This is a genomic window from Streptomyces sp. NPDC051183 (assembly GCF_040682455.1).
Taxonomy (GTDB): domain Bacteria; phylum Actinomycetota; class Actinomycetes; order Streptomycetales; family Streptomycetaceae; genus Streptomyces.
In genome coordinates this window covers 1-112,161 of the sequence record NZ_JBFBBA010000030.1, presented here as the reverse complement: position 1 = coordinate 112,161, position 112,161 = coordinate 1, and the positions used below count along the sequence as shown (strand labels likewise).

Sequence of the window (112,161 nt, the reverse complement as noted above, 5' to 3'; positions counted from 1 at the left end):
CGCTGTCGGTGACGTCGATGCCGTATCGGTCGGTGAGGAGGACGGAGAGCTCGACGACGGCGAGGGAGTCGAAGCCGGCGTGGTCGAGGCTGGCGTCGTCGGCCAGCCCGTCAGCGGGCAGACCCAGGTCGTCGGTCAGGATGCGGGCGAGGTCACCGGTCATGCCGGGGCTCCTTCCAGGCGGCGGGTGCGGGAGAGGTCGGGCCAGGTGAGGGTGAGGGCGCCCCAGGTCAGTCCGGCGCCGAACGCGGTGAGCAGGGTGCGGTGTCCGGGCTTCAGGTACCCGTCGGACGAGGCCCGGTCCAGCAGCAGGGGGATGGAGGCGGCCCCGGTGTTGCCGACCTCGGCCACGTTGCCGAGCCGGCGGTCCGCGGGGACGCCGAGCTGGCGGGCGACGAAGGAGGTGATGCGGTGGTTGGCCTGGTGCGGGACCAACCGGTCGACGTCGCCGAGGTCCCATCCGGCGGCGGTGGCGGCCTGCCGGGAGGCGGTGGTCATGCGGTCGACGGCGTGGCGGAAGACGTCGGCTCCGTCCATGTGGAGGGCGCCGGGGTGGTCGGCGCGGATCAGGTCCGCGCCGGTGCCGTCGCTGCCCAGCACGACCGAGCCGAGCGCCCCCGGTTCGTCTGCGGTGCCGCGGCGCAGCAGCAGGGCGCCGGCGCCGTCGCCGAACAGGGGGACGGTGGTGCGGTCGTCGGGGTGGGGGAGGCTGGCCAGGCGGTCCGCCCCGATGACGAGGACCGTGCGCGCGGTGTCGGCGGCGATGAGTCCGGCGCCGGTGGCCATCGCGTAGAGGAAGCCGGTGCAGCCGGCGGCGAGGTCGAAGGCGGGGATGCCGGTGAGTCCGAGGCGGGTGGCGACGGTGGGCGCGGTGGCCGGGCAGCAGCGGTTCGGCGTGGTCGTGGCGAGGACCAGGGCGTCCACGTGGTCCGGTTCGTTGCTGGTCAGGGCTTGGGTGGCGGCCCGCACGGCGAGGTCGGCGGTGGACTGCTCCGCTCCGGCGACGTGCCTGCGGGTGATGCCGGTCCGCGAGCGGATCCACTCGTCGGTGGTGTCAAGGCGCGCGGTCAGGTCCTCGTTGGAGACGATGGACGGAGGGAGCGCGGAGCCGACGGCGGCCACAACGGCGGCCCGGGTCATCGTGTGCCCGCCTTGATCTGCCGGGCGACGTCGCCGATCAGGTCTTCCTGCCCTGCGACGATCTGCCGCTCGCCGAGGGCGAGGAACAGGTCGATGGCGTCGACGCCTTCGGTGCGGGCGGCTTCCAGGACGGGGCGCTTGAACCCGGAGAACACTCCGGCCAGCCCGCCGGCCACCGCGATGGAGTCGATGGACGGCGGGGCCTTCATCAGGTGGTCGGCGGCGACGTCGGCGGCGGACAGGATCTCGCGCAGGCCGATCCCGGTGTCGATGCCGCGCCGGTCGAGGACGGCCACGAGGGCTTCGAGCTGGGTGTTGCCCGCTCCGGCACCGAACCCGCGGGCGGTCGCGTCGATGACGGACGCCCCCGCGTCGACGGCGGCCAGCGAGTTCGCCACGGCCAGGCCCAGGTTGTTGTGGCCGTGGAAGATGACCGGGACGTCCACGGCTGCGGCGATGGTGTGGATCCGCGCGGCGACGTCGCCGGGCAGGTAGTGGCCGGCGGAGTCCATGATGCCGACGGCCTGCGCGCCGTACTTCACCATGAGGGCGCACTGCTCGGCGAGGCGCTCGGGGCTGGCCATGTGGCTCATGAGCAGGACGCCTTGGGCTTCGGCGCCGATGGCGCGGGCGGTTCCGAGGTGGCGTTCGGTGACGTCGGCCTCGGTGCAGTGCGCGGCGATGCGTACGACGTCGGCGCCGAGGTGGACGGCGGCCGTCAGGTCGTCGGAGGTGCCCCAGCCGGGGGCCATGAAGACGCCCATCTTCGAGGAGGTGAGGGCTTCGCGGACGGTGGCGAGCATCGTGGCGTCGTCGAGGAGGGCGCGGCCGATCTGGAGGCTGGAGGCGCCCAGGCCGTTGCCGTGGCCGACTTCCACGACCGGCACCCGGGCCGCGTTCGCGGCGGTGGCGTAGGCGCGGAGCTGGTCGGCGTCGAGCTGGTGGCCGACCGCGTGGTGCCCGTCGCGCAGCGTCGGGTCGTGGATCACAACGGGGGGACGGGGATCGTTCGGCGTGCTGCTCACAAGCATGGATCCCTTCATCGGGAGGAGACGGCGGACTGCTCGGCGAGCAACACGGCAGCGGCGTTGATGATGTCGACGCTTCCGCCGTGCCGGGGCAGGTGGCGGCCGGAAGGGGTCACTTCCACCACGACCTGGATCCGGCCGGGGTCCACCGCGAGGGAGGTCACCCTGAATCCGGGCACGTACACACGGACCGCGTCGGCGGCGGCCCCGATGCTCGTACGCACCGGCGCCGGGCGGAAGTTGTCGGCGAGGACGGTCATGACCACCCGGAACGGCGGGGCGGGCCGGGCGGGGCTGATGTTCACCATCACCTTCGCCTCCCGGGTGCTGGTGAAGGCCCGGATCGCGGCCGAGGTGGTGGCGATGTACTGGTCGAGGTTGAGTCGGGTGGCCGGACCGGCGCTCGCGCTCGCCCCCGTGGAGACCACCTCGATGTAGGCCGGGGCGCAGCGCTGGGCAATGGCGTGGAGGATCGGGATGGAGGCTTGGCCGCCGCAGCTGACGAGGTTGAGGTGCCGGTGAGCCGCCGAGCGGTATTCCGTGATCCCCGGCACGGTGACCGTGCCCAGACTCGTGGGGGTCAGGTCGATCAAGGTGGTGCCGGTCGGCCGCAGCGCCGCCCAGTGCTCGGGGTGGCTGTCGGCGTTGGTGGCGTCGAAGACGACGTCGAACGCTCCCGCCTCCACCACGTCGCGGACACCGCCCGCGGCCGTGGGATGGCCCATCTGTGCCGCCCGGCGCAGGCCCAGACTGTCCCGGTTGCGCCCTGCGACCAGGGCCAGCTCCAGCTTCGACGACCGGGCGATCTTGCCTGCGAGGTCGACGCCGATCAGACCCGCGCCGAGTACGGCGACGCGCCTTCGTTCTTCAGCAGCCATCGGCCGCTCCTTCGTTCAGGGGAGAAGGGTGGATATGCAGAGAAGCGGTGCCGGACTCGTTACCGGACGCGCAGCTCGACCGGTGGCAGGTGCGGCGACTGGGCGCGGACCGTGCTTCCTGCCTCCAGCGGGAGGCTCGCGTGCACGGCGCCGGCCAGGACTAGCTGACCGGCCCGCAGACCTTCGCCGAAGCGGTGCAGCCGTTCGGCGAGCCAGACCAGGACGAGCAGCGGGTCGCCCAGGACCGCCCGTCCCTCACCCGTGGCGACGGCGGTGCCGTTGACGCTGACGACGAGCGGCTCGGCCGCCAGGTCCAGGTCCTCGTCCAGGGGCACCATGGGGCCGGTGACCACCCGCCCGCAGGAGGCGTTGTCGGCGATGCTGTCCGCGATGGTGATCTGCCAGTCGGTGAACCGGGTGTCGATCACCTCCAGGGCGAGGAACACCTCCTTCACCGCTGCCCGCGCTTCTTCCAGGGCGACGTCAGGCCCGTGCAGGTCGCTGCCGAGCCGGAAGGCCAGTTCGGCCTCCACCCGCGGCTGCATCAGCACGGAGCGGTGCACGGTGCTGCCGGTGGTCAGCACCATGTCGTCCAGGAGGACACCGGAGTCCGGCTCGTCGACGCCCGCCTGTTCCTGGATGGCCTTGGAGGTGGCGCCGGCTTTGTACCCGACGACCCGGGCGCCGGCCGCCACGTGCTGGGCCACGGTGGCCGCCTGGATGCGGTAGGCGGTCTCCAGCGGCAGGCCGGGACGGCTCCGGGTCAGCGGCTCGACCGGCACGTTCTCGTCCTCCGCAGCCAGCAGCGCCGCCGCAGCGGCGGTGACCCAGCGTTCATCAGACTCATCCATGAAGATCCCTCCCAGGGCATGGGGCATCCGTAGGGCTCGCAGACGTGGGCACGGGAGCAGATCCGGGGCGGCGTCTATACGGGACGCCGGCCGCCGGGCTCGGGCCTGATGAAGAGTCAACCGCCGGGCGCCGCGCAGCGGTACGGTGACGGGCAGGCCAAGCGGTATATCGCGTATATCCCAGGCAGGTGCCATGACCATGCGCACGCCGAACGACCAGCTCAGAGCCCTCATCGCGGAATCCGGCCTCACCTACGAGGCGCTGGCCAAGGCCGTTTGCGCCGTCGCGGCCGAGTGCGGCGCACGCTTACGCACGAACAAGTCGAACATCGAGCACTGGATCGGCGGCTCCGCACCCCGCGGGGACACCCCCCGCTTCCTCGCGGTGGCCCTCTCTCGGCGCCTGGGGCGCCTGCTGACCCCCGCCGACCTCGGACTGCCCTCCACAGCCGAGGCCGAAAGTGACACCATCGGACTGTCCCTCGGAATCGACCCGCTGGACGCCCTGCTGCCCATGTGGAGGTACGAGTTGGACCGCCGCCGCTTCCTGACGGCCTCCGCCTACTCCGTGGCAGCCGCCGCCCTGCCTCTGGCCCACGTCCAGGACATCGCCGCCCGCACCGCCGCCGCCCGCACCGGCCACACCGTCGGCATGGCCGAAGTCGCCGCCGTTCGCGACATGATCAACGCGTTCTCCGAAATGGACGAACGCCACGGCGGACAGCACGGCCGCAGCGCCCTCGTCACCTACCTCCGCGACGACGTCGCCCCGCTGTGCCGGGCCCGGTTCCGCACCGACGAGGTCCGCCAGCACATGCTCTCCGCCGCCAGCCGCGGCGTGCACCTGCTCGGCTGGAAGTCCTACGACGCTGGCCAGCAAGGACTCGCCCAGCGCTACTACCTCCAGTCCTACGCCCTGGCCACCGAATCGGGCCTTCGCGGGCACGACGGGTTCGTGATGCGCACCATGGCCATGCAGGGCCTCAAACTCCACCGCCCCGAGCACTGCCTGGGGCTGGCCGAGACCGGCCTGAACCGGGCCAAGGGCCACGTCGACGCCCAGACCGAAGCCCTCTTCCGCGTCGTCCACGCCCACACCCTCGCCAAGAGCGGCAAACACCGCGCCGCCCTGGCCGCCGCCGAACACGCCCGCACCCTGCTGACCGGCGCAACCGGGGACGAGGTGCCGTTCTGGGCGCTGGCCTGGGGGCCGCCGGCCGCGTCCGTGTACTCCCGCACCGCCAAGGTCCACGAGACCATCGGCGACCACCGCGCCGCCGCCGAGCAGTACGGGCTGGCCGCCACGGCCCGCCCGTCCTCCACCTACGCGCGGATCGTCGCCCTGGACCTGGTCGCGGGCGCCGAGATGCACCTCAAGCGCGGCAGTATCGAGCAGGCGTGCGCCACCTGGCACCGGGCCATCGACCACATGGGCGGCGTCCGCTCCGTACGGACCCGCAAAGCAGTCTCGCGGATGCGCGGCGACCTGGCCCGCTTCCGCGCCCGGGGCCTGCGCTGCGTGGCCGACCTCGACGAGCGCGGCCGTGAATTCCTCGCGGGCGCCTGAACCCCTCCCACAGGATCAGAAGCTGGCGGCGTATCGCCGGACGATCGGGGCGAGGTAGTCCGCCCGTGGCCCGGCCAGAGCGATCAGGTCCTCCGGGGAGCGCACCAGCGTGATGGCATCGAGCTCGGGCTCATGCCCGCGGGCCCGCTCGGCGGCCACGGCCTCGTCGAAGGCCTCGCGAACCACGGCTTCGGGCAGCGGCGGTGCCAGGTAGGTCAGGCCGACGCTGCCGTTTTCCCCACGGGTAACAACCCACAGCCTGAGCGCCTCGGCGGGTACGTCGATGCCCACTTCCTCGATCAGCTCACGCCCGGCCTGGCCAACCAAAGCCGGCTCGTCCAGCACTTCGTCGGCCCCAGGCGGCTCTACGGAACCGCCCGGAAGCTGCCAGCGACCGGGCGCGGCCGTCGAAGTCGACATCCTGGCCACCAGCACACGACCGTCCTCGACCGGCTGGACGACGTTCACGAAAAGCGACGGCAGTGCTGTAGCGCCGGGTACCCGGCGAAGGGCGTAGTGGCGGTACGTCACCGCCGCCCAGGACAGACACAGGACGCTCGGGGCAGCCTGTTTCAGCTCCGCACAGGCCACCACCGGTCCGTCGAAGAGGTCTGGGTTGGCCTCGACGGCCAGGTCCCACACGCGGTCTCTGGCAGCTTGCGCCGACGCTGACAGCGGCGGCTCCGATACCTCTTTCAGGCGGATCCGATCAACGTCGAACAGCTCCAAGCCGAAGGAGGGCAGCGTCTCGGTCACCAGCCCATCGTAGGACGAGCGCAGCCGGACGGTGACCTGGTCCGGGGCGCTGGCCGTTGGCAGCGCCCCGGACCAGGGGGCATCGCGCTGCCAGCGGAGTTCACAGGGTGGGGCGGGTGCGGGATGCCGCCGGCGTGGGGGTGTCCTTCGCCGTCTCCGGCTTCGGGGGCGTCTTGGTATCCGGGGCGGGCTGGCTGTCGGGAGCGGGGGCCGGGGCGGTTGCCGTGGGGAGGGTGAGTTTCTGCCCGGGGACGATCAGGTCCGGGTTGTCGAACGTCCCGCCGCCGGGCAGCGGCTTGCCCCGGTTGGCCTCGAAGATCTTCGGCCAGTCCTCAGGGTCGCCGTGCTCATCAGCGATGCCCCACAGGTTTTCACCGGACTTGAGAAGCCGTATCTCAACCGATCATGGAACGTGTGGGTCGAACGCGTTTTCCGGGCGGGTGATCTTCGGTTGGCCGGCGCATGAAGGCGGGGCCCCTTGGTAGCTCGGAGGTGCGAACCTCACCGAGCGGCCCAAGGAGACCCCGTTGTCCTATGTGTACGCGGTCACGCCTGTCGACTTCAACTCAGCCGCTATGTCGTGCGATTGTCTCGCGCACGTGTACGGCAACGCGGCCGACCAGCCAGATCGGGTGCCGCGCTACCCGTCGGACATGTCGGACGCGGAATGGGCGGCGGTGCGGCCGCTGCTGCCCACTCCGGCCTGGCTGGAGAAGAAGGGCGGACGCCCGGAGAGCTACTGCCACCGTCAGATGTTGGACGCGATCCGATACCTGGTGGCGGGTGGTATCTCATGGCGGGCGATGCCGATGGACTTTCCGCACTGGGCCCGGGTCTACGCCTTCTTCCGCCGCTGGCGCCGGGAGGAGCTGGTTACGGAGTTCCACGACCGGCTGCGCGGGCAGGTGCGGACCCGGGAGGGCCGGGAGGCGGAGCCGAGCGCGGGGATCATCGACGCGCAGTCGGTGAAGGGCGCCGCGACGGTGCCGGCCGCCTCACGCGGTTACGACGGCGGTAAGGCCATCAACGGGCGCAAGCGCCACGTGATCACGGACTGTCTCGGTTTGCTCCTGGTCGTCGCGGTGACCGCTGCGAACGTAGGGGACCGCGAGGCGGCCACCGGGTTGCTGGCCCGGCTGCGGATGCTGCACCGGGAGATCACCGTGGTCTGGGCCGACGGCGGCTACACCGGCGGCCTGATCGAACGGTGCCGTGACAGGCTCGCGCTCACCTTCGAGATCGTGAAACGCACCGACGACACGGCGGGGTTCGTGGTGTTGCCGAGGCGTTGGGTGGTGGAGAGGACGCTGAGCTGGCTGATGCATTCCAGGCGTCTGGCCAGGGACTACGAGACCCTGACGGCCACCAGCGAGGCAATGATCCGCTGGTCGATGATCACGCGGATGAGCCGGCGGCTGGCGCGGCCACGAGCCGCCGCCCGGCACTGAACATCCCCGAGGGCTCCTGGAGCAACCACCCGCGCTCGCCCAGGCGTTTCGCCTTCGAACGCACTCCTTCGACCTTTGCCGGCACCGACGTGTCCAGGCCAAGGGCCGCTGCGATGTCCTTGGCCCGCATCGCCTCGCCACCCGGCCGGTCCTGCAGCACGTTGACGATCCGCTGATTATCGAGCGAGAGCACCGACACCGGCAGTTCCTCCCGCCAGTGCGGCACGATCACACCCGGAACCGGCGCGGACACCGACCCGGGCAGCACGGCGGGCGCCGTCTCCTGCCCGCCCTCGGTTTGCGTCACGGCCGTGCTCTCGGCGGCGGACGCGGCCAGTGCCTCGACGAGCTCCTCGCGAGCGATCACCCGGCGGTCCAGCTCGACCTCGCCGGCCTCCAGCGCCGCCGTCGCACGCGCCGCCTCCTCGCGCAGCACCTCCACCCGCTCACGAGCACAAGCCTCCCGCGCTTCCAGCAACCCCAGCATCGACGTCATCGCGCACCCCTCGACGATCAGGCGGAAACAAGACGCGGGATCACTTCCTCCCCCGAGCGAAACCATGCCTGACCAGGGAGAACTCAACGATCATGTTCGGTTGAGATACGGCTTCTGAGCACACGGCAGCGCTGGCCTGGCTCGGCACCACGGCAGCTGAGCGGCAGGTGGTCGAGTCCGCCCTGTGTGCGTTGTGGGCGGAGCCCCGGCTCCGCGAGGACCTGCGCGATGTTGTACATCCGGTGCTCGCTGCCGGTTTCACCCATGGCGACGGCACCGCGATGGAGGGGAAGGAAACCGAGCGGCTGCTGTGGAGGTTCTGGCACACCGGCCGCGAGCTCGGTTACCTCGATCCGGAACGGTCCATCGACGCTCCGATCTCCCTTTCCGCCACAGGCCGCTCGGCCGCCCTCGCCGCCCTCCGCCTTCTGGCCGAGGGCCCAAGCGGCCACATCTGAGCGCGGCTCAGCGGGCTGTCAGCCCGGCGTCGGTGAGGCGCCGCATCAGCGAGGGCTTGCCGCGGTGCTGCTCGCGCAGGTCGTGCAGGCGCCGCGCGAACTCCTCGGGGGTGCTGGTCCGGTCGTGGACCTCGCGGAGATCTTTCAGGAGGGTGACGGCGGCGTTGTAGGGGCCTGGCTGCTTCTGCCCGATCAGGATGGCGATGTCCTGCCAGGATCGCTCGGCGTTCTCGGCCAGGTGGTCCAGGTGGCTCTCCCGGGCCCGCTGTTGGGCCCGGCGGGCCTGGGTGCGGGCCTGTTCCTGCTGCTGGGTGCGCTCGTTGCGCACCTCGTGGGCGGCGTCGAGGAGCTCCGCGGCTGAGCGGCGCCGGGTGGCGGTGGAGGGTTCGGCTGTGCCGTGGGACGCGGCGCGGTGGCGGGCCAGCAGCGCGGGGCCCGGCTGTGGGGCGCTGCCCAGGGCGGCGTCCAGCAGCAGGGTGTCCTTCTCGTGCCCGGGCAGGGCGCGGATCCAGGCGGCGAGTGCGTCCTTGTCGACTGCCTGGGAAGGGGCGGCGCGGCTGGCGCGGGCAGCCGCGGTGAGCAGGTGCGGATTGATGTGCAGGAAGTCCGCCAAGGCCTGCTGTGAACCAGTGAGTTGGGCAAGGCCAGCGGGTACGGGCGGCTCGATGTCGGAGGTGTACTCGTCCTCGTCGACGTCCTCCTCCAGCTCCCATCGGGTGAGCGCAGAGAGCCAGGCCAGATAGAGAGGGCGCAGGTCGCCTGCGGCGAGTTCGGTGCGCAGGGTGGTGAAGGAGGCGAGGGTGTACGAGGTCTCGAAGTCCCACTCGCCGCCGTCCTCGGCCGAGTAGGAGAAGTCGAGTAGCAGCTGCCCTTTCCTGGTCCAGCAGGTCAAGGCTTCTTCCGCGCAGTACGGTTCGGCGCTGCGGGCGGGCAGCAGTGTGGTGGGCAGGCGCAGCATCAGGCGCCGCGAACCCCAGTTGGCGAAGTACAAGTGGGCGTCGTACAACTGCTCCACCAGTTTTCGCTCATCGCCGCGGAAGTTGCCGTAGTGGTACTCGTTGACGAAGTGCGTCGCGCTGATCCGGGCCCGGCTCGACAGGGCCCGGACCTGCGCGAGCTCGTCCTTGGTCAACGGTCGGTCGATGGCTTGGAACTCGTAGTACTGGTACTCGCTCACGGCCGTGCATGCTACCGCCAGGCGCCGCGACTCGAAGGGGTTCGGCGGTGGTACGCGACGTTCGGGTGAGTCCGTGCACAGTCGTGGTCCGGCGGCGCCGTCGGGTTCGTAGAATTCGGGCCGAGGACGGCAGGTCCGTAGGGGGCGGAGGGCAGGGGCGTGGTGGTGACACCGAGGGAACGGCTGGCTGCGCTGCTCGGCGGGGTGGAGACGGGAGGGACCTTCAGCGCCCGGCTGGAAGCGCCTGCGGTCGGCCTGGGCCTTGAGGTGGCCGGGGTCGGGCCGGTGCGCCTTCCGCTGCGGGCGACCCAAGTGAATCGGCTGATCTCGGTGGCACGGCCGGCTCTGTTCGGAAAGGGCGAGGAGACGCTGAGCGACACCAGCGTGCGGGACACCTGGCAGATCGGCCCGGATCAGATCAGTCTTGCCGGTCCTGCTTGGCCGTCGCTGCTGAGCGGCGCGCTGGAGCACTTCCGAGACGCTCTCGGGCTCCCGTCGGCGACCCGGCTAAGGGCCGAACCGCACGCGATGCTGGTGTACGGGAAGGGACAGTTCTTCCTTCCGCACCAGGATTCGGAGAAGGATGACGCCATGGTGGGCACGCTGGTGCTGTCCCTGCCTTCGGCGCACACGGGGGGAGAGCTGGTCGTCGAGCACGCTGGGCAGGAGTGTGCCTACCGTGGCTCGAAGACGGATCTGACCCTGTCGCCTTCTACGCCGACTGCCGGCACCAGGTCACGCCGGTGCGAACCGGGTACCGCGTGACGCTCACCTTCAACCTGATGGCCGTGCCGGGGACTTCGACAGAGGTATCCGGACCGCTGGCGGAGCTTGCACACAGTCTGGAGCGGCACTTCGGGTCGCCCGTCACGCCGCGCTACGGCAGTCACGAGTCGGATCCGCCGAACCGGCTCGTGTACCTGCTCGATCACGAGTACACCCAGCGGGGTCTGGGCTGGGAGCGGCTCAAGGGGGCCGACGCGGGGCGTGCCGCGCTGCTGCGTGCCGCCGCCGAGCAGGCCGGGTGCGAGTCGGTGCTCGCCCTGGCCGAGGTGAAGGAGACCTGGGACGCCTATCCCGAAGGGGACGATCCCTGGGACGACTACGGGTACGACGAGGACGACGAGGACGAGGGCGGCGACGCGGGCGCGGACGGGGACTACGTTCTCCAGGAGCTCGTCGACGACGAGATCACCCTGGGCTGGTGGACCGGTCCGGACGGTACCGGCGGCGAGCAGATCTCCTTGCGGGTTGACGACTACGAGGTGTGCGCGAGTACCGCGAGCGCGGACCTGACGCCCTACGACTCCCAGTACGAGGGCTACATGGGCAACTACGGCAACACGCTGGACCGGTGGTACCGGCGGGCCGCGGTCGTCATGTGGCCGCGTGAGCGGGCCTTCGCGGCACGCGGCGAGGCCGGATCGGAGTGGGCCCTGGAGGAACTGCGCGTCGGCATCGCGCGGGGTGACCTGGACCGGGCGCGTGACCGGGCCCTGTCCCTCGCCCCGTTCTGGAAGCACACCCGCCCGCAACGCGAGCTGTTGGACTGCGCGCTGCAGGTGGCTGTCGGCCTGGAGGCGGCCGAGACCGCGGCGATGCTGCTGGAGCCGTTCCAAGCAAGCGCGCTCGGCCCGGAGCACGCCGGCGCACTGGCCGCGGCAGCCGAGCGGTACGGAACCGCGTGGACGTGCCGGGTCGTCGAGGTCTGGTTCACGTCGGCCCACCGCCTCGACTCGCAGCAGTACCAGTGGACGGAGCGGTTGCCGGAGCTGTGTGCGGCGCTGCGTGCCCGTCGCGCGCCGGTGGCGGCGCGGCTGCTGGCCGCCGGGGTCTGGGCCGCGGTGGACCGAGACCTGCGGCTGTGGACCACGACCGGGCCGGCCGACATCCGCCGTGCGCAACTGCGGCAGCTGGCCCTGCCGCTGCTACGCATCCTGGTGGCGGCCGACGCAGAGCAGCGGGACGGGATCGCGGCAGCGCTGCGCGAGTACAGGGACACGGCGCTCGAGTGCCTGATGCCGATGCTGCGCAGCGCCGCGGAGGCGTTGCCGGAAGCCGAGTGGGGCGCAGCGGGGCTCGACGCGATCGGGCAGGACTGCGCGGACCGGCTCCGCGTGGTGTGCGAGCGGGCGCCGCGCGCCGCTGACGACTGGTCCGTGGTCTGGACCGGGTGCGGCTGCGAGCTGTGCGGTGCCCTCGGTGCGTTCCTCGGCTCCCGGTCGCGGCGGGTCCTGGAATGGCCGCTGGCGAAGGAGGGACGGCGGCATGTGCACTCCAGGATCGACTCGGCCGAGCTGCCGGTGCTTCACCAGACCAGGCGGCAGGGACGCCCGTACACGCTGGTGCTGACGAAGACCGAGGAACTGTTCACCCGTGAGCGGACGGTCCGTCGCCAGGCCGCGGCGGACCTGGCATGGCTGATGCGGCCGCGGAACGGATGACTGCGGATTCCCGGGCGGCGGCCTCGTCGCGCTACGGAACGGCATGCCGGCGACGAGGCTCCGTGGCTGTCCGGAGCAGGAAGAGCGGGCCGAGGGGTGTTTGCGGTCGGAACGAGGAAGACGGCGAGGTTCAGTTCGAGGCGGCGCTCCCCGTCGGCCCCGCCCAGGACCTGCGGGGATCCGCGCGGAGCCAGGCTCTACAGGGCGACGAGCGCGCTGGCGCAGGCCGGCTACCACACCCCCCGGCGACCACTCGATGAGGGACACCAGACGACTCATCGGGGTCGGGGAGGGTCGGTATTCTCATCGGTCGGCGCTGCCGGGCGGGACGACCCATTCGGTGGGCTGGCCGGTGAGGGAGGCGATCATGTCGAAGTCTCCGTCGTAGTGGAGGACCGTTCGCCGGTTCAGTTCCGCTGTGGCGGCGATGAGAAGGTCGGGGAGCGACAGGGCGCGGTGGAAGCCTGCGTTGAGGGCATGGCGCTGGATCTCCAGTGCGCGAGTGAAGGTGTCGTCGTCGCCGTGCAGGTAGTCGAAGGCGTGGAGCCAGGTGCTGATGCGTGTCGCCTCCGCGCTGTCCCGGGCTGAGTGGATCATCTCGTACTCGGTGGGTTGGCAGACGGCGAGGAGGTAGCGCTCGTGGAGGGGCTTGAGTACCTCTCTGACGCCGGGTTTCGTCCAGCGGGCGAGGGCGGACTTGTCGATCAGGTAGCGGTCCTGCATCAGGCGGCCCGGCCGCCGTCGCGCTTGAGGGATCCGTCGGCGTTGCGGGGGCCGGTGTTCTCGACGATCTCGCTGAAGTCGAGTTCGCCGGCGTCCATGGCGTCGAAGAACTCCTGCCGCAGGTGCCTCTTGACGGCGTCTTCCATGGCGAGGCGGACGGCTTTGGCCTTCGTTTTGGTGCCGAAGATGCGCATGGCCTCGGTGACCATGTCTTCGTCGAGGTCGATGACAGTTCTGGCCATGTCGATGATCCCTTCGCAGATGCTCTCGCCAATGAAACGATACCATTTGTTTGCTGTAGTAGATATCGTTTTGGTCGCAGGTCTCGTCGTGAATGGAGGTGGCGGCGTTCGTGCCGAAGTGCCGCGCGGTCGCTTCTTGCGGGAAGTGGATAGTCGTCCTCATGCCAGGTTCGGCCCCTGCCAGGCGTATCGTCGGAAGCGACGGGGTGGCGAGGGGAAGCCTGCCAGGCGGCTCCGCCCCCTTCTCGGTGGAGGTCGACCTCCACCAGATTCGACCCTACGGCTGAGCTGATGGTGTACCTGGCGGGCGGCTGCCCCGGGCGGACTGGCTTGCGTGAGCGCTGCGTGAGCGGACGGGGTGGATTGGGTGGCAGGTGGGTTGAGGGTCGCAGGGCTCTGACCTGGGGAAACTGGGTCCTGTGGCACGGCCCGGCACCAACCGGGATGATTTTGTGGGGCCTCGTAATGCGTAGGTCTCGGGTTCGAATCCCGAAGGCGGCTCAGAGAAAGCCCAGGTCACATAACTTGTGACCTGGGCTTTTTGCCTTTCCGCTACACCCGCGGGCATGTGGCGACCGGAGCCTGGAACCCCGTGCGTGAGCATGCGTGAGCGCCAGATCGGGGGAACTGGGCCCGAGCTACCGGCCAGCGCGAAGGGCGGCGGCCGACTCCAGGAGACCGTCTCGCTCCAGGCGATCAAGTACATCGCCCGCGACCCCGGGCGGATTTCGCCATGAGTCTGCGATCTGTTGGACGGCGGCAAAGACCCTCTGGCGATCGAGGTCGATCTGGGCCAAGACGAAGTCATCCGCGGAGACGGCTTCGACGTTCCATGTACTCAGCGTCTCGTCGGGGAAGTCCTTGAGGTTGTTGGTGACGATGAGTTGAGCCCGGGACTTGACGGCGGCAGCGAGCACGTGACGGTCGTCGGCGTCCGGCAGGTCCAGCGCCGACTCCAAGGGCTCGTAGTCCTTGACGAGGCAGTCCCGAACAGCGCGCATCATCAACTCGCGTGTACGGGTCAACCTCGCAGGCTCGAGGTCTGGCCTGTTGGCCTGAAGATTCGTGAAGACCTCATCGAGGATCCGTTCGGTCCATTTGGCCTGCACGAGCCCGGCTTGGGCTATGCGGATCAGAAGATCGCGCAGCGTGCTCGGGTACAGGATGCAGGCGTCGTAGACGACGATGAACGCCACGGGGTCAGATCAGCCCCATCTCCTGGTTCAGGGCCGTTAGTTCGTCTGCTGCCGCCCGTCGTTTCTGGTCGTCCTGGCGTTGGTACTCAAGCAGGGACTGCGCCTTGATCCGGCGGTGGGTGCCGACCTTCCGGTAGTCGATTTCGCCGGCGTCCAGCAGTCCGATCAGGAACGGCCGGGACACGTTCAGCATGTCAGCGGCTTGTTGTGTGGTCAGCTCGGCGTGTTCGGGGACGATGGAGACGGCGCGGCCTGCGGCCATGTGGCTCAGTACCGTCGCCAGCAGTTCCACGGCCTCTCGGGGCAGCTCAAGATCGGCATTTGCGTCCTCGATCCGGAAGCGGATCCGTTCGGCGCGAGGGGAGCGCGCGAGGGACCTCTTCACAGGCATCAGGGCCCGGGCCGCAAAGTCGGCATTCGCCCCGGACGGAGGCGTGGGCCGAGCGGTCGACGTGCTCATTGTGTGACCGTCCCTTCGTGTGGCGTCTGAGTCGCGATGAGGCAACCCTTAACCGCATTATCTGCAGCATTCGCAATAACCGCAACAAGATTCGTTCTGGTGGCGTGGTGCCGTGGTGGCGGGGCGAGCGAGGCCGGGCGGGTGCGCGGGGGCTGACCGGGCGGCCCGCTACGGCCTGAGTAGCGCGTACCCGGTCGGGCTTCAGCCCAGATCGGCGTGCTTCTTCGTGATGCGGGCCAGCCATGCCCAGCGGACCAGCCCCCCGACTGCGAGCGAGACGAGGATCGCGCCCCAGTCGATCACGTGGGGGAGGCCGGGGAAGAAGGCGAAGAAGGCGAAGGAGGCGGCGGCGCCGGTGAGAAAGGCGGTGATGCCGGCGCGACGGCGCTTGGCTTCCCACGCGGGTTCCTTGGGGGTGGGCTGGTTGGTCATGTGCGGCTCACTTCGTGATGTGGTGGCACTGGCCGGCCCGGCGAACGCCGTTGACGTTGATGTACGCGCAGGCTTTTCCGTAGCGGGGGAGTTTCTGAGGTGCGTTGTCCCGCATCGGGTTGATCTTGCACTCGGTGTGGGTCTTGCCGCGTGAGGTGCGGTAGATCTTGTTGTCGGTGTCCGCGTAGGTGAAGTCGATGCGCCAGTTGCAGAAACCGGCGTTCAGGGCTCCGACGAAGCCGCAGTCCACGCCGGCGTTCTGGTAGGTGATGTTCTTGCCGTCGCCGCGGATGATGTGGGTGAGCATGCAGCCCGTAGGGACCTTCATCGTGATGCCTCCGACTTGGTAGTCGAAGGTGGCCACGGGCGTCGAGCCGATGGCGCCGGCGTGCGCCTCGGCCGGGGGTAAGACGGCCAGCGCAGCCGTCGCGGCGAGAGCGGCGATGATGTGTGCTGTGGAGCGCTTGCCCATCGGTGTCCCCTTCTGGCGGAGTGTGTCTGCAGATCGGAACTCCTGTCGTCGGTGCCGGGTGCCGGGTGCCGTCCCCGGTGGGCAGTCCACCGCGAAGAGTGATCAGCGGATTGGCAGGCTGACCACCCGTAATCGCCGCCCCGCCCGGATGCCGGGGGCTCGTAGGATGCGCCAGCATGGATTCCGATCGACTTGTTCGGCGCCTCGCGGCCGTGGTGGGGGGTGCGCACGTGCTGACCGATCGCGCGCTGTGTGCCTCGTACGAGACCGACTTCACCGGCCGTTACGCGGGCCGCGCCCGGCTGGTGGTCCGGCCCGGCGACACGGCCCAGGTCGCGGCCGTGGTGCGGCTCTGCGGCGAGGCCGGGGTGGCGGTCGTTCCGCAGGGCGGCAATACCGGGCTGGTCGGCGGTTCCGTCCCCGGCCCCGGCGGTACGGAGGTCGTGCTGTCGGTGCGCCGGCTGGGCGGCATCGGCCCGGTCGACGCGGGAGCGCGGCGGGTGACGGTCGGCGCGGGGGTGGCGCTGGCCGAGCTGCAACGCCATGTCAGGCCGTACGGGTGGGAGTTCGGGGTCGATCTGGCCTCCCGGGACTCGGCCACCCTGGGCGGCATGATCGCGACCAACGCGGGCGGCGAGCGGGTCGTGAAGTACGGCACCACCCGTGCCAACGTGGCCGGCGTGGAGGCCGTCATGGCCGACGGGGGAGTACTGGACCGGCTGGCGGGGCTGCCCAAGGACAACACCGGGTACGACCTGACCGGCCTGCTGGTCGGCAGCGAGGGCACCCTGGCCGTGCTCACCCGGGCCCGGTTGTGCCTGGTCCCGCGGCTGCCCCGGCGGACCACGGCGCTGCTGGCGCTGGACTCGCTCGAAGCGGCCCTCGCGGTCCTGGCGGAGCTGCGCCTGCTGGAGTCGCTGGAGCTGGCCGAGTTCTTCACGGAGGACGGCCTGGCCCTCGTGATGGAGAAGAGCGGGCTCCCCGCGCCCTTCCGCGAGGCCCATCCGGTCTACCTCCTGGTGGAGTGCGCGGGCCGCCGGGACCCGGCCGAGGAGCTCGCGGAGGTTCTGGCGGGGGCCGCCGTACGGGACGTGGCCGTCGGGGTGGATGCCTCCGACGGCCGCCGCCTGGCCGCCTACCGGGAGCGGCACACCGAGGCGGTCAACGCCGCCGGGATCCCGCTGAAGCTCGACGTGACCGTTCCGCTCGCCGAACTGCCCGGCTTCGTCGCCGAGTTGCCCGGGCTGCTGGCGGGCCGGGCCCGTCCGTACCTCTTCGGGCACCTGGCCGAGGGGAACCTCCACGTGAACCTGCTGGAGGTGGCGCCCGCCGACGAGGAGGCGGTCACCGGGGCTGTGCTCGCCCGGGTCGCGGCCGTGGGCGGCAGCATCAGCGCCGAGCACGGGGTCGGCCGGGCCAAGGCCCGCCACCTCCACCTCACCCGCTCCGCCGTCGACATCGCCGCCATGCGCTCGATCAAGGACGCCCTGGACCCGGCGGGCCTGTTCAGCCCGGGGACCCTGCTTCCTCCGCTCGCCCGCCCCGGGACCCGGCGTTAGGTTGGACGGGTGACTGGAAGGTTGCGCGGCAGGGCAGTGGGGGCCGCGGCCATCGGGCTCGTGGTGGTCCCCCTGGGCATCGGCGCGGGGTACGCGTGGGACGGGTCGGCGCCGCCGTCGGCGATGACCACCGCCACAGCCCCCTCCCCCTCCCCCTCCGCGGACGAGTTCCCGCAGCTCACCCCCGCCGTGGCCCGGCAGCTCGACGAGGCCGTCCGGAAGGTGATGGCCGAGGCCCAGGTGCCCGGCGTCCTGGTGTCCCTGTCGGCCCCGGGCAAGGGCGAGTACGTACGGGCCTTCGGCGTGGCGGACAAGGCGACCGGCAGGCCCATGGCCACCGACCTGAACATGCGCATCGGCAGCGAGACCAAGACCTTCACGGTGACGGCCCTGCTGGAGCTGGTGGACAAGGGCGAGGTCGGGCTGGACGACCCGATAGGCAAGTACGTCGACGGCGTCCCGGGCGGCGACCGGATCACCCTGCGCGAGCTGGCGGGGATGCGCAGCGGGCTGTTCAACTACTCGGGCGACGAGGGGTTCTTCAAGGCCCTGACGGCCGATCCCCGGCGGCAGTTCACACCGGAGGAACTGCTCGCGTACGCCTTCCGGCACCCGGTGCAGTTCGAGCCCGGCGCGAAGTTCGAGTACTGCAACACCAACCTGATCCTGCTCGGGCTCGTGGTGGAGAAGGTGAGCGGCCGCAAGCTCGCCGAATACGTCAACGACAACGTCGTGGAGCCGGCCGGCCTGCGGCACACGCTGTTCCCCACCGGCGCGGAGTTCCCGTCCCCGCACGCCCAGGGCTACACGCAGCAGACGGCCTCCGGGAAGACGGAGGACGCGGCCGACTGGAACCCCTCGTACGGCTGGGCCGCCGGCGCGATGATCTCCGACCTGGGTGACATGCGGAAGTGGGCCGAGGTGCTGGCGACCGGCAGGCTGCTCACGCCCGCCACCCAGGCGCAGCGGCTGAAGGTCAGCCCGGCGGGCGACCTGCCCGACACCGGCTACGGCCTGGGCATCTTCAACGTCGAGGGCTGGATCGGGCACAACGGCTCGCTGCCCGGGTACCAGTCGCTGACCGTGTACCTGCCGCAGGCCCGGGCCACGATGGTGGTGCTGCTGAACACGGACATCTCGTACCGGGGATCGGAGCCCAGCTCGCTGTTCGGCAGGGCCATCACCGAGACGGTCACCCCGCGGCACCTCTTCGAACTGCCCGCCGCGCCGGTGACCGGGCAGCACTGACCTCCCTTGACCTCCCGCGCACAATGGTGGCGGCGCGCGGGGTGGACGAGGGAGAACGGCATGGGTCAAGGGACAACGCAGTACGAGGTGAAGGAAGGCTCGGGGGTCGCCCTGCGCGTCGCGGGGGAGGCCGATCTCGACGTCGCGGCCGAGCTGTTCCGCGGGTACCTGGACTTCTACGGCGTCGACATCGCGGCGGACCCGGAGCGTCCGCGCGCCTTCCTCGCGGAGCGGGTCAGGGACGGTGGGTCGCTGGTCCTGCTCGCGGAGGTGCCGGGCGGCGCCGGCACGGTCGGTTTCGCGCAGGTCTACCGGACCTTCTCCTCGCTCTCCATGCGGACCGGGTGGGTCCTGAACGATCTCTACGTCGCTCCGTCCGGCCGCCGCAGCGGCGCGGCCCGGGCGCTGCTGCGCGAGGTGCTGCGCCTGGCGGCGGAGGCCGGGGCGGCCGGTGTGCAGTTGGAGACGGCGTACGACAACCATGTGGCGCAGGGGCTGTACGAGGCGGAGGGCTTCGTCCGCGAGGAGTTCCACCTCTACTTCCACGACCTCGGCCGAAGCTGAAGCTGAAACGGTCGCGGGAAGCGTGAAACATTCCGGTGCCGCCGCGGCGTCATTGGAGTGAGACGGACGCGAGGGGGAGTAAATGCGGCAGGGTCGCAGAGATGGGTTCCGTGAGTTCGCCGCGGGCAGATCGGGTCACCTGTACCGGTCGGCGTGCCTGCTGGCGAGCGGGGACACCCACCTCGCGGAGGATCTGGTCCAGGAGACCCTGGGCCGGATGTACCTGTTGTGGGGGCGGATCTCCCGCATCGACAACCCGGCCGCCTACGCGCAGACGGTCCTGGTACGGGTCTTCCTGTCGCACCAGCGGCGCCGTTCGACGGGGGAGCGCCCGGTCGGGGAGTTTCCCGAGTCGGGGGTCCCGGCCGCGGGCGGCGCCGACCCGGTGCTGCGGCTGACGCTGCTGGAGGCGCTGGGCAGGCTGGCGCCGAAGGACCGGGCGGTGCTGGTGCTGCGGTACTGGGAGGACCGCAGCGTCGAGGAGACCGCCGACGCGATGAACGTCAGCTCGGCGGCGGTGCGCACCAGGACCTCGCGCGCCCTGGCCCGGCTGCGGGACCAACTGGGCGGCTCGTTGGCCGAGTTCGCCCGTCTCTGAGGCCGCGGCCGCCGCTTTGGCCCCTGTCCCTGCTCCGTTGCCCCTTCACGACACCCCTGGATGGAAGGTCTGATTCCGCATGCCCTTTGAAGATGAGCTCGGCGAAGCCCTCCGACGCACCGGGGAAGGGTTCACGGCCGACCGGACGGCCCTCGTGGACGCCGGTGAGCGCCGCGGGCGGCGCCTCGTGGCCCGCCGCCGGGCCGCCGTGATCGGCGGATCGGTCGTCGCCCTCGCGGTGATCGGAACCACCGGCGCCTACACGGGCGGCCTGTTCGGCGGCTCCGGATCCGGCTCGGGCGGCGGTGGCGGCCCGGTGAACGTCGCGGCGCCGCCGACCCTGCCGGGGGAGTCGCCGTGGGAGGCCCGCGAACGGGCGCTGAAGGAGCGCGTCGGCACGGGCGCCGTCTCCGCCGAGCAGCTGGTCAACGTACTCAAGCAGCTCCTGCCGCCCGGGCAGTTGACCGAGACCGACGCGCGGGGCACCGGCGACGAGCGGGGCCCGATGGTCTCCGGAGTCTTCGACGACGGGAAGGGCAAGGGGAGCATCGGCGTCTCCCTCTCCCGGGTGGACCCCAAGGGCGCGATGGCCGCCGAGATGGTGAAGTGCCCCGACAGGGGCCAGCTGGAGTACGACAGCTGCACCTCCGACACGCTCCCGGACGGCTCCAGGCTCCTGCTGTTCCAGGGCTACGAGTACCCCGACCGCCGGGTGGACACCAAGAACTGGCGGGCCACGCTGACGACCCCGCAGGGGTTCCTCGTCGACGTGCAGGAGTACAACTCGGCGGCCCAGAAGGGCAAGCCGATCAGCCGGCCCACGCCGCCGCTGACCATGGCGCAGCTCAAGGCGCTCACCGTCTCGCCGCTGTGGCACCTGGCGCTCAACGACCTGCCGGCCGCCCGGACGGAGGCGGCCCGGCCGCCCGCGGCCACGAAGGTGTCGGCGCCGGACATGCTGGTCGAGCTGTCGGGGAAGTACGGCATGACGGTCGTCGAAAGGGGCGGCGAGGGCGAGTACGGGTACATCGTGCTCGACGACGGCAAGGGCAAGTCGCTCGTACAGGTCAACGTGCAGGCGAACATGGGCGACGAGGTGTTCCGGGCGATGTTCACCGGCCCGGGCAGCAGCACCCTTCCCGACGGCACCCTCGTGAAGGAGGAGGACAAGCCCGGCGAGAAGGGCGGCAAGAACGTGGTCTGGTGGAGCGTGGACACGCTGCGGCCGGACGGCAGGCGGGTGGTGGTCTCCGGCTTCAACACCAACAAGCAGAACAAGCCGGCGACCCGCGAGAAGCCCGCCCTGACCATGCAGCAGCTCAAGGAGATCGCGCTCGACCCGAAGTGGTTCGGCTGAGCGGACGGGGTCACTTCGCGTCGGCGTAGCACTCCACGATCGCCGTCGTGAACGGGAAGCGGACCGGGGTGTCGCCGAAGGTGATCCGGCCGGCGAGGTCGCCGGCGGCGCGGATGGCCTCGGCGACGGCCTCGGCCTCCTCCTGCGGGCAGTGCACGATCACCTCGTCGTGCTGGAAGAACACCAGCTCGGCCCGCATCCCGGCGGTGGCCCGGCGCAGGGCCGCGAGGAGCAGCAGGGCCCAGTCGGCCGCGCTGCCCTGGACCACGAAGTTACGGGTGAACCGGCCGCGGGCCCGGGTGTTGGTCGAGGCGTAGCTCGGGGTGTAGCCCTCGTCCCGTTCCTGGGGGATCCCCGCCTCGCCCTCCTCGGGGGCTTCGGCGGGCGGCGGGCAGGTCCGGCCCAGCCAGGTGCGTACGAGGCGGCCCTCCTCGCCGGCCCGGGCCGCGTCGTCCACGTACGCGACGGCGAGCGGGAAGCGGCGGCGCAGCGCGGCCAGGTTCTTCAGGCCGTCGCCGGAGGTCTGTCCGTACACGGCGCCGAGCACGGCGAGCTTCGCCATCTCCCGGTCGCCGGAGAAGCCCTGGCGGGAGATGGCGGTGTAGAGGTCCTCCGGGCGCCCGGCCACCTCCATGAAGGCGGGGTCGCGGGAGATCGCGGCGAGGACCCGGGGCTCCATCTGGTCGGCGTCCGCGACGACGAGCCGCCAGCCGGGGTCGGCGACCACGGCCCGGCGGATCACCTTGGGGATCTGCAGGGCCCCGCCGCCGTTGGTGACCCAGCGGCCGGTGAGGGTGCCGCCGGGGATGAACTCGGGGCGGAACCGGCCGTCGTGGACCCAGTCGGCGAGCCAGGCCCAGCCGTGGGCGGTGTAGATCCGGTAGAGCTTCTTGAACTCCAGGAGGGGCTCGACGGCCGGGTGGTCGAGGTCCTGGATCTCCCAGCGGCGGGTGGACTTCAGCTTCATCCCGGCCTCGGCGAAGGCCTTGACGACGTCGGCGGGGAGTTCGGGGCGCACGCGCCGGCCGAAGGCCCCGGAGATCCGGTCGGCCAGCTCCGCGAGCCGGCGCGGCTGCCCGCCGCCCGCATACCGCTCCCCGAGGAGGTCGGTGAGCAGGGCGCGGTGCACGTCGGCACGCCAGGGCAGGCCGGCACGGTTCATCTCGGCCGCGACGAGGAACGCGGCGGACTCGGCGGCGGTGAGCAGCCGCATCCGGTCGGGGTGCGCGGTGGCGGCGTGCCGCTTCGCCTGGTCGGCGTGGACGGCGAGCAGCGCTTCGAGCGGTACGGGGGCGGGCTGCGGGTCGAACAGCGAGTCCTGGGTCCCGGGCACGGCCGCGCGCTGCGGCGGATCGGGGGGTACGGGCGCCCCGGTGAGCCGCGCCCAGGCGGCCGCGGCCGAGCGGGGTTCGCCGGAGCGGCCCTCGTGGCCGAGGAGCAGCAGCTCGGCGTCCTCCACGTCGTAGCACCGCTCGACGCGGACGCCGGCGGCGAGCAGGCGGGGGTACACGGCGGCGGTGGACCGCCAGACCCAGCGCGTCCCGGCGGGGGCGGCCCGGACGGCTTCGGCGGGGTCGCGCACGCTGACCCGCCCGCTGACCGGCTCGCTGCCGGGCGCGCTGCCCCGCCCGTCGACCCGCCCGCTGCCCCGCTCGCCCCCGGCGGCCGGGTCCAGGGGCGCGGCGTGCCACCGCCCGTCGCCGTCCTCGGCAAGGGCCCACCGGGGGGTGCGGTCGCTCATGGTTGCGAGTGTCCCACCGGGGTACGACAACGGCCGCTAGTGCCGCGTCGGGCAACGTTCGCCCGTCGCGGGAAACGTTGCCCGACGCGGCACCAGGGACCCGGCGGCCGCCGCGGGGCCGGGGAATTTCGCGGGCGCCGCACGGCGAGGCAAGCTGAGGGGCGTGACAGACCTTGCCGAAATCGTCGACCGCGCGTGCGAAGCAGCCCTCTACAGCCAGGACGACTCCGCGCTCGATGCCGGGGCCTCGCTGCTCGCCGCCGACACCGGCCGGTGGGCGGGCGTGGGCGCGGCGCTCCTCGGCCGCGGGCAGGGTTACGTACGGCAGGCCTGGGAGCGGGGGTGGCGGCCGGCCGACGTGCTGCGGCTCGTACGGCGGGACCTCGGGCAGATCCACCTGGACATCGCGGGCGACCTGATCGCCGGCGAGGCGCGGGCGTACGCGCGGCTGCCCGAGCGGTGGACCGACGCCGAGGTGTGGTGGGAGGACGACGCGCGGTACGGGGAGCAGCTCGCCGCCCGCCGGCGCGTCGACCGGTTCACCCTGGCGAGCGCCGTGCTGGAGGTGTTCCGGCTGCTGATCCGGCTGCCCTCCATCGAACCCGTCGGCCCGGTCCCGGGGGGCCCGGCCGACGCCCTGGAGCAGCACGCGCACATCGAGCCCCGCATGCTCGGGCGGATCCGGGCGCTGCTGGCCAAGGCCGAGGCGACGACGTTCCCGGAGGAGGCGGAGGCGCTCAGCGCCAAGGCGCAGGAGCTGATGGCCCGGCACACCGTCGACGAGGCGCTGCTGGCAGCGAGCGGCAAGGGGCCGGCCCAGGTCCCCGCCGCGTGCCGGATCGGGGTCGAGCCGCCGTACGAGGAGGCCAAGGCGGTGCTGCTCGACGCGGTGGCCGGCGCGAACCGCTGCCGGGCGGTGTGGAACAGCGGCTTCGAGTTCTCCACGGTGGTCGGCTTCGAGAGCGACCTGGAGGCGGTGGAGCTGCTGTACACCTCGCTGCTCGTGCAGGGGACGGCCGCGATGACGCGGGCCGAGGCCGGGCAGCGGGCGGGCGGGCGCAAGCGCACGAAGACGTTCCGGCAGTCGTTCCTGCTGGCCTACGCGAGCCGGCTGGGCCAGCGGCTCGCCGAGACCGCCGAGCACACGGCGGCCGAGACCCCGGACAACCTGCCTGCGCTGGTGGCCCGGGACGTGGCCGTCACCTCGCGGGCGGAGGAGATGTTCCCGCGGACCACCACGACCCGGCTGCGCGGCGCGACCGACCTCGCGGGCTGGGAGGACGGCACGGCGGCCGCCGACCGCGCGCACGTCGGCGGGAACCGGCGCCCGCTGCCCGGGCGCTAGGCGGTCTACCTCGAACCGCGGTCGTCCTCACCGCGCATGGCGCGGGACTCGGCCTTCAGGATGCGCGCCGACTTGCCGAGGGAGCGGGCCATGTCCGGCAGCTTCTTCGAGCCGAAGACGACGAGGCAGACGACGAGGAGGACGACCAGGTGCCAGGGCTCAAGCGCGTTGCGGATCACGTGCGTACTCGCCTTCTCGGGGTGACAGGGGTGATCACCGTCCGATGATCGTCCTTATCGAACCGCTTGTCACCAGACCTGTACAAATCTGAAGAAGTCCTGAAAGCGGATATTCTCGGCGCCATGAGCTGGCTGCGTGCCCTGAAGGACACCGCTCGTACGGGCATGACGGTCGAGCGGACCCGCCTGGAGCCCCTCACCGCGCTGCGGGCCGCCGCCGGGCTCGCCATCGTGATCGGCGCCGGACTGGCGTTCCTGGGGCCCGGATCGGCCGCCAGTTCCGCCTTCGGGGCCTTCATGGCCGCCATCGCCACCTTCCAGAAGAGCTGGCGGCCGCGTCCCGTCCTGGCCCTGGCCGCCGGGCTGACGCTGGCCGTCTCCACCTTCATCGGCTACCTCGTCGGGTCCTCCGACACCTCGCTGTTCCTCGTCCTGCTCGCCGTCTGGTCCTTCGCGGCGAGCCTGATGTGGGCGGCCGGCCCCACCGCCGGGATGATCGCCTCCGGCAACGTCGCGATCATGCTCGTCACCGTCACCCTGCCGACCTCCGTGCCGCAGGCCGCCGGGCACGCCGCGATGATCGCCGCCGGCGGGGTGGTCCAGGCGCTGATGATCATCCTGTTCCCCGTGCGCCGCTGGGGCGCCCAGCGCGACGCCCTGGCCGACGCCCTCGACGACGAGGCCGACTACGCCCGGCGGCTGCGCGACGACCCCGTCGCGCACTTCGACCCGGAGCCCCTGATGCGGGCGCGCGCCGCCGCGACCGTCACCCGCCGCCAGGCGAGGCGGCGCCCCGCCGAACTGCACGGGGCGCGCGGGCTCGCCGAGCGGATCCGGCCGGTGCTGGCCTCGCTCGCCGACCCGGCGGTCGGCGCCCCCGCCGAGGGGCCGGCGCGCGACCGGGTACGGGAACTGCTCGCGGCGGCCGCGTCGGTGCTGGACGCCGCCGCGCGGGCGATCCGGCACGGGGAGCCCGTACGCCTGCCCGCCCCGGCCCTCGCGGTGCTCAAGTCCCCCGACACGCCGGACCTGCTGGAGGGTGCGCCGCTGCGGGCCGCGCGCAGGCTCGCCGCGCTGCTGGACGACGTACTGGAGACGGCCGAGCCCGGTTCCGGGCGGACGGCCGACCCCGGGGAGTCGATGCTGCGGCCCACCCTGCCTGCGCTGGTGCCGATGGTTCTGAAGGCCGTACGGGCCGAACTGCGTCCCGGCTCGCCCATCCTGCGGCACGCCCTGCGCGTCACCGCCGTGGCCTGCGCGGGCTACGTCATCGGCCACGCGCTGCCGTTCGGGCACGCCTACTGGGCCCCGATGGCATCTGTCATGGTGATGCGGCCCGACTTCACCCAGACCTACTCGCGGGCCGTCGCCCGCTTCGGCGGCACCCTGGTCGGGGTGGCCGTGGCCACCGCCGTCGTGCAGCTCGTGCATCCGGGGATGTACCTGTCCGGCTTCCTCGCGGTGCTGAGCGCGGGGCTGATGTACGTGCTGATGCGCACCGGGTACGCCGTCTCGCAGGTCTTCGTCTCCGCGTACGTCGTCTTCCTGCTCGGCATGGGCGGGGTCCGCTGGGACCAGACCGTGCCCGACCGGGTGAGCCTGACCCTGCTCGGCGGCCTGCTGGCGATGCTCGCGTACGCCCTCTACCCGGCCTGGGAGACCCCGCGGCTGCGCACCCGGCTGGCCGACTGGGTCGAGGCGCTCGGCGGGTACGGGGCCGCCGTGCTCGGGCAGTACGCCGACCCGGCCGGGGCCCGGCCCGGCGAGGTGCGCGCGGCGCTGCTCGCGGCCCGGGACGCCCGGATCGCCTGGCAGGAGGCGGTCGACCGCGCCGCGGGGGAGCCGGTGCGCCACCGCGGCATCTCCCGCGCGGCCGCCGACGAGGCGGGGCACGCCCTGGCGGCGCTGGGCCAGGGCGTGATGCTGCTGGAGGCGCACCTCCCGGACCGGGCCCAGGCTCCGGTGCCGGGCGCGGCGGAACTCGCGCTGGCCCTGCGTACGGCTACGCGGGAGGGCGCCAGGGCGGTGCGCGAGCGCCGGGTCCCGCAGTGGGACGGCGTCCGGGAGCTGCTCGCCGGGGACGACGGGGATGACGGGGGCGGCGAGGACGGCGACGGCGCCCGGGCCACGGCCGGGGCCGGGGTCCTGCGCGGGGCCGCGCGGCAGGTCCTGGAGTCGCTGGACGAGGTCTCGGAGGCACTGCGTCCGGCGGCCCGCCAATAGCAGTGCGAGGAGCTGTGATCAAGGGGGCACAGCGCGTGCACGTGCATCTGCCCATGCAGGAGCCTATGAACACAGCTATGATCCGGTGCAGTTGACATCTGCACTATCGGGGGCTTCCTGTGGACCACGCGTACAACGGGATGGCAGCTGCAGAACTCGACGGCGTGACCTGGCAGAAGAGCAGACACAGCAACTCGCAGGGTTCCTGCGTCGAGTTCGCGAAGCTGCCCGGCGGTGATGTCGCCATGCGCAACTCACGCTTTCCGGACGGTCCGGCGCTCGTGTACACGCCGGCCGAGATAGAGGCTCTGCTGCTGGGCGTCAAAGACGGCGAGTTCGACCACCTGATCGGCTGACCGGAAAGGCGCAAAGATCAAGCCTTGCACGTGCACTGGCCGGGACTGATCGAAATGATCAACCCCGGCCAGTTGTCGTATTGAGTGGTATTTGCGCAGACCCGGCGCGCAGTCCTAGTCCTGGAGCATGAACAGGGCCCAGACCACCTTGCCGGTCAGGCGCCCCGCGAGCGGGTGCCAGCCCCAGCTGTCGCTGTAGGAGTCCACGAGGAACAGCCCGCGCCCCGACTCCAGGTCGAAGTTCTCCTCGGTCCGCTCCGGGGCGAACGCCCCGCCCGGCCGGTCCTCGCTGGGATCCCGCACCGCGCACACCAGACGGGTGCTCCACCGCATCAGGTGCAGCCGTACGGGCGGATCCGACTCGGCGCCGCAGCCGCGCGCATCGTCCGGCAGGGCATGGCGCAGCGCGTTGGTGACGAGTTCGGAGACCACGAGGGCCACGTCGTCGAAGCGGTCGTCGAGACCCCACTGGGTGAGCGTCGACCTGGTGAACGAACGGGCGCCCCGCACCGCCTCGTACCGGGCGGGCAGAGCGCAGGAGGCGGACCCGGAGACAGCCGTGGGGTCGACCGGGGGCAGCCCCTGCCGTAACGGCTCGAGCATGGTCGATCCATTCGTCCCCATGCGAGGCACTCCCGGGATTCGCGGGCAGAGCGGCAACTCTGCCCAGAAAGAACTGCGGGGTGGGTCCCGCGCCGGCGCGAAGAGCACGCAGGTGCGCGGCACCATGGTTCCGAATGCGGAAGCCGGATGCAAGGGCAGATGCACGTGCACGCGCCGGACCTGTCCACTCCCGTGACGGTTCTTGCTCATTTCTTCCTACGCATACTTACGGACTTCTTTTCCGGGACGCCGGATTCCGTTACAGAACGAGTACGGACCGATGCGTTTTGGTGGCAGACTGCGGCCCCTGGGGTACGGGGGCCCCGCGACGCACACGCGCACACCACGCGCACACCATTGCGATGGGGAGGGCAGGACTAGTGACCGCAGAAGCCAGCGGTTCTGTGGTGCGCCGCATCCTCCTGGGCTCACAGCTCAGGCGACTCCGAGAATCCCGCGGCATCACCCGTGAGGCGGCCGGCTACTCGATCCGCGCATCCGAATCGAAGATCAGCCGCTTGGAGTTGGGAAGGGTGAGCTTCAAGGCCAGAGACGTCGAGGACCTCCTCACGCTCTACGGAGTCACGGACAGCGCCGAGCGGGAGTCCCTCCTGGGACTGGTCCGCGAGGCCAACGCGACCGGCTGGTGGCACAGTTACGGCGACGTGCTGCCCGGGTGGTTCCAGACGTACATCGGCCTGGAGGGTGCGGCCTCGCTCATCCGCATCTACGAAGTGCAGTTCGTGCACGGCCTGTTGCAGACGGAGGCCTACGCCCAGGCCGTCGTCAGTCGCGGCATGCCGGGTGCCACCCGCGCCGAGATCGACCGGCGCGTGGCCCTGCGCCTGGAGCGCCAGAAGGTACTGGTCTCCGAGAACGCCCCCGTCTTCCACGCCGTGCTCGACGAAGCCGCGCTGCGCCGCCCGTACGGCGACCGCGACGTGATGCGCGGCCAGTTGGAGCACCTCATCGAGGTCTCCCAGCGGCCGAACGTGCAGCTTCAGGTGATGCCGTTCTCCTTCGGCGGCCACGCCGGGGAGAGCGGGGCCTTCACCCTGCTGCGCTTCCCCGAGTCCGATCTGCAGGACATCGTCTATCTGGAACAGCTCACCAGTGCCCTCTACCTCGACAAAGACGAGGAAGTGGGGCAGTACGGAAGGGCGATGGAGCGGTTGCAGGCCGACTGCCCCGACCCCGACCAAACCCGGGATCTCCTCCGTGGCCTGCTTCAACTGTCTTGATACGCACGTAGTATGACGTCTGATCAGTGCATGATGACCGATCGGTCTCCGGTGCAGCGCAAGGGTGCGCGCTCGCAGTAAGGGATGGCATGTCCATATTCGAGGACCTGGCTCACCAGTACATCGACGGCGAATGGCTGGCCGGCACCGGTTCGTGGGACATCATCGACGTCAACCCGTACAACGGGGAGAAGCTCGCGGCCATCACCGTGGCCACCGTCGAGCAGGTGGACCAGGCCTACCGCGGTGCCGAGCGCGCCCAGAAGGAATGGGCGGCCACCAGCCCCTACACCAGACGCGCGGTCCTGGAGCGCGCCCTGCGGATCACCGAGGAGCGCGAGAAGGAGATCGTCGAGGCGATGATCGACGAGCTCGGCGGGACCCGTCCCAAGGCCGAGTACGAGGTCCACCTCGCCATGGAGTTCCTCCGCGAGGCCATGCAGCTCGCCGTCCGCCCCGAGGGCCGCATCCTGCCCTCGCTCGTGGCGGGCAAGGAGAACCGGGTCCAGCGCCTCCCGGTCGGCGTCATCGCCGTGATCAGCCCCTTCAACTTCCCGTTCCTGGTCACCCTGAAGTCGGTCGCCCCGGCCCTCGCCCTGGGCAACGCGGTCGTCATCAAGCCCAACCAGAACGCCCCCGTCGTCGGCGGCGGGCTCATCGCCAAGATCTTCGAGGACGCCGGGCTCCCGGCCGGACTGCTCAACGTCCTGGTCACCGACATCGCCGAGATAGGCGACGCGCTCCTGACCCACCCCGTGCCCAGGGTCATCTCCTTCGCCGGCTCCGACCGGGTCGGCCGGCACGTCGGAGCGGTCGCCGCCCGCCACTTCAAGCGGACCGTGCTGGAGCTCAGCGGCAACAGCGCGCTGGTCGTCCTCGACGACGCCGACCTCGACTACGCGGTGGAGGCGGCGGTCTTCAGCCGCTTCGTCTACCAGGGCCAGGTCTGCATGGCGGCCAACCGCATCCTGGTCGACGCGGCCGTGGCCGAGGAGTTCACCGAGAAGTTCACCGCCCGCGTGCGCGGCCTGAGAACCGGTGACCCGCACGAGGCCGACACCCACATCGGCCCCCTGATCAACTCCTTCCAGGCCGACGCCCTGACCGCCCTGGTCGACCGCGCCGTCGAATCCGGGGCGCAGGCGCTCGTACGGGGATCTACGCGCGGCAACCTGGTCGAGCCGACGGTGCTGGCCGGGCTCCCCGAGGACTCCCCGCTGCTGGGCCAGGAGATCTTCGGCCCGGTGGCGCTGCTGGTGGTCTTCGACGGCGAGGACGAGGCCGTACGGCTGACCAACGCGACCCCGTACGGCCTCAGCGGAGCCGTGCACACGCGGGACGTGGAGCGCGGGGTGCGCTTCGCGCAGCGGATCGAGACGGGGATGATCCACGTCAACGACTCCACGATCGGGGACGAGCCGCTGGCCGCCTTCGGCGGGGAGAAGGCCTCCGGCCTGGGCCGGCTCAACGGCGAGGCCACGGTGGAGGCCTTCACCACGCAGAAATGGATCTCCGTTCAGCACGGTAGGACCCGTTTCCCCTTCTAGACACCCCTAGACTCGGGCGGGTCAGGCAGGACGCGTCCCGGGGGAGCCGAGTTGAGCAACATACCGGAGACCGGTCGGACGCCCCGGGTCCAGAACCGGCTCGTCATGATCCAGATCGTGGTGTTCTCGCTGCTGCTGACCCTCGGCGGACGGCTCTGGTACCTGCAGATACGCAATGGCCAGGAGTACACGGACGAGGCGAAGAACAACCACACCCAGCAGGTCGTCCAGCCCGCCGTGCGCGGCGCCATCCTCGACTCCCGCGGGGTACCGCTCGCGGACAACGAGACCCGCATGGTGGTCTCCGCGAGCCGCACCGAGCTGTCGAAGATGAAGGACCGCGGCAAGGGCGTTCTGACCCACCTCGCCGAGGTGTTGGGCCTCGATCCCGAGGACGTGGTCAACGGCGTCCGGCTGTGCGACGCCAAAACCCCCAAGCCCTGCTGGAACGGCTCCCCGTACCAGCCGATCCCCGTCACCGACGAGGCGACGACCGAGCAGGTCCTGGAGATACGGGAGCACGCCGAGCAGTTCCCCGGCATCACCGCCGAGCCCACGGCCCTGCGCCGCTACGCCGGCCCCGACGGTGCGAACACCTCCCAGGTGCTCGGCTACCTCTCGCCGGTGACCGACGAGGAGATCGCCAAGGCGAAGCACTCCGACTCCCCGTACCTGCGCTCCGACCAGGTGGGCCGCTCGGGCCTGGAGCGTACGTACGACAAGGAGCTGCGCGGCAAGGCGGGCATCACGCGCTACGAGGTGGACAACCTCGGGCGCGTCATCGGCGAGGGCGCGAGCGACAAGGCGCTGCCCGGGGCGAACATCGTGACCTCGATCGACTCGCGCGTGCAGGCGGTCGCCGAGCGCGAGCTGTACAACGCGATGCTCGAAGCCCGGAAGGGGTACGACAAGAACACCCGGCGCAACTACGAGGCGGACTCGGGCGCGGTCGTGGTGATGGAGGCGAAGACCGGCCGGGTCGTGGCGATGGCGTCGAACCCGACGTACGACCCGAACGCGTGGGTCGGCGGCATCTCGGCCAAGGACTACGCGGGGCTCACCGACAAGGAGTCCAACTACCCGCTGCTGAACCGGGCGATCCAGGGCCAGGCGGCCCCCGGCTCGGTCTTCAAGGTGGTCTCGTCGACCGCGGCGGTCAATGCCGGGTACCCCTTCAACGCCCGCTACGGCTGCCCGAGCTCGTACTCGGTGGGGAACCAGACCTTCACGAACTTCGAGTCCCAGGGCTACGGCGACATCACGATCGGCCGGGCGCTGGAGGTCTCCTGCGACACCGTCTACTACGGCATCGCGGACAAGGAGTGGAAGAAGGACGGCGGGATCAACCCGAAGAAGAACCCGAGCGACTGGTTCTTCAAGACGGCCCACGAGTTCGGCCTGGGCAGGCCCACGGGCATCGACCTGCCGAACGAGGTGCCCGGCCGGGTCCCCGACCGGCAGTGGAAGAAGGACTTCTTCGAGGCGAACAAGGCCGCGTGGTGCCGGGACGGCAAGAAGGACGGCTCCTTCGCCGAGAAGATCGCCTACGAGAACTGCCGCCAGGGCAACCAGCTGCGCGAGGGCGACGCGATCAACTACTCGATCGGCCAGGGCGACACCCTCGTCACGCCGATCCAGATGGCGTCGGTCTACGCGGCCATCGCCAACGGCGGCACCCTGCACCAGCCCAGCATCGGCAAGGCCGTGGTCAGCGCCGACGGCACCTCGGTGAAGGAGATCGCGCCGAAGGAGCAGGGCAGGCTGCCGATGGACGCGAAGCTCCGCGACGACATCGACGGCGCGCTGGCCGACGTGGCCACCACCGGCAGCGCCGCCTGGCGCTTCGGCGGCTGGCCGCAGAAGCAGATCCCCATGCACGCCAAGACCGGCACCGCAGAGGTCCAGGGCAAGCAGACGACCTCGTGGTTCGCCTCGTACACCGAGGACTACTCGATCGTGATGACGATCTCGCAGGGCGGCACCGGCTCCGGGGCCTCGGGCCCGGCGGTCCGCAAGATCTACGAGGCGATGTACGGGCTGGACCCGACGGGCAAGCAGGACCTCTCCAAGGCCCTGCTCCCGAAGCCGGCCACCGAGCTGCCCGCCGTTCGCCCGGACGGAGAAAACACCCCGCGTTGAGGACAGAAGCTGACCGCAAGGCTTCGTAACGTGGTTCCTGTCAGCGGGAGAGACACCCCAACACAGAAGGTGGTCACGTCATGGCTCAGATTTCCACGGAGATCCTCGGCGACGAGCGCGGCACGCTCCTGTCCTTCGTCGAGGCCCAGCGCACCGCGATCCGCGAAGCGGTGGAGGGGCTGAGCGAGGAGCAGGCGGCGAGCCGCCCCAGCGCCAGCGAGCTCTCGCTGTCCGGGCTGCTCAAGCACGTGGCCGAGGTGGAGCTGGGCTGGCTGCGGATGGCGCAGCAGCAGCCGAACGAGCGGCAGCGTCCCATGGAGCAGTGGGGCGAGGGCTTCCGGCTGACCGAGGAGGAGAGCATCCCGGCGGTCCTGGCCTTCTGGGACGGGGTCAGGGAGGAGACGGAGGCCTTCGTCGCCGCCCTCCCGAGCCTGGACGACACCTTCCCGCTCCCGCCGGCGCCCTGGTTCCCCGAGAACGGCAAGGTCTCGATGCGCTGGATGCTCCTGCACCTCGTGGAGGAGTTCGCCCGGCACGCGGGCCACGCGGACATCGTCCGCGAATCCATCGACGGAACGAAGGCCATGGGCTAGGGCCGGGCCGGGCCGGGCCGGGGCGAGGGCAGGGGCCGGGGCTGTGTTGGCTAGCCTGGCCGCATGTCAGCGATTCGGCTTCTTGTCCTCGGCGCGGTCCGCCAGCACGGGCGGGCCCACGGGTACCAGGTGCGGGCCGACCTGGAGTACTGGGGCGCCCACGAGTGGTCGAACACCAAGCCGGGGTCGATCTACCACGCGCTCAAGCAGATGGCGAAGCAGGGCGTGCTGCTGGCCCACGAGGTCGCACCGTCCGCGGCGGGGGGTCCGCCGCGGACGGAGTACGAGCTGACGGACGCGGGCCGCGCGGAGTACTTCAAGCTGCTCCGCGAGGCCCTGTGCACGTACGGCCAGAAGACGGACGTGCTCTCGGCGGCGATCGGCTTCATGGTCGACCTGCCGCGCGGTGAGGTGCTGGAGCTGCTGCGCGAGCGGCTGGCGAAGCTGGCCGGCTGGCGGTCGTCGGTGACCGAGCACTACACCCCCGAGGGCGGCCCGGAGCAGCTGGGCCACATCGGGGAGATCATGCACATGTGGGTCCACTCGGCGGACGCCGAGGCGCAGTGGACCCGGGGGCTGATCGAGCGGATCGAAGGCGGGGCGTACTCCTTCGCGGGTGAGGGCGGCGATCCGTTCGAGGGGGTCCTGGCGGAGAGCCAGGAGACCCCCTACGTGTAATCAAGTTTGACTAGCCGGGTTTCCCGGCGTATCTTCACCCATCCAACTACTCAAGTTTGATTACTGAGGAGTGATCTTGGCGATCTCCGTCGAAGTCGAGGGAGTCCACAAGCGGTACGGCGGGAAGCAGGCCCTGGCCGGGCTCGACCTGGAAGTGCGCACGGGGACCGTCCACGCGGTCCTCGGCCCCAACGGTGCGGGCAAGACCACGGCCGTACGCATCATGAGCACCCTGCTGCGGCACGACGAGGGTGTGGTCCGGGTGGCGGGCCACGACGTACGGACGGACGCGGCGGCCGTCCGCGCCCGGATCGGGCTGCTCGGCCAGCACGCGGCGCTCGACGAGCAGCTGGACGGGCGGCAGAACCTGGAGATGTTCGGCCGACTCCACCACCTGGGCGCGCGGCGGGCCGGACTGCGGGCGGACGCGCTGCTGGAGCGCTTCGGCCTCGCGGACACCGGCCGGCGGCCCGTGGGCCGCTACAGCGGCGGCATGCGGCGCCGGCTCGACCTGGCGGCGTCGTTCATCGGCAACGGGGACGGCGGCGACCCGGAGGTGCTGTTCCTGGACGAGCCGACCACCGGCCTCGACCCGCGCGGCCGTGCGGAGGTGTGGAGCGCGGTCCGCTCGATGGTGGGCGGGGGCACGACCGTACTGCTGACCACGCAGTACCTGGAGGAGGCCGACCAGCTGGCGGACCGCATCACGCTGATCGACGGCGGACGGGTGGCGGCCGAGGGCACGGCGGACGAGCTGAAGGCGAGCGTCGGGGCGGACCGGATCGTGCTCGTCCTGCGGGACGCGGCCCAACTGGCGCGGGCGGCGGCCCTGCTGGCGGACGCGACCGGGGACCCGTACGGGAACCTGGACGGGGACCTGTACGGGAACCCGTCCGCCGACCCGGACACCCTGACGCTGAGCCTGCCGGTGCGGGACCGGATGGCGGGCCTGACCCGGACGCTGCGCGTCCTGGAGGAGGCGGGCATCGAGGCGGCGGACCTCTCGGTGCGGCGGCCCACGCTGGACGAGGCCTTCCTGCACCTGACCGACGGCATCGGACGCACCGGAACGGAGGTGGCGGCATGAGCGCGGCCTGGGTGGTCTCGGACTCCTGGACGATGACCCGGCGCGAGCTCGCGCACTGGGCGCGGCAGCCCGTACAGGTGGTCGTCGGCCTGGTCTTCCCGGTGATGCTGCTGCTGATGTTCGGCTTCCTGATCGGCGGCGGCCGCGGGATCGACGGCGAGTACGTCGAATTCCTGGTGCCGGGGATGTTCGCGCTGACCATGGCCTTCGGCCTGGAGTCGACCATGACGGCGGTCACCCGCGACCTGGAGCGCGGGGTGATCGACCGCTTCCGCGCGATGCCGATGTCCTCCTCGGCGGTGCTGGTGGGCCGCAGCGCGGCGGACATGCTCCAGTCGGCGGTGGGCCTGCTGGTCCTCGGCGGGGTCGGCCTGCTGCTGGGCTGGCGCTGGCACGGATCGGCGGCGGCCGCCCTGCTCGGCTGCGCCCTGCTGCTCCTGTTCCGGCTCGCGATGCTGTGGATCGGCATCTACCTCGGCATGGTCGCGGGGCGGCCCGAGCTGGTGCAGGCGGTGCAGATTCTGGTCTGGCCGGTGGGTTTCCTGTCCAACGCGTTCGCCACGCCGGAGTCGATGCCGGGCTGGCTGGGCGCGGTGGTCGAATGGAACCCGATGTCGGCGACGGCCACGGCGGTGCGCGACCTGTTCGGCAACCCGGCGGCGGCGCCCCCGTCGTGGGCCTCGGACCACGCGGCGCTGCTGGCCGTGGTCTGGCCGGTGGTGCTGCTGGCGGTCTTCTTCCCGCTGGCGGTGGGGCGCTTCCGCGGCCTGAGCCGGTAGGCCGCGCAAGCGGGCTTGCACCTCACGCCGCGTGAGGGAGCACAGTCAAGGGCGTACCCAACCAGAGGAGCGGACGGAAATGGGCTACTCAGTGGGCCAGGTCGCCGGATTCGCCGGAGTCACGGTGCGCACCCTGCACCACTACGACGAGATCGGGCTGCTCTCCCCGAGCGGCCGCAGCCACGCGGGACACCGGCGGTACGACGACGCCGACCTCGACCGGCTGCAGCGGATCCTGTTCTACCGGGAGCTCGGCTTCCCGCTCGAAGAGGTCTCGGTCCTGCTGGACGACCCGGACTCGGACCCGAGGGAGCACCTGCGCCGGCAGCACGCCCTCCTGTCCGACCGGATCGCCCGGCTCCAGCAGATGGCCAGGGCCGTTGAGCACGCCATGGAGGCGAAGAAGATGGGCATCAACCTCACGCCCGAGGAGAAGTTCGAGGTCTTCGGGGACTTCGACCCCGACCAGTACGCGGCGGAGGCCGAGCAGCGCTGGGGCGGCACCGACGCCTACAAGGAGTCCGCCCGCCGCGCGGCCTCTTACACGAAGGAGGACTGGCAGCGGATCCAGGACGAGGCGGACGACCTCAACCGGCGGCTCGTCGCGCTCATGGACTCCGGCGCGGCGGCCGACGGTGAGCAGGCCATGGACCTGGCCGAGGAACACCGCGGCTGGATCGGCACGAACCACTACGACTGCTCGTACGAGATGCACACCTGCCTGGGTGAGATGTATGTCGCAGACGAGCGCTTCACGGCGTTCTACGACGGCATCCGCCCTGGTCTGGCGGTTTTCCTGCGTGACGCGATCATGGCGAACGCGGTGCGCGGCGTCTAGGCGGCGAGTTTCCCGCACGGCCCCCTCCGGTGACTGGAACCAGGCGGGGGCCGTGTGCGTTCATAATTGGAACCACCTGTCGCGTTCCCGCACACCGCCGACACCCCCCGATCCAGGAGAGCCCGGAACTCGTGTACACGCTTGCGCTCGGCCCTGAGTGGCTGTCCCCGGACTACCTGATCTCGCATTTCGGCCTGATCGGCATCCTGGTCATCGTCTTCGCGGAATCGGGCCTCTTCGCCTTCCTGCCCGGTGACTCCCTGCTGTTCACGGCCGGCCTGCTGGTCGCGAACGGCGAGTACATCAAGCAGCCGCTGTGGCTCGTCTGCACGCTGATCGTGGCCGCGGCGATCATCGGTGACCAGGTCGGCTACCTGATCGGCAAGTACTTCGGCCCGAAGCTCTTCAACAAGCCGAACTCGAAGCTCTTCAAGCGGGAGAACCTCGACGCCGCGCACGACTTCATGGAGAAGCACGGCCCCAAGGCCATCGTGCTCGCCCGCTTCGTGCCGATCATCCGCACCTTCGCGCCGATGGTCGCGGGCGCCGGCGCGATGAAGTACCGCACCTTCCTGACGTACAACATCATCGGCGGCATCGCGTGGGGTGCGGGTGTCACCTGCCTCGGCTACAAGCTCGGCCAGTTCGACGTCATCAAGAACAACATCGAGCCGATCTTCATCGGCATCGTCCTGGTCTCCGTCATCCCGGTGGTCTTCGAGGTGCTGAAGGCCCGCAAGGAGCGCAAGAACAAGCCCGCGGCGGAGCCCGTGCCGGCGTCGGCCGAGGGCGGCGAGGACGACCCGCAGACCCCGGGCCCGCGCGGCGGCCGCCACGCCAAGCGCTGACCTGTACGGAGCCCCGCAAGGCCTCCCACGCCCCGCAGACCCGCGAGAGTCTGCGGGGCGTACGCGTGTCCGCGCGCGCCCGCCAGGGCGCTGCTAGAACCCGCGGGTGCGCTTCGCGGCCCGGCGCTTGGCGGCGCTCGCCGCCCCGGGGATCCGCATGAACAGCCGGGAGGTCTCCGACCCGAGGTTGACCCCGATCGCGATGGCCAGCGCGATGGCGGCCGCGTTCGTCAGGGAGCCGAGGCCCTCGTTGAGCCGGTCCTCGGCGATCAGCAGCAGCCCGTAGTACGTCGCCGAGCCCGGCAGCAGCGGGCCGATGGCCGCGGTCACGTACGGCAGGGCCGAGGCGAAGCGGTAGCGCGAGAAGAGCTGGCCGAAGAGGCCCACCAGCCCGGCCGCGATGGCGGTGGACGGCACCGGCGGGATGCCTCCGGCGTAGTGCAGGGCCCCGAAGGTCACCCAGGCGACCCCGCCGTTCAGGGTCACGATCCACACGGTGGAGCGCTCCTGTTGCAGCAGGATCGCGAAGGTGAACACCAGCACCATCGAGGCCGCGATCTGGATCAGCGGCCGCTGGGTGATCTGGAGGACCTCCTCCGGCTTGGGGGCGGCGCCGAACTGGAGCCCGATGTAGAGCACGACCAGGACGCCCATGATGATGCCGATGAAGAGGTACATGACCTCCAGCAGCCGGGCGGACGCGGTGATGTAGTAGCCGGTCAGACCGTCCTGCACGGCCGCGACGAGGGCCCGCCCCGGCAGCAGCGCGAACAGTCCGCCGGTGATCACCGCGGAGGCCTTGATGTCCTCGATCTCCAGGAGCTTGAGCGCGACCCCGAAGGCGGCGGGCGGCATCGCGGCCACGACGAACTGGTAGAACTCCGGCAGTCCGCGCCCGGCGAACAGCCAGGCCAGCCGGTCGCCGAGGATCGCCCCGATCGCGGCCGCGAAGAACACGATCACGCCACCGCCGACGAGGGTGGAGGCCGCGCCGGCGAGCACCCCTGCGGCCAGCGTGAGCACCCAGCCGGGGTACGGGTGCCGGTTGCGGCGGATCTCGGCGAGGCGCCGGTAGGCCTCCTCCAGCGAGATCTCGATCTCGGGGGCGCTGATGTCGTCCACCAGCCGGAACACGGCCGCGAGCCGGTTGTAGTCGGTACCGCGGCGGCGCACGGTCCGGTTCGCCGAGACGGGGTCGTCCACCAGCGAGGGCTGGTGCGTGATGGACAGCATCGTGAAGGTGACCGTGGGCTCGCAGCGGTCGAGCCCGTAGCTGCGGGCCACCGCGAACATCGCGGCCTCCACGTCCTCGGCGCCCTCCCCGCCCGCGAGCAGCAGCTCGCCGATGCGCAGGGTGAGGTCGAGTACGCGGCCCACCGCGGGCCCGGCCTCGGTCTGCTTCTGCACGGCCTCGGGGACCGGCCGTACGTCGACCGGCATGCGCAGCATGGTGCGCATGCGGTCCTGCCACGGGGAGGCGACGGGGAAGCCCGGGGCGGGGGTGTAGGCGGGCGGGGAGTGCGCGGCGCTGTAGGTCGCCGGGGTTGCGAAGGCGGAACCCTCCTCCGGCTCCGGGGGCAGCGCCGCCAGGCCGTCGGGGACGGCGAACTCCGAGGTCGGCTGGTCCTCCTCGGCCGCCTCCGGCTCCATGCCCGGCGGAGGGGTGAAGGCGCTGCGCGCCTCGTCGGACGTGGGCTTCTTGTCCTCTGCCCCGTCGGCCTCCGCCACGCGTCCTCCACTCTGCGATCACCGGCGGTATCAGTATGCGGAACCGTTTCCTCCTGGGCTCCCCGGGCCCCGGGGGCTACACCGGGCAATTCGGCCCGTCCGGCGTTCGAGGACCGGGTCCGGGCAGAGCCCGGGGCCCCGCCGGGCGCCACTCCCCACCCCCGGGAACGCGACAGCGGGCGGCACCCCTATGGGTACCGCCCGCTGTCGTGCCGGAAGAGGGCCGGGGGACACCCCCCGACCGCGCTTCACCGGCGGAGCCTAGTGGTGGCCGCCCTGGGCCTCGAGGCGCTTGTACGAGGCCTCGATCTCGGCCTCGGCCTCGGTGCGGCCGACCCAGTTCGCGCCCTCGACGGACTTGCCGGGCTCCAGGTCCTTGTAGACCTCGAAGAAGTGCTGGATCTCCAGGCGGTCGAACTCCGACACGTGGTGGATGTCGCGCAGGTGCTCGACACGCGGGTCGGAGGCCGGGACGCACAGCAGCTTGTCGTCGCCGCCGGCCTCGTCCGTCATGCGGAACATGCCGATGGCGCGGCACTTGATCAGGCAGCCCGGGAAGGTCGGCTCGTCAAGGATGACCAGCGCGTCCAGCGGGTCGCCGTCCTCGCCGAGGGTGTTCTCGACGAAGCCGTAGTCGGCCGGGTAGCTGGTCGAGGTGAAGAGGCGACGGTCCAGGCGGATCCGGCCGGTCTCGTGGTCCACCTCGTACTTGTTCCGCGAACCCTTGGGGATCTCGATGGTGACGTCGAACTCCACGTCCTGCTCCTCCATGATCAGCTGCATGCAGCTTGATTGCTTCGAGACTGCGTTGTGATGAACTGCGTGCGCGTCCGGCCCAGCCCTGCCGGGTGGGGTGCCATGCTCGCGGCAAGACGCAGTGGTTAAGTGTCCCTCACGCATATGTGTGATCGCGAAAGGGGCTGGTCCGAGGTGCCATTGATCAAGACGTGGCAGCTCATCGCGGGGTCGGCCGTCGCCGGCCTCGCCCTGTCGGCGGCGGCGGTGACCGCCGCCGGTCCTTGGGACTCCGGCCAGCGTAAGGCCGAGCGGGACAGGGCCGCCTCCTGGGGCCCTACGGGTGGCGCAGATCACGGTGGCGGCGGAGCCGCGGACGGCGCCGGAGGGCTCCCGCAGGCCGCACCGAGCGCCCCCGGCGTGCTGGCCGGCGTGGGGCCCGGCATCGGGCCCGGCGGCGCCGCGAAGGCCGGTGCCACCGAGCAGTCCGGGCTCGCCGCCGCGCTGCGGCCGCTGCTCGCGGACCCCGCGCTGGGCAGCGTACGCACCGCCTCGGTGATCGACACCGCCACCGGGCAGGTCCTCTACGAGTCCGGGGCGCGGGACGCGATGACCCCCGCCTCCACCATCAAGATCGCCACCGCCGCGGCCGCGCTCGCCGCCCTCGGGCCCGAGCACCGGATCAGGACCACCGTGACCCCCGGCCCGGGCCCCGGCCAGATCGTCCTGGTCGGCGGCGGCGACCCCTCGCTCACCGCGAAGAAGAAGGCCCCCGCCGGCTCCGGCGGCAGCCTCGTCGCGCTGGCCGCCGACACCGCGCAGGCCCTCAAGGCCGCCGGCAGCGACACCGTGGGCCTCGGCTACGACGACTCCCTGTACACCGGCGCCGCCCGCCACCCGATCGGCCGCAACGACAACCTCGCCCCCGTCACCGCCCTCACGGCCGACGAGGGCCGCCCCGACGACTCCGCGTCCGGGCCCGTCGAGCGCACCGACGACCCCTCCAAGGACACCGCCCGCGCCTTCGCCGCCCTGCTCAGGGAACGCGGCATCAAGGTCACAGGCGAACCCGCCAGGGCCAAGGCCCCCACCGGGGCGGTCCCGCTCGCCACCACCCTCTCGACCCCCCTGGCCGGGCTCGTCGAGCGGATGCTGACCAACAGCGACAACGACATCGCAGAGGCCCTGGCCCGCCAGACCGCCCTCGCCGCAGGCCGGCCCGCCAGCTTCGAGGGCGCCGAGCAGGCCGTCACCGAGAAGCTGGCCTCCCTCGGCGTCGACGTCGCCGGCTCCCGCTTCGCCGACGGCAGCGGCCTCAACCGCGCCGACAGGGTCAGCACCGGGCTGCTGACCGGGCTGCTCGCCAAGGCCGCCGACCCGAAGCGGCCCGAGCTGCGTCCCGTACTCACCGGGCTGCCCGTCGCCGGCTTCACCGGCACGCTGCGCACCCGCAACTCCGGCACCTCCCCGGCCGCCGGCGTGCTGCGGGCCAAGACGGGCACCCTGACCGGGGTCAACTCCCTCGCCGGAACCGTCGTGGACCCCTCCGGCCGACTGCTCGCCTTCGCGTTCCTGACGGCGAACAGCCCGGCCGCCGAGGGGGCGGAGAAGGCCCTCGACAAGCTGGCCGCCGCCGTGGCCACCACGCCTTAGACCTGCGCCGGGGGATCCGCCCGACGCCTCGTCCACGTACGGTTGACGCATGACGAGCATCGGTGGTGCGGAGATGGTCGACTGGAACCTCGCGGTGGCGACCGCGACCCGGCTCGTGCGCCCCGGCCCGGAGGTCAGCCGGGACGAGGCCCGGGCCGTCGTCGCGGAGCTGCGCAGGCACGCCAGGACCTCGGAACGGCACGTACGCGAGTTCACCCGGATGCTGCCCGAGAACAGCGGCGTCCCCGACACCCCCGTGCTCGTCGTGGACCGGGCCGGCTGGGTCAAGGCCAACGTGGCCGGCTTCCGGGAGCTCCTTGCGCCGCTGCTCGGCAAGATGCAGGAGCGACGAGCCGGCACCCCCGGAGCCGCCGTGCTCGGCGCGGTCGGCGGCAAGGTCACCGGCGTCGAGCTGGGCATGCTGCTCAGCTTCCTGGCCTCCCGCGTGCTGGGCCAGTACGAGACCTTCGCGCCGGTCACCCGCGACCTGCCCGGCTCCCCGGCGGGCGGCGGCCGACTGCTGCTGGTCGCGCCGAACATCGTGCACGTGGAGCGCGAGCTCGGGGTGGACCCGCACGACTTCCGGCTCTGGGTCTGCCTGCACGAGGAGACGCACCGTACCCAGTTCACGGCCGTCCCGTGGCTCCGCGAGCACCTGGAGGGCGAAATCCAGACGTTCCTCGGCGCCACCGAGGTCGACCCGATGACCGTGCTGGAGCGGCTGCGCGAGGCCGCCCAGTCCTTCGCCGGCGCCCGCCCCGACGCCGAGCGGGGCGACGAGGGCCGCTCCCTGGTCGAGCTCGTGCAGACCCCCGAGCAGCGCGAGGTCCTCGCCCGGCTCACGGCCGTCATGTCCCTGCTGGAGGGCCACGCCGACTTCGTCATGGACGGCGTCGGCCCCGAGGCGGTGCCCTCGGTCGCCGAGATCCGCGAGAAGTTCCAGCAGCGCCGGGCCAGCGGCGCGGGCCGCCTCGACGCCGCCCTGCGCAAGCTGCTCGGCCTCGACGCGAAGCTGCGCCAGTACCGCGACGGCGAGCGCTTCGTACGAGCCGTCGTCGGCCAGGTCGGCATGGACGGCTTCAACCGCGTCTGGACCTCCCCGAACACGCTGCCCACCAAGGCCGAGATCGCCCGGCCCGCGGACTGGGTGGCCCGGGTGCACCGCAAAGGGAGCGAAGAGAGCCAAGGGAAGTGAAGTGGAGTGACACAAGGGGCGTAAACATGTCCCTCTGGGGGAAGCAGCATCACCCGTCCGAGGGACCGTGGGCCGTGGAAGGGCGTGCGATGCTCGGGGAACGGCTCGGCTCTGTCACCATCGACGCACTCTGAGTGACATCCCCGCCCCGCGGGGACGCCGGGCAGAACCCCCAGCGCACCACCCGCACCACCCTCCCCGAAAGCCTCCCCGCCTGGCAGGCCAGGCATCCGAACTCCACCGAAGGGCACCGGACATGGGTCCCCATCCTGCGGTCGCAGCGATACGCCTGGCGGTCCGCCGCGTACTCCACGACGTACTGACCGACCTCACCGACCTTCCCGCTCACGCGTCCGCCTCCGCAGCCGTCTCCGGCCGCGGCTCCGCGGGCCGTGGCACCGACGGTCGCACCGCCGGCGGCACCCTGCCACTCGTGCTCGTCGCCTGCTCCGGCGGCGCCGACTCCATGGCGCTCGCCTCCGCCCTCGCCTTCGAGGCCCCCAAGCTCGGCATCCGGGCCGGCGGCATCACCGTCGACCACGGGCTCCAGGCCGGCTCCGACCTGCGCGCCGCCGAGGTCGTCACCCGCATGACCGCGCTCCGCCTCGACCCGGTGGAGTCCGTCGCCGTGCGCGTCGGCCGCGACGGCGGACCCGAGGCCGCCGCCCGCGACGCCCGCTACGCCGCGCTGGACGAGGCCGCCGACCGGCTGGGCGCCGCCGCCGTGCTGCTCGGCCACACCCGCGACGACCAAGCCGAAACCGTCCTGCTGGGCCTCGCCCGCGGCTCCGGCATCCGCTCCCTCTCCGGCATGGCCGAGAAGTCCGGCGGCCCCGGCCGGACGAACCGCTACCGCCGCCCCTTCCTCCAGGTGGACCGCCAGACCGCCCGCAAGGCCTGCATGGTCCAGTCCCTGGCCGTCTGGGACGACCCGCACAACATCGACCCCGCCTACACGCGCTCCCGGCTGCGCCACGAGGGACTGCCCGCCCTCGAAAAGGCGCTCGGCAAGGGAGTCGTCGAAGCGCTCGCCCGCACCGCCCAGCTCTCCCGCGACGACGCCGACGCCCTGGACTCCTGGGCCGCCGAGGCCGAGACCGGCGTACGGGACGAGGACGGCCGCCTGGAGTGCGCCAAGCTCTACGCCCTGCCCCCGGCCGTCCGGCGCCGCGTACTGCGCCGGGCCGTGGTCGCGGCCGGCTCCCCCGCAGGCTCCCTCTTCGCCCGCCACATCGAGGAAGTCGACCGGCTCATCACCGGATGGCGCGGCCAGGGCGCCATCAACCTGCCCGGCCGGGTCGAGGCCCAGCGGCAGGGTGGCAGACTTGTCATCCGGCAGGGCTGATTGGTGCTGAAACACGGCTGAGTCCTCCGGGGGCACCCCCGGAGCCCCGGCCGACAACGAAAGTGATGCGGGTGGACGAGAAGGACATGGGCAGCGACCTCCAGTCGGTGCTCATCACCAAGGAAGAGATCGACGCGAAGCTGGCCGAGCTGGCCGCGAAGATCGACGCGGAGTACGCGGGCAAGGACCTGCTCATCGTCGGTGTCCTCAAGGGCGCCGTGATGGTGATGGCGGACCTGGCGCGCGCCTTGTCCACCCCGCTCACCATGGACTGGATGGCGGTGTCCTCCTACGGCGCCGGGACCCAGTCCTCGGGCGTCGTCCGGATCCTCAAGGACCTGGACACCGACATCAAGGGCAAGCACGTCCTGATCGTCGAGGACATCATCGACTCGGGCCTGACCCTGTCCTGGCTGCTGTCGAACCTGGGCTCCCGCGAGCCGGCCTCCCTCGAGGTCGTCACGCTGCTGCGCAAGCCCGACGCCGCGAAGGTCGCGATCGACGTGAAGTGGGTCGGCTTCGACATCCCGAACGAGTTCGTCGTGGGCTACGGCCTCGACTACGCGGAGAAGTACCGCAACCTGCCGTTCGTCGGCACGCTCGCCCCGCACGTCTACGGCGGCTGAGGCAGGAACCGACGGGGGCGGCCGCACGGGCTGCCCCGCAGGGGAACCCTGGAACGATTCCCGCCGTTGGAGCAGGGGAAGGCGGGTCTGTCAGCCGTCCCACGAGGCCGCGGGTGACAATTCAGGGGTACATTCCGAAGAACACTCTTTACTCACAGCAGCATTTACCTACGGGCAGGAGGGACGGGGTGCCTGGCGCCCCGTATGGATGGACGTGAAGCGATACTTCCGTGGGCCGGTCATGTGGATCGTGCTGGCCGTCCTCGCCGTGGTCGTGTTGATGAATGTCGTCGGCTCCGGCGGCGGCTACAAGACGGTGGACACCAGCGAGGTCATCAAGGCGATCAACAGTGGCCAGGTGCAGAGCGCCGAGCTCACCACCGGCGACAGCCAGATGGTCAAGGTCGAGCTGAAGAAGGACCAGAAGCTCGCCGACAACTCCGGCACCAAGTTCCAGGCCAACTACATCGGGGACCAGGGCGTCCAGCTCGCCCAGAACCTCCAGAGCAAGTACGAAGCCGGTCAGATCCCGGACGGCTACAAGGTCGCACCGGACAAGACCAGCCCGTTCCTGAGCGTGCTGCTCTCGCTCCTGCCCTTCGTCCTCATCGTCGTCGTCTTCCTGTTCCTGATGAACCAGATGCAGGGCGGCGGCTCCCGAGTGATGAACTTCGGGAAGTCCAAGGCCAAGCTCATCACCAAGGACACCCCGAAGACGACGTTCGCCGATGTCGCGGGCTCGGACGAGGCCGTCGAGGAGCTCCACGAGATCAAGGAGTTCCTCCAGGAGCCGGCGAAGTTCCAGGCCGTCGGCGCCAAGATCCCCAAGGGCGTGCTGCTCTACGGCCCGCCCGGCACCGGTAAGACCCTGCTCGCGCGTGCCGTCGCGGGCGAGGCCGGTGTCCCGTTCTACTCGATCTCCGGTTCCGACTTCGTCGAGATGTTCGTCGGTGTCGGTGCCTCGCGTGTCCGCGACCTGTTCGAGCAGGCCAAGGCCAACGCCCCGGCGATCGTCTTCGTCGACGAGATCGACGCCGTCGGCCGGCACCGCGGTGCGGGCCTCGGCGGCGGTCACGACGAGCGCGAGCAGACCCTCAACCAGCTGCTGGTCGAGATGGACGGCTTCGACGTGAAGGGCGGCGTCATCCTGATCGCCGCCACGAACCGCCCCGACATCCTCGACCCGGCCCTCCTGCGCCCCGGCCGCTTCGACCGCCAGATCGCGGTCGACCGTCCCGACATGCAGGGCCGTCTGGAGATCCTCAAGGTCCACCAGAAGGGCAAGCCGGTCGCACCGGACGTCGACCTCTCGGCCGTCGCCCGCCGCACCCCCGGCTTCACCGGTGCCGATCTCTCCAACGTCCTGAACGAGGCCGCGCTGCTCACGGCCCGCTCGGACAAGAAGCTGATCGACAACCACATGCTGGACGAGGCGATCGACCGCGTCGTGGCGGGCCCGCAGAAGCGGACCCGGATCATGTCGGACCGGGAAAAGAAGATCACCGCGTACCACGAGGGCGGACACGCCCTGGTCGCGGCGGCCTCCCCGAACTCCGACCCGGTCCACAAGATCACGATCCTGTCCCGCGGCCGGGCCCTGGGTTACACCATGGTCCTGCCCGACGAGGACAAGTACTCGACCACGCGCAACGAGATGCTCGACCAGCTGGCGTACATGCTGGGCGGACGCGCGGCCGAGGAGCTGGTCTTCCACGACCCGACCACGGGCGCGGCGAACGACATCGAGAAGGCCACCGCCACGGCGCGGGCCATGGTCACGCAGTACGGCATGACCGAGCGTCTCGGTGCGATCAAGTTCGGCGGCGACAACACCGAGCCGTTCCTCGGGCGCGAGATGTCGCACCCGCGGGACTACTCGGAAGAGGTCGCGGCGCTGGTCGACGAAGAGGTCAAGAAGCTCATCGAGACCGCGCACAACGAGGCCTGGGAGATCCTGGTCGAGAACCGCGACGTCCTCGACAACCTCGTCCTCGCGCTGCTGGAGAAGGAAACGCTGAACAAGGAGCAGATCGCCGAGATCTTCTCGACGATCGTGAAGCGCCCGGCCCGCCCGGCGTGGACCGGCTCCTCCCACCGCACGCCGTCGACCCGCCCGCCGGTGCTCTCTCCCAAGGAGCTCCAGCTGACGAACTCGGCGAACGGCACGTCGGCCGGCACGGCCGTCACGCCGGTCTCCACGGAGAAGGGCATCGAGGTCGCTCCGGAGGACCGCCCCGAGGTCTGATCCACCCGGAATGGAAGCCGCGCCCCCCAGGTTCTAGCCTGGGGGGCGCGGCACTTTTATATGCCCGCGAGCGTTGTGTGCACAGGAACGAGGAAGACATGACCGACCCAGTGACCCTGACCGGTGACGAGGGCACGATCGGCGAGTTCGACGAGAAGCGCGCCGAGGCGGCCGTCCGAGAGCTCCTGATCGCGGTCGGTGAGGACCCGGACCGTGAGGGCCTGCTGGAGACGCCGGCGCGCGTCGCGCGGGCGTACAAGGAGATATTCGCCGGCCTGTACCAGAAGCCCGAGGAGGTCCTCACGACGACCTTCGACCTCGGCCACGACGAGATGGTCCTGGTCAAGGACATCGAGGTCATGAGCAACTGTGAGCACCACCTGGTCCCGTTCCACGGTGTGGCACACGTCGGCTACATTCCGTCGACCGACGGCAAGATCACCGGCCTGTCGAAGCTGGCCCGCCTGGTGGACGTGTTCGCCCGCCGCCCGCAGGTGCAGGAGCGGCTGACCACGCAGATAGCCGACTCCCTGATGGAGATCCTGGACCCCCGCGGGGTCATCGTGGTCATCGAGTGCGAGCACATGTGCATGACGATGCGCGGTGTGCGCAAGCCCGGGGCGAAGACCATCACCTCGGCGGTCCGCGGCCAGCTCCGCGACCCCGCGACCCGCAACGAGGCCATGAGCCTCATCATGGCCCGCTGAGCTCTGGCCGCCCGGCCTAGGCGCGGGCCGGGGCTTCCGGGGACTGGTCGTCGTCCTCGGGGAGCTTCAGGACGTGCTCCAGGAAGAGGGCGGCGGCGATGACGGCCGCGCCCGCCAGGACGGAGAACCCGGCGTACCAGGTCTGGTCCCGGCGGGCGGGGATGTCGAGGGATTCGATCAGCAGGTAGACGCCCACGCCGCCGTACATGCCCGCCACGAGCGCGGCCACCAGCGCGCTGGCCTGTCCGAAGACCACCGCGCGGGCCGCCATCAGCGGCTCCACGCCCTTGGCGCCCGCCCGCCGCTCGCGCTGGGCCTTCAGGCGGGAGCGCAGCGACAGGGCGGTGGCGAGGAGCACCACCGCGATCACCGCGAGCACGATCGGCGCGGCCAGCGGGACCCCCGGCAGGCTGCCGTAGGTGCTCAACATCCGGGCACCCGCCCAGGACAGGACCCCGGCGACCAGGAAGATGCCCGCCAGGACCGCCGGCCTCAGTTGCTTCACTTGCCCGTTCCCCGCTCTCCGCACCACTCCGTCAGCAGTCCACAGGCTCGCATAGTTCCCCGGCCATCCGTAGCGATCGCGTTGGGTTCTGGCGGTGATGTCGGTCCTGTACCGGTTCCGGGTGACCTTTCTGTGTGGGGTGTCGTTGGTCGGATGACCGTACGTTCGGCCGAATCTGCGCGCGCCGGTCGAACCTGAACGACGCCTTGGCCCGGGCCGCCGGCCGCTGGGCCGTGGATCAGGCCGTCGCGGCCGGGGCGAGCGTCATCTACGTCGAAGACCTGCGGTCGCTGGAAGCCCGTGGCATGAGCCGCACCCTCAATACCCGTCTCTCCCAACAGGTTCGCGGGCAGATCGTGGACCGCATGCGGCACATGGCCGCCGAAGCGGGCATCGCCGTCGTCACCGTCCCTGCGCGCAACACCTCCCGGCACTGCCCGCGCTGCCTCACCCCGCTCCGTCACTGCAAGGCTCCCGACCGGCCCACGACACCGGGCTGGAAGTGGGCCCTCTGCCCTACCTGTCACTGGCAGGGAGACCGGGACCAAGGCGCCTGGCAGCGCATCGCATCACGCGGCCTCGCCCACCAGGCCAAGACGGCCTACGACCGTGCCACGGGCGCGATGGCGATCCGCTCGGTCGTCGACACCCTCGAAGCGGCCGCAGTCATCACCCCCACCCGGCGGGACCGGTCCAAGACCGGGCCCACCCGGCGTAAAGCAGCACGTCCGACGCCCAGGCGACGCCGGACACCCTCCCCCACCCGGCCGCAAGGACCGGCGGGAAAGCGTCCGGAGGGACACGCTCACACGGACCGGATCCAGCTGCCCCGCGCAGCCCACCGGCACCAGGGCGCGACAACGATCAGCACACCCACCAGCCGACACCGGCCACGAGGAACAGCACTCGGCGCGGGATTCCACTTCCACGCCCACGCCACCCCTCCACGGTGGAAACAGCGAGCTGATCAGTGACGCTAACGACTACTCCGGGAGGCGGAGTTCCAGGTCGGGGCGCGCCGTGACGCCGGCGAGGCCGATTTCGGCCAGGAGGGCGGCGACCGGGCCGCGGCCGGGGATCCGGGCCTCGGGGTCGATGTCGTTCCAGGGGGCCAGTACGAAGGCGCGCTGGTGGGCCCGCGGGTGCGGGAGGGTGAGGACGGGGTCGTCGGAGACGACCTCGGCGTACGAGACGATGTCGACGTCGATCGTGCGCGGACCGTACCGCTCCTCGCGGACGCGGTCGAAGGCCTCTTCGATGGCGTGGCCGCGCTCCAGGAGCGAGGACGGCGGCAGGGTGGTCCGGATGGCGACGACCGCGTTCAGGTACGAGGGCTGCGAGCCGGGGGCCACACCCCAGGGCTCCGTCTCGTAGACGGGGGAGACGGCCTTGACCCGCAGGCCGGGGGTGTCGCCGAGGGCGTCGATGGCGCCCTGGAGGGTCTCCAGGCGGTTGCCGAGGTTCGCGCCGAGCGCGACGACGGCCCACTTGGGGTTGGACAGCGTGACGTCCGCCGCGTCGACGGCTTCGACCACGGAGGCGGGTACCGGCTGGACGGTGGGGTCGCTCTGGGCGTTCTGTCCGTTGTTCATGCGCGGCTCCGGGTGATCGTGATGGTCACGTCGTCGAAGGGGACGGTGATGGGCGCGTCCGGCTTGTGGACGACCACCTCCACCTGCGCCACCGCTTCGTGCTTGAGGCACTGCTGGGCGATCCGCTCGGCGAGGGTCTCGATCAGGTCGACGGGCTCTCCCTGGACCACGTCGACGACCTCTTCGGCGACGACCCCGTAGTGCACGGTCTTCGCCAGGTCGTCGTCCTCCGCCGCGGGGCGGGTGTCGATGTGCAGCACCAGGTCGACGATGAAGGTCTGGCCCTCCTCGCGCTCCCGGGGGAAGACGCCGTGGTGCCCGCGAGCCTTGAGGCCGCGCAGCGCGACACGATCCACGCGAATCACTCCTGCTTTCGTAGGTGCTTCCGGCCCCCGGGGCTCCCCGGGGCCATGGGCCTGCGCCGAGTGCGGTCGGCGTCGTCCGTCTTCGAATTTACCTGCGAAATACCTCGGGCCCCGCCGGAGGGGTCAGGAGGGCTGCTCTTCTTCGTCCTCGTCGGAGTCCGTGAGGACGGGAGAACCGTGGTGGGACCAGAGCCGCCAGCCGTCCGGTGTGCGTCGGAACACATTCGTGGCGACCACCAGCTGGCCGACGAGCGGGCCGAGCTCGCCGGCCTCCTCGGAGGGGCCGCCGCTGAGGATGTTCTCCGTGCACGTCACCAGGGCGGTGTCACCTATGACGGCGACCTTGGTGTCGGTGAGGAAGAACTGGATGTAGTCGGTGTGGGACATGATCAGCGCGTACGAGCGCAGCACCTCGCCGCGGCCCGAGAGCACCGGCCAGCCGGGGTGCACGCAGGAGATCTCGTCGTCGAGCCAGAGCGCCGACATCGAGTCGAAGTCCCCCTGCTCCATGGCCTCGTAGAAGGCCGTGTTGACCTCTTCGACCGCTTCGATGTCGGTACGGCTCACCGTGCCCCTTCCCTGTCGCTACGGCGTGTCCGTGCTCGGCGGGACACAGTGCGGATCCCAGCGCGGACCCCAGCGCGGATCACAGTGCCCCTTCCACGGCGCGGGCCACCCGAACCGCGTCCGCGCTCGCCCGTACCTCGTGGACCCGTACGGCCCAGGCGCCCTGGTGGGCGGCGATGGCGGACACCGCGGCGGTGGCGGCGTCGCGCTCGCGGGCGGGCGGCGGCGAGGCGTCGGCGGCGCCGGCCAGGACCCGGCCGAGGAAACGCTTCCGCGAGGCGGCGACGAGCAGCGGGAAGCCGAGCGCGCGCAGCCGGGGCAGGTGCGCGACGAGGGCCAGGTCGTGCTCGGCGTTCTTGGCGAAGCCGAGGCCGGGGTCCACGAGGAGCCGCTCGGGGGCGATCCCGCCGGCGACCACGGCGTCGATGCGGTCGCGCAGCTCGGCGGTGACCTCGGCGAGCACGTCGTCGTAGACGGCGAGGCTGTTCATGCCGTCGCTGAAGCCGCGCCAGTGCATCACCACGAACGGCACCTCGGCGGCGGCGACGGCCGGGATCATGCCGGGGTCGGCGAGGCCGCCGCTGACGTCGTTGACCAGGGTCGCGCCGGCGGCGACGGCCCGGGCGGCGACGGAGGCGCGCATGGTGTCCACGGAGACGACGACGCCCTCGGAGGCGAGGCCGCGCACCACGGGTACGACGCGGCGCAGCTCCTCCTCCTCGTCGACGCGGGAGGCGCCGGGGCGGGTGGACTCGCCGCCGACGTCCACGAGGTCGGCGCCCTGTGCGACGAGGTCGAGGCCGCGCTTGACGGCCGCGGTGGTGTCGAACCAGCGGCCGCCGTCGGAGAAGGAGTCCGGGGTGACGTTGACGACGCCCATGACCCCGCAGCGGTCCCATTCGGGCAGACCTGTGACCCGGCCCCTGTCGGCGGCCCCGCGCTTCGTGTTCATAGGTCCAAGGGTAGGGCTGACCTGGACAACGCAGGGCCCCGGAGCCGTTCGGCTGCCGGGGCCCTGGGTGGCGTCCACGGGGTGGTGGGGGCCGGTGGGGGGCGGGGGACCGCTTACGCGGCCCGCACCTCGCGCTCGGCCTGGACCGGTACCGCGGTCACGCGGTGGTGGGCGCAGGTGCGGACCGGCTTGGGGCGGCGCCGGCTGGCGAAGAGCCGGGGCAGGGCCAGGGTCACGAAGCCCTCGGCCTGCATCACGGCGAAGCCGATGCGGGGCAGGTCGCGGGTCTGGCGGTAGACCATGAAGCGCGGCTCCCAGCGGGGGCGGAACTTCTCGTTGAACTTGTACAGCGACTCGATCTGGAACCAGCGCGAGAGGAAGACCAGCAGGCCGCGCCACATCCGCAGCACCGGGCCGGCGCCGATCTTCTCCCCGCGGGCGAGGGCGGCGCGGAACATCGCGAAGTTCAGGGAGACCTTCTCGATGCCCAGGGACGGGGCTTCCTGGAGGGAGGCCACGATCAGCAGCTCGTTCATGCCGGGGTCGGCGGCGCGGTCGCGGCGCATCAGCTCCAGCGACATGCCGTCGCTGCCCCAGGGGACGAAGTGCAGGACGGCCTTGAGGTCGCCGTACGGGGAGGTGTCGCCCTCCTCCACGCGGTGCGCGGTGGCGATGAAGCAGTCGCCGTCGCCGTCGTCGCCGACCCGGCCCAGGGCCATCGAGAAGCCGCGCTCGGTGTCGGTGCCGCGCCAGGCCTCGGCGGCGCCGCGGACCTGCTCCAGCTCGGTCGGGGTCAGCTCGCTGACGCGGCGGACCTTGGTGGTGTAGCCGTTGCGTTCGATGCGCTTGACCATCTGGCGGACGTTGCGCATGGGGCGGCCGGCGAGGGAGAAGTCTTTGACGTCGACGATCGCCTCGTCGCCGAGCTCCAGGGCGTCCAGGCCGGTCTCGCGGGTCCAGACCTCGCCGCCGGTCTCGCTGCAGCCGACGACGGCCGGGGTCCAGGAGTGGGCCTTGGCCTCTTCCATGAACCGCTCGATGGCGCCGGGCCAGGCCTCGACGTCGCCGATGGGGTCGCCGGAGGCGAGCATCACGCCGGAGACGACGCGGTAGGTGACGGCGGCCTTGCCGCTGGGGGAGAAGACGACGGCCTTGTCGCGGCGGAGCGCGAAGTGGCCGAGCGAGTCGCGGCCGCCGTGCTTGGCCAGGAGCTCGCGCAGCTTGGTCTCGTCGTCGGAGGTGAGACGGGCCGCGGGGTGTTCGGGGCGGAAGGCCAGGTAGATGGTGGTCAGCGCGGTGAGCATGCCGAGGGCGCCGAGGGAGTAGCCGACGGTCCAGGACACCCGGCCGGCGTAGTCGACGGGTCCCTCGAAGCCGAAGAGCCCGTAGACGACGTGGCTGATCTGCTCGGAGATACCCGGCTTGCCGACGACGCGGCCGGGGTGCGAGTTGACGATGACCAGGCCGAGGCCGATCGACCCGGCGCTCATCAGTACGAAGTTGGCGAGTGCCTTCCAGCGGCTGCGCGGGTCGGGCAGTGCCCGGAATTCACTCTGGTGGCGTACGAGCAGCGTGAGGAGCACGGCCGCGATGACTACACCGATGATCGAGTGACGGTACGTAAACTGGGCCACGGCTCCGGCGGGCAGCAGGACCACGGCGGCCCGCCAGGCGCGGCGCTTGTGGCGCTTGAGCCCGTGGGCGAGCAGCAGCAGGAGTACGCCCGCGCTGATGGAGAGGGCTGCGGCGAACGGCCCCAGGGAGCCGGGCAGCACCTCGGTGACCGCGTGGATCCGGCTGTGCCGGAACCGCGGGAAGACACCCGCCGCGATGTCCAGCAGGCCGACGATCATGACGGCCGTACCTACCAGGCCCGGGACGGACTCCGGTCGTGGGCCTTGGAGGATTCGGCTGACCCGCTTCGGAACCTGTCCGGACTTATCGCCATCTATCCTGCTAGACATCGCTTCCCGTTGCTCCGCGAGAGATCATGTGGCCGAAGGCCGCGACAGCCTCCGGAGTGTGGTGCGTCCACTAGGACGACATCGAGGAGGAGCGGGTTCACTCTTCCGTCGAGAAAAAAACTAGTCCTGCCATAGAAAGTCGACTGACTGCTCATGGGTCTCACCAGTAATACGGTTCTGGCGCTGGCCATTGTCGCCGGTGTGCTGCTGTTCGCAGCCACGGTCTGGTTCTGGCCGCGGCTCTCCGGCCGCACCTGGCGCGCGCTGATCGGCCGGATCGGCCTCCTGCTGGCCACTCAGCTGGCGCTGTTCTCGGCGGTGGGGCTCGCGGCGAACAAGTCGTTCCTCTTCTACGGGTCCTGGGCCGACCTGCTGGGCAAGGAGACGTCCATCGGCAAGGTCGTCGACCACTCGATGAGCAGCAAGGACATCAAGGTCGTCGACAAGCAGAAGCTGGACGTGCCCGGCGGCGGCAAGCCCCAGGTCGGCGGTCAGATCCTGAAGGTCGCCATAACGGGCCAGAAGTCGAAGATAACGAGCCCGGGCTACGTGTGGCTGCCGCCGGAGTACTTCCAGCCCCAGCACAAGGACGCGAACTTTCCCGCGTCCATCGTGCTGACCGGCTACCCGGGCACCGCCGAGAACCTGATCAAAGGGCTCGACTACCCGATGAAGGCCTTCAGCCTGTCCAAGGCCGGCAAGATGAAGCCGATGATCCTGGTCATGATGCGCCCGACCATCGCGCCGCCGCGCGACACCGAGTGCGTGGACATACCCGATGGCCCCCAGACCGAGACCTTCTTCGGCGTGGACCTGCCGCAGGCCATCACCGATACCTTCCGGGTCGGCAAGAAGCCGCAGAACATGGGCTTCATCGGCAACTCCACGGGCGGCTACTGCGCTCTGAAGATCGCCGCGCACTACCCGCAGACCTTCGGCGCCGCCGCGGGTCTGTCCGCGTACTACGACGCCCCGGACGACCCGACGACCGGTGACCTGTTCCACGGCGACGACAAGCTGAAGAAGCGGGCGGACATCCTCTACACCATCGAGAACAAGACCCCGACCGGTACGTCCTTCCTCGTCACCAGCAGCGAGAAGGGCGAGCCGAACCTCGCCGACACCAAGAAGTTCATCAAGAAGGTCAAGAGCCCCGACCGGGTCTCCTCGATCATCCTCGACAGCGGTGGCCACAACTTCAACACGTGGCGCCGCGAGATCCCGCCGATGCTGGTGTGGATGAGCGGGCGCATCCAGGCCTGAGCCCGGCAGCCCCAGCGCCCCGCTTCAAGCCTCCTGCAGCTGGGCCCGGCGCAGCGCCCGGTGCACCCCTTCCGGGGTGAGTACGCCGACCAGTGCGCCGGACTCCGGATCCGTGACCCCGATCCGGCCGGAGTCCTCTTGCAGGAGCACCGCGAGGGCCTCGCGCAGCGAGGCCCCCAGCGCGACCGTCGCGGCGGGCTCGCCGCCCCCGGGTGCCGCCAGGTCGGCCGCCTCCACCGGGGTGACCGCGAGCCGCTTGAGCCCCCGGTCGGCGCCGACGAAGGAGGCCACGTACTCCGTGGCCGGCGAGCCGAGCACCGCGGCCGGGCTCGCGAACTGCTCGATGGTGCCCGCTCCGTAGACCGCGATGCGGTCGCCGAGCCGGATCGCCTCCTCCAGGTCGTGCGTGACCAGCAGGATCGTCTTGCGCACCGTCTGCTGGAGCGTCAGGAACTCGTTCTGCAGGCGTTCGCGCACCACCGGGTCCACCGCCCCGAACGGCTCGTCCATCAGCAGCACCGGCGGATCCGCGGCGAGTGCGCGGGCGACGCCGACGCGCTGGCGCTGCCCGCCGGAGAGCTGCTCGGGATAGCGGCCGCCGTGTACCGCCGGGTCCAGCCCCACCAGTTCGAGCAGTTCGGCCGCCCGGGCGCGGGCCTTGGCCTTCGGCGTGCCGAGCAGCTGCGGCACGGTCGCCGTGTTCTCCAGCACCGTCTTGTGCGGGAACAGACCGACCTGCTGGATGACGTACCCGATGCGGCGGCGCAGTTCGACCGGATCGGCGGCCGCGATGTCCTCGCCGGCCAGCAGGATCCGGCCGGAGGTCGGCTCGATCAGCCGGTTGACCATCTTCATCGTCGTGGTCTTGCCGCAGCCGGAGGGGCCCACCAGCGTGACCAGCTCGCCCTCCGCGACCTCGAAGGACAGGTCCGCGACGGCCGTCGTCCCGTCGGGGTAGCGCTTGGTCACTTGCTCGAATCGGATCACATCGCCATCCTTCCCTACCCGTGTGCCCGGGTTGGCGAAGGGTTTGTAAGAGGAGTGTTGCGCGCCCGCGAACGATTCCGGCCATTGTGGGCGGCGGGGGTTATGGTCACTCGTGGCTGCGCATTCGGGAAGACGTACGTTCGAGGGCAGGGGGTGATCGGCATGGCCGGGCAGAACTGCCTGGTGGCGAACGACTGGCTCTGCTGGGAGTACGTCACCTCCCGCTCCCAGGAGCTGACCGACGCCACGCTCGAACACGTCTGGATCACGGGCCTGTCGGTGCTGATCGGACTCGCCGTGTCCCTGCCTCTCGCGCTGCTGGCCCGCCGCGGCCGCCGCTGGGCGGCCCCCGTGCTCGGCGTCACCACGCTGCTCTACACGATCCCCTCGCTCGCCATGTTCTCCCTGCTGCTGCCCGTGTTCGGGCTCTCAGCGGCGCTGGTGGTGACCGGCCTGGTGCTCTATTCGCTGACCATCCTGGTCCGCAATGCGCTGGCCGGCCTGGAAGCCGTCCCCGAGGACGTACGGGAGGCCGCGCGCGGCATGGGTTACGGGCCCGGGCGGCTGCTGTGGCAGGTCGAACTGCCGCTGGCGCTGCCCGCGCTGCTGGCCGGGGTGCGCATCGCCACCGTATCCACGGTCGCGCTGACCACGGTGGGCTCCATCGTCGGCAAGGGCGGCCTCGGCAATCTCATCGCCCCGGCCGTGAACAGCTCCTTCAAGGCCCAGGTGCTCACGGCTTCGGTGCTGTGCGTGCTGCTCGCGCTGGTGGCGGACCTGCTGCTGCTCGGCGTACAGCGGCTGCTCACGCCGTGGACGCGGGCCGTCCGGACCACCGAGGGGGCCTGAGGGATGGGCGTACTGGGCGGGGCCTGGGACTGGCTGGCGGACGGTGCCAACTGGTCGGGCGAGAGCGGCGTCTGGCACCGGCTCGGCGAGCACGTCTACGTCAGCGGGGTCGCCCTGGCCATCGCCTGCGCGGTGGCGCTGCCGCTGGGCCTGTGGCTCGGCCACCTCGGCAGGGGCGGGGCCCTCGCCGTCAACGTCTCCAACATCGGCCGGGCGGTCCCCGTCTTCGCGGTGCTGGCGCTCTTCATGGTCTCGCCGCTGCGCAACGCCGGGTACGTGCCGACCATCGCGGCGCTCGTGCTCTTCGCCGTACCGCCGCTGCTGACCAACGCCTATGTCGGCATGCGCGAGGTGGACCGCTCCGTGGTGGAGGCCGCCCGGGGCATGGGCATGTCGGGCGGCCAGCTGTTCCGGCGGGTGGAACTGCCCCTCGCGCGCGGTCTGGTGATGACGGGTCTGCGCTCGGGAGCCGTGCAGGTCATCGCCACCGCGACGATCGCGGCGATGGTCGGGCAGGGCGGCCTCGGCCGGATCATCACGGCCGGCTTCAACACGTACAACACCCCGCAGGTCGTCGCGGGCGCCCTGCTGGTGGCGGCGCTGGCCCTGCTGGTCGAGGGCGCGCTGATCGCGGTGGACCGGCTCTTCCCGCGCCCGGCGGCCCGCTGACCGTCCGGCAGCCTTTCCCTGTTTGTCCTCTTGTCCTCTTGTCCTCAGCCCGAAGGAGCAACACCATGAGCAAGTCCACGCGCGTCCTCGGCGCGGCCCTGGGCGCGGTGGCCCTGACCGTCTCGCTCGCAGCGTGCGGCGGCGACAGCCTGGAGAAGAGCAAGGACGGCGGCGCCTCCGCCCCGGGGTCCGGGGAGGCGGGCAAGGGCGGCAAGCTGGTGATCGGTGCGGCGGGCTTCACCGAGTCGGACGTGCTCGCCGAGCTGTACGCGCAGATCCTCAAGGGCGCGGGTTACAACACCTCGATCACCACGGTCGCCAACCGCGAGCTGTACGAGCCGTCCCTGGAGAAGGGCGAGATCGACGTGGTCCCGGAGTACGCGGCCACGCTCGCGGAGTTCCTCAACGCCAAGGTGAACGGCTCGAAGGCGCCCTCCGAGAAGCCGGTCGCGTCGAGCGACGTGGCGGCGACGGTCGCGGCCCTGGAGAAGCTGGCCGGTCCGCTGGGTCTGAAGGTGCTGCCGGCGGGGGAGGCGGTCGACCAGAACGCCTTCGCGGTGAGCAGGGAATTCGCGCAGAAGAACAACCTCAAGACCCTTTCCGACCTCGGTAAGTCGGGCCTGAAGGTGAAGATCGCCGCGGGTGACGAATGCGCTGTCCGCCCCTTCTGCGCCCCGGGGTTGAAGAAGGCATACGGAATCGACATTTCCGGTATTGACCCGAAGGGCGTCGGCACCCCGCAGGCCAAGCAGGCGGTCAAGGACGGGACCGACCAGCTGGTGCTGACCACGACCACGGATGCCACCCTCGACAGCTTCGGCCTGGTGCTGCTGGAGGACGACAAGAAGCTCCAGAACGCCGACAACGTCCTGCCCGTGGTCAACGCCAAGGACGCCGGAGCCCCGGAGATCGCGGCCGCGCTCGACAAGCTCACCAAGGTGCTCACGACCGCCGACCTGGTCGAGCTGAACCGCAAGGTGGACGCGGAGCGCGCGAAGCCCGCGGATGTCGCGAAGGCCTTCCTGGAGTCCAAGGGCCTCGTGAAGAAGTAGCAGTTGCGGGGTTGGTGGAGAATTGCGGGGTAACTGCTCGGGAACGAATTGCCGGGCGGCTACCCCACTCCCCGTCCACGCCCTGTAAATTTCAGGCCATGCCCCGTGGACGCCACCGCAATCCCGAACCCCTGCACCGGCTGCTCACGCCGACGACCGTTGCCGGCATATCCGTCGGCAGTGCCGGCGCGGCCTGGCTGCTCGCGGAACCGATGGCGCTGCGCCTGCTCGTCGCCCTGACCGCGGCCGCCGGCGTCGCCGGCGCCGTCGTCATGCGCTCCTGGGACCGTTCGGCCGGCCGCCGGGTGGCGGAGCTGGCGCGCGAGCGGGTCAAGGACGAGTGGAAGACCGAAGAGCGCATAGCCGAGCTGGAGTCGGACCTCGAAGAGGCCCGGGTCCTGCGCGGCAGGCTCGACGCCAAACTGCGGGCCAAGCGCGTCGAACTCGCCGGTCTGCGCGGCGAGCACGCGGCGCTGCTGCGCCGGTACGCGACCGCCGAGACCGAGCGCGCGAGCGCCCTGGAACGGCGCCGGCTGCTGGCCATCGAGGCCGCGGCGGCCCCGGCGGCGGCCGCCCCCAAGGAACTTCCGCCGGTCTCCGAGGAGCGCACCGCGGCCGGCGCGCCCACCCCGGTCGGCTACGCCCGCGCCCACGCCGCCCTGGCGGCGCTGGCCCGCAAGGCCGAAGCGGCCGCCGGGGCCCCCGAGACCCCGGCCCTGGCGGCGGCTCCGGTGCCCCCGGCGCTGGAGGCGCACGCGCGGCCCGCGCCGGCCGGCCCGGCCGCAGCGGTCCCCGCGCGCCGGCTCGCGGCCACGGTGGCCCCGTACTCCCCGCAGCGCCGCTCGGCGTCCCGCGTCGAGGGCGGCTTCGACTTCTTCGGCACCAAGAACGCGGCGCAGGCCCGGGCTGTGATCGAGTCCGTCCAGAACGAGGACCTCGCCGACGTGGTCGGCGCCGAGGCCCTCGCGGTCCACAAGGCGGAAGCCGCCCGCGGCGCCACCGGACCGGAGTTCAAGCCGGCCACGGCCGAACACCGCGCGGTGGGGCAGGTCATCGACCTGACGGCCCACGACGAGACGGAACCGATCGACGTGGCCCAGCTCCGCACCGCCATCTCCTAGCCCGCCCGGTCCGGGATCCGCATCCGGGCCCGGGTCGACGACCCGGGCCCGGACCCCGTTGCGGGCCAGGTCGGCGGCGCAGGCCCGGGCATTGGCGATCGGTACGTCCGTGTCGGCGGCGCCCGCGTAGAGGCGTACGGGGGCGGCGGGCCGCCAGTCGCAGGCGCCGTCGTTGGCGCGGAGCACCGCGCGCAGGGCGCCGCGCGGGTTGCGCAGGTTTCTCGACCCACTCGGGCGTCAGCAGCTCCTCCACGGTCGCGGGGAGCGCGGCCACGATGTCCTCCTCCCGGCGGCTCCCGTCGAACAGGTTTTCCACAGCCTGTGCGCAAGGTGCGCGGAACGGCGGCGGCTTGCCCCCTTCCTGTGCTCAGGGGTAGACGAGTACGGTCCCCACCGCGACGGCCTCCAGCAGCAGTTGCGCGGCCAGCGCGCCCGCCCGTACCCGGCGCGGCGCGGCCAGCGCCGCCACGAGCGCCACCGCGGCCGCACCGGTCAGCACCCCGAAGGCGGCGGCCGGGAACGGCGTGCAGCCGCCCTTCTCCAGGCAGCGCGAGCCCGTCTCCGTCGTGAGCACCAGGACCTTCGCGAGGAACAGGGCGGGCAGGAACAGCGCGGCGCCGATGCCCGCGTGCATCCGCACCCGCGCCGCGGCGGCGGACGGGGGCGCGGCGACGGAACGGGGCTGTGGGTTCCAGGACATGCGGCCATCCTGTCCCGGGCCGCCGCCGGAGGCATCCGTACGGATACTCAGTCCGCGCCGTGAACAGTGGGACCAGAACACGGCATCAGAACAGCGGCAGCTGCCCCGGGTGTTGGGACAGCACGAACCCGTCCAGGACCGGCGCCGACGCCCCGAGCACCACCCGGGCCCGCGAGCCGGGGCAGGACACCAGGTCGCCGCGGCCGCGTCCGGCCGGGGGGTCGTGGCGGGCGATCCGGCCGGCGGTCACGGCGCAGTCGCGGCCGCATGCGGGGCAGGCCCGTCGGGGGGAGTGGGACATGCCCCAAGTCTGCACTGCGGGCGGCGGCGCCGGGCCCCGGCCGCCGCCCTGACCGTTCGTCTAACCGCTCGCCCTACTGGCAGTCCTGCCCGCGGCCTTGCCCGCCAGCCACGTCTCGTGCGCCTGCCCCACCCGGGCCCACAGCGCCGCCCGGTCCGCCGGGGTCAGGTCGTCGAGCCGGCGCTCGAAGACGCCCTCGATGACGCGGAAGAACTCCTCCGGGGTCTCCAACTCCCGTTCGGTGGTGCCCTCCACCGGGTCGATCCGGCTCAGCACCCGCCCCCGCAGCGTGTCGATGCCGCTCGCGTCGCGCCGCAGCAGCGCGAGGGTCCGTACGAACCCCGATTCGGGGGAGGTGGACATCCGCAGGTGCTCGGCCTCGAACTCGCCCATGACCGCGGGCCCCGCGTGGAAGTTCATCACCGCGCCGGACTCGGCCTCGTCCACGTACCGCCAGCCGGCCACCGGACCGCCCAGCTCCTCCAGCCGGTACGCGAACCCGCCCCGCCGGTACCTGCCCACGCGCAGCGGCAGCGGCTCGTGCGGCCCGTCGCCGAGCCCGGTGTCGACGAGGTACTCCGCCCCGTCCACCCGTACGGTCAGCGCGAGATGGTCGCCCGTGGCGTCGCGCCGCTCCCGCTCCGCCGCGAGGTGCACGGCGCCGAAGTGCCGGGTCACGTCGTAGCCGAGGGCGCCGAGGAGCACCGAGAAGGCGCCGTTGAGGTGCAGGCAGTACCCGCCGCGCCCGGCGGCGATGCGGCGCACGGACAGCTCGGGGTCGATGCCGGGCGGCCGGCCCAGCTGGATGTCGAGGTTCTCGTACGGGATGCGTTCGAGGTGGGCCCGCTGGAGCGCGAAGAGCGCCTCGGTGGTGGGGCGGGGCGGCCCGGCGAATCCGAGCCGCCGCAGATAGCCGGCGAGGGGTGCGGAGATCATGGAGCCCAGGGTAGGCAGGCCGGTGCGGCCGCTGCCCGGGATTACTTGCCGACGTACTACTTGTCGATGTCCCCGACCACGAAGAACAGCGAGCCCAGGATCGCCACCATGTCCGCGACCAGCTGGCCCGGCAGCAGGACGGCCAGCGCCTGGATGTTGTTGTAGGAGGCCGAGCGGAGCTTGAGCCGGTACGGGGTCTTCTCGCCCTTGGAGACCAGGTAGTAGCCGTTGATCCCGAGGGGGTTCTCGGTCCAGGCGTACGTCTCGCCCTCGGGCGCCTTCAGCACCTTCGGCAGGCGCTGGTTGATCGGCCCCGGCGGCAGCTCGGCCATCCGGTCCAGACAGGCCACCGCCAGGTCGAGGGCGTTGTGGGTCTGGTCCAGCAGGACCTCGAAGCGGGCCAGGCAGTCGCCCTCGCTACGGGTGACCACCTTGAGGACGTCCTGGAGTTCGCCGTACGCGAGGTACGGCTCGTCGCGGCGCAGGTCGAAGTCGACGCCGGAGGCGCGGGCGATCGGGCCGGAGACGCCGTACGCGTGCACGGCCTCGGCGGAGAGCACGCCGACCCCGCGGGTGCGGGCGCGGAAGATCTCGTTGCCGTGGACCAGCTTGTCGTAGACGTCCATGCGGGTGCGGCAGGCGTCGATGGCGGCGCGGGCCCGGCCGAGCCAGCCCGCCGGGAGGTCCTCCTTGAGGCCGCCGACGCGGTTGAACATGTAGTGCATGCGGCCGCCGGAGATCTCCTCCATGACGGCCTGGAGGTCCTCGCGCTCGCGGAACGCGTGGAAGATCGGGGTGATCCCGCCCAGTTCGAGGGGGTACGACCCGAGGAACATCAGGTGGTTCAGCACCCGGTTCAGCTCGGCGAGCAGGGTCCGCATCCACACGGCCCGCTCGGGCACCTCCATGCCCAGCATCCGCTCGACGGCCATGACCACGCCGAGTTCGTTGGAGAACGCGGACAGCCAGTCGTGGCGGTTCGCGAGCATCACGATCTGCCGGTAGTCGCGGGCCTCGAAGAGTTTCTCGGCGCCGCGGTGCATATAGCCGACGACCGGCTCCGCGCTGACGATGCGCTCGCCGTCCAGGACGAGGCGCAGGCGCAGGACGCCGTGCGTGGAAGGGTGCTGCGGTCCGATGTTGAGCACCATGTCGGTGCTCTCCGCCGCGCCGCCGATGCCGACCGTGGTCTCCGTCATGCGGGCATTGTCGCAGCCCTACTCTGGGCGCATGGAAACCGGGACGACGGGTGAGACGAGTGGGCCCGAGTGGGTGGGGCTGCCCGGCGGTCTGCTCACCCTGCGGCGGCTGCTGCTGGTGGTCTGGACGTGCCTGCTCGCGGCGGTGACCGCCGTCCTGCTGGGCCTGGCCGTCGGGCCCGCGTGGGCGGCCGTGGGGGCGTTCTGGCTCGCCGTCCTGGCCTGGGGCTGGGTGCTGCTCGGCCGGAACTGGCGGTCCTGGAGGTACGCCGAGCGCGCCGACGACCTGCTGATCAGCCGGGGCGTGCTGTGGCGGGAGCAGACCGTGGTCCCGTACGGGCGGATGCAGTTGGTCGAGGTGACCTCGGGCCCGCTGGAGCGGCGCTTCGGGCTGGCCTCCGTACAACTGCACACGGCGGCCGCGGCCTCGGACGCCCGGATCCCGGGGCTGGTGCCCGCCGAGGCGGAGCGGCTGCGCGACCGGCTGACCGAGCTCGGCGAGGCAAGGTCGGCGGGCCTGTGACGCCGCCCGGGGGCGCGGACGCCGAGGCGGAGCGGCGGCTGCACTTCCTCACACCGCTGCGCCGCGCCTGGGTGCCGATCGCCGCGACCGTCGGAGTCCTCGCCCAGCAGGGCGAGAACGTGGCGCACTGGATGGTGGACCTCTCCGCCTTCCTGCGGGCGCTGGCGCTCGCCGGGCTGGTCCTCGTCTTCGGCTCGTACGGGTTCCTCAGCTGGTGGTTCACCCACTACGCCGTCACCGACACCGAACTGCGCATCCGCAGCGGCCTGGTCTTCCGCCGCACCGCGCACATCCGGCTCGACCGGATCCAGGCGGTGGACGTCACCCGGCCGATGCTGGCCCGGGTCGCGGGGGTCGCCAAGCTGCGGCTCGACGTGATCGGCACCGACGACAAGGACGAGCTGGCCTTCCTGAGCGAGAAGGACGCGGTCGCGCTGCGCGCCGAGCTCCTCGCGCGGGCGGCCGGTTTCGCCCCGGCCGAGGCGGCCGCGGTGGGCGAGGCCCCCGAGCGGGGGCTGCTGCGCGTCGCCCCCCGGGACCTCGCGGTGTCGCTGCTGCTCAGCCTGGGCTGCTGGGCGGCGGTCCTGGGCGGGCTCACCGCCCCGGCGCTGGTGTGGTGGGTCAGCTCCAGCCCGTGGGCGGCCTTCGCCACCCTGCTGCCGATGCTCGGCGCGCTGTGGGCGGGCAGCGTCGGGCGGTTCCTCGTGGAGTACGACTGGACGGTCGCCGAGTCCCCGGACGGGCTCCGGCTGGACCACGGACTGCTGGACCGGGCCCACGAGACGGTGCCGCCCGGGCGCGTGCAGACCGTACGGATCGTGGAGCCGCTGCTGTGGCGGCGGCGCGGGTGGGTCCGGGTGGAGCTGGCGGTGGCCGGCTCGAAGAACGACGTCCTGGTCCCGGTGGCCGCCCGGGAAGCGGCGTACGCGGTGGTCGCCCGCGTGCTGCCGGGCGTGGACCTCGCCGGGCTGGACTTCAGCCCGGCGCCGCGGGCGGGGTCGCGGTGGGTGGTCCCGGTGTGGTGGAAGGGGTACGGGCTGGCCGTGTCCCCGGAGGTGTTCGCGGCCCGCCGCGGGCGCCTGTGCCGGCGTACGGAGATCGTCCCGCACGCCAAGGTGCAGAGCGTGCGCCTGACGCAGGGCCCCTGGGAGCGCGCCCGGGGCGTGGCCGACCTGCACGTGGACACGGGCGCCAACGCCACGGTCACGGCCCGGCTGCGCCCCTCGGCCGAAGCCGCCGGGCTCCTGCACGCCCAGGCGGCCCGCTCCCGCACCTCCCGGGCGGCGGCCCGCCCGGACCGCTGGATGACCTAGCTAGTGCTGTGGCCTACGCGCCGGGGTTGCCGCCCGCGCGGACCAGGCCCGTCTCGTACGCGAGGACCACGACCTGGACCCGGTCGCGCAGGTCGAGCTTGGTCAGGATGCGGCCCACGTGGGTCTTCACGGTGGCCTCCGACAGCACGAGCCGGGCCGCGATCTCGCCGTTGGACAGGCCCTGGGCGACCAGCAGCATGACCTCGCGCTCGCGCTCCGTCAGCCGCTCGACCTCCTTGTTCTGCGGCTCCTGCGTGGTGGTCGGCAGCATCGGGGCGAAGCGGTCCAGCAGGCGCCGGGTCGTGGAGGGGGCCACCACCGCGTCGCCGCTGTGCACGGAGCGGATGGCGGCGAGCAGCTCGGCCGGCGGCACGTCCTTGAGCATGAAGCCGCTGGCGCCCGCCTTCAGGCCGGAGAAGGCGTACTCGTCGAGGTCGAAGGTGGTCAGGATGATCACCTTGGGGTGTTCGTCCGGCTCGCAGATCCGGCGCGTGGCCTCGACCCCGTCGAGCCTGGGCATGCGTACGTCCATCAGCACCACGTCCACCTTGGTGGCCCGCAGCACCTCCAGCGCCTCCAGGCCGTCCCCGGCCTCGGCGACGACGTCCATGTCCGGCTGTGCGGCGAGCACCATGCGGAAGCCGGTGCGCAGCAGGACCTGATCGTCGACGAGCATGACTCGGATGGACATCAATTACCTCTTCTGAAGTCTTCTACGTCTTCTACGTCTTCTTGAGCGGGAGCAGGGCGCTGATCCGGAAGCCGCCGCCCGGGCGCGGGCCCGCGTCCAGGGTTCCCCCGACCATACCGATGCGCTCCCGCATGCCGATCAGCCCGTGCCCGGCGCCGTCCGCGCCGCCGTCCTCGTACATCTCGTGCGGGGAGCCGCGGCCGTCGTCCTCGACGAGCAGGCCGAGCCCGTCGTCGAAGTAGACCAGCCGGACGCTCGCCCTGGCGTCGGGGCCGCCGTGCTTGCGGGTGTTGGTCAGCGCCTCCTGCACGATCCGGTACGCCGTCAGTTCGACGCCGCTGGGCAGCCTGCGCGGGGCGCCCTCGACCTCGAAGTCCACGGTGAGCCCGGCCGCCCGTACCTGCTCGACCAGGACCTCGATCTGCTCGACGTCCGGCTGCGGCACGTAGTCCTCGGACTCCTGCGGCTCGCCGGTGCGCAGGACGCCCAGCAGGCGGCGCATCTCGGCCAGGGCCTGGCGCCCGGTGCCGGAGATGGTCTGCAGGGCCTCCTTGGCCTGTTCCGGGGCGACGTCCATCACGTACGCGGCACCGTCCGCCTGGACCACCATCACCGAGACGTTGTGCGCGACGACGTCGTGCAGTTCGCGGGCGATCCGGGCACGCTCGGCGGCGACGGCCACCTTGGACTGGGCCTCGCGCTCCTTCTCCAGGCGCTGGTTCCGCTCGATGAGCTGGGCGTAGTAGGCCCGGCGGGTGCGCAGGGAGTCGCCCATCACCCAGGCGAGGACGAAGGGGATGATCATGAAGAGGGTGAACAGGATGCTGTCGGCGTCGCTGCTGCCCTTGTCCACGCCGAAGCGCAGGAAGTACAGCGGGGCGGCTGCCACCCCCCAGGCCAGGGCGGTGCGGGAGACCCAGCGCGGGACGTCGCTCGCGGCGACGGTGAAGAGGATGACGAACAGGGCGACGTCGAAGAACCCCATGACGATGCCCAGGGCCAGCTGGTAGACGCCCGTTCCGAGGGTCAGCCAGAACATCGGCCCGGTCCACTTGCGGCGCAGGGCCACGGCCGTGCTCAGCGCGATCACCACGGGGACGGCGGCCAGCTTCTGCCGCGCGCCGTAGCTCTCCGACACGACGTTCAGCATCGAGATCCCGAACAGGAGGACAGCCCAGAAGCTGTCGACGCCCGTCGGGTGTCTGCGGAGGAAGTCGTAGAGGCGTTGCACGTAACCCAGAGTAGGGAACGGAGATAGGTGCTGGAGTCAACCACAGGTGCGATCCGTGCCGAGGGGGAGTACTCCCCAAGGTGGACGTGAGCTTAGCCTTTCAGCGATGAGCACTCAGGGTGAACGCGTAAGTCCGCCGCTTCCTCCGGGCCCCCCGGTCCGGTGGCTGACGGCGATGGAGAGCGCCCTGTACGGGCCGGGCGGCTTCTACGTCCGCCCTGGCGGGGCGGGGCCGGCCGGGCACTTCCGGACCTCCGTGCACGCCTCGCCGCTCTACGCGGGGGCGGTGGCCCGCCTCCTGCTGTGGGTGGACGCCGAGCTCGGCCGCCCGGAGGAGCTGGACCTGGTCGACGTCGGGGCCGGGCGCGGTGAGCTGCTCGCCGGGGTGCTGGCGGCGCTGCCGGCGGAGGTGGCCGCGCGGGTGCGGCCGTACGGGGTGGAGCGCGCGGGGCGGCCCGAGGGGCTGGACGGGCGGATCCGCTGGGTGTCCGCACCGCCCGAACGGACGCGGGGGCTCCTCTTCGCCAACGAGTGGCTGGACAACGTACCGCTGGAGATCGCCGAGGGCGGGCGCTACGTCCTGGTCGCGCCCGACGGCTCCGAGAGCGCGGGCGGACCGGTGGACGGCGCCGACCTGGCCTGGCTGGAGCGGTGGTGGCCGGGGCCGGGCCGCGCCGAGATCGGCCGGCCGCGCGACGAGGCCTGGGCGGCGGCCGTCGCCACCGTCGAGCGGGGCCTGGCGGTGGCGGTGGACTACGCCCACGTACGGGGCGCCCGGCCCCCGTACGGCACCCTGACGGGCTTTCGTGCGGGGCGGGAGGTCCCGCCGGTGCCGGACGGCAGCTGCGACGTGACCGCCCATGTGGCGCTGGACGCCTGCGCGGGCCGGGGCGCGGCCCTGCTCACGCAGCGCGAGGCGCTCTCCGCGCTCGGCGTCTCGGGGGCGCGGCCGCCGCTGGCCCTGGCGTCGGCGGACCCGGCGGCGTACGTCCGCGGGCTCGCCGCCGCGGGCGAGGCGGCCGAGCTGACGGCCCGGGGCGGGCTCGGGGACTTCGGCTGGCTGGTGCAGCCGGTGGGCGTCGGGCCGTGGCCGGGCGGCGGCGGGGTCTAGGGACCCGGGCGGGGAACGCCGGCGGGGCCGGCTCCCGAAGGAACCGGCCCCGCCCTTGCGCTTCGTGCCTCGTGCCCGTGTTCAGGCTCGGGCGGTTACTTCGACACCTCGTTGCCGTGGCCCTCGTGCAGGCCGCCGCCGCTGCCCGTGCCCGGGGTGGTCGGCTGCGGGACGACCGGCTTCGACAGCGGGGCCAGGTCGTAGGCGTAGTGGCCGACCGCGTCCGCGATGACGTCGACGTTGATGTCGAGCGCCTTCTGGTCGATGTTGGTGATGTCGTCGCCCTTGCCGTGGTAGTTCACGTCGTAGGCGACGCCCGCCGTGCCGCCGAACTTCGCGGCCTGGGCCTCCGTCATGATGCCCTCGGCGCCCGTGAAGGTGCCGCCGGAGGGGATGCCCACCTCGATGAACGGGCCGTAGTCCGAGCGGCCGGAGAAGTCCGTGCCCTCGTGCGGGAGGCCCTTCGAGTCGAGGAAGTCGGTGATGCCCCGCTCGATCTGCGCGGAGCCCGCCGGGCCGGGGCCCGCGCCCGTGGCGTCCGAGTCGTCGCCGTCGTACACGAAGTACGCGGCGTTCGGCGAGCCGATCATGTCGAAGTTCAGGTAGAGCTTGATCTGCTTCTTCTGCTCGTCCGTCAGCCCGGCGACGTAGGCCTCGGAGCCGAGCAGGCCGAACTCCTCGGCCGACCACCAGGCGAACTTGACCTTGTTCTTGATCTTCGTCTGGCTGCTCGCGAGGCGCTGCGCGACCTGGAGGATGCCGGCCGAGCCGGAGCCGTTGTCGTTGATGCCGGGGCCCTCGGCGACCGAGTCGAGGTGCGCGCCGAGGAAGACGGTGTTGTTCTCGTCGCCGCCGCGGGTCTCCGCGACGACGTTGTACGTCTTGCGGTTCTCGCGCAGTTCGCGGATGTCGAGGGTGACCTCGACCGGGCCGGCCGCGGCGTCCGCGGCGAGCTTCTCGCCCTCCTGCTGGGTGATGCCGCCGGTCGGGACCTTGCCCGCCGTCGGGTCGCCGAGGGTGCCGTTGAGGGCGCCCTCGGTGTTGTTGTAGATGACCGCGCCGACCGCGCCGGCGGCCGCCGCGTTGGCCTGCTTCGCGGCGAAGGTGCAGCCGCCGCGCTTGACCAGGGCGATCTTGCCGGTGAAGGTGCCCGAGGCGAAGTCGCCGGGCTCGCAGCCGTTGGTGCCGTCCGCGTCGACGGGGGCGACGGCGATCTGCGCCGTCACGCCGTCCGCCGGACCGCTCGTGGTGTACGTCATCAGCTTGATCGGGACGTCGCGGCCGGCGGAGCCGTTGACCTTGAGGGTCTCGGCGATGGTCTCGACGTAGACGAACTCGAACTCGTTCTTCGTGACCTTGTAGCCGGCCGCGCGCATCACGGCCTCGACGTACTGGGCGGACTGCTGGTGGCCCTTGGAGCCGGCCACGCGGGTGCCGTTGTTGTAGTCGGCGATCGACTGGAAGACCTTCAGGTGGTTGTTGGCGCCCTTGCCGGTCGCCTCCTTGACCAGCTTCTTGGCCAGGGCGTCACCCTTGGCGGCGTCGCTCTGCGGGGAGCCCGTGGCTCCGGCCGGACCGGCGAGCAGCAGCGGGGAGACGAGGGCCGCGGCCGCGAGGGCGGCAGTTGCTGCGGCTATACGACGAGAGGGCATGAAGGTCCTTCCACGAAAGTGCACGGACATGCGTGAGCGGTGCGTGATACGCGGGGGGAGTGGTGGACGCACGTTAGACACCAAGTGGCCACTCTGGCCAGAGTTTTCTCTGATTTCGGTTTACGAATTCCGTATATCGGAGCATCTGCGCCGTCGAAAACCGGCCACTGCCCGGCTTTCGCGCGCTAGCGGAGGATGCCCTCGATGAAATCCGACCCGATCCGGGCAACCGCGGACAGATCCAACTGGTGCTGGGCATAACGACCCTGGCGCCGCGTGTGCAGCAGCCCGGCCTTCTTCAGTACCGCCAGGTGGCGGGAGACCTCCGGCGCGGTGATCCCGTACACGGTCGCCAGTTCGCTGGTCGTGTACGGGGCGCGGGCCAGGCTCCGGCACAGCATCATCCGCATCGGGTGGGCCAGGGCCTCCATCCGCCGCTGGAGCAGCTCCACCGAGCCCGGCGCGGGGGCCAGTTCGGGGGAGTCGAGCGGGTAGTGGACCACCGGGCGCCAGCCGGGTGCGTGCAGCACCAGCAGGTGGGGCCAGCCGAAGTTGGTCGGTACGAAGACCAGGCCGTCGCCTATTCGGGGGTCGGTGGCGGTCGCGTTCCCGGTGACCATCTTGTCCACGGTGATGGTGGTGTGCGCATCGTCGACGCTCAGCGCGGCCGAGACCTCCTTGAGCGCGGTCGCCAGCCCCTTGCGGCGCAGCACCTCGGTCTTGTGGCGGGCGTCGGCGCTCTGCCGGGGCTCGATGCGCTTCCAGGTCTGTGCGAAGAACGCCTCGTCGCAGTCCTCCAGGAGCCGCCGCAGCCACACCCGTACGGCCGCGGTGTCGTCCAGCAGCCGGGCGGAGAACTCCAGTTGCCGGGGGCCGCGGGCGGCGGCCGTCTCCAGCGCCTTGGCGCGGGCGCGCGGGTCACGCAGCGGGGAGGGCCCGCCGCCCTCGTTGTACAGCGCGAGCCAGCAGTGCTCCAGCGCCGCCATCACGAACCGCTCGTCGTCCAGCCGGTCGAGTACGTCGAGCTCCTCGGCCAGCGTCGGGGCGGGCAGGCCGGTGCCGCCGGGGATCCCGGCGAAGGGCATGAAGATGTCGGCGAAGGAGCCCCGCCACATGAAGTCGCCCTCCAGCAGCCGGTCCGCGAGGCAGGGGTCGAGCCCGGCGGCGGTCGCGGTGGTCCAGGAGGAGAGCCCGGGGTGGTGCGCGGGCTGGGAGAGCGCGTGCAGGGCCATGCAGAGCTCGGCGAGCGGGGAGGGCGCGAAGGCGATCCGCTCGTCGGGGAGCCCGGCGATGTCGATGGTGACGCTCATCGCACCATTCTGTCGCGCCCCGCCACCGGCGGTGGCGCCGACCCGGCCGGACGGCCCAACGCGCGACGATTGACGGGGACCGTCAATCGTCGCGCGACCTGCGCCGGACGGGTTCAGGGTGGATACATGACCGCCATCGAGCAGTACCTCATCGATACCTACCGGGCGTCCCAGCACAGCGCCCCGATGCCCCCGCCGCCGGGCCGCGACGACGTGGCCGTCCTGCGCGCGGCCCGCTCGTACGAGCAGTTCCGGGCCGTCCTGTCCGGCCGCCCGGCCCGCCACCCCTGGCGCGCGGCGCTCCACCGCCTCCTGCACCGCCCGTACCGCTCCTGCTGAGCCCGGGCGGCGCGGAGGGCGGCCGGCTACTCGAAGTTGGGCGCGTTGCGTTCGTAGACCAGGCGCAGCCCTATCAGGGTGAGCCAGGGCTCGTGGTCGTCGATCACCGAGGCTTCGCCGAGGACGATCGGGGCCAGGCCGCCGGTGGCGATGACGCGGACGTCGTCCGGGTCGCCGTTCGGGCCCGCGAGCTCCTTGGCCATGCGGGTGACGATCCCGTCGACCTGGCCCGCGAAGCCGTAGACCACGCCCGACTGCATCGCCTCGACCGTGGACTTGCCGATCACGTTCCGCGGGCGGGCCAGCTCGATCTTGCGGAGCTGCGCGCCGCGCACGCCGAGGGCCTCCATGGAGATCTCGATGCCGGGGGAGATCACCCCGCCCACGTACTCGCCCTTCGCGGACACCGCGTCGAAGGTGGTCGCCGTACCGAAGTCGACCACGATCGCCGGACCGCCGTAGAGCTCGACGGCCGCGACCGCATTGATGATGCGGTCCGCGCCGACCTCCTTCGGGTTGTCCATCAGGATCGGGACGCCCGTCTTGATGCCCGGCTCCACCAGCACCGCCGGCACGTCGCCGTAGTACCGGCGGGTGACCTCGCGCAGCTCGTGCAGCACCGACGGAACCGTCGAGCAGATCGCGATGCCGTGGATGCCGTCGCCCAGCTCGTTGCCGAGCATCGGGTGCATGCCCATGAGGCCCTGCATCAGCACGGCCATCTCGTCGGCCGTGCGACGCGGGTCGGTCGAGATGCGCCAGTGCTCGACGATCTCGTCACCGTCGAACAGGCCCAGGACCGTGTGGGTGTTGCCCACGTCGATGGTGAGGAGCACTGGTTACACCGCCTCGCGCAGATCGAGGCCGATGTCCAGGATCGGGGAGGAGTGGGTGAGCCCGCCGACCGCGAGGTAGTCGACGCCCGTCTCGGCGTACGCGCGGGCGTTCGCCATGGTGAGGCGGCCCGAGGACTCCAGGACCGCGCGCCCGTGGACCAGCGCGACGGCCTCCTCGGTCTCGATCGGCGTGAAGTTGTCGAGCAGGATCAGGTCGGCGCCCGCGTCCAGGGCCTCGCGCACCTGCTGGAGGGTGTCCACCTCCACCTCGATGGGCAGGTCGGGGAACTGCTCGCGCACGGCCTTGAAGGCCTCCCGGACGCCGCCCGCCGCGATCACGTGGTTGTCCTTCACCAGCGCCGCGTCCGACAGCGACATCCGGTGGTTGACGCCGCCGCCGCAGCGCACCGCGTACTTCTCCAGGCAGCGCAGGCCGGGGGTGGTCTTGCGGGTGTCGCGGACCTTGGCCTTGGTGCCCTCCAGCTCGTCGGCCCACTTGCGCGTCGCCGTCGCGATGCCCGACATCAGGCACAGCAGGTTCAGCGCGCTGCGCTCGCCGGTGAGAAGGTCCCGGGTACGGGCCGTGACCGACAGCAGCACCTGGCCGGCCTCGACGCGGTCACCGTCCTCGGCGAGGCGCTCGACCTCGAAGGCCTCGGTGCACACGACCGACAGGACGGCCTCCGCGACCCGCAGGCCGGCGACCGTGCCCGCCTCGCGCGCGGTGAAGTCGGCCGTCGCGACGGCGTCCTCGGGGACGGTGGCGACGGTGGTCACGTCGACCCCGCCGTCCAGGTCCTCGGAGATCGCCATGTGGGCGATGTCCTCGATCTCGACGGGGTCCAGGCCGGCGTCCACGAGCAGCTGGGCCAGCGCCGGGTCGAGCCCGGTCTCCTCGCCGTCGCCGCAGGCGCAGTCGTCGCCGCAGCCGCCGTCGTTCTGGTCGATCAGGGGGAGTTCGGGGGTGCTCACGGTCACTGCTCCTGGCTGAGGGGGTGAAGTACGGAAGGGAAGTCCGCGGACTCGGTGGGGGTGACGACCAGGGCCCGCCTCTCGGTGGCGGACAGCCGCACGACGAGGTGGCGGCGCCAGGCGGCGTCGTCCCGGTCGGGGTGGTCCTCGCGCCAGTGGCAGCCGCGGGTCTCCGCGCGCCGCTGGGCGGCGGCGACCAGCACCCGGGCCACGCACAGCAGGTTCGTGGCCTCCCAGGTGTCCACCCCGGGTTCGGCGGTCTTGCCGTGCGCTTCGAGGTTGTTCAGCGCGGTGGCGTACAGGGCTTCGAGGGCCTCGGCGGCCGTGCGCAGGGACTCGGCGGAGCGCAGCACGCCCGCGCCGCCGGTCATGATGCGCTGGACCTCGAACCGGGCCTCGGCGGGCTGGAGCGGGCCGGTCGCCGGGACCGGGATGCCGGGGCCGGTGCCGGCGGGCGCGTGCGCGACGATGTCGTCGGCGATGCGCTCGGCGAAGACCAGGCCCTCCAGCAGGGAGTTGGAGGCGAGCCGGTTCGCCCCGTGCACGCCGGTGCAGGCGACCTCGCCGCAGGCGTACAGGCCGGGGACGGTGGTCCGGCCGTGCAGGTCGGTCCGTACGCCGCCGGACGCGTAGTGCGCGGCGGGTGCGACCGGAATGGGCTCGGTCACCGGGTCGATGCCGTGCGAGCGGCACGCGGCGAGGATGGTCGGGAAGCGCTGCTCCCACATCTCGGCGCCGAAGTGCCGGGCGTCCAGGTACATGTGCTGCGCGCCCTGCTCCTGCATGCGGCGCATGATGCCCTTGGCGACGATGTCGCGCGGGGCCAGCTCGGCGAGCTCGTGCTGGCCGACCATGAAGCGGACGCCGTCCGCGTCGACGAGGTACGCGCCTTCGCCCCGGACCGCCTCCGACACCAGCGGCTGCTGCCCCTCGGCGTCGGCGCCCAGGAAGAGCACCGTCGGGTGGAACTGCACGAACTCCAGGTCGGAGACCTCGGCCCCGGCGCGCAGCGCGAGCGCCACGCCGTCGCCGGTGGACACCGACGGGTTGGTGGTGGCGGAGAAGACCTGGCCCATGCCGCCGGTCGCCAGGATCACGGCGGGCGCGTGGACGGCGCCGACGCCGTCGTGCTGGCCCTCGCCCATGACGTGCAGGGTGACGCCCGCGGTCCGGCCCTGCGCGTCCTGGAGCAGGTCGAGCACGAGCGCGTTCTCGACGGTCTCGATGCCCGCAGCCTGCACGGCCTCGACGAGTGCCCGGGAGATCTCGGCGCCGGTGGCGTCGCCGCCCGCGTGCGCGATCCGGCGCCGGTGGTGGCCGCCCTCGCGCGTCAGCTCTATCTCGCCGGTCTCCGCGGAGGTGTCGAAGACCGCGCCGGCCGCCATCAGCCGGCGCACGGCGTCGGGGCCCTCGGTGACCAGGAGCCGCACGGCCGCCTCGTCGCACAGGCCCGCGCCCGCGACCAGGGTGTCGTCCAGGTGCTGTTCGGGGGTGTCGCCCTCGCCGAGGGCCGCGGCGATGCCGCCCTGGGCCCAGCGGGTCGAGCCGTCGTCGAGGCGGGCCTTGGTGACCACGACCGTACGGCGTCCCGCGGCGGCGCAGCGCAGGGCCGCGGTCAGGCCGGCGACGCCGGAGCCGACGACGACGACGTCCGCGTCGACGGACCAGCCGGGGGCGGGGGCGTGCAGCCGTATGCCGGTGCTTCCGGTGGCGGGGCCGCTGCCTGGGGTGCTCACGAGTGCGCTCCGAACTCCAATGGGATGTTGTCGATCAGCCGGGTCGTGCCCACCTTCGCGGCGACGGCCAGTACCGCCTGACCGGTGAAACCGGGCCCGGCGTCGGTGAAGTCCTGCGGGTCCACCAGTGCCAGGTAGTCCAGCACGAGCGGCGGGTCGTAGCGCCCGGCCTCGTCCAGGACGTGCCGCGCGGCGGCCCGTACGGCCTCCGGCAGCCCGGCGCCGGCCGCCGAGACGGCGTGCGCGTCGGCGGAGGCCCGGATCTCGCCCAGCCGGGCCAGCGCGGTGGCCCGCTCGTCGCTCGCCGGGGCGGCCTCGGCGCGCGCCCGGAGCGCGGCCTGCGCGGCCAGCCGGTCGCGGCCGGCGAACAGGGCGCGTGACAGGGCCAGGGCCGTACGGCGCTCCAGCGGCGAGAGGTAGCGGTTGCGCGAGGACAGCGCGAGCCCGTCCTCCTCGCGGACGGTCGGTACGCCGACCACCTCGACGGGGAAGTTCAGGTCGGTCACCATCCGCCGGATCAGCGCCAGTTGCTGCGCGTCCTTCTGGCCGAAGAGGGCCAGGTCGGGGCGGGTGAGGTGGAGCAGCTTCGCGACGACGGTCAGCATGCCGTCGAAGTGGCCGGGGCGGGTGGCGCCTTCGAGGCGCTCGCCCATGGGGCCCGCTCCGATCCGGACCTGGGGGTCGCCGCCGGGGTAGACCTCGTCGACGGCCGGGGCGAACACGGCGTCGGCACCCGCCTGTTCGGCGATGAGCAGGTCGGAGTCGAGGGTGCGCGGGTAGCGGTCGAGGTCCTCGCCCGCCCCGAACTGGAGCGGGTTGACGAAGACGGTGACCACGACCTGCCCCTCGGGCCCGGCCTGCGCGCGCGCCGTACGGATCAGGGTGGCGTGCCCCTCGTGCAGGGCGCCCATGGTCATGACCACGGCCCTGCGGCCGGCGCGCGGGAGCCGGTGCAGGTCCTCGGCCGTGTGCAGCAGCAGGTCGGTCACAGCTCGCTCCCGTCGGGGTCCGTGTCGGCGAGTACGCCCAGCAGGTCCTCGGCGAGTTCCGGCTTGAGCAGCCCGTGCGCCAGGGCCCGGTCGGCGGTGGTGCGGGCCATCGCCAGGTATCCGGCGACCGTGCCCGGGGCGTGCTTGCGCAGCTCCGAGACGTGCGCGGCGACCGTTCCGGCGTCGCCGCGGGCCACCGGGCCGGTCAGGGCGGCGTCGCCGGAGCGCAGGGCGTTGTCGAGGGCCGCGCCGAGGAGCGGGCCGAGCATCCGGTCGGGGTGCTCGACGCCCGCCTTGCGCAGCAGCTCCATGGCCTGCGCGACCAGGGTGACCAGGTGGTTCGCGCCGAGGGCGAGGGCCGCGTGGTAGAGCGGACGGTTGGCCTCCGCGATCCACTCGGGCTCCCCGCCCATCTCGATGACCAGGGCCTCGGCGGCGAGCCGCAGCTCGTCGGGGGCGGTCACGCCGAAGGAGCAGCCCGCCAGGCGCTGCACGTCGACCTCGGTGCCGGTGAAGGTCATCGCCGGGTGCAGTGCCAGCGGCAGGGCGCCCGCGCGGCGCGCGGGGTCCAGCACGGCGGTGCCGTAGCGCCCGGAGGTGTGGACCATGAGCTGCCCGGGGCGCACGGCGCCGGTCTCGGCGAGGCCCTCGACCAGCGAGGGCAGCGCGTCGTCGGGGACGGTCAGCAGGACGAGGTCGGCGTACTCCAGGACCTGCGCGGGCGTCACGACGGGCACGTCCGGCAGCATCCGCGCGGCGCGGCGGCGGGACGCGTCGGAGACACCGGACACGGCGACGGGCCGGTGTCCGGCCTGCTGCAGGGCGCGGGCCAGGGCGGGGCCGACGCGGCCGGCCCCGACGACGCCGACCGTGAGCCGCGCAGGGCGCGGCTGCTGTGATGAGTTCACGCGGGGTGGGCCTTCCGTTCCAGTCCGCGGGGGGTACCGGACGATACGTCGCCATGCTAGCTCCTGGGCGTGTGACCCGGTCGGAGATGATCGGGGGCATGACGGAGGACACGGAACAGGGCCCGGACCAGGGCACGGACCACGGCGCGGACCAGGACGCGGAGCGGGCGGAGCGGCTGGTGGCGGCGGGGCGGGCGGCCGAGCGGATGCTGGGGCGCAGCCTGCGCGAGGCCACCGTCGGCGAGCTGCTCGCCGGGCTGAGCGCGCCGGATCCGGACGAGCCGGCCGACCTGTACGGGGACGGCATCGTCAGCCGCCTGGAGCGGCGGGTGGCGGAGCTGCTGGGCACGCAGGACGCGGCGTTCTTCCCGACGGGGACGATGGCCCAGCAGATCGCGCTGCGGTGCTGGGCGGGGCGGACCGGCAGCCCGGTGGTCGCGCTGCACCCGATGAGCCATCCGGAGCGGTGGGAGGGGGGCGCGCTGTCGGTCGTCTCCGGGCTGCGGACCGTCCATCCGACGACGGAGCCGCGCCAGCCGACGCCGGAGGAGGTCCGGGACCTGCCCGAGCCCTTCGGCACGCTGATGCTGGAGCTGCCGCTCCGGGACGCCGGTTTCCTGCTGCCCGCGTGGGAGGAGCTGGAGGAGCTCGTGGCCGCCGCGCGGGAGCGCGACGCGGTCGTCCACTTCGACGGGGCCCGGCTGTGGGAGTCGACGGTCCACTTCGGCCGTTCCCTGCCGGAGATCGCGGCGCTGGCCGACTCGGTCTACGTCTCCTTCTACAAGTCCCTCGGCGGGCTGAGCGGGGCCGCGCTCGCCGGGTCCGCGTCGCTGGTCGCGGAGGCGAGGGTCTGGCGGCACCGGTACGGGGGCCAGGTCTTCCGGCAGTTCCCCGCGGCGCTGTCGGCGCTGGCCGGGCTGGACTCCGAGCTGCCGAGGCTCCCGTCGTACGTGGCCGGCGCGCGGGTCGTCGCGGAGTCCCTGCGGCAGGCGTTCGAGGCGGCCGGGGTGCCGTGGTTCCGGATCAACCCGGAGGTGCCGCACACGCACCAGTTCCAGCTGTGGCTGCCGTACGGGGCGGACCGCCTGACGGACGCGGGGATCCGCCTCGCGGAGGAGACGGGGACGGTGCTCTTCCGGCGGTGGTCCGCCGCCGGCCCGCCGGGGGTTTCGATGACGGAGGTCGAGGTCACCGCCCCCGGCCTCACCTGGACCCCCGAGGACGTCGGACACGCCGCGAGGACGTTCCTCGCCCACCTCTAGCTAGCTAGCCCCCGGCGGCAGCCCGCCCCCGGGGCCCGGCCGGGTGGCCGACCGGGGGGCTCCGCCCCGGACCCCGCGCCTCGATCGCCGGCGGGGCTGGAATCGCCCTGCGGGCAATCCGGCCCCGCCGAGCGGGCCGGGTCCGGGCGGAGCCGGGGGAACGGTGGAAGGGCGGGGAGGGGAGGGGCCCCGCGCAGCGGCAGGGGCCCGCGCGGGGCGCGGACGGAGCGGCGGGAAAGGCCCGGGCCTGGCAGGAGGCATAGCGGGCGTGGCGGGCCGGGGCCCGCCCCCGGCAGGGGCGAGGCGTGCGCGGGCGTGGTGGGGGAGGGGGCGCGCTGCCGTGCGGCGCACCGAATTCCCGCGAAGACGGTGGCTGGAAGCCACCAGGGCGTTACCGTCCCTCCACGGGAATTACCGGCGCCGTTGTCGGAGGAGACAGAAATGACCGCTCAGCCCGTCTGGCAGAAGTCCTCGTTCTGCGGCGAGGGAGACGCCTGCGTCTACGTCGCCGCCGCCCCCGGCGCACTCGTACGCGTCGCCGACCTCGCCGACCCCGCGCACCTCGTGCTCGCCACGACCCAGGCCGCCTGGACGGACTTCCTCCGCGCGGTCAAGCAGTCCGGCTGACCCGCCGCGCCGCGCCAGGCCACCCTCAGGGGATTTTGTCCGATTAGCGCGTATCTTCGGCCCATGCCCACGCCCTACGGATCCCGCGGCGGGATGGCGTTCAGCGCAGCTGAGCTGCTCGTGCTCAGGCGTCTCCTCGCCCACGCCCTCCAGTCCTCCACGGCCCCACTGACGGCCGCGGAGGTCCAGGACTGCCTGCGCCTCGCGCAGTCGGTGGACGACGCGGTCCAGGAGGCGGGACGGCTCAGAGAGTTCCTCCTCGCCGACCTGGCGCGCTACCGGGCCGCCCTGCCCGGCAGCCTCTCCGGCTTCCTGGAGCTGCTGCAGGACGCGCTGGCCGCCGGGTACGAGCCCGTGCCCGACGATCTCGCCGCCCTGCGCGCGCTCCGCGCCAACCCGGTGGCGGCCGGGCTCCTGGAACGGGCCCAGGGGATCGCGGAGCGCTCCGTACGCCGCAGGCTCTCCACGGCCCCCGCGCCCCGCACCCGGCTGCTGGCCCTCGCGGGCGGCAAGGAGGACGAGCCGCGCCCCGTCCCCAAGAAGCCGCAGCCCCAGCAGCCGAAGGAAAAGCCCGTTCCGACGCCCGGCGAGGTCTTCCCGCCGCGCCGCAAGCCCACCCCGCCCCCCGCGGCGGGCCGGGCCGTCGGCTAGTGCCGCCGCGGCACTGGCTACCCTGACCCCATGGACTACGTTTCCGCGCTCGTGCCCCCGTTCGTGATGGCCGCGTTCTTCATCGCCCTCGTCGTGACGATCGTGAAGAGCCAGGGCGGCTCCAACAAGGCGAAGGAAGACGCGGCCGTCGACGCCGTGCTCGCCCGCGCCGAGGGCGCCCAGCAGGCGAAGCCGCAGAAGTAGCGGACCGCAAGGAGGGGCGTACGGCTTTCGGGCCGTCCGCCCCCCGATTTTGTTGCGCGTTGTCGGCCGAATAGTCGGGCAATTCGCGACATCCCGCACTATCGTGCTGTTGTGCCTCGCCCCTTGGGAGAACTCGAAGACGCAGTCATGACGCGGGTGTGGCAGTGGAACCGCCCGGTCACCGTTCGGGAAGTGCTGGAAGACCTCCAGCAGGAACGGTCCATCGCGTACACCACGGTCATGACCGTTATGGACAATCTTCATCAGAAGGGCTGGGTCCGCCGGGAAGCGGAAGGCCGCGCCTATCGATATACGGCGGTCTCGACCCGTGCCGCCTACTCGGCCGCACTGATGAACGAGGCGTGGTCGACGAGCGACAACCCCGCGGCCGCCCTCGTGGCCTTCTTCGGCATGATGTCCGCCGAACAGCGTGAGGCCCTGCGCGACGCCGTACGGATCGTCCAGCCCGCGGAGGAGCCGGCCGCCGCCCCGGAAGGGGAAGCCGCTCCCGAACCGGAGGCCGCCCCCGAAGGGGACGCCGCCGAGCAGCGGTCCGAACCGGGGCGATAGCGTCCGGGCATGGGAGAGCCTTCCGCTGCAGATGCAAAAACCGTGACGATCCGCCGCGCGCGCACCGGTGATGTTCCCGCGCTGCGCCGCCTCCTCGACCAGTACGTGCAGCAGAGGATCCTGCTCGACAAAGCCCCGGTCGTCCTTTACGAGGACATCCAGGAGTTCTGGGTCGCGGAACGCGCCGGGGACGGCCGGGTAGTGGGCTGTGGCGCTCTCCACGTCATGTGGGAAGACCTCGCCGAAGTGCGCACTCTCGCCGTCGACCGCGAGTTGAAGGGCGTGGGAGTCGGGCATCTGGTGCTGGACAAGTTGTTGCACACCGCCCGTCGGCTCGGGGTGAGCAGGGTTTTCTGCCTGACCTTCGAAGTGGACTTCTTCGCGAAGCACGGCTTCGTCGAGATCGGCGAGACGCCGGTCGAGACCGATGTCTACATGGAGCTGCTGCGTTCCTATGACGAGGGCGTTGCCGAGTTCCTCGGTCTCGAACGAGTGAAGCCGAACACCTTGGGCAACAGCCGGATGCTTCTGCACCTCTGAACGATCAGGGCGGCTTTTCCGGCGGTCCGCGCACCTGTGGCCTATGTCCGAATCGCGCACGTTTCCCGCCTCGTTGCGGTCTCGAACCTTCCCCGGGGGGTTTGTGTTTTCCAGGCAAAAGCGGTTTCCTTTCCGCGTACTGCATTTTCGATGAAAGGAAATCCGGTGGCACAGAAGGTTCAGGTCCTTCTTGTCGACGACCTCGACGGTGGCGAGGCGGACGAGACCGTGACGTTCGCTCTGGATGGCAAGACCTACGAGATCGACCTCACCACCGCCAACGCTGAAAAGCTCCGCGGCCTGCTCGACCCGTACACCAAGGGCGGTCGCCGCACCGGTGGCCGTGCCGCGGCCGGGCGTGCCAAGACTCGCGCTGCCGCGGTGTCCGGCAACCCGGACACCGCCGAGATCCGCGCGTGGGCGAAGTCCCAGGGGCTGAGCGTCAACGACCGCGGTCGTGTGCCCGCGGAGATCCGCGAGGCCTACGAGAACGCCAAGGGCTGAGGCGTACGCCGCCGCAGGCGGGCGCGGTGGCATTCCGTCGCCGCCGCGGCGACGAGGCGTACGAGATCGGCCCCGTCCCTGCGGACGGGCCCGACGCCCTGCCCCGTACCGGGCAGGGCGGGCAGCGATGCCTCGCACCCCGGCTCGGGGGGCCGCAGCCACACGGCGGTCCCCCGGGGACTTCCCACCGGGTCCGGGTGTCCCGGGGGCACCGGAGCGGTGATCCGGCCACCCGCACCCAGGGCGGCGAGATCCAGGGCGACCCCGCCCCACTCCAGCCAGTCCAGCAGGCCCTCCAGCTCCTCCGCGCCGCCCGCGGCGACCAGGAACCGCATCCTGCGCCCCATGACCGCCACCGGACCGGTGGCGACGCGCCTGCGCAGCACCGCGGTCCCGGCATCGGCCGGCAGCTCCAGCACGTCGAACCGCACCCCGGTGACGAGCTGTGCGGGCGGCCCGCCCGCGACGGTCCAGCCGAGCACGCGTTCGTACCAGGACGCCCAGGCTGCCGAGGACGCGCCTTCCACCGCCTCCGCCGCTTCCGTGACGGCTTCCGTGACGGCGGGGCAGCGGGGCAGCGGAACGGTGAGGGCCATGACCGGAGCAACTCCCGAAACGCTCCCGGGTTACGCGCGATGTGACACACCGCAGCCGCACCAATGCGGAACGTAAACATCCGCCGAGGTGGCGTCCCACATTCGGGACGCGTTCGTGTTCGCCCGTAGCGGAGGGAACCGGTGCCACCGGCATGGAGTGTCAGTCCTTACGGGTAAGACATTCCTTGTGGATCGGGGCGACACGCTGATTTGACCGGCTCCCGTTCGCGCTCGGCGTACACGTGTGACGGGTATCTGCCTGGCCTGCGGGAACATCGTCTCGCACCATCGGGTTGGAGCAGTTGTCGGCTCTTCAAGCCGGTTTTCCCCCCGATGCGGGGGTGAGCCGCGGAGGGATGTCGGCAGTTGGAATGAGCTGTCCCGCCCCGCGGGACTAGCATGCGGAAGGACAGGGCGGGGACCGACCCCGAACTGCCCGACCGCTCTGAGGAGCGATAAACGATGTTCGAGAGGTTCACCGACCGCGCGCGGCGGGTTGTCGTCCTGGCTCAGGAAGAAGCCCGGATGCTCAACCACAACTACATCGGCACCGAGCACATCCTCCTGGGCTTGATCCACGAGGGTGAGGGTGTCGCCGCTAAGGCCCTGGAGAGCCTCGGGATTTCGCTCGAGGCTGTTCGCCAGCAGGTTGAGGAGATCATCGGCCAGGGCCAGCAGGCCCCGTCCGGCCACATCCCCTTCACCCCGCGGGCGAAGAAGGTCCTGGAGCTTTCGCTCCGAGAGGCCCTCCAGCTCGGCCACAACTACATCGGCACCGAGCACATCCTGCTCGGCCTGATCCGCGAGGGCGAGGGCGTCGCCGCCCAGGTCCTCGTGAAGCTGGGCGCCGATCTCAACCGAGTCAGGCAGCAGGTCATCCAGCTGCTCTCCGGCTACTCCGGAGGCGGCAAGGAGTCGGCCACCGCCGGCGGCCCGGCCGAGGGCACCCCCTCGACCTCGCTCGTCCTGGACCAGTTCGGCCGCAACCTCACCCAGGCTGCCCGCGAATCCAAGCTCGACCCGGTCATCGGGCGCGAGAAGGAGATCGAGCGGGTCATGCAGGTGCTGTCCCGCCGGACGAAGAACAACCCGGTCCTCATCGGCGAGCCCGGCGTCGGCAAGACCGCCGTCGTCGAGGGCCTGGCCCAGGCGATCGTCAAGGGCGAGGTGCCCGAGACGCTCAAGGACAAGCACCTCTACACGCTTGACCTCGGCGCCCTGGTCGCCGGCTCCCGCTACCGCGGTGACTTCGAAGAGCGCCTGAAGAAGGTGCTCAAGGAGATCCGCACCCGCGGCGACATCATCCTGTTCATCGACGAGCTCCACACCCTCGTGGGTGCGGGTGCCGCCGAGGGCGCGATCGACGCCGCCAGCATCCTCAAGCCCATGCTGGCCCGTGGTGAGCTCCAGACCATCGGTGCCACGACGCTCGACGAGTACCGCAAGCACCTTGAGAAGGACGCGGCCCTTGAGCGCCGCTTCCAGCCGATCCAGGTGGCGGAGCCTTCCCTCCCCCACACGATCGAGATCCTCAAGGGTCTGCGCGACCGCTACGAGGCCCACCACCGTGTCTCCATCACGGACTCGGCCCTCGTCGCCGCGGCCACGCTGGCCGACCGGTACATCTCGGACCGCTTCCTCCCGGACAAGGCGATCGACCTGATCGACGAGGCCGGCTCCCGGATGCGCATCCGCCGGATGACCGCGCCGCCGGACCTGCGCGAGTTCGACGAGAAGATCGCGAACGTGCGCCGCGACAAGGAGTCGGCGATCGACTCCCAGGACTTCGAGAAGGCGGCTTCCCTCCGTGACACGGAGAAGCAGCTGCTGGCGGCGAAGGCCAAGCGCGAGAAGGAATGGAAGTCCGGCGACATGGACGTCGTCGCCGAGGTGGACGAGGAGCTGATCGCCGAGGTCCTGGCGACGGCGACCGGCATTCCGGTCTTCAAGCTCACCGAGGAGGAGTCCTCGCGGCTGCTCCGCATGGAGGACGAGCTCCACCGTCGGGTCATCGGCCAGAAGGACGCCATCAAGGCGCTCTCCCAGGCGATCCGCCGTACCCGTGCGGGTCTGAAGGACCCGAAGCGCCCGGGTGGCTCGTTCATCTTCGCCGGCCCGTCCGGCGTCGGTAAGACCGAGCTCTCCAAGACGCTCGCCGAATTCCTCTTCGGCGACGAGGACGCGCTGATCTCCCTCGACATGTCGGAGTTCAGCGAGAAGCACACGGTTTCCCGTCTCTTCGGTTCGCCCCCCGGCTACGTGGGCTACGAAGAGGGCGGCCAGCTGACCGAGAAGGTCCGCCGGAAGCCGTTCTCCGTCGTCCTCTTCGACGAGGTCGAGAAGGCGCACCCGGATATCTTCAATTCCCTTCTCCAGATCCTGGAGGACGGTCGTCTGACCGACTCCCAGGGCCGGGTCGTGGACTTCAAGAACACGGTCATCATCATGACGACCAACCTGGGTACGCGGGACATCTCGAAGGGCTTCAACCTCGGCTTCGCGGCCCAGGGAGACACCAAGACCGGATACGACCGGATGAAGGCGAAGGTCAACGAAGAGCTGAAGCAGCACTTCCGGCCCGAGTTCCTCAACCGTGTCGACGACACGGTCGTCTTCCACCAGCTGACCGAGGAAGACATCATCCAGATCGTCGACCTCATGATCGCCAAGGTCGACGAGCGCCTGAAGGACCGCGACATGGGCATCGAGCTGAGCGGTGACGCGAAGCTCCTGCTCGCCAAGCGCGGCTACGACCCGATCATGGGCGCCCGCCCGCTGCGCCGGACCATCCAGCGCGAGATCGAGGACCTGCTCTCGGAGAAGATCCTCTTCGGCGAGCTGCGTCCCGGTCAGATCGTGGTCGTCGGCAAGGAGGGTGAGGGCGACGACGCCAAGTTCACCTTCCGCGGCGAGGACAAGTCCACGCTGCCCGACCTGCCCCCGATCGAGGCCACGGGCTCCGGCCCGGACCTCTCCAAGGGTGCGTAAGCAGTAGCGAGGTCAAAAGGGGCGGCCCGGAACCCAAAAGGTTCCGGGTCGCCCCTTTGTCATGGGGTTTCCTCGGGGATCTCCATCAGCTTCGCCCGGGGGAAGCGGCGGCGGACCCGTTCCTCGACCCCGGCGCTGACGCCGTCGTACGGATAGACCCACACCTCCCGCAGGGAGGGAAGGCGGGTGCACTCCACGAGGCCTCCCAGGGTCTCGGCCGACAGGACGAGCCGCTCCAGGTGCTCCAGCCTGGAGAGCTCGGCCCAGGCCGCCTTCGTGCTCGGGCGCCATGCGCGGCCGAGCCGGAGCACGCTCAGGCTCCGCAGCCGTCCCAGCCCCGCCAGATCGGCGGGCACGTGCTGGAGGTCGAGCTCTTCCAGAGGGGCGGCCGGGTTCAGATCGGTGAAGGACCACGAGGTGCGGACCCCGCGCAGCCGCAGCCGGTGCAGCCGGGGCCAGCTCGCGGTGGCGGCCGCCACGTCCAATACGCTGCCCATGTAGAGGGTGACGTCCTCCAGGGGCAGCCCGTGCAGCCCGCTCAGGTCCCTCAGGGTGGGCCAGGACTGGATGTCCAGTTCCCCCAGCGAGGAATGGCCGCGCAGGAACTCCAGGTCGCCGACGCTGTCGCGGAACTCGTGCAGATACAGCCTCTGCACCGGTTGGCCGCGCAGGAAGGCGGCCAGCGTGCTGCGTGTCACGCCCCTGCCGATGACCAGGCCGGGCGGGCGTGCGAACTCGGGCAGCGCCGAGAGCTGGGTGTTGCCGACGATGGAGAGCCACTTCGGGGGCGGGTCCAGGCGGACGATGACCTCCTCGGCGTACCGCCTGGTGTCGAAGCGCTGCCAGAGCCGGTCCAGTTCGGCACGCACCGCGGCCGAGGGGTGGTCGGCGAAGCGGGCCAGGAAGGGGATCGCCCGCTCGGATCCGGTCCAGCCGGCGGCGAGGACCGTGTAGGTGGCCTCGGTGTCGCTCATGCCTGCGCCCGGGCCGGGGAGCACGTCCAGGATCAGCGGCCCGACCCGGGCCAGGGCCCCGGCCACCTCGCTGTCCGTCGGCGGGACGAGCCGGATGGCGGCCGCCCGGATCTCCTCGCGCAGTTCCGGCTCCAGCTCGGCCGCGTCCTCCAGACAGGCGAAGGCGAGGAGCACCGCCCGCGTCGAGCGCGCTGCGAGCAGGTCCCGCATGATCTCGGAGCGGTCCCGGGGGCGGCCCTGGGCCACCGCCATGCGGATGACGTCCTCCCACTGGTCGTCCTCGGCGTGCCGGGTCAGTTCGCTCAGGCTGCCCTCGTCCAGGGCCGCGCGGGCCCCCAGGAAGTCCTGGAAGGTGCGGTGGACGAACTGGACGGTGTCCACCGTCGGGGCGCGCAGCAGCCCGGTGCGTTCCAGGAAGTGCCGGAACACGGCCGGTGCCTCGCCGAGGACGGCGGCCGCGGGCACGGAGGGCAGGCCCTTGCCGATCAGGCTCTCGGCCTGGTCCCGGCTCATCTCGGTGCGGCCGTTGCGGATCAGCCAGAACGCGAGCCGCTGGAGGAGCTGGAGCTGGGGCTCCTCGGCGATGTACGGCAGCCGCAGGCCCCGTTCGCGGTCGCGGCGGTGCAGCAGCATCGACAGGGCGGCCGAGTAGAGCTCCCTGCGGCCCGAGGGCAGGAAGCCGCGGCGTTCCCGGTGCAGGGCGCAGATCAGGCCGCACAGGAGCGGGTTGGTGGCGAGCCGGGCCAGGTCCGGCTTGGTCGCCACGGAGTCCAGCAGCTGGTCGCGGTACTCGCGGGGCACGTCGTCGGCGGCGTCGTGCCAGCGCTCGATGAAGGCCCGTACGTTCGCCGGGGTCATCGGGGCCAGGGTCACCTCGGCGAAGTCCACGTCGGCGAGCCAGTCGTGCCGTACCGCCGAGGGGCGGGAGGTCACCAGCCAGCGGTTGTCGGGGTAGGCGGTGATGAGGTCGGCGAGCCAGTCGCGGGCCCGGGGCCGCTCCGCCTCGGGTATCTCGTCGATGCCGTCCACCAGCACCAGGGCCCGCCCGTCGCGCAGCACCCGGCCGGTCCAGCCGTCGGGGGCCTCCCCGGACAGCGGCGAGCCGGCCAGGAACTCGGCGGGCGCGGGGAGCCGCTCGCCGTTGCGGGTGAGGGTGCGCAGCGGCAGTACGTACGGGATGTGGTCCGCGGCGGCCGGCACGGGCGGCAGTAGGTGTGGTGTGGGGTGCCGGGCGGCCGGCTCGCGGGCGGCGGCGACGGCCAGCCACTGGATGAGGGTGGTCTTGCCGGATCCGGCCTCGCCGCGCAGCAGGACCCGCCGGTATTCGCCGAGGATCGCGTCCGCGGGCAGCAGCCCCCCTCCCGGGGCCGGGGCGGAGGCGGGAGCCGGGGCGGCCCGGTCGACCTCCAGGCTCACGTACGCGGCGTCCAGCGGCCAGCGGGAGGAGCCCGGGGACAGGTCCAGGCCGAAGATGGTGAGCGTGCCGTGGCGGCGGGCGAGGTAGTCGAGGTACCGGCGCTCGAAGGCGGTGTCCCGGCCGTCGCGGCGGGGGAGGCGGGTGAGCAGTTCGTCCATCTTGGCGATCAGGTCGCCCTGACGGCGGCTCTGTGCGACGAGGGTGGCGGCCACGAAGGTGGAGCGTGTGGTGAAGAAGTGCAGGATGTGCATGCAGGCCAGTTCCAGTACGCGCCGGTAGAAGAGCTCGGCGTCCTGCGACAGGCCCCGGTAGGGCGCCGAGCTCCGCAGCAGGTGGGCGAAGGCCCGCGGGCCCAGCTGGACGGCTTCCAGGTCGGTCAGGGTGATGTCGCCCAGGCAGTGCAGGGTGGCGGCGAGGGCGGCGGCCACGCCCGCCTCGTCGCCCGGTGGGAGCGGGCGCTCGCCGGGGGCCCGTAACGCCTCCGCCACGAGGCGGTCGGCCAGCTTGCGCAGGTCCGCTGCGGTCAGGACGCGCTGCTCGCGCAGGGAGACGTACGAGGAGATCCGCGCGGGCCGGTCGACGAGGCCGGCTCCCGCGCCCTCGCCCCGGAAGAGCTTCTTGACGAGGGGGGCCACGACCCCCGAGGCCAGCCGGATCGCCGCCACCGATGTGTCCACGAGGCGTGAGCGTAGCCAGGGGGCGTGCAGGTTGCAGGTCTTTCGTCCCGAAGGGTGCTGCGGAGTCCCGCGCCGGTGACAAGCCGCACAGGGCAAATCGGACCTACTAGGAACTTTCGTAGATCCAACGGTCCGATTTGTCCTACCCCAGGCCCAGTAAGTACGCGGTCAACAGGCCGCACAGCCCACTGCTCACCTACGAGCCCCGGTAGTAAGAGCGGGGTTTGGGGAAGCCGGGGGGCGCGGGTTACCAAGGGTGGGCTCGCCGCCCGAAACGGGCGCGACCCGTCCCTGTCCCCGGCCCCGGAGGTCTCCTTCATGTCCGCGAAGCGCGTCAGCACCCGTCGTACTCGTATCGCCATCGGCGCCACCGCCCTCGGTGCGGCCCTGGCACTCGGGGCCGGGACGACCGCCGCGTTCGCCGACACGACCCAGACCGCCCTGACCGGTACCGCCGAGCTGGTGGCCGCCCAGGCGAAGGCCCAGGCCGAGGCCGTCGCCGCCAAGCCGGCGGTCGTCGCCTGGGAGAAGCCGGTCGACAAGTACACGCTGTCCGCGACCTTCGGCAAGGGCGGCAGCATGTGGTCCAACAAGCACTCGGGCCAGGACTTCGCCGTCCCGACCGGCACCCCGGTCGACGCCGCCTCGGCGGGCACGGTCGTCAAGGCCGGCCCCAACGGCGGCGGCGACGGCCCGGCCTACGGCAACGCCATCGTGATCAAGCACGCCAACAACACGTACTCGCAGTACGCGCACCTCTCGAAGATCCAGGTCAAGGTCGGCCAGAAGGTCACCAAGGGCCAGCAGATCGCCCTGTCGGGCAACACCGGCAACTCCAGCGGCCCGCACCTGCACTTCGAGATCCGCACCACCCCGAACTACGGCTCCGCCGTGAACCCGGTGGCCTTCCTGCGCGCGGCCGGCGTCACCATCTGAGCCCGACCCGCCGCCCCGCACGACCCGCCGCCCCGCACGACCCGCCGCCCCGCCCGACCCGCCGCCCCGCACGTCCCGGAGCCCCGGACCCGACGAGGGTCCGGGGCTCTCGGCGTCAGATGATCCAGGCGTGGCTCGGCATGCCCAGGGAGTCGAGCTTGCCGGAGTCCAGCACCGCGACCTGCTCGGGGCTCAGCACCTTGTTCCAGATCCGGATCCGGTCGAGCGATCCGACGAGCGAGCCGCTCCAGATGCCGTGGTGGCGCGACCGGCCCAGCTGCACCGGACCGGGGCCCGGCCAGATCCCGCTGATCTGGGCCGCGCCCGCCAGCTTGTCCTCGACGTAGAGGGCGATCGTCTTCTTGTCGGCGTCGTACGTGGCGGTCAGCTGGGTCCACTTGTTCACCGCGCCCGGAGCGTCCACGACCACCTGCTGCACGGTGGCGTCGGCGCCCTTGTCGCCGGTCTGGACCCGGAACACCCAGGAACCCTTGCCGTTCACCGACTCGAAGCCCAGCTCGAAGGAGTACGAGTCCCCGTCGCCCTGGCTGATCGCCATGCGGGAGCCGTTCTCGACGACGGTGTAGAGGCGGGTGGTGACGCTGAAGCTCTTCGTGACGTCCACGGCCTGTTCGGAGCCCTGGGCGAAGGAGTTCGGGCCGCCCTTGAAGCGGACCTCGTCGCGCTCGCCCATCTTGAACAGCGAGGCGTCCGGGGCCATCGCGAGCTGCACCGGGGATCCGCCGGGCACGCGGTCGCGCAGCAGGGTGGGATCGCCCGCCACCGTCGGGGACTTGTCCTCCGGGCTCTTCGAGGGGCTCGGGGAGTCCGAGGCGGCGATCGGGGGCTTGTCGTCCTTCGGCTTGTCGTCCGAGCCGCCGGCGAAGAACAGGTAGCCCCCGCCCGCGAGGAGGACCACGGTGACGGCCCCGCCGATGATCGACAGCGTCTTGCGGCGCGAGCGCTGCGCCTCGCTGCGGTCGGCCATCGCCTGCCAGTCCGGCTGCGAGGGCTGCGACGGCTGCGAGGGCTGGGCGAAGGCCGGCTCCTGGTGCCGCGCCGGGCCGCCGAAGGTCGTCGGCTCGCCGAAGGCCGGCTCGCCGAAGGCCGGTTCCCCGAACGCGCCCGGTGCGCCGGGCTGCGGCTGCGCCGAGTACGGGTTCGGCTGCCCCGGCTGCGGGTACCCGTAGCCGGCCCCGGGTATCTGGCCCGGCGGGTATCCGTAGCCGCCGGGCCCCGTCGCGGGGTTCGGCTGGGGGTTGTGGGGGCGATCCGTACCTTCAGTCATGGCACGGATGCTAAGACATCGGGCCCGGGCTGCGAACGGCCTGGTCGCCTACTCCTGCGGCTTGACCACCGGGAAGCTGCCCGTCGCCGTCGGCGCGTGCTCCGGGAGCCACAGCACCGCCACCGCGCCCGCCGCCACGCCCTCGCGGTCGAAACCGCCCGGGGCCGCCACGTTACGGAACGTCAGGCGCGCGCCCAGCACCCGCGCCTGGCCCTCCGCGATGGTCAGCCCCAGCCCGTGCCCCACGCCCGCGCGGTCCGTCGACCCGGTGCGGAACCGGCTCGGCCCCTCCCGCAGCAGCGCCTCGGGGAAGCCCGGCCCGTGGTCCCGTACGCGCACGACCCGGCCCTCGATGTCCACCTGCACCGGAGGGCGCCCGTACCGCGCGGCGTTGGCCAGCAGGTTGCCCAGGATCCGCTCCAGCCGCCGCGGGTCGGTGCTGACGACCTCGTCCGCGACGACCCGTACGGTCGCCTCCGGCATCAGCGCCGCGACCCGGCGGCTCACGAACTCGCCGAGCGCCACGTCCTGCAGCTCCGCGCGCTCGGAGGCACTGTCCAGCCGGGCCACTTCCAGCACGTCCTCGACCAGGACCCGCATCGCCTGCGCCCGGTCCCGTACGAGCTCGGTCGGACGGCCCGCGGGCAGCAGTTCCGCCGCCGTGAGCAGGCCCGTCACCGGGGTCCGCAGCTCGTGCGCGATGTCCGCGGTCACCCGCCGCTCGGCCTCCAGCCGCTGCTGGAGCGCGTCCGCCATGGCGTCGACCGCCCGCGCGAGGTCGTCGGTCTCGTCCCGTACGACGCCGCCGACCGCATCCCGTACCCGTACCTCGGGATCCCCGTGGGCCACCCGCTGCGCGGCGGCCGCGGCCTTGCGCAGCCGGCGCGAGATCTGCCCGCCGATGAGGACGCCGAGCGCGGAGCCGCCGATCACGACGGCGAGGGAGCCGACGACCAGGGCCCGGTCCAGGTCGCGCACCATGTTGGCGCTCTCCCGGAACTGCGTGTGCAGCGACAGCACCTGCCCGTTGCCGAGCGGTACGGCGGCCCACACCTCCGGGAGCCCCTTCGGGTTGTCCTGGATGTACGTGCCGCGCCGCCCCGAGCGCGCCTTCTCGCGCAGCTCGGCGGGCAGGTCGGGGTCGTTGAGCTTGGCCCCCATCGGAGGTTTGCGCCCGGCCTCGGCATTGCGGGAGATGAACTGGACCCGGTCCAGCTGTACCTCGCGGGCGCTCTCCAGCATCGACACCCGGGCAGCACTGTGCACCACCAGGCTCAGCGCGAGCGCGGTGAGCGCGCCCACGGTGGTGATGGCGAGGGTGATCTTCCAGCGGATGCCGGTGCGGAGGGTGAACCGCTTCATTTCCTTCGGGGCCTCAGGCCTTCAACTTGTAGCCGAAGCCCCGGACCGTCTCGATCCGGTCCTGACCGATCTTGGTGCGCAGCCGCTGCACGTGGACGTCCACCACCCGGGTGTCGCCGCCCCAGTCGTAGTCCCAGACCCGCTCCAGCAGCCGGTCGCGCGAGAGCACGGTCCCGGGCGCGGAGGAGAACTCCAGCAGCAGCCGCATCTCGGTCGGGGTCAGTGCCACCGCGGTGCCCGCCTTGCGGACCTCCATGCCCTCGGTGTCGACCTCCAGGTCGCCGAAGGCCAGGACCCCGCGCTCCTCCGAGCCGGCCTCGTCGCCGCCGGAGCCGCCGTTCTGCGGTCCGCCGGCGTGGCCGAAGCGGCGCAGGACCGCGCGGATGCGGGCGACGAGCACCGAGCCGTCGAAGGGCTTGGTGACGTAGTCGTCGGCGCCCGCCTCCAGGCCCAGCACCACGTCGATGGAGTCGGCGCGCGCGGACAGCATGATCACCGGGACGGTGGACTCGTCGCGGATGCGCCGGCACAGGCTGACGCCGTCCATGCCGGGCACCATCACGTCGAGCAGCGCGATGTCGGGCCGGTCGGCGCGGAAGGACTCCAGGCCGGACAGCCCGTCGGGCATGGCGGTGACCACGAACCCGTCGCGCTCCAGCGCCAGGGTCGTGGCCTCGCGGATGACGTCGTCGTCCTCCACGAACAGGACATGGGTCTCGGCCATGCGGAAGCCTCGCCTTTAGTTCTTGGTGACGGCCGGAGCGGGTGCCACGCCGCCGTCGACCACGTTGCTGTAGTCCGAGTGGACCCGGTCCTGCTCGGTGAACATCTCCCCGCTCCAGCGGTAGGTGATCACGTCCTCGCCCGACGGGTAGGCGAGCGCGTCGCTCTTCCCGTAGACCGGCTTGTTGACCACCAGGGCGCCGCGGTCGATCTCCGCGTAGACGGGCGGCTGCTCGTCCGAGAAGACATTCTCGTACTTCCCGTCGTCCGCCCGGTACACGTACGAGCCCCGGCCCAGCGCGTCGGCGCAGGACAGGACGTTGACGACGATGTCCACGGCCGAGCTGCCGGTGAGCTTCCCGTAGCTGACGTCGACCGGGTACTCCTTGCCCGTGCAGGGCTTGAGGTCCCGCTTGATCTCGGCGCTCACCTTGGGGTCCGCCTTGAGCAGCGCGATCGGGTCGACCTTCTTCGCGGGCTGGGCGGAGGCGGCCGGGGCGTCGGCCGAGGGGGCGGCGGTCGGCGGGGCGCTCTTGGCCACGGACTCGGTGCGGGCGGGGCCGCCGTCGCGCAGGCCGGTGCCCCCGGTGGAACAGCCGGCCGCGAACAGCACTGTGCCGACGAGGACGACCGTCCCCGTCGACACCAGTACCAGCGAGCCCTTACCGCTCAGGCATTGGCCATTCAGGCCGCGCACCGCTCACGCCCCTCGTACCGGATGGTGTGGTCACCGCGTTCGAGCGCGCGCATGTCCAGGTCCCGGCTCTCCAGCTCCTGCCGGAGGCGGGCCAGCGCGCGGTGCAGAGTGCTCTTCACGGTTCCCGCCGACATGCCGAGCGCCGCGGCCGTCTCCTCGGTGCTCATCTGCTCCCAGTGTCGCAGCACGACCACGCTGCGCTGCTTGGGCGCGAGCACCTTGAGGATGTCCATGAGCAGGGCGCGGTCGGCGCGCTGGTCGGAGCCGTCCTCGACGGAGGCGTCGGGCAGCTGCTCGGTGGGGACCTCTTCGAGCTTGCGGGCGCGCCACCACTCGGTACGCGTGTTGATCATGACCCGGCGCAGGTAGGCGTCGGCGAGGGACTTGTCGGCGATGCCGTCCCAGCGGCCGTAGGTGCGCACGAGGGCGGTCTGCAGGAGGTCCTGCGCGTCGGTGGGGTCCGGGACCAGGCGCCGGGCGCTGCGCAGCAGCGCGTCCTGCCGAGTGCGTACGTACTCCTCGAATTCGAGTACCTCGCCGTGCGCCGTGTGCGCCATCTCAGACCGCCTCCGTACCGACCGACCAACCCGCGTCCTCTGCCTTACGGATTCGAAAGTACGGAGGCGTTGTCACGGGCCTGTGCGGACCAGCCTTCGGTGGGCGCACGGACACCCATAGGTTGTGTAACAACACCCGTGAGCTGGGGTTTCGCCGACCTAAGCGGAATCCTTGAGTCAGCTTCGAGTCAGCTTCGAGCGGGATCCGGTCCGGTGGCGGACCCGCTCTGCGGAAGCCGGTACATGCCTTGCGCCAGAGGCTCCACCAGCCCGTCGGCGACCAGCCCGTCCAGCGCCCGGGCGCGCTGCACCGGCTCGTCCCAGACCGTGTCGAGCAGCGCCTGCGGAACCGCGCCGACCGCCTCCCGCAGCACCGCGAGGAGCTTGCCCCGCACCTGCCGGTCGGTCCCGGCGTACGTCTGCCCGCGCCGCGGCGGCCCTTCGTGCGCCGGCTTCCCGGCGAGCCGCCACGCGCACAGCCCGGCCACCGGGCAGCGGGCGCAGTCCGGGCTCTTGGCCGTGCACACCAGGGCCCCGAGCTCCATGGAGGCCGCCGCCCAGCGGGCCGCGGTGTCCTCGTCCCCGGGCAGCAGCTCCCGGGCCAGGCGCCGCTCGGCCGCGGTGGTGGCGTTCGGCGGGTACTCCACTCCCGTGGCGGTGCGCGCGAAGACCCGGCGGACGTTGGTGTCGAGCACGGCGTGCCGCTGCCCGTACGCGAAGGAGGCCACGGCGGCCGCCGTGTACTCGCCGATCCCGGGCAGCGCGAGCAGCTGCGCGTGCTCCCGCGGTACGTCGCCCCCGTGCCGCTCCGTTATCGCGACGGCCGCGCCGTGCAGGCGCAGGGCCCGGCGCGGGTACCCGAGCCGCCCCCAGGCCCGTACGGCCTCGCCGGAGGGCTCGGCGGCCAGGTCGGCGGGCCGGGGCCACCGGGCGAGCCATTGCTCGTACACGGGCAGGACCCGGCTGACCGGGGTCTGCTGGAGCATGAACTCGCTGACCATGACCCCCCAGGGGCCGGCCTCGGGGCGGCGCCAGGGCAGGTCGCGGGCGTGTTCGTCGAACCACGCGATGACGGGGGAGTGCAGCGCGTGCGCGGAGTGCTGGGATACGGGTGCAGTCATGGCAGACGGCATCCTGGCACGTTTCGGGCCTACCGCGCGGGGCCCGGGCCGGTGAACCAGACAGCGGCGCGGCCACCGCTCGCCCGCATGGCGGTGGTGATCGTACTGATAGGACCGGTCAGCAGCAGTACGACGAGGGCGGCGAGCGAACCGCCGAGCAGCAGGCCCATCGCGACGTCGTGCGGGTAGTGCACCCCGACGAAGACGCGGGAGAAGGCCATCAGGAGCGCGAGCGGCACGGTAAGCAGGGCGAGCCGGCGGACGGCCAGGGCGAGCGCGACGGCGGCGGCGCCGGCTATGGCGGCGTGGTTGCTGGGGAAGGACCAGTCCCCGGAGGCCGGGCAGGTGATCAGCGAGGCCGCCGCCCCGGCCACGGCCCGGCAGGGCCGCTCCTCGTCCACGGTGGACTTCACGACCTCGGAGGCGACGTAGGCGATGGCGGTGGCCAGCGGCGCCACGACGGCGAGGGCGACGGCCCGCGGGTCGGCGCTGCGGCGTGCCCGCCACCACACGGCCACGAAGAGAAGGCCGAAGAAGAGGAGCCCGTACTCCGTCCAGACCTCGACGGCCGACTGGACCCAGGCGGGTGTGGAGTGGGCGAAGTCGGTGATGTCGCGATAGAGGTCAGAACTGTCCATGGTCACCGAGAGTACTCAAAACGGATTAATGACTGTGTGAGGGGAACGGCCGGTTCTGATCGCTCGTCAGTCCATTCGCGGGATGATCATCGCCAAAACAAGCCGGGTGCGCGGCATGTGGGGCACGGATCGCGCCGCGAACTCTCGTAAGGTTCCGTTCGTGGGATCTCTGCGCAATCCGGTCGGGCCGCTCCCCTCCTCCATCTACTGGCGACGGAGGGCTGTGCTGGCGTCCGTTGCCGCGCTCCTCGCGCTCCTCGCCGTATGGACCGTCAGTTCCGGCGGCGGGAAGTCGAGTACGAACGGCAAGGGCGAGAGCGGCCCCGGCCCCGTCACCGCGATCACCCCGGGCCCCTCCGGCAGTGGCCCGGCGATCAGTCAGGCCCCGGGCGGCCGGGCGGAGTCGGGCACCGGCTCCCAGGGCAGCGGTGGCGGCGGCTCCGCGGGCGCCGGCAAGAACGGCGAACCGGGCGGCGGTACGGGCTCCGGCGGCTCGGGCGGATCGGGTTCCGCTTCCGGCGGCGGCGGTCCGGCCCAGGTCCCGGCGGACTCGCCGCTGCCCACATGCGCGGCGGGCGCGGTGCAGTGGGAGGTCAGGAGCGTGAAGAACGAGTACGAGGCGAACGAGAAGCCCCGCCTCGAACTCGTGGCCCGCAACGTCTCCGGCACGACCTGCAAGGTCGATCTCGGCCCGAGGCAGGCGGTACTGACCATCCTTCAGGCGACGACCAGCAAGGCCGTCTGGTCTTCGGCGGACTGCCCTCCGGGCCCGGGGAACGTCTTCTTCCGCGTCCCGGCGCAGGGCGAGACGAAGCAGTCCCTGGAATGGGACCGCCGCTTCAGCGCGGCGGACCAGTGCGCCACGCCTCCGGCGGGGTCCGCGGCTCCGGACACCTACGTGGTCGAGGTCAAGTCCCCGGGCATGCCGGTGGCCCGGACCTCGTTCGTCCTGAAGCAGGACTGAGCAGGACTGAGCAGGACCGACAGCAGGGCTGGACCCCCGCGGCAAGCCGGGCTGACCCCGCGGCGCCGCAGCCGCGGGTCAGACGTAGCGCTCCAGGATCGAGGACTCCGCCAGGCGGGACAGGCCCTCGCGGACGCTGCGCGCACGCGCCTCGCCGACGCCGTCGACCGTCTGGAGGTCGTCCACCGACGCGGCCAGCAGCTTCTGCAGGCCGCCGAAGTGCTCCACCAGCCGCTCGATGATCGCCCCCGGCAGCCGCGGAACCTTCGCCAGCAGCCGGTAGCCCCGCGGGGACACCGCCGAGTCCAGGGTCTCCGGCGAGCCGGTGTAACCCAGCGCCTTCGCCACGATCGCCAGTTCCAGCAGCTCGGGGTGGGTCAGCGCGTCCAGTTCGAAGAGGGCCTCGTCCACCGTGCGGGAACGCTTCGCCGTCGGCTCCGGAACGTAGTCCCGGATCACCAGCTCCCGCTCCTGCTCGATCCCGACCGTCAGCTCGTCCAGCTGGAGGGACAGCAGTCGCCCGTCCGTGCCCAGTTCGACCACGTACTCGGCGATCTCGGTGGCGATCCGGCGCACCATTTCCAGCCGCTGGGCGACCGCCGTCACGTCGCGGACCGTCACCAGGTCCTCGATCTCCAGCGCCGACAGGGTGCCCGCGACCTCATCGAGGCGCAGTTTGTACCGCTCCAGCGTGGCGAGCGCCTGGTTCGCCCGGGACAGGATCGCCCCGGACTCCTCCAGCACGCGCCGCTCGCCGTCCACGTACAGCGCGATCAGCCGCATCGACTGCGAGACCGAGACGACGGGGAAGCCGCACTGCTTCGAGACGCGGTCCGCCGTGCGGTGCCGGGTGCCCGTCTCCTCCGTGGGGATCGACGCGTCCGGCACCAGCTGCACGCCGGCCCGCAGGATCTTGGTGATGTCCTTGTCGAGGATGAGCGCGCCGTCGAGCTTGCACAGCTCCCGCAGCCGGGTCGCCGTGAACTCCACGTCCAGCACGAAGCCGCCGGTGCACATCGCGTCGACCGTCTTGTCCATGCCGAGGACGATGAGCCCGCCGGTGTTGCCGCGGACGATCCGTTCCAGCCCGTCACGCAGCGGCTGACCAGGTGCGACCGCGCTCAGCGAGGCACGCATCATGGCCTCCTGCTTGGAGCTCGCGCCCGACTTTCCGGATGCTGCTGCCCCGTCCTTGGCTGCCACTGCACTCCTCCGGTCGCGGGTTGTGCCGCCTGCGTACGGCCGGGCGGACCAGCACAAAGTCTACCGGCGCGCACTGCGGCCCCGCCGAGCGTTGGCGGAGGCGGCCGTCACGGAGCCCCGTACGGACCTGCTGAGCTGCTACTCCGCGTCGCGGTCCCGGGCCGGCGTACGGGACCGGCCGCGCGGCAGGGCCCGTAGCGCGTCGCCCACGTCGGCGACCTCCGTGACCTTCATGCCGGGCGGCACCTTCCCCGGATCCACCGGCACCAGGGCGTGCGTGAACCCCAGCCGGTGGGCCTCCGCGAGCCGCCGCTGGACGCCCGTCACGCGCCGCACCTCACCGGCCAGCCCGACCTCGCCGATGGCGACGAGGTTCTTCGGGAGCGGGACGTCGCTGGCGGCCGAGGCCAGCGCCAGCGCGATGGCCAGGTCGGCGGCCGGCTCGGTCAGCTTCACCCCGCCCACGGTCGCGCTGTAGATGTCGCGCTTGCCGAGGGCGGTGATCCGGCCGCGCTGCTCCAGCACGGCCAGCATCATCGAGACCCGGGAGGTCTCCAGCCCCGAGGTGGTCCGGCGGGGCGAGGGGATCTGCGAGTCCACCGTCAGCGCCTGCACCTCGGCGACCAGCGGGCGCTTGCCCTCCAGCGTCACCGTCAGGCAGGTCCCCGGCACGGCCTCGTCGCGGCGGGTCAGGAACAGCCCGCTCGGGTCGGCGAGTCCGGTGATGCCCTCGTCGTGCAGCTCGAAGCAGCCGACCTCGTCCGTGGCCCCGTACCGGTTCTTCACGCCGCGCACCAGGCGCAGGCGCGCGTGCCGGTCGCCCTCGAAGCTGAGCACGACGTCCACCAGGTGCTCCAGCAGCCGGGGTCCGGCGATGGCCCCGTCCTTGGTGACGTGGCCGACGAGCAGCGTGGCCATCCCGCGCTCCTTGGACGCGCGGATCAGCGCCCCGGCCACCTCCCGCACCTGGGCCATGCCGCCGGGCGCGCCGTCGATCTCGGGGGAGGCCACGGTCTGTACGGAGTCCAGGACCAGCAGGGACGGCTTCACCGCGTCGAGGTGGCCCAGTACGGCGGACAGGTCGGTCTCGGCGGCGAGGAACAGGTGGTCGCTGAGCGCGTTGATCCGGTCGGCCCGCAGCCGCACCTGGCTCGCCGACTCCTCGGCGGTGACGTAGAGCGTGCGGTGCTCGTCGGTGGCCGCCTTGGCCGCGACGTCGAGCAGCAGCGTCGACTTGCCGACGCCCGGCTCGCCCGCGAGCAGGACGACGGCGCCGGGCACCAGGCCGCCGCCGAGGACGCGGTCCAGCTCGGACACGCCGGTGCTGCGGGCGGTCGCGGTGCGGCCGTCGACCTGCGCGATCGGGAGCGCGGCGGACGAGACCCGGCCGGCCGCGGTGGTCCGCACGGCGGGCGCGCCGCCGATCTCCTCGACGGTGCCCCAGGCCTGGCACTCGGGGCACCGGCCGAGCCACTTGGCGGTGGAGTACCCGCACTCGGTACAGCGGTAGGACGGCCGGTCCTTGGCGGATGAGCGAGATGTACGGGCAGCCATGCGCCCCACGGTAGCCGCCGGTACTGACAGCGCCGTGGCGGGCGGCGTCAGGGGTGAGGTCAGCGCAGTACCGATCTGTTCACCCGTAAGGGCTAATTGTGGTGAAGGCTTCCAGGGGGTAAGCGGCCCGCCGCCTACGGTCGCCAGGTGAACAGCAGCAACCAATCGCACCCCGCATCGCGCACCGGCGCACACCGGGCGCACGGGCGCACGCCCCGCGAGGGGCATTCGGCGGAGCCGCCGCCCCCCTTCCGGCACGAGCCCTACCTCGACGGCCTGTTCACGTACTGCCTCTCGGTCCTCTGCGACCACGACACCGCCACCGACGTGCTCGGCGACGTGCTGGCCGTGGCCGAGCGGCACCCGGGGCGGTGTCCCGACGAGGGGGACCGGCGTGCCTGGCTGTACGCGCTGGCGCGCTGGGCCTGTCTGCGCCGGCTCGCCGAGCAGCGGCGCGCCAGGCAGGGGGCGCATTCCGCCCGGCGTGCGCCGGAGCGCATGGATCCAGGGCGTGCGCCGGAGGCGCCGAGCGCCCACCGGCTCCTTGACGTGAGCGCCTACCGCCGTACCGAGCTCGCCCGCCTCGCCTGGCCGGAGGCCGCCGGGACCACGCCCGGGCAGCGCGAGGCCCTCGAACTCGCCGTCCGCCACCGCCTCGGCGTGTCCGAACTCGCCTCCGTCCTCGGCACGGCCCAGGCCGCCGCCCGCGAGCTGCTGACCGGAGCCGCCTGCGAGGTGGAGCGCACCCGCGCCGCCCTCGCCGTCGTGGAGACGGGCAACTGCCCGACCGTGTCCCGGCTCACCGGCGACGGCGGCGACGGCGCGGTCCTGCTGTCCACCAGCCTGCGCGCCGAGCTGGTCCGGCACGTCGACGACTGCCCGCGCTGCCGCCGCGTCGCCGAACGGGTCGGGGCCCGCGGGCCCTGGCCGGGCTCCGGCGGGGTCGAAACCGCCGCGCTCCCGCTGGTCCCGGCACCCCGTACGGCCGTGCACGCCGCGATGCTCCGCTCCGGCCGGCGCCGCGGAGCCGGCCCGCGCTTCGACCGGACCGGTTTCCCGATGGACCCCAAGGACCGCGCGGCCCGCCGCGACCGGATGCGTACCCGGGCCGTGACCACCACCGTGGTCGCCACCGTCGTCGCGGCCCCCGTGCTCGCGCTCTGGGCCGCCTACCGCGGAGCCCCCAGCACCGGGGAGCCCGTCGTCGGCGGCTCCGCCCGGATCTCCGCGAGCGAGTCGGAGATGCCGCTGCCGCGCACCGACGGCCGCCCGCTGACGGCGTACGAGAACGCGGGCAACGCCGCCGTCACCACCGGCGGCCCCGGCTTCGCCGCGGGCAGTGCCGCGCCCGACGTGTCCGTCGAGGTGATCAGCACCGGGCCGCCCGCCACCCCCGACCGCTCCGGCCCGGGCGCCCCCGGCCGGCTCGCCGTGGCCGCGTCCTCCCACGGCGCGACCACCCTGCTCACCCTCAGCGCCTCGGGGGATGCGCCGGTGGACTGGCGGCTGTGGTCCGACGCGCCGTGGCTCCGGGCGAGCCGGACCTCGGGCACGCTGGCGCCCGGAGAATCGGTCACCCTACGGATCGACGTGGACCCCGAAGCCCAGCCCGTCGGGGCGTGGACGGCCCACGTCGGCATCGAGCCCGGCGGCGCCGTCGTCTCCATCCGAGGCCGCGGCCGCCCGGCACCGACGCCCACGCCGACCGGGCCGGCCACCCCGACGCCGACTCCCACGCCCACGCCCACGCCGACCCCCACTCCCACCCCGACGCCGCCGGAGCCCACGCCGACCCCGACGGCGACGCCCACCCCGACGGGGTCAGAAGGAACGGTTTCCCCGAGCCCGGACACCTCCGCCCCGGGGTAGCCCGTACCCGTCAGGCGGGCAGTACCGGGTCCGCCGGGTGCGGGGCCATCGGCAGCAGCGAGGACAGCCGCGCCTCGCACAGCTCCACCAGCGCCTCGTACCCCTCCTTGCCCATCAGCTCGGTCAGCTCGGCGCGGTACGACACGTACACCGGCTTTCCGGCGCCGTGCGCGGACGTGGCCGAGGTGCACCACCAGTGCAGGTCGTGGCCGCCGGGGCCCCAGCCGCGCCGGTCGTACTCGCCGATGGACACCTGCAGCACGCGGGTGTCGTCCGGCCGGTCGATCCAGTCGTAGGTCCGCCGGATCGGCAGCTGCCAGCACACGTCCGGCTTGGTCTCCAGCGGCTCCTTGCCCTCGCGCACGGCCAGGATGTGCAGCGAGCAGCCGGCCCCGGCCGCGAACCCGGGCCGGTTCAGGAAGATGCAGGCGCCGTCCCAGCGCCGGGTCTGCTTCTCCCCGTCGTCGTCGTTCTGCGTCCAGCCGGTCTCGCTGCCGACGTCGTGGAACTGCCACAGCTCCGGCGTCAGCCGGGCCACGTGCTCCGCCACGCGCTTCTCGTCGTCCTCGTCGGAGAAGTGCGCACCGAGCGTGCAGCAGCCGTCGTCGGCGCGCCCGGCCTGGATGCCCTGGCAGCCGCTGCCGAAGATGCACGTCCAGCGGGAGGTCAGCCAGGTCAGGTCGCAGCGGAAGACCTGCTCGTCGTCGGCGGGATCGGGGAACTCCACCCACGCGCGGGGGAAGTCGAGGCCCTTCTCGTCACCGACGACCGGAGCCTGGGCGGCGCTGCCCGCCTTGGTCTTGCTCTTGCTCTTGGACTTGGCCTTCTTCGTATTTGGCACAAACCCAAGCGTCTCAGATCAGCTGAGGGATTCATTGCCGGGCGTGGTGCCCGGCAAGGGGGTGTTCCCACCGTGGCGTGGGCGTGGAGGTGGAATCCCGCGCCGAGTGCTGTTCCTCTTGGCCGGTGTCGGCTGGTGGGTGTGCTGATCGTTGTCGCGCCCTGGTGCCGGTGGGCTGCGCGGGGCAGCTGGATCCGGTCCGTGTGAGCGTGTCCCTCCGAACGCTTTCCCGCCGGCCTGGTGGGCGAGGCCGCGTGATGCGATGCGCTGCCAGGCGCCTTGGTCCCGGTCTCCCCGCCAATGACAGGTAGGGCAGAGGGCCCGCTTCCAGCCCGGTGTCGTGGGCCGGTCGGGAGCCTTACTCCACCCCTACGCGATCCGCGCAGTAGCGTTTCCCCCTATGAGACTCGGTGTCCTTGATGTGGGTTCGAACACGATCCATCTGCTGGTGGTGGACGCGCACCCCGGTGCGCGCCCGCAGCCGGCCCACTCGCACAAGGTGGAACTGCGGCTGGCGGAGCTCCTCGACGAGCACGGCGCGGTCACGCCCGAGGGCGTCGAGCGGCTCGTCTCGGTGATCGGCGGCGCGGTGCAGGCGGCCGAGGACAAGGGGTGCGAGGACGTACTCCCCTTCGCGACGAGCGCGGTGCGCGAGGCGACCAACGCCGACGAGGTGCTGGCCCGGGTCAAGGCCGAGACGGGCATCGACCTGCCGGTGCTCAGCGGCGGCGACGAAGCGCGGCTGACGTTCCTGGCCGCCCGGCGCTGGTTCGGCTGGTCCGCGGGGAAGCTGCTGGTCCTGGACATCGGCGGCGGCTCGCTGGAGATCGCCTTCGGCATCGACGAGGAACCGGACGCGGCCGTCTCCCTCCCGCTCGGCGCGGGTCGCCTGACGGCGGGCTGGCTCCCCGGCGACCCGCCGGACCCCGCCGACGTACGGGCGCTGCGCCGCCACGCGCGGGCCCAGATCGCGCGGACGGTCGGCGAGTTCAGCCGCTTCGGGGCGCCGGACCGGGTCGTGGCGACGTCGAAGACGTTCAAGCAGCTGGCCCGGATCGCGGGCGCGGCCCGTTCGGCGGACGGCCTGTACGTCCAGCGGGACCTGACGCGCAAGGCCCTGGAGGAGTGGGTCCCCCGGCTGGCGGCGATGACGACCTCCCAGCGGTCCGCGCTCCCCGGCGTCTCCGAGGGCCGCTCCTCGCAGCTCCTGGCCGGGGCGCTGGTCGCGGAGGGCGCGATGGACCTCTTCGGCGTCGACGAACTGGAGATCTGCCCCTGGGCCCTGCGTGAGGGCGTCATCCTCCGCCGCCTGGACCACCTTCCGGTCTCCCCGCCGTCCTGACGCGCGGCGACGGCGGCGACGGCGACGACGGGGCCGGGCACCGGAGGGATCCCACCCCCGGTGGGGCGGGGCATCGGTACCCTGTCCCCGTGGCAAACCCAGTCCGGATCCCGAACGCGAAAGTCGCCCTCTCCACCGCCTCCGTGTACCCGGAGTCGACGGCGACCGCCTTCGAGATCGCCGCGCGCCTCGGCTACGACGGCGTCGAGGTCATGGTCTGGACGGACCCGGTCAGCCAGGACATCGACGCCCTGCGGCGGCTTTCGGACCACCACCAGGTGCCGATCCTGGCCGTGCACGCGCCCTGCCTCCTGATCACCCAGCGCGTCTGGTCCACCGACCCCTGGACCAAGCTCCAGCGCGCCCAGGCCGCGGCCGAGCGCCTCGGCGCGTCCACCGTCGTCGTGCACCCACCGTTCCGCTGGCAGCGGCAGTACTCCCGCGACTTCGTCAGCGGCATCTGGCGCATGGCCGACGAGACCGACGTCCGCTTCGCCGTCGAGAACATGTACCCGTGGCGCTACCGCGACCGCGAGATGCTCGCGTACGCGCCCGAGTGGGACGTGACGAAGGACGACTACCGGCACTTCACCGTCGACCTCTCGCACACCGCGACCGCCCGTACGGACGCCACCGCGATGATCGACCGGATGGGCGACCGGCTCGCCCACGTCCACCTCGCCGACGGAAACGGTTCCGCGAAGGACGAGCACCTCGTGCCCGGCCGCGGTACGCAGCCCTGCGCCGAGCTGCTGGAGCGCCTCGCCCGCACGTCCTTCGACGGGCACGTCGTGATCGAGGTCAACACCCGCCGCGCGATGTCGTCCGCCGAGCGCGAGGCCGACCTCGCCGAGGCGCTGGCCTTCACCCGCCTCCACCTCGCCGCGAACAACACCCCGGCGCCCCGCTCGTGACCGCCCCCGCGCAGCGCCCCCGCCGGGGCCCCGGCCGGCCCCGGCAGGACGAGGCCGACGACGGTCCCGGCACGCAGGAGCGCATCCGGCTCGCCGCCCGCTCCGAGTTCGCCGCGCGCGGCTACGACAAGACCTCCGTACGCGGGATCGCCAAGGCGGCGGGCGTGGACCCCGCCCTGGTGCACCACTACTTCGGCAGCAAGGACGAGCTCTTCGCCGCCGCCATCGAGCTGAGCATCGAGCCGGCGCTCGTGGTCCCGGCGATCGTGGGCGAGGGACCCGAGGGGATCGGGGAGCGCCTCGCCCGCTATTTCCTGGGGATCTGGGAGAACCCGGTCAGCCGGGCCCCGCTGCTGGCCGTGATCCGGTCCGCGCTGACGCACGAGGCCGCCGCGAAGGTGCTGCGCGGCCTGATCCTGCGCCGGGTCCTGGAGCGCGTCGCCGCCGACCTCAACGTCCCCGACCCCACCTTCCGGGCCGAACTCGCCGCCTCGCACATGATCGGCATCGCCCTGCTGCGCTACGTCGTCCAGGTCGAGCCCCTCGCGTCCGCCGACCCGGAGGACATCGTTGCCCTGGTGGCTCCGACCCTCCAGCGCTACCTGACCGAAGAGTGACCGAGGGCTGAGCCCCCCGTCCCGGCATCCGGACTGCGTGTCCGGATCCCGGGCGGTGGGCGTAGCCTCGTAACCGAGCCATATCCGCAGTCGCGGCAGGCGTCAGACGCCGCCGCACACATGGGGAGTGAACCCGATGCCTGAGCTGAGGTCCCGCACCGTCACCCACGGCCGCAACATGGCGGGCGCACGTGCCCTTATGCGTGCGTCGGGCGTAGCGAGCGCGGACATCGGAAAGCCGATCATCGCGGTCGCCAACTCCTTCACCGAGTTCGTCCCGGGCCACACCCACCTGGCCCCGGTCGGCCGGATCGTCTCCGACGCCATCCGCGCGGCGGGCGCGATCCCGCGCGAGTTCAACACGATCGCGGTCGACGACGGCATCGCGATGGGCCACGGCGGCATGCTCTACTCGCTGCCCTCGCGCGACCTGATCGCCGACTCGGTGGAGTACATGGTCGAGGCGCACTGTGCCGACGCCCTGATCTGCATCTCCAACTGCGACAAGATCACCCCCGGCATGCTGATGGCCGCCCTGCGCCTCAACATCCCGGTCGTCTTCGTCTCCGGCGGTCCGATGGAGGCCGGGCAGGCCATCCTCGTCGACGGCACCGTCCGCAAGCTCGACCTGATCGACGCCATGGTCGACGCCTCCAACGAGAACGTCTCGGACGAGGACGTCCTGCGCATCGAGGAGAACGCCTGTCCGACCTGCGGGTCGTGTTCGGGCATGTTCACCGCCAACTCGATGAACTGCCTCGCCGAGGCCATCGGCCTCGCCCTCCCCGGCAACGGCTCGGTCCTCGCCACGCACACCGCCCGCCGCGCCCTGTACGAGGACGCCGGCCGGACCGTCGTGGAGATCACCAAGCGGTACTACGAGGACGGCGACGAGTCCGTCCTCCCGCGCAACATCGCCTCCCGCGAGGCCTTCGAGAACGCCATGGCCCTCGACATCGCCATGGGCGGCTCGACGAACACGATCCTGCACCTGCTGGCCGCGGCGCAGGAAGCGGGCCTGGACTACGACCTCAAGGACATCGACGCCGTCTCGCGCCGCGTCCCGTGCCTGTCCAAGGTCGCGCCGAACGTCGCGCCCGGCGGCACGTACTACATGGAGGACATCCACCGCGCCGGCGGCATCCCCGCGATCCTCGGCGAGCTGCACCGCGGCGGCCTCCTGAACAAGGACGTCACCTCCGTCCACTCGGACGGTCTGGAGGACTGGCTCGCGAAGTGGGACGCCCGCTCCGGCACGGCGACCGACGCCGCGATGGAGCTGTGGCACGCGGCCCCCGGCTGCGTGCGCTCCGCCACCGCCTTCTCCCAGTCCGAGCGCTGGGACACCCTCGACCTCGACGCCGAGGGCGGCTGCATCCGCTCCGTCCAGCACGCGTACTCCAAGGACGGCGGCCTCGCCGTGCTGCGCGGCAACATCGCCCTCGACGGGTGCGTCGTGAAGACGGCCGGCGTCGACGAGTCGATCTGGACCTTCGAGGGCCCGGCCGTCGTCTCCGAGTCGCAGGACGAGGCCGTCGAGAAGATCCTCCGCAAGGAGATCAAGGCGGGCGACGTGGTCGTCATCCGCTACGAGGGCCCGCGCGGCGGCCCCGGCATGCAGGAGATGCTCTACCCGACGTCCTTCCTCAAGGGCCGCGGCCTCGGCAAGGTCTGCGCGCTGGTGACGGACGGCCGCTTCTCCGGCGGCACCTCCGGCCTCTCCATCGGCCACGCCTCCCCGGAGGCGGCGGCGGGCGGCACGATCGCCCTGGTCGAAGACGGCGACCGGATCCGGATCGACATCCCGAACCGCTCCATCGAGCTGCTGGTCGACGAGGAGACCCTGGCGGCCCGCCGCGAGGCCCTGGGCGGCGTCTACGCGCCGAAGAACCGCGAGCGCAAGGTCTCGGCGGCGCTGCGCGCGTACGCCGCGATGGCCACCAGCGCCGACAAGGGCGCGGTCCGCGACGTGACCCGCCTGGGCTGACCCCTCCGGGGCAGTACGTACGGAGAACCCCGCCGGGACATCACCACCCGGCGGGGTTCTCCGTTCTCCGTACTACCGCCCGCGGCTCACCGGGCGGCCCGGCCGGGGTGGCGCTGCCCCGGGGTTCACCAGGCGGCGGGGTCGGTGGCGGGGACGGCGAAGAGGGAGCCGTCGGGGGCGGAGGTGAAGACGCGGCCGTCGGCGGCGACCGGTGCGGGGAGGGTGGCCGCGAAGGTGCCGGCCCCGCCCGCCATCCGCGGCTTCGTCTGGCCGGCCAGCCGGCCCGCGGCCGCGTCGACGGCCAGCAGGCGGCCGTCCGCGGCCGCCAGGTAGACGCGCCCGTCGGCGAACACCGGCCGCGAGGCCACCGCCACGCCGGTCTCCAGCCGCCATTCCTCCTTGGCCGGGCCCACCGCCGCCAGCGCGCCCGTGGTCCCGAACACGTACGTCACCCCGTCGGGGCCCACCGTCGCCTCGGCCTCGAACAGCGGAGCCGACAGCCGTACCCGCTCCGTCGCGTGCGTTCCCGCCTGGTCCACCCGTACGACCGCGCCGCTGCGCGCGTCCCCGTCCCGGTCCAGCAGGAACACCGCGCCGCGCGCGACCCCCACCGGCCGCAGCCGGCCGGTCGGCCGGGTCTGCCAGCGCACCGTTCCGCTCGCCGGGTCCACCGCCGAGAGCTGCGTGGTCCGGCCGCCCGCGTCGGGGGTGGCGACGTACACCACCGCCGGCTCCGACGGCCCGGCCCACCACACCGAGCCGACCCCGCCGAGCTGCTTCGTCCAGCGCACCGCCCCGTTCGCCGCGTCCAGCGCGGTGACGCCCCCGTCCGACCCGGCGACCAGTACCTGGCCCCCGGCCGGTACGACGTGTGAGCCCTGCGGCAGGCCGCGGTGCCAGCGCTCCGCGCCCGTCGCGGGGTCCAGCGCCTGGAGCAGCCCGCTGCCCGGGGCCACCGCGAGGACCAGCCCGCCCGCGTGCAGGGGAGTGCCGTCGCCCGCCGGGCGCGCGGTCGGCGCGGCGGCCCGTACGGACCACAGCACCGAGCCGTCCGCCGGGTCGATCCGGGCAGCGGCCAGCCCCGGCCCGGCGCAGTACAGCGCCGCGGCCTCCCAGGAGCAGGCCGCGTTCCGCTCGCCCAGCGGTACCGCCCACGGGGCGAACGGCTTCGGCTTCGGGCCGGGCACTTGCGGCGCGGTGCGCGGCCGCGACGGCCCGTCCCCCGGCCCGGACCACAGGTACCCGCCGACCGCCCCGGCCGCGAGCAGCACCCCGAGGCCCGCCGCGAGGGCCGCCCGGGTCCGCCGCGACCGCCCGACGGCGGCGGACGGCTCCGGGGCGCCCCGGTCCCGCAGGTGCGTGGCCTCATCGCCGGAGCCGGAGCCGGAGCCGCCCGACCCGCCCCGGCCGGCCCCGGCGAGCGGACGCCTCGGCCGGGGGATGAAGGCCTGGGTGTCCTCGCCGGTCGGGTACGCGAGCGCCCGCATCTCCCCGATCAGCGCGTCGGCGGTGGGACGCTCCGCCGGGTCCTTCGCCAGGCAGCGGGCGACGAGCGGCGCGAGCTTCGGCGGCAGCCCCGTCAGGTCGGGTTCGCCGTGCACCACCTGGTACGCCACGAGGTAGTGGCTGTCGGAGTCGAAGGGCCCCCGCCCGGTCGCCGCGTGCACCAGCACCGCGCCCAGGGCGAACACGTCGGCGGCGGTGCCGACCTCCCGGGGCCGCTGGAACTGCTCCGGCGCCATGAACGGCGGGGTCCCGATCAGCTTCCCGGTCTCGGTGCGCAGATCGCTGTCGGTCGGCCGCGAGATGCCGAAGTCGATGACCCGTACCCCGTCCGGTGCCATCAGTACGTTGCTGGGCTTCAGGTCCCGGTGCACCACGCCGGCCCGGTGGATGTCCCGCAGGGCCTCCGCCAGCCCGGCGGCGAGCCTGGCCAGCTCGGCGGGGTCGAGCACGCGCTCCCGTACGCGCTCGGCGAGGGTCGGGGCGTCGATGAACAGCGTGGCCATCCACGGCCGCTCGGCATCCGGGTCCGCGTCCACGACGGGCGCGGTGAACGCCCCGCTCACCCGCCGGGCGGCGGTGACCTCCTGCCGGAAGCGGGCCCGGAATTCCGGATCGACCGCGTGCTCGGGGTGCACGATCTTGACGGCGAGTTTCAGCCCCGAACCGGAGGTGGCCAGGTGGACGACGCCCATGCCGCCGGAGCCGAGCACGGACTCAAGCCGGTACTGACCGGCGTATTCCGGAAATCCCACGTAGTCCGCGCGCAGCGAAGGCACCGCTCACCACCCCCGCCGGAGCCTAGTCGATGGCCCGTAGGGATATCCAAGGTCCTGCTACCCTGCGCGAGTTGCGCAGAGTGACACCCAAGGGGGGAGTTTCCACATGTCGCTTGAGAGCGATTCAAGCCAAGTACAGAGCCTTGCCGAGTCCTCCGGATTCCCGCGGTATCCGGTCGCGCCCGGCTACCGCCTGAACGTCCGCAGCGGCCCGGGGACCAACTACTCCGTCGTCGACGTGCTGCCGCTCGGTGCGACCGTCGGCATCCGCTGCCAGTGCTCCGGGACGACCGTCTCGGGCCCGTACGGCACTACCGACATCTGGGACTGCATCGGCAACGGCCAGTTCGTCTCCGATGCGTACGTGAAGACCGGCAGTGACGGCTACGTCGCCACCCGCTGCGCCTGACGTTCGACCCTGACCCGCCGGCCCCCGGCGGGGGATAATCGCTGACGTGAGCGACGACCAGCGAGACCAGACCCCCGCCGAGCCGGACCTGGGCCCGGCCCGGGCCGCGGCCCCCGCGGGCCCCGAGCCCGAGCCGATCCGGTTCTTCGGCACCACCTGGGTGAACCACGACGGGGGCTACGCCCTGCGCCGCGCGGCCGTCGCCGTCGGCGCGCTGACCACCGCCGTCGCCGCCGCGGTCCTGCTGCGCCTCTCCTACGAGGGCCTGGAGATCGGCAACGTCGGCCCCTTCCTCAGCATCTCCGTCGTCATCCTCTTCGCGATCGCCAGCTCCATCGCCTTCGCCAAGACCTGGGAATCCTTCAGCCGCCGCCCCGCCCCGTCCTCCGACGAGGCCGCCCTCAAGGGCCTCAAGGCGATCGGTTTCATCGGCAGCCTCATCGCGTACTTCCTGCGCTGCCTGACCGAGGCGCCGGGCGAGAAGCTGCGCCGCGCCGAGTACGAGCGTGCCGTGGCCGAGTTCGCACGCCGCCGCAGCTCCCGTACGGGCAACCCGGCAGCCCGCCGCCCCAAGCGCAAGAAGTAGCGCGGCGGGCGCGGAGCCGGGAGAAACCGAGCCACGCCAAGGCGGGCCAAGGCGCACCCCTCCGGGCGATTGACGCCCAGGCGCAGCCAGGAGCATTATTCATCACATGATGAATAACCGGTCCGAGCGCGAGCCGGGAGCCCAGGGCCCCGCCGTACGCGCCTTCGACCTCACCGTCCGCCGCGGCACCGGCCGCACCCCCCGCACCGTCATCGACGGCATCGCCTTCGACGTCCCCCGCGGCCGCATCACCGGCCTCCTCGGCCCGTCCGGCTGCGGAAAGTCCACCCTCATGCGGGCCATCGCCGGCACCCAGGCCCACGTCACGGGCACCCTCGACGTCCTCGGCCGCCCCGCCGGCCACCCCGAGCTCCGCCACCGCATCGGCTACGTCACCCAGGCGCCGTCCGTCTACGACGACCTCACCGTCCGGCAGAACCTCGACTACTTCGCCGCGATCCTCGACCCCGGCCGCGCCGCCGCGGAACGCCGGCACGCCACCGTCACGCGCGCCATCGCCGACGTCGACCTCGCAGACCACGCCACCGCCCTCGCCGGCAACCTCTCCGGCGGCCAGCGCAGCCGCGTCTCCCTCGCGGTCGCCCTGCTCGGCACCCCCGAGCTCCTCGTCCTCGACGAACCCACCGTCGGCCTCGACCCCGTCCTGCGCCGCGACCTGTGGAACCTCTTCCACGACCTCGCCGCCACCCGCGGGGCGACGCTCCTCGTCTCCTCCCACGTCATGGACGAGGCCGAGCGCTGCCACGACCTGCTCCTCATGCGCGAGGGCCGGATCCTCGCCCAGGACACCCCCGAGGCCCTGCGCACCCGTACCGGCTCCGACACCGTCGAGGAGGGCTTCCTCCGCCTCGTCGACGAGGCCAACGCCGGCGCCACCGGCGCCGCCACCGCCCGCGGGGAGTCCCGTACGCCCCGCACGACCCGGGAGACCGAAGTCCGATGACCACAGCCCGCACCACCGCCACCGCAGCCCGCGTCCTGCGCCAGCTCCGGCACGACCCGCGCTCCATCGCGCTGATGCTGCTGGTCCCCGTACTGATGCTCGTCCTGCTGCGCTACGTCTTCGACGGCGACCCGCGCACCTTCAACAGCATCGGCGCCAGCCTCCTCGGCATCTTCCCGCTGATCACGATGTTCCTCATCACCTCCATCGCGACCCTGCGCGAACGCACCTCCGGCACCCTCGAACGCCTCCTCGCCATGCCGATGGGCAAGGGCGACCTCATCGCCGGATACGCGCTGGCCTTCGGCGCCATGGCCGTGGTCCAGTCCCTGCTCGCCACCGGCGTGGCCCTCTGGTTCCTCGGGCTCGACGTCGTCGGCTCGCCGTGGCTGCTCCTGCTCGTCGCCCTGCTCGACGCGCTCCTGGGCACGGCGCTCGGCCTGTTCGTCTCGGCCTTCGCGGCCTCCGAGTTCCAGGCCGTCCAGTTCATGCCGGCGGTGATCTTCCCCCAGCTCCTGCTCTGCGGACTCTTCGCCCCGCGCGGAACCATGCAGCCGGTCCTCGAAGGGCTCTCCGACGTCCTGCCCATGTCCTACGCCGTCGACGGCATGACCCAGGTCCTCACCCACACCGACATGACCGCCGCCTTCATCCGCGACGTCGTCATCGTCGCCGGATGCGCCCTGCTCGTCCTGGCCCTCGGCGCGGCCACCCTCCGCCGCCGCACCCCCTGACCGCACTGCGGACACCCGTCCGCCGCCACCGGCGCGAGTGCAAGGATGAGGAGGTATCCGCAGCACGCGTGCAACACAGTTCGGCGAGGTGAATCGGGCATGACCCAGACAGTCGCAGTCCTCGGTACCGGCAAGATCGGCGAGGCCCTGCTCAGCGGGATGATCCGGGGCGGCTGGCCCGCATCGAAGCTCCTCGTCACCGCCCGCCGCCCGGAGCGCGCCGAGGAGCTGGTCTCCCGCTACGGCGTCGAGGCCGTCAGCAACGCCGAGGCCGCGAAGCGCGCCGACACCCTCATCCTCACCGTCAAGCCGCAGGACATGGGCAAGCTCCTGGAGGAGCTCGCCCCGCACGTCCCCGGCGACCGCCTCGTCATCAGCGGCGCAGCCGGCATCCCCACCTCGTTCTTCGAGGAACGGCTCGCCCCCGGCACCCCGGTCGTGCGCGTCATGACGAACACCCCCGCCCTCGTGGACGAGGCCATGTCCGTCATCTCCGCCGGCAGCCACGCCACCGCCGCGCACCTGCGGCACACCGAGGAGATCTTCGGAGGCGTCGGCAAGACCCTGCGCGTCCCCGAGTCCCAGCAGGACGCGGCCACTGCGCTCTCCGGCTCCGGGCCCGCGTACTTCTACTTCCTCGTCGAGGCGATGACCGACGCGGGCATCCTCCTGGGCCTGCCCCGCGCCCAGGCCCACGACCTCATCGTCCAGGCCGCCATCGGCGCCGCCGTGATGCTCCGCGACAGCGGCGAGCACCCGGTGAAGCTCCGCGAGGCGGTGACCTCCCCGGCCGGTACGACGATCAACGCGATCGTCGAGCTGGAGAAGCACGGCGTCCGCGCGGCCCTGATCGCCGCCCTCGAAGCCGCCCGCGACCGCAGCCGCGAGCTCGCCTCGGGCAACAGCTGACACCACGACCGCAGAGGTACCAGGGCCCCGCGCGAGCGGGGCCCTTCTTCGTACGGGTGACGCCCGGCCAAGGGTTGACACAGGCTTGCGGCATCCGTAAGGTTCTTCGAGTTGTCCGAAGTGAGCGCCGACCCCGGTCGGTCCCCGGACAGTCATCCCGCACTACACATTCGAACGAACGACGCACTTCGTCGTCCCGTTTTCATGCGTATTTGCGAATGAGGAATCCGCGTTCAAGGGCGCAGCCGCCGATTAGGTTCGGGGGCAAGGAATCCGCTACTGTCTCACTCGCCGCAAGGGCCCAACAGCCCGCACGGCAAACCCCGTTGACTGGGGATCGGGCCCGAAAGGATCTGATAGAGTCGAACTCGCCGGAAAGGGAAACGCGAAAGCGGAAACCTGGAAAGCGAAACCCGCTTCGACCGGGAATCGGACACGAAAGAGTCTGATAGAGTCGGAAACGCAAGAACGAAGGAAGCGCCCGGAGGAAAGCCCG

General features: G+C 72.0%; 110 protein-coding genes and 1 pseudogene (1 of these 111 only partly in view). 58 read left to right on the top strand and 53 right to left on the bottom strand.

Features of this window, described 5'->3' with window-relative positions; all coding sequences use genetic code 11:
* The 5 genes in view from AB0M99_RS25275 to AB0M99_RS25255 are tightly spaced (at most 59 nt apart) and all read right to left on the bottom strand, a layout consistent with a single transcriptional unit that may run on beyond the window.
* Positions 1–163, bottom strand: partial view of an acyl carrier protein gene (locus AB0M99_RS25275; RefSeq protein WP_365924116.1) — the 5' portion only. 68 nt of this gene lie to the left of the window's left edge; 163 of the gene's 231 nt are visible here — the first part of the coding sequence; its start codon is at positions 161–163; its stop codon lies beyond the left edge, outside the window.
* On the bottom strand, positions 160–1,140 hold the full coding sequence (locus tag AB0M99_RS25270; protein WP_365924114.1) for a beta-ketoacyl-ACP synthase III: 981 nt from the start codon (positions 1,138–1,140) through the stop codon (positions 160–162). The genes AB0M99_RS25275 and AB0M99_RS25270 overlap by 4 nt, the downstream gene beginning before the upstream one ends.
* The gene (gene dmpG, locus AB0M99_RS25265; protein ID WP_365924112.1) at positions 1,137–2,165 is read right to left on the bottom strand and encodes a 4-hydroxy-2-oxovalerate aldolase; all 1,029 of its coding nucleotides are present in this window, start codon (positions 2,163–2,165) and stop codon (positions 1,137–1,139) included. Before dmpG ends, AB0M99_RS25270 begins: the two co-directional genes overlap by 4 nt.
* Before the next feature lie 14 nt (positions 2,166–2,179).
* Positions 2,180–3,046, bottom strand: coding sequence for an acetaldehyde dehydrogenase (acetylating) (locus AB0M99_RS25260; protein WP_365924110.1), 867 nt, complete (start codon positions 3,044–3,046; stop codon positions 2,180–2,182).
* A 59-nt stretch (positions 3,047–3,105) separates the two neighbouring features.
* On the bottom strand, positions 3,106–3,897 hold the full coding sequence (locus AB0M99_RS25255) for a fumarylacetoacetate hydrolase family protein (protein ID WP_365924108.1): 792 nt from the start codon (positions 3,895–3,897) through the stop codon (positions 3,106–3,108).
* 199 nt (positions 3,898–4,096) lie between these two features.
* Between AB0M99_RS25255 and AB0M99_RS25250 the strand changes: the two genes are divergently transcribed.
* Positions 4,097–5,464 carry a hypothetical protein gene (locus tag AB0M99_RS25250; RefSeq protein ID WP_365924106.1) on the top strand — a complete coding sequence of 456 codons (1,368 nt, stop codon included), beginning with the start codon at positions 4,097–4,099 and terminating at the stop codon, positions 5,462–5,464.
* A 15-nt stretch (positions 5,465–5,479) separates the two neighbouring features.
* On the opposite strand, the gene AB0M99_RS25245 is transcribed toward AB0M99_RS25250, so the two are convergent.
* Together AB0M99_RS25245 and AB0M99_RS25240 are read right to left on the bottom strand one after the other, a co-directional pair.
* Positions 5,480–6,220: an NUDIX hydrolase gene (locus AB0M99_RS25245; RefSeq protein WP_365924104.1), complete on the bottom strand. Its 741-nt coding sequence runs from the start codon at positions 6,218–6,220 to the stop codon at positions 5,480–5,482.
* A gap of 100 nt (positions 6,221–6,320) precedes the next feature.
* Positions 6,321–6,578 carry a hypothetical protein gene (locus AB0M99_RS25240; protein ID WP_365924139.1) on the bottom strand — a complete coding sequence of 86 codons (258 nt, stop codon included), beginning with the start codon at positions 6,576–6,578 and terminating at the stop codon, positions 6,321–6,323.
* A gap of 295 nt (positions 6,579–6,873) precedes the next feature.
* Here AB0M99_RS25240 and AB0M99_RS25235 point away from each other — a divergent pair, with 295 nt between their 5' ends.
* Positions 6,874–7,668: an IS5 family transposase gene (locus tag AB0M99_RS25235; RefSeq protein WP_365924137.1), complete on the top strand. Its 795-nt coding sequence runs from the start codon at positions 6,874–6,876 to the stop codon at positions 7,666–7,668.
* On the opposite strand, the gene AB0M99_RS25230 is transcribed toward AB0M99_RS25235, so the two are convergent.
* On the bottom strand, positions 7,616–8,230 hold the full coding sequence (locus AB0M99_RS25230; RefSeq protein WP_365924102.1) for a hypothetical protein: 615 nt from the start codon (positions 8,228–8,230) through the stop codon (positions 7,616–7,618). The two genes, AB0M99_RS25235 and AB0M99_RS25230, sit on opposite strands and share 53 nt — an antisense overlap.
* 101 nt (positions 8,231–8,331) lie before the next feature.
* On the opposite strand from AB0M99_RS25230, the gene AB0M99_RS25225 reads away from it, so the two are divergent.
* On the top strand, positions 8,332–8,622 hold the full coding sequence (locus AB0M99_RS25225; RefSeq protein ID WP_365924099.1) for a hypothetical protein: 291 nt from the start codon (positions 8,332–8,334) through the stop codon (positions 8,620–8,622).
* A 7-nt stretch (positions 8,623–8,629) separates the two neighbouring features.
* On the opposite strand, the gene AB0M99_RS25220 is transcribed toward AB0M99_RS25225, so the two are convergent.
* On the bottom strand, positions 8,630–9,799 hold the full coding sequence (locus AB0M99_RS25220; protein ID WP_365924097.1) for a hypothetical protein: 1,170 nt from the start codon (positions 9,797–9,799) through the stop codon (positions 8,630–8,632).
* 159 nt (positions 9,800–9,958) lie between these two features.
* Here AB0M99_RS25220 and AB0M99_RS25215 point away from each other — a divergent pair, with 159 nt between their 5' ends.
* Both AB0M99_RS25215 and AB0M99_RS25210 read left to right on the top strand, forming a co-directional pair.
* Complete coding sequence (locus tag AB0M99_RS25215) at positions 9,959–10,564, top strand: hypothetical protein (RefSeq protein WP_365924095.1); 606 nt, start codon at positions 9,959–9,961, stop codon at positions 10,562–10,564.
* On the top strand, positions 10,543–12,243 hold the full coding sequence (locus AB0M99_RS25210; RefSeq protein ID WP_365924093.1) for a hypothetical protein: 1,701 nt from the start codon (positions 10,543–10,545) through the stop codon (positions 12,241–12,243). Before AB0M99_RS25215 ends, AB0M99_RS25210 begins: the two co-directional genes overlap by 22 nt.
* A gap of 303 nt (positions 12,244–12,546) precedes the next feature.
* Here AB0M99_RS25210 and AB0M99_RS25205 read toward each other — a convergent pair whose 3' ends face one another.
* The 6 genes from AB0M99_RS25205 to AB0M99_RS25180 all read right to left on the bottom strand — a co-directional run bounded on the left by AB0M99_RS25205 (position 12,547) and on the right by AB0M99_RS25180 (position 15,768).
* Positions 12,547–12,966, bottom strand: coding sequence for a PIN domain nuclease (locus AB0M99_RS25205; protein ID WP_365924091.1), 420 nt, complete (start codon positions 12,964–12,966; stop codon positions 12,547–12,549).
* On the bottom strand, positions 12,966–13,208 hold the full coding sequence (locus AB0M99_RS25200; protein WP_365924089.1) for a type II toxin-antitoxin system VapB family antitoxin: 243 nt from the start codon (positions 13,206–13,208) through the stop codon (positions 12,966–12,968). The genes AB0M99_RS25205 and AB0M99_RS25200 overlap by 1 nt, the downstream gene beginning before the upstream one ends.
* A 638-nt stretch (positions 13,209–13,846) precedes the next feature.
* Complete coding sequence (locus tag AB0M99_RS25195; protein WP_365924087.1) at positions 13,847–14,404, bottom strand: PIN domain-containing protein; 558 nt, start codon at positions 14,402–14,404, stop codon at positions 13,847–13,849.
* 4 nt (positions 14,405–14,408) lie between these two features.
* A complete protein-coding gene (locus AB0M99_RS25190) occupies positions 14,409–14,789 on the bottom strand; it encodes a helix-turn-helix domain-containing protein (protein WP_365924085.1) in 381 nt (126 codons plus the stop codon).
* 276 nt (positions 14,790–15,065) lie between these two features.
* Positions 15,066–15,296, bottom strand: a complete 231-nt coding sequence (locus AB0M99_RS25185; protein ID WP_365924084.1) for a hypothetical protein — start codon at positions 15,294–15,296, stop codon at positions 15,066–15,068.
* Positions 15,297–15,303: 7 nt separating this feature from the next.
* A complete protein-coding gene (locus AB0M99_RS25180; protein WP_365924081.1) occupies positions 15,304–15,768 on the bottom strand; it encodes a hypothetical protein in 465 nt (154 codons plus the stop codon).
* A gap of 230 nt (positions 15,769–15,998) precedes the next feature.
* On the opposite strand from AB0M99_RS25180, the gene AB0M99_RS25175 reads away from it, so the two are divergent.
* The 5 genes from AB0M99_RS25175 to AB0M99_RS25155 all read left to right on the top strand — a co-directional run bounded on the left by AB0M99_RS25175 (position 15,999) and on the right by AB0M99_RS25155 (position 21,094).
* On the top strand, positions 15,999–17,327 hold the full coding sequence (locus AB0M99_RS25175) for an FAD-binding oxidoreductase (RefSeq protein ID WP_365924079.1): 1,329 nt from the start codon (positions 15,999–16,001) through the stop codon (positions 17,325–17,327).
* Positions 17,328–17,336: 9 nt separating this feature from the next.
* Entirely contained in the window at positions 17,337–18,575 is a 1,239-nt protein-coding gene (locus AB0M99_RS25170; RefSeq protein ID WP_365924077.1) for a serine hydrolase domain-containing protein, read from the top strand.
* A 60-nt stretch (positions 18,576–18,635) separates the two neighbouring features.
* Entirely contained in the window at positions 18,636–19,139 is a 504-nt protein-coding gene (locus AB0M99_RS25165; RefSeq protein ID WP_365924075.1) for an N-acetyltransferase, read from the top strand.
* Between the two features lie 82 nt (positions 19,140–19,221).
* Positions 19,222–19,737, top strand: a complete 516-nt coding sequence (locus tag AB0M99_RS25160) for a SigE family RNA polymerase sigma factor (RefSeq protein WP_365924073.1) — start codon at positions 19,222–19,224, stop codon at positions 19,735–19,737.
* Between the two features lie 79 nt (positions 19,738–19,816).
* Entirely contained in the window at positions 19,817–21,094 is a 1,278-nt protein-coding gene (locus AB0M99_RS25155; protein ID WP_365924071.1) for a hypothetical protein, read from the top strand.
* A gap of 10 nt (positions 21,095–21,104) precedes the next feature.
* Here the strand turns inward: AB0M99_RS25155 and AB0M99_RS25150 are convergent, their stop codons facing one another.
* A complete protein-coding gene (locus AB0M99_RS25150; protein ID WP_365924069.1) occupies positions 21,105–22,835 on the bottom strand; it encodes a bifunctional 3'-5' exonuclease/DNA polymerase in 1,731 nt (576 codons plus the stop codon).
* A 163-nt stretch (positions 22,836–22,998) separates the two neighbouring features.
* Here AB0M99_RS25150 and AB0M99_RS25145 point away from each other — a divergent pair, with 163 nt between their 5' ends.
* Positions 22,999–24,180: a DUF2786 domain-containing protein gene (locus tag AB0M99_RS25145; protein ID WP_365924067.1), complete on the top strand. Its 1,182-nt coding sequence runs from the start codon at positions 22,999–23,001 to the stop codon at positions 24,178–24,180.
* A gap of 5 nt (positions 24,181–24,185) precedes the next feature.
* On the opposite strand, the gene tatA is transcribed toward AB0M99_RS25145, so the two are convergent.
* Positions 24,186–24,359 (bottom strand): Sec-independent protein translocase subunit TatA, encoded by a 174-nt coding sequence (tatA, locus tag AB0M99_RS25140; RefSeq protein ID WP_365924065.1) that lies wholly within the window; start codon positions 24,357–24,359, stop codon positions 24,186–24,188.
* Between the two features lie 123 nt (positions 24,360–24,482).
* On the opposite strand from tatA, the gene AB0M99_RS25135 reads away from it, so the two are divergent.
* Positions 24,483–26,582 (top strand): FUSC family protein, encoded by a 2,100-nt coding sequence (locus AB0M99_RS25135; RefSeq protein WP_365924063.1) that lies wholly within the window; start codon positions 24,483–24,485, stop codon positions 26,580–26,582.
* A 119-nt stretch (positions 26,583–26,701) separates the two neighbouring features.
* The gene (locus AB0M99_RS25130; protein WP_215011402.1) at positions 26,702–26,938 is read left to right on the top strand and encodes a DUF397 domain-containing protein; all 237 of its coding nucleotides are present in this window, start codon (positions 26,702–26,704) and stop codon (positions 26,936–26,938) included.
* A 114-nt stretch (positions 26,939–27,052) separates the two neighbouring features.
* Here the strand turns inward: AB0M99_RS25130 and AB0M99_RS25125 are convergent, their stop codons facing one another.
* Entirely contained in the window at positions 27,053–27,562 is a 510-nt protein-coding gene (locus AB0M99_RS25125; RefSeq protein WP_365924061.1) for an ATP-binding protein, read from the bottom strand.
* 341 nt (positions 27,563–27,903) lie between these two features.
* Between AB0M99_RS25125 and AB0M99_RS25120 the strand changes: the two genes are divergently transcribed.
* From AB0M99_RS25120 to AB0M99_RS25080, 9 genes and pseudogenes are all read left to right on the top strand, one after another.
* Positions 27,904–28,782, top strand: a complete 879-nt coding sequence (locus tag AB0M99_RS25120) for a helix-turn-helix transcriptional regulator (RefSeq protein WP_365924059.1) — start codon at positions 27,904–27,906, stop codon at positions 28,780–28,782.
* A gap of 89 nt (positions 28,783–28,871) precedes the next feature.
* Complete coding sequence (locus tag AB0M99_RS25115; protein WP_365924057.1) at positions 28,872–30,329, top strand: aldehyde dehydrogenase family protein; 1,458 nt, start codon at positions 28,872–28,874, stop codon at positions 30,327–30,329.
* A 51-nt stretch (positions 30,330–30,380) separates the two neighbouring features.
* The gene (gene mrdA, locus AB0M99_RS25110) at positions 30,381–32,468 is read left to right on the top strand and encodes a penicillin-binding protein 2 (RefSeq protein WP_365924055.1); all 2,088 of its coding nucleotides are present in this window, start codon (positions 30,381–30,383) and stop codon (positions 32,466–32,468) included.
* An 80-nt stretch (positions 32,469–32,548) separates the two neighbouring features.
* Positions 32,549–33,061, top strand: a complete 513-nt coding sequence (locus tag AB0M99_RS25105) for a DinB family protein (RefSeq protein ID WP_365924053.1) — start codon at positions 32,549–32,551, stop codon at positions 33,059–33,061.
* 63 nt (positions 33,062–33,124) lie between these two features.
* A complete protein-coding gene (locus AB0M99_RS25100; protein WP_365924051.1) occupies positions 33,125–33,739 on the top strand; it encodes a PadR family transcriptional regulator in 615 nt (204 codons plus the stop codon).
* Positions 33,740–33,815: 76 nt separating this feature from the next.
* The gene (locus tag AB0M99_RS25095; protein ID WP_365924049.1) at positions 33,816–34,826 is read left to right on the top strand and encodes an ATP-binding cassette domain-containing protein; all 1,011 of its coding nucleotides are present in this window, start codon (positions 33,816–33,818) and stop codon (positions 34,824–34,826) included.
* Positions 34,823–35,605, top strand: coding sequence for an ABC transporter permease (locus tag AB0M99_RS25090; RefSeq protein WP_365924047.1), 783 nt, complete (start codon positions 34,823–34,825; stop codon positions 35,603–35,605). Before AB0M99_RS25095 ends, AB0M99_RS25090 begins: the two co-directional genes overlap by 4 nt.
* A 79-nt stretch (positions 35,606–35,684) precedes the next feature.
* Positions 35,685–36,443, top strand: coding sequence for a MerR family transcriptional regulator (locus AB0M99_RS25085; RefSeq protein ID WP_365924045.1), 759 nt, complete (start codon positions 35,685–35,687; stop codon positions 36,441–36,443).
* 131 nt (positions 36,444–36,574) lie between these two features.
* A pseudogene (locus AB0M99_RS25080) lies at positions 36,575–37,192 on the top strand (VTT domain-containing protein); the annotation flags it as partial.
* A gap of 192 nt (positions 37,193–37,384) precedes the next feature.
* On the opposite strand, the gene AB0M99_RS25075 reads toward AB0M99_RS25080, so the two are convergent.
* Together AB0M99_RS25075 and AB0M99_RS25070 are read right to left on the bottom strand one after the other, a co-directional pair.
* Positions 37,385–39,019 carry a threonine/serine exporter family protein gene (locus AB0M99_RS25075; RefSeq protein ID WP_365924043.1) on the bottom strand — a complete coding sequence of 545 codons (1,635 nt, stop codon included), beginning with the start codon at positions 39,017–39,019 and terminating at the stop codon, positions 37,385–37,387.
* A gap of 261 nt (positions 39,020–39,280) precedes the next feature.
* A complete protein-coding gene (locus AB0M99_RS25070; protein ID WP_008742522.1) occupies positions 39,281–39,775 on the bottom strand; it encodes an inorganic diphosphatase in 495 nt (164 codons plus the stop codon).
* Between the two features lie 144 nt (positions 39,776–39,919).
* On the opposite strand from AB0M99_RS25070, the gene dacB reads away from it, so the two are divergent.
* From dacB to folE, 6 genes are all read left to right on the top strand, one after another.
* The gene (gene dacB / locus AB0M99_RS25065) at positions 39,920–41,407 is read left to right on the top strand and encodes a D-alanyl-D-alanine carboxypeptidase/D-alanyl-D-alanine-endopeptidase (RefSeq protein ID WP_365924041.1); all 1,488 of its coding nucleotides are present in this window, start codon (positions 39,920–39,922) and stop codon (positions 41,405–41,407) included.
* 49 nt (positions 41,408–41,456) lie between these two features.
* Positions 41,457–42,602, top strand: a complete 1,146-nt coding sequence (locus tag AB0M99_RS25060) for a zinc-dependent metalloprotease (protein ID WP_365924039.1) — start codon at positions 41,457–41,459, stop codon at positions 42,600–42,602.
* A 256-nt stretch (positions 42,603–42,858) separates the two neighbouring features.
* A complete protein-coding gene (gene tilS / locus AB0M99_RS25055; protein ID WP_365924037.1) occupies positions 42,859–43,947 on the top strand; it encodes a tRNA lysidine(34) synthetase TilS in 1,089 nt (362 codons plus the stop codon).
* Positions 43,948–44,012: 65 nt separating this feature from the next.
* The gene (gene hpt, locus AB0M99_RS25050; protein WP_330297848.1) at positions 44,013–44,573 is read left to right on the top strand and encodes a hypoxanthine phosphoribosyltransferase; all 561 of its coding nucleotides are present in this window, start codon (positions 44,013–44,015) and stop codon (positions 44,571–44,573) included.
* 208 nt (positions 44,574–44,781) lie between these two features.
* Positions 44,782–46,818, top strand: coding sequence for an ATP-dependent zinc metalloprotease FtsH (gene ftsH, locus AB0M99_RS25045; RefSeq protein ID WP_365924034.1), 2,037 nt, complete (start codon positions 44,782–44,784; stop codon positions 46,816–46,818).
* A 98-nt stretch (positions 46,819–46,916) separates the two neighbouring features.
* Positions 46,917–47,525, top strand: a complete 609-nt coding sequence (folE, locus tag AB0M99_RS25040; RefSeq protein WP_365924032.1) for a GTP cyclohydrolase I FolE — start codon at positions 46,917–46,919, stop codon at positions 47,523–47,525.
* Positions 47,526–47,541: 16 nt separating this feature from the next.
* Here folE and AB0M99_RS25035 read toward each other — a convergent pair whose 3' ends face one another.
* Positions 47,542–48,030, bottom strand: coding sequence for a DUF3180 domain-containing protein (locus AB0M99_RS25035; RefSeq protein ID WP_365924030.1), 489 nt, complete (start codon positions 48,028–48,030; stop codon positions 47,542–47,544).
* A 305-nt stretch (positions 48,031–48,335) separates the two neighbouring features.
* Between AB0M99_RS25035 and AB0M99_RS25030 the strand changes: the two genes are divergently transcribed.
* Entirely contained in the window at positions 48,336–49,004 is a 669-nt protein-coding gene (locus AB0M99_RS25030; protein ID WP_365924136.1) for a zinc ribbon domain-containing protein, read from the top strand.
* A gap of 9 nt (positions 49,005–49,013) precedes the next feature.
* Here the strand turns inward: AB0M99_RS25030 and folK are convergent, their stop codons facing one another.
* The 5 genes from folK to AB0M99_RS25005 all read right to left on the bottom strand — a co-directional run bounded on the left by folK (position 49,014) and on the right by AB0M99_RS25005 (position 53,470).
* Positions 49,014–49,622, bottom strand: a complete 609-nt coding sequence (folK, locus tag AB0M99_RS25025) for a 2-amino-4-hydroxy-6-hydroxymethyldihydropteridine diphosphokinase (RefSeq protein WP_365924028.1) — start codon at positions 49,620–49,622, stop codon at positions 49,014–49,016.
* The gene (folB, locus tag AB0M99_RS25020) at positions 49,619–49,978 is read right to left on the bottom strand and encodes a dihydroneopterin aldolase (RefSeq protein WP_365924026.1); all 360 of its coding nucleotides are present in this window, start codon (positions 49,976–49,978) and stop codon (positions 49,619–49,621) included. Before folB ends, folK begins: the two co-directional genes overlap by 4 nt.
* Before the next feature lie 132 nt (positions 49,979–50,110).
* Entirely contained in the window at positions 50,111–50,554 is a 444-nt protein-coding gene (locus AB0M99_RS25015; RefSeq protein WP_365924024.1) for a nuclear transport factor 2 family protein, read from the bottom strand.
* 79 nt (positions 50,555–50,633) lie between these two features.
* Positions 50,634–51,506, bottom strand: coding sequence for a dihydropteroate synthase (folP, locus tag AB0M99_RS25010; RefSeq protein ID WP_365924022.1), 873 nt, complete (start codon positions 51,504–51,506; stop codon positions 50,634–50,636).
* A gap of 113 nt (positions 51,507–51,619) precedes the next feature.
* Complete coding sequence (locus AB0M99_RS25005) at positions 51,620–53,470, bottom strand: phosphatidylglycerol lysyltransferase domain-containing protein (protein ID WP_365924020.1); 1,851 nt, start codon at positions 53,468–53,470, stop codon at positions 51,620–51,622.
* Positions 53,471–53,623: 153 nt separating this feature from the next.
* On the opposite strand from AB0M99_RS25005, the gene AB0M99_RS25000 reads away from it, so the two are divergent.
* A complete protein-coding gene (locus tag AB0M99_RS25000) occupies positions 53,624–54,733 on the top strand; it encodes an alpha/beta hydrolase-fold protein (protein WP_365924018.1) in 1,110 nt (369 codons plus the stop codon).
* Between the two features lie 24 nt (positions 54,734–54,757).
* Here the strand turns inward: AB0M99_RS25000 and AB0M99_RS24995 are convergent, their stop codons facing one another.
* A complete protein-coding gene (locus AB0M99_RS24995) occupies positions 54,758–55,720 on the bottom strand; it encodes an ATP-binding cassette domain-containing protein (protein ID WP_365924016.1) in 963 nt (320 codons plus the stop codon).
* 162 nt (positions 55,721–55,882) lie between these two features.
* Between AB0M99_RS24995 and AB0M99_RS24990 the strand changes: the two genes are divergently transcribed.
* From AB0M99_RS24990 to AB0M99_RS24975, 4 genes are all read left to right on the top strand, one after another.
* Entirely contained in the window at positions 55,883–56,569 is a 687-nt protein-coding gene (locus tag AB0M99_RS24990; protein WP_365924014.1) for an ABC transporter permease, read from the top strand.
* Positions 56,570–56,572: 3 nt separating this feature from the next.
* Positions 56,573–57,238 carry an ABC transporter permease gene (locus AB0M99_RS24985; RefSeq protein ID WP_365924012.1) on the top strand — a complete coding sequence of 222 codons (666 nt, stop codon included), beginning with the start codon at positions 56,573–56,575 and terminating at the stop codon, positions 57,236–57,238.
* A gap of 65 nt (positions 57,239–57,303) precedes the next feature.
* On the top strand, positions 57,304–58,290 hold the full coding sequence (locus AB0M99_RS24980) for an ABC transporter substrate-binding protein (protein WP_365924010.1): 987 nt from the start codon (positions 57,304–57,306) through the stop codon (positions 58,288–58,290).
* Positions 58,291–58,388: 98 nt separating this feature from the next.
* Positions 58,389–59,411 (top strand): hypothetical protein, encoded by a 1,023-nt coding sequence (locus tag AB0M99_RS24975; protein ID WP_365924009.1) that lies wholly within the window; start codon positions 58,389–58,391, stop codon positions 59,409–59,411.
* 367 nt (positions 59,412–59,778) lie between these two features.
* On the opposite strand, the gene AB0M99_RS24970 is transcribed toward AB0M99_RS24975, so the two are convergent.
* From AB0M99_RS24970 to AB0M99_RS24955, 4 genes are all read right to left on the bottom strand, one after another.
* Positions 59,779–60,111: a hypothetical protein gene (locus AB0M99_RS24970; RefSeq protein ID WP_365924007.1), complete on the bottom strand. Its 333-nt coding sequence runs from the start codon at positions 60,109–60,111 to the stop codon at positions 59,779–59,781.
* Positions 60,112–60,196: 85 nt separating this feature from the next.
* Positions 60,197–60,412 (bottom strand): hypothetical protein, encoded by a 216-nt coding sequence (locus tag AB0M99_RS24965; RefSeq protein ID WP_365924005.1) that lies wholly within the window; start codon positions 60,410–60,412, stop codon positions 60,197–60,199.
* A gap of 60 nt (positions 60,413–60,472) precedes the next feature.
* Positions 60,473–61,348 (bottom strand): arylamine N-acetyltransferase, encoded by an 876-nt coding sequence (locus AB0M99_RS24960; RefSeq protein ID WP_365924003.1) that lies wholly within the window; start codon positions 61,346–61,348, stop codon positions 60,473–60,475.
* 56 nt (positions 61,349–61,404) lie between these two features.
* Positions 61,405–62,547 carry an NADH-quinone oxidoreductase subunit D gene (locus tag AB0M99_RS24955; RefSeq protein ID WP_365924001.1) on the bottom strand — a complete coding sequence of 381 codons (1,143 nt, stop codon included), beginning with the start codon at positions 62,545–62,547 and terminating at the stop codon, positions 61,405–61,407.
* A 31-nt stretch (positions 62,548–62,578) separates the two neighbouring features.
* On the opposite strand from AB0M99_RS24955, the gene AB0M99_RS24950 reads away from it, so the two are divergent.
* On the top strand, positions 62,579–63,070 hold the full coding sequence (locus tag AB0M99_RS24950; RefSeq protein ID WP_365923999.1) for a PH domain-containing protein: 492 nt from the start codon (positions 62,579–62,581) through the stop codon (positions 63,068–63,070).
* Positions 63,067–64,383 (top strand): PH domain-containing protein, encoded by a 1,317-nt coding sequence (locus AB0M99_RS24945; RefSeq protein WP_365923997.1) that lies wholly within the window; start codon positions 63,067–63,069, stop codon positions 64,381–64,383. Before AB0M99_RS24950 ends, AB0M99_RS24945 begins: the two co-directional genes overlap by 4 nt.
* Positions 64,384–64,396: 13 nt before the next feature.
* Here AB0M99_RS24945 and AB0M99_RS24940 read toward each other — a convergent pair whose 3' ends face one another.
* Both AB0M99_RS24940 and AB0M99_RS24935 read right to left on the bottom strand, forming a co-directional pair.
* The gene (locus AB0M99_RS24940; protein WP_365923995.1) at positions 64,397–65,074 is read right to left on the bottom strand and encodes a response regulator transcription factor; all 678 of its coding nucleotides are present in this window, start codon (positions 65,072–65,074) and stop codon (positions 64,397–64,399) included.
* A 31-nt stretch (positions 65,075–65,105) separates the two neighbouring features.
* Complete coding sequence (locus AB0M99_RS24935; RefSeq protein WP_365923993.1) at positions 65,106–66,305, bottom strand: sensor histidine kinase; 1,200 nt, start codon at positions 66,303–66,305, stop codon at positions 65,106–65,108.
* 175 nt (positions 66,306–66,480) lie between these two features.
* Here AB0M99_RS24935 and AB0M99_RS24930 point away from each other — a divergent pair, with 175 nt between their 5' ends.
* The gene (locus tag AB0M99_RS24930; protein WP_365924134.1) at positions 66,481–67,416 is read left to right on the top strand and encodes an SAM-dependent methyltransferase; all 936 of its coding nucleotides are present in this window, start codon (positions 66,481–66,483) and stop codon (positions 67,414–67,416) included.
* 95 nt (positions 67,417–67,511) lie between these two features.
* On the opposite strand, the gene AB0M99_RS24925 is transcribed toward AB0M99_RS24930, so the two are convergent.
* A complete protein-coding gene (locus AB0M99_RS24925; RefSeq protein ID WP_365923991.1) occupies positions 67,512–69,068 on the bottom strand; it encodes a M28 family metallopeptidase in 1,557 nt (518 codons plus the stop codon).
* 185 nt (positions 69,069–69,253) lie between these two features.
* Positions 69,254–70,378, bottom strand: a complete 1,125-nt coding sequence (locus tag AB0M99_RS24920; RefSeq protein ID WP_365923989.1) for a DUF5937 family protein — start codon at positions 70,376–70,378, stop codon at positions 69,254–69,256.
* Between the two features lie 126 nt (positions 70,379–70,504).
* Between AB0M99_RS24920 and AB0M99_RS24915 the strand changes: the two genes are divergently transcribed.
* On the top strand, positions 70,505–70,717 hold the full coding sequence (locus AB0M99_RS24915) for a hypothetical protein (RefSeq protein ID WP_365923987.1): 213 nt from the start codon (positions 70,505–70,507) through the stop codon (positions 70,715–70,717).
* Between the two features lie 26 nt (positions 70,718–70,743).
* On the opposite strand, the gene AB0M99_RS24910 is transcribed toward AB0M99_RS24915, so the two are convergent.
* From AB0M99_RS24910 to AB0M99_RS24890, 5 genes are read right to left on the bottom strand one after another with little or no spacing between them, the layout of a single operon-like run.
* On the bottom strand, positions 70,744–71,553 hold the full coding sequence (locus AB0M99_RS24910; protein WP_365923985.1) for a type III pantothenate kinase: 810 nt from the start codon (positions 71,551–71,553) through the stop codon (positions 70,744–70,746).
* A 3-nt stretch (positions 71,554–71,556) separates the two neighbouring features.
* Positions 71,557–72,525 carry a carboxylating nicotinate-nucleotide diphosphorylase gene (gene nadC, locus AB0M99_RS24905; protein WP_365923983.1) on the bottom strand — a complete coding sequence of 323 codons (969 nt, stop codon included), beginning with the start codon at positions 72,523–72,525 and terminating at the stop codon, positions 71,557–71,559.
* A 2-nt stretch (positions 72,526–72,527) separates the two neighbouring features.
* Positions 72,528–74,261 carry an L-aspartate oxidase gene (locus tag AB0M99_RS24900; protein WP_365923981.1) on the bottom strand — a complete coding sequence of 578 codons (1,734 nt, stop codon included), beginning with the start codon at positions 74,259–74,261 and terminating at the stop codon, positions 72,528–72,530.
* Positions 74,258–75,250 carry a pantoate--beta-alanine ligase gene (panC, locus tag AB0M99_RS24895; RefSeq protein ID WP_365923979.1) on the bottom strand — a complete coding sequence of 331 codons (993 nt, stop codon included), beginning with the start codon at positions 75,248–75,250 and terminating at the stop codon, positions 74,258–74,260. The genes AB0M99_RS24900 and panC overlap by 4 nt, the downstream gene beginning before the upstream one ends.
* Entirely contained in the window at positions 75,247–76,158 is a 912-nt protein-coding gene (locus AB0M99_RS24890; RefSeq protein ID WP_365923977.1) for a DUF2520 domain-containing protein, read from the bottom strand. The genes panC and AB0M99_RS24890 overlap by 4 nt, the downstream gene beginning before the upstream one ends.
* Positions 76,159–76,256: 98 nt before the next feature.
* On the opposite strand from AB0M99_RS24890, the gene AB0M99_RS24885 reads away from it, so the two are divergent.
* The 7 genes from AB0M99_RS24885 to AB0M99_RS24855 all read left to right on the top strand — a co-directional run bounded on the left by AB0M99_RS24885 (position 76,257) and on the right by AB0M99_RS24855 (position 80,516).
* A complete protein-coding gene (locus tag AB0M99_RS24885; RefSeq protein WP_365923975.1) occupies positions 76,257–77,420 on the top strand; it encodes a beta-eliminating lyase-related protein in 1,164 nt (387 codons plus the stop codon).
* A gap of 441 nt (positions 77,421–77,861) precedes the next feature.
* Positions 77,862–78,047 (top strand): DUF397 domain-containing protein, encoded by a 186-nt coding sequence (locus AB0M99_RS24880; protein WP_365923973.1) that lies wholly within the window; start codon positions 77,862–77,864, stop codon positions 78,045–78,047.
* A 63-nt stretch (positions 78,048–78,110) separates the two neighbouring features.
* Complete coding sequence (locus AB0M99_RS24875; RefSeq protein WP_365923972.1) at positions 78,111–78,698, top strand: hypothetical protein; 588 nt, start codon at positions 78,111–78,113, stop codon at positions 78,696–78,698.
* A 30-nt stretch (positions 78,699–78,728) separates the two neighbouring features.
* Positions 78,729–78,902 carry a hypothetical protein gene (locus AB0M99_RS24870; RefSeq protein WP_365923970.1) on the top strand — a complete coding sequence of 58 codons (174 nt, stop codon included), beginning with the start codon at positions 78,729–78,731 and terminating at the stop codon, positions 78,900–78,902.
* Positions 78,903–79,013: 111 nt separating this feature from the next.
* The gene (locus AB0M99_RS24865; RefSeq protein WP_365923968.1) at positions 79,014–79,472 is read left to right on the top strand and encodes a BlaI/MecI/CopY family transcriptional regulator; all 459 of its coding nucleotides are present in this window, start codon (positions 79,014–79,016) and stop codon (positions 79,470–79,472) included.
* Between the two features lie 9 nt (positions 79,473–79,481).
* Positions 79,482–80,012, top strand: coding sequence for an amino-acid N-acetyltransferase (locus AB0M99_RS24860; protein ID WP_365923966.1), 531 nt, complete (start codon positions 79,482–79,484; stop codon positions 80,010–80,012).
* A 165-nt stretch (positions 80,013–80,177) separates the two neighbouring features.
* Complete coding sequence (locus tag AB0M99_RS24855; protein ID WP_365923964.1) at positions 80,178–80,516, top strand: Lsr2 family protein; 339 nt, start codon at positions 80,178–80,180, stop codon at positions 80,514–80,516.
* Here the strand turns inward: AB0M99_RS24855 and AB0M99_RS24850 are convergent.
* Positions 80,495–81,112 carry an SCO3374 family protein gene (locus AB0M99_RS24850; RefSeq protein WP_365923962.1) on the bottom strand — a complete coding sequence of 206 codons (618 nt, stop codon included), beginning with the start codon at positions 81,110–81,112 and terminating at the stop codon, positions 80,495–80,497. The two genes, AB0M99_RS24855 and AB0M99_RS24850, sit on opposite strands and share 22 nt — an antisense overlap.
* A 462-nt stretch (positions 81,113–81,574) precedes the next feature.
* On the opposite strand from AB0M99_RS24850, the gene AB0M99_RS24845 reads away from it, so the two are divergent.
* Complete coding sequence (locus AB0M99_RS24845) at positions 81,575–84,100, top strand: ATP-dependent Clp protease ATP-binding subunit (protein ID WP_365923960.1); 2,526 nt, start codon at positions 81,575–81,577, stop codon at positions 84,098–84,100.
* A gap of 59 nt (positions 84,101–84,159) precedes the next feature.
* Here AB0M99_RS24845 and AB0M99_RS24840 read toward each other — a convergent pair whose 3' ends face one another.
* Entirely contained in the window at positions 84,160–87,168 is a 3,009-nt protein-coding gene (locus AB0M99_RS24840) for an NACHT domain-containing protein (protein WP_365923958.1), read from the bottom strand.
* Between the two features lie 318 nt (positions 87,169–87,486).
* Between AB0M99_RS24840 and AB0M99_RS24835 the strand changes: the two genes are divergently transcribed.
* The gene (locus AB0M99_RS24835) at positions 87,487–88,104 is read left to right on the top strand and encodes a M23 family metallopeptidase (protein WP_365923956.1); all 618 of its coding nucleotides are present in this window, start codon (positions 87,487–87,489) and stop codon (positions 88,102–88,104) included.
* 115 nt (positions 88,105–88,219) lie between these two features.
* On the opposite strand, the gene AB0M99_RS24830 is transcribed toward AB0M99_RS24835, so the two are convergent.
* From AB0M99_RS24830 to AB0M99_RS24800, 7 genes are all read right to left on the bottom strand, one after another.
* On the bottom strand, positions 88,220–89,392 hold the full coding sequence (locus AB0M99_RS24830) for a LamG domain-containing protein (protein WP_365923954.1): 1,173 nt from the start codon (positions 89,390–89,392) through the stop codon (positions 88,220–88,222).
* A 48-nt stretch (positions 89,393–89,440) separates the two neighbouring features.
* Positions 89,441–90,754, bottom strand: coding sequence for a two-component system sensor histidine kinase CseC (gene cseC, locus AB0M99_RS24825; RefSeq protein WP_365923952.1), 1,314 nt, complete (start codon positions 90,752–90,754; stop codon positions 89,441–89,443).
* A gap of 13 nt (positions 90,755–90,767) precedes the next feature.
* The gene (gene cseB, locus AB0M99_RS24820; RefSeq protein ID WP_365923950.1) at positions 90,768–91,478 is read right to left on the bottom strand and encodes a two-component system response regulator CseB; all 711 of its coding nucleotides are present in this window, start codon (positions 91,476–91,478) and stop codon (positions 90,768–90,770) included.
* A gap of 15 nt (positions 91,479–91,493) precedes the next feature.
* Positions 91,494–92,123 (bottom strand): hypothetical protein, encoded by a 630-nt coding sequence (locus tag AB0M99_RS24815; protein WP_365924132.1) that lies wholly within the window; start codon positions 92,121–92,123, stop codon positions 91,494–91,496.
* Between the two features lie 38 nt (positions 92,124–92,161).
* Positions 92,162–92,731 (bottom strand): SigE family RNA polymerase sigma factor, encoded by a 570-nt coding sequence (locus AB0M99_RS24810; RefSeq protein WP_365923948.1) that lies wholly within the window; start codon positions 92,729–92,731, stop codon positions 92,162–92,164.
* A gap of 188 nt (positions 92,732–92,919) precedes the next feature.
* Positions 92,920–93,852, bottom strand: a complete 933-nt coding sequence (locus AB0M99_RS24805; RefSeq protein WP_365923946.1) for an A/G-specific adenine glycosylase — start codon at positions 93,850–93,852, stop codon at positions 92,920–92,922.
* A 29-nt stretch (positions 93,853–93,881) separates the two neighbouring features.
* Positions 93,882–94,490 carry a phosphatase PAP2 family protein gene (locus AB0M99_RS24800; protein ID WP_365923944.1) on the bottom strand — a complete coding sequence of 203 codons (609 nt, stop codon included), beginning with the start codon at positions 94,488–94,490 and terminating at the stop codon, positions 93,882–93,884.
* A gap of 223 nt (positions 94,491–94,713) precedes the next feature.
* Here AB0M99_RS24800 and AB0M99_RS24795 point away from each other — a divergent pair, with 223 nt between their 5' ends.
* Complete coding sequence (locus AB0M99_RS24795; RefSeq protein ID WP_365923942.1) at positions 94,714–95,454, top strand: hypothetical protein; 741 nt, start codon at positions 94,714–94,716, stop codon at positions 95,452–95,454.
* A gap of 78 nt (positions 95,455–95,532) precedes the next feature.
* On the opposite strand, the gene disA is transcribed toward AB0M99_RS24795, so the two are convergent.
* Entirely contained in the window at positions 95,533–96,657 is a 1,125-nt protein-coding gene (disA, locus tag AB0M99_RS24790) for a DNA integrity scanning diadenylate cyclase DisA (protein ID WP_365923940.1), read from the bottom strand.
* 138 nt (positions 96,658–96,795) lie between these two features.
* The gene (gene radA, locus AB0M99_RS24785; protein WP_365923939.1) at positions 96,796–98,211 is read right to left on the bottom strand and encodes a DNA repair protein RadA; all 1,416 of its coding nucleotides are present in this window, start codon (positions 98,209–98,211) and stop codon (positions 96,796–96,798) included.
* 147 nt (positions 98,212–98,358) lie between these two features.
* Between radA and AB0M99_RS24780 the strand changes: the two genes are divergently transcribed.
* A complete protein-coding gene (locus AB0M99_RS24780) occupies positions 98,359–100,080 on the top strand; it encodes a hypothetical protein (RefSeq protein WP_365923937.1) in 1,722 nt (573 codons plus the stop codon).
* A 10-nt stretch (positions 100,081–100,090) separates the two neighbouring features.
* On the opposite strand, the gene AB0M99_RS24775 is transcribed toward AB0M99_RS24780, so the two are convergent.
* Complete coding sequence (locus AB0M99_RS24775; RefSeq protein WP_365923935.1) at positions 100,091–100,921, bottom strand: hypothetical protein; 831 nt, start codon at positions 100,919–100,921, stop codon at positions 100,091–100,093.
* 400 nt (positions 100,922–101,321) lie between these two features.
* On the opposite strand from AB0M99_RS24775, the gene AB0M99_RS24770 reads away from it, so the two are divergent.
* The 4 genes from AB0M99_RS24770 (at position 101,322) to ilvD (ending at position 105,781) form a co-directional block, all read left to right on the top strand.
* Positions 101,322–102,263: a Ppx/GppA phosphatase family protein gene (locus AB0M99_RS24770; RefSeq protein ID WP_365923933.1), complete on the top strand. Its 942-nt coding sequence runs from the start codon at positions 101,322–101,324 to the stop codon at positions 102,261–102,263.
* Between the two features lie 89 nt (positions 102,264–102,352).
* On the top strand, positions 102,353–103,177 hold the full coding sequence (locus tag AB0M99_RS24765) for a sugar phosphate isomerase/epimerase (RefSeq protein WP_365923931.1): 825 nt from the start codon (positions 102,353–102,355) through the stop codon (positions 103,175–103,177).
* Positions 103,174–103,794: a TetR family transcriptional regulator gene (locus AB0M99_RS24760; protein WP_365923929.1), complete on the top strand. Its 621-nt coding sequence runs from the start codon at positions 103,174–103,176 to the stop codon at positions 103,792–103,794. Before AB0M99_RS24765 ends, AB0M99_RS24760 begins: the two co-directional genes overlap by 4 nt.
* A 136-nt stretch (positions 103,795–103,930) precedes the next feature.
* Complete coding sequence (ilvD, locus tag AB0M99_RS24755) at positions 103,931–105,781, top strand: dihydroxy-acid dehydratase (protein WP_365923927.1); 1,851 nt, start codon at positions 103,931–103,933, stop codon at positions 105,779–105,781.
* 125 nt (positions 105,782–105,906) lie between these two features.
* Here ilvD and AB0M99_RS24750 read toward each other — a convergent pair whose 3' ends face one another.
* Positions 105,907–108,063 carry a serine/threonine-protein kinase gene (locus tag AB0M99_RS24750; RefSeq protein ID WP_365923925.1) on the bottom strand — a complete coding sequence of 719 codons (2,157 nt, stop codon included), beginning with the start codon at positions 108,061–108,063 and terminating at the stop codon, positions 105,907–105,909.
* A 106-nt stretch (positions 108,064–108,169) separates the two neighbouring features.
* On the opposite strand from AB0M99_RS24750, the gene AB0M99_RS24745 reads away from it, so the two are divergent.
* The 5 genes from AB0M99_RS24745 (at position 108,170) to proC (ending at position 111,665) form a co-directional block, all read left to right on the top strand.
* On the top strand, positions 108,170–108,472 hold the full coding sequence (locus AB0M99_RS24745) for a peptidase (protein WP_365923923.1): 303 nt from the start codon (positions 108,170–108,172) through the stop codon (positions 108,470–108,472).
* Between the two features lie 88 nt (positions 108,473–108,560).
* Positions 108,561–109,058: a hypothetical protein gene (locus tag AB0M99_RS24740; RefSeq protein ID WP_365924129.1), complete on the top strand. Its 498-nt coding sequence runs from the start codon at positions 108,561–108,563 to the stop codon at positions 109,056–109,058.
* Between the two features lie 106 nt (positions 109,059–109,164).
* A complete protein-coding gene (locus AB0M99_RS24735) occupies positions 109,165–110,022 on the top strand; it encodes an ABC transporter ATP-binding protein (protein WP_365923921.1) in 858 nt (285 codons plus the stop codon).
* Positions 110,019–110,756 carry an ABC transporter permease gene (locus tag AB0M99_RS24730; protein ID WP_365923919.1) on the top strand — a complete coding sequence of 246 codons (738 nt, stop codon included), beginning with the start codon at positions 110,019–110,021 and terminating at the stop codon, positions 110,754–110,756. The genes AB0M99_RS24735 and AB0M99_RS24730 overlap by 4 nt, the downstream gene beginning before the upstream one ends.
* Before the next feature lie 99 nt (positions 110,757–110,855).
* The gene (proC, locus tag AB0M99_RS24725) at positions 110,856–111,665 is read left to right on the top strand and encodes a pyrroline-5-carboxylate reductase (protein ID WP_365923917.1); all 810 of its coding nucleotides are present in this window, start codon (positions 110,856–110,858) and stop codon (positions 111,663–111,665) included.
* Positions 111,666–112,161 lie beyond the last annotated feature (496 nt).

Bases quoted from the DNA above. Each gene is read 5' to 3' on its own strand.
- AB0M99_RS25270 (WP_365924114.1), bottom strand. From the start codon at position 1,140: ATGACCCGGGCCGCCGTTGTGGCCGCCGTCGGCTCCGCGCTCCCTCCG.
- AB0M99_RS25260 (WP_365924110.1), bottom strand. From the start codon at position 3,046: ATGGCTGCTGAAGAACGAAGGCGCGTCGCCGTACTCGGCGCGGGTCTG.
- AB0M99_RS25255 (WP_365924108.1), bottom strand. From the start codon at position 3,897: ATGGATGAGTCTGATGAACGCTGGGTCACCGCCGCTGCGGCGGCGCTG.
- AB0M99_RS25250 (WP_365924106.1), top strand. From the start codon at position 4,097: ATGCGCACGCCGAACGACCAGCTCAGAGCCCTCATCGCGGAATCCGGC.
- AB0M99_RS25235 (WP_365924137.1), top strand. From the start codon at position 6,874: ATGTCGGACGCGGAATGGGCGGCGGTGCGGCCGCTGCTGCCCACTCCG.
- AB0M99_RS25230 (WP_365924102.1), bottom strand. From the start codon at position 8,230: ATGGTTTCGCTCGGGGGAGGAAGTGATCCCGCGTCTTGTTTCCGCCTG.
- AB0M99_RS25205 (WP_365924091.1), bottom strand. From the start codon at position 12,966: ATGCAGGACCGCTACCTGATCGACAAGTCCGCCCTCGCCCGCTGGACG.
- AB0M99_RS25200 (WP_365924089.1), bottom strand. From the start codon at position 13,208: ATGGCCAGAACTGTCATCGACCTCGACGAAGACATGGTCACCGAGGCC.
- AB0M99_RS25185 (WP_365924084.1), bottom strand. From the start codon at position 15,296: ATGACCAACCAGCCCACCCCCAAGGAACCCGCGTGGGAAGCCAAGCGC.
- AB0M99_RS25180 (WP_365924081.1), bottom strand. From the start codon at position 15,768: ATGGGCAAGCGCTCCACAGCACACATCATCGCCGCTCTCGCCGCGACG.
- AB0M99_RS25165 (WP_365924075.1), top strand. From the start codon at position 18,636: ATGGGTCAAGGGACAACGCAGTACGAGGTGAAGGAAGGCTCGGGGGTC.
- AB0M99_RS25160 (WP_365924073.1), top strand. From the start codon at position 19,222: ATGCGGCAGGGTCGCAGAGATGGGTTCCGTGAGTTCGCCGCGGGCAGA.
- AB0M99_RS25155 (WP_365924071.1), top strand. From the start codon at position 19,817: ATGCCCTTTGAAGATGAGCTCGGCGAAGCCCTCCGACGCACCGGGGAA.
- AB0M99_RS25150 (WP_365924069.1), bottom strand. From the start codon at position 22,835: ATGAGCGACCGCACCCCCCGGTGGGCCCTTGCCGAGGACGGCGACGGG.
- AB0M99_RS25135 (WP_365924063.1), top strand. From the start codon at position 24,483: ATGAGCTGGCTGCGTGCCCTGAAGGACACCGCTCGTACGGGCATGACG.
- AB0M99_RS25125 (WP_365924061.1), bottom strand. From the start codon at position 27,562: ATGGGGACGAATGGATCGACCATGCTCGAGCCGTTACGGCAGGGGCTG.
- AB0M99_RS25120 (WP_365924059.1), top strand. From the start codon at position 27,904: ATGGGGAGGGCAGGACTAGTGACCGCAGAAGCCAGCGGTTCTGTGGTG.
- AB0M99_RS25115 (WP_365924057.1), top strand. From the start codon at position 28,872: ATGTCCATATTCGAGGACCTGGCTCACCAGTACATCGACGGCGAATGG.
- AB0M99_RS25105 (WP_365924053.1), top strand. From the start codon at position 32,549: ATGGCTCAGATTTCCACGGAGATCCTCGGCGACGAGCGCGGCACGCTC.
- AB0M99_RS25100 (WP_365924051.1), top strand. From the start codon at position 33,125: ATGTCAGCGATTCGGCTTCTTGTCCTCGGCGCGGTCCGCCAGCACGGG.
- AB0M99_RS25090 (WP_365924047.1), top strand. From the start codon at position 34,823: ATGAGCGCGGCCTGGGTGGTCTCGGACTCCTGGACGATGACCCGGCGC.
- AB0M99_RS25085 (WP_365924045.1), top strand. From the start codon at position 35,685: ATGGGCTACTCAGTGGGCCAGGTCGCCGGATTCGCCGGAGTCACGGTG.
- dacB (WP_365924041.1), top strand. From the start codon at position 39,920: ATGTGTGATCGCGAAAGGGGCTGGTCCGAGGTGCCATTGATCAAGACG.
- AB0M99_RS25060 (WP_365924039.1), top strand. From the start codon at position 41,457: ATGACGAGCATCGGTGGTGCGGAGATGGTCGACTGGAACCTCGCGGTG.
- tilS (WP_365924037.1), top strand. From the start codon at position 42,859: ATGGGTCCCCATCCTGCGGTCGCAGCGATACGCCTGGCGGTCCGCCGC.
- hpt (WP_330297848.1), top strand. From the start codon at position 44,013: ATGCGGGTGGACGAGAAGGACATGGGCAGCGACCTCCAGTCGGTGCTC.
- ftsH (WP_365924034.1), top strand. From the start codon at position 44,782: ATGGACGTGAAGCGATACTTCCGTGGGCCGGTCATGTGGATCGTGCTG.
- folE (WP_365924032.1), top strand. From the start codon at position 46,917: ATGACCGACCCAGTGACCCTGACCGGTGACGAGGGCACGATCGGCGAG.
- AB0M99_RS25030 (WP_365924136.1), top strand. From the start codon at position 48,336: ATGAGCCGCACCCTCAATACCCGTCTCTCCCAACAGGTTCGCGGGCAG.
- folK (WP_365924028.1), bottom strand. From the start codon at position 49,622: ATGAACAACGGACAGAACGCCCAGAGCGACCCCACCGTCCAGCCGGTA.
- folP (WP_365924022.1), bottom strand. From the start codon at position 51,506: ATGAACACGAAGCGCGGGGCCGCCGACAGGGGCCGGGTCACAGGTCTG.
- AB0M99_RS25005 (WP_365924020.1), bottom strand. From the start codon at position 53,470: ATGTCTAGCAGGATAGATGGCGATAAGTCCGGACAGGTTCCGAAGCGG.
- AB0M99_RS25000 (WP_365924018.1), top strand. From the start codon at position 53,624: ATGGGTCTCACCAGTAATACGGTTCTGGCGCTGGCCATTGTCGCCGGT.
- AB0M99_RS24990 (WP_365924014.1), top strand. From the start codon at position 55,883: ATGGCCGGGCAGAACTGCCTGGTGGCGAACGACTGGCTCTGCTGGGAG.
- AB0M99_RS24985 (WP_365924012.1), top strand. From the start codon at position 56,573: ATGGGCGTACTGGGCGGGGCCTGGGACTGGCTGGCGGACGGTGCCAAC.
- AB0M99_RS24980 (WP_365924010.1), top strand. From the start codon at position 57,304: ATGAGCAAGTCCACGCGCGTCCTCGGCGCGGCCCTGGGCGCGGTGGCC.
- AB0M99_RS24975 (WP_365924009.1), top strand. From the start codon at position 58,389: ATGCCCCGTGGACGCCACCGCAATCCCGAACCCCTGCACCGGCTGCTC.
- AB0M99_RS24970 (WP_365924007.1), bottom strand. From the start codon at position 60,111: ATGTCCTGGAACCCACAGCCCCGTTCCGTCGCCGCGCCCCCGTCCGCC.
- AB0M99_RS24965 (WP_365924005.1), bottom strand. From the start codon at position 60,412: ATGTCCCACTCCCCCCGACGGGCCTGCCCCGCATGCGGCCGCGACTGC.
- AB0M99_RS24960 (WP_365924003.1), bottom strand. From the start codon at position 61,348: ATGATCTCCGCACCCCTCGCCGGCTATCTGCGGCGGCTCGGATTCGCC.
- AB0M99_RS24955 (WP_365924001.1), bottom strand. From the start codon at position 62,547: ATGACGGAGACCACGGTCGGCATCGGCGGCGCGGCGGAGAGCACCGAC.
- AB0M99_RS24950 (WP_365923999.1), top strand. From the start codon at position 62,579: ATGGAAACCGGGACGACGGGTGAGACGAGTGGGCCCGAGTGGGTGGGG.
- AB0M99_RS24940 (WP_365923995.1), bottom strand. From the start codon at position 65,074: ATGTCCATCCGAGTCATGCTCGTCGACGATCAGGTCCTGCTGCGCACC.
- AB0M99_RS24930 (WP_365924134.1), top strand. From the start codon at position 66,481: ATGGAGAGCGCCCTGTACGGGCCGGGCGGCTTCTACGTCCGCCCTGGC.
- AB0M99_RS24925 (WP_365923991.1), bottom strand. From the start codon at position 69,068: ATGCCCTCTCGTCGTATAGCCGCAGCAACTGCCGCCCTCGCGGCCGCG.
- AB0M99_RS24920 (WP_365923989.1), bottom strand. From the start codon at position 70,378: ATGAGCGTCACCATCGACATCGCCGGGCTCCCCGACGAGCGGATCGCC.
- AB0M99_RS24915 (WP_365923987.1), top strand. From the start codon at position 70,505: ATGACCGCCATCGAGCAGTACCTCATCGATACCTACCGGGCGTCCCAG.
- AB0M99_RS24885 (WP_365923975.1), top strand. From the start codon at position 76,257: ATGACGGAGGACACGGAACAGGGCCCGGACCAGGGCACGGACCACGGC.
- AB0M99_RS24880 (WP_365923973.1), top strand. From the start codon at position 77,862: ATGACCGCTCAGCCCGTCTGGCAGAAGTCCTCGTTCTGCGGCGAGGGA.
- AB0M99_RS24875 (WP_365923972.1), top strand. From the start codon at position 78,111: ATGCCCACGCCCTACGGATCCCGCGGCGGGATGGCGTTCAGCGCAGCT.
- AB0M99_RS24870 (WP_365923970.1), top strand. From the start codon at position 78,729: ATGGACTACGTTTCCGCGCTCGTGCCCCCGTTCGTGATGGCCGCGTTC.
- AB0M99_RS24860 (WP_365923966.1), top strand. From the start codon at position 79,482: ATGGGAGAGCCTTCCGCTGCAGATGCAAAAACCGTGACGATCCGCCGC.
- AB0M99_RS24850 (WP_365923962.1), bottom strand. From the start codon at position 81,112: ATGGCCCTCACCGTTCCGCTGCCCCGCTGCCCCGCCGTCACGGAAGCC.
- AB0M99_RS24845 (WP_365923960.1), top strand. From the start codon at position 81,575: ATGTTCGAGAGGTTCACCGACCGCGCGCGGCGGGTTGTCGTCCTGGCT.
- AB0M99_RS24835 (WP_365923956.1), top strand. From the start codon at position 87,487: ATGTCCGCGAAGCGCGTCAGCACCCGTCGTACTCGTATCGCCATCGGC.
- AB0M99_RS24830 (WP_365923954.1), bottom strand. From the start codon at position 89,392: ATGACTGAAGGTACGGATCGCCCCCACAACCCCCAGCCGAACCCCGCG.
- cseC (WP_365923952.1), bottom strand. From the start codon at position 90,754: ATGAAGCGGTTCACCCTCCGCACCGGCATCCGCTGGAAGATCACCCTC.
- cseB (WP_365923950.1), bottom strand. From the start codon at position 91,478: ATGGCCGAGACCCATGTCCTGTTCGTGGAGGACGACGACGTCATCCGC.
- AB0M99_RS24810 (WP_365923948.1), bottom strand. From the start codon at position 92,731: ATGGCGCACACGGCGCACGGCGAGGTACTCGAATTCGAGGAGTACGTA.
- AB0M99_RS24805 (WP_365923946.1), bottom strand. From the start codon at position 93,852: ATGACTGCACCCGTATCCCAGCACTCCGCGCACGCGCTGCACTCCCCC.
- AB0M99_RS24800 (WP_365923944.1), bottom strand. From the start codon at position 94,490: ATGGACAGTTCTGACCTCTATCGCGACATCACCGACTTCGCCCACTCC.
- radA (WP_365923939.1), bottom strand. From the start codon at position 98,211: ATGGCTGCCCGTACATCTCGCTCATCCGCCAAGGACCGGCCGTCCTAC.
- AB0M99_RS24770 (WP_365923933.1), top strand. From the start codon at position 101,322: ATGAGACTCGGTGTCCTTGATGTGGGTTCGAACACGATCCATCTGCTG.
- ilvD (WP_365923927.1), top strand. From the start codon at position 103,931: ATGCCTGAGCTGAGGTCCCGCACCGTCACCCACGGCCGCAACATGGCG.
- AB0M99_RS24745 (WP_365923923.1), top strand. From the start codon at position 108,170: ATGTCGCTTGAGAGCGATTCAAGCCAAGTACAGAGCCTTGCCGAGTCC.
- AB0M99_RS24735 (WP_365923921.1), top strand. From the start codon at position 109,165: ATGATGAATAACCGGTCCGAGCGCGAGCCGGGAGCCCAGGGCCCCGCC.
- AB0M99_RS24730 (WP_365923919.1), top strand. From the start codon at position 110,019: ATGACCACAGCCCGCACCACCGCCACCGCAGCCCGCGTCCTGCGCCAG.
- proC (WP_365923917.1), top strand. From the start codon at position 110,856: ATGACCCAGACAGTCGCAGTCCTCGGTACCGGCAAGATCGGCGAGGCC.